Here is a 107,030-nt window from a genome sequence, read left to right on the forward strand (position 1 = left end):
CGCGATGCCAAACATCGGCGCAACCAGAGCCGCAGCGTGAAACGCGCCAGGCTGACGCGCCAGGAACAGGGCCAGAATTGCGCCCCCCATTGAATGCGCCAACGCATAACGTTGTTGATAATGACGGCTCACAATCTCTTTCAGATAGAGCGTTTCAAGGTCATCGACATAGTGGGAAAACTCCACCACATGACCAAGGTGCGAATCATCCAGCAGCCGATCGGATCGCCCCTGACCACGGTGATCGAGCACGATCACATCGAACCCACAGTGAAACAGATCGTAGGCCAGCTCGGGATATTTAACGTAGCTCTCAATGCGCCCGGGAACGATTACAATCACGCGCTTGTGTTGCGGTGAAATGAACCGAACGTAACGTAAGGTCAGATTCTCAACGCCGGTAAATTCACACTCTTCACGGCTGTGCCAGAAATCAAGCAGTGGGCCGGTCGCGAAGGCAGCGAAGGCCTTTTCGCGTTGCAGCCAGCTTGCTCTGTGTTGCTTCATCCGCCCTCCTGATTGCCGGAAAAAAGAGTCTGAACGGCCGCATGATGTCCATAGCCCTGCGCAGCATTCTGGCGTATTGTGTCACACTTCAGACGTGACAGGGAGTACAACCCATGACCATCGAATGGTGGCTGACTTATCTTCTTACCACCACAATTCTTAGCCTTTCACCCGGCTCTGGTGCCATTAACACCATGAGCACGGGCATCAGCCACGGTTATCGTGGTGCGGTCGCGTCTATTTCAGGCCTGCAGGTTGGTCTTGCCCTGCATATCGCCCTGGTGGGGATCGGTCTTGGGGCGCTTTTTTCCCAGTCGCTGCTGGCGTTTGAGATTTTAAAGTGGGCCGGTGCAGGCTATCTGGTCTGGTTGGGCATCCAACAGTGGCGCACTGCGGGCGCGATTGACCTCAACGCTATGTCGAAAGCCATGCCGCGTCGTCGCCTGCTCAAGCGGGCAGTAATGGTGAACCTGACGAATCCCAAAAGCATTGTGTTTCTGGCGGCGCTGTTTCCCCAGTTTATCCTGCCTCACCAGCCGCTGATGCTGCAGTATCTGGTGCTGGGCGTCACAACCGTTCTGGTGGATATCATCGTCATGATTGGCTATGCCACATTAGCCACGCGCATTGCAGGATGGATCAAAGGGCCCAGGCAGATGAAGCTAATGAACCGCATTTTCGGCGGCTTATTCATCGCGATTGGGGGACTGCTGGCCAGCGCCAGACGTATCGCCTGACCCGGCGGAGGCTGCCGCACGACAGTGACGCTGTCGGCGGCTTGCCGTAACGACTGACGTGTCCGGTAACCGGCTATCAGCGCGACAGGATCAGATGAATGCCAAAACCGGCAAACAGCACGCCCGCAACACCGTCTACCCACTTCGCAGCACGTTGATACTTATCCCGCATCCACGGCAGGGCAAAAACAGCCGCGACCAGAGAAAACCAGGCGAAGGTTTCAACGCTTATCAGGACGAACAGCCCCCAACGTTCCAGCCCCCCCACATCGTTACCGATAAACAAGGAAAAGACGCTACCAAAGTAGATAACCGCTTTGGGATTCGACAGGTTGGTCAGCAGGCCTTTAATAAAGCTCATGCCTTTCCTGGGCAGTTCGACGACAGGTTCCTGCTGCACGGGCTGTTTGTGGCGCTGACGGGCTGAGCCAATTAACTGCCAACCCATCCATAGTAGATAGAGTCCGCCACCGACCATGATGATTTGGTGTAGCCAGGCCATCTTTTGCAAAATCAGATGCAGGCCCATCAACGCTACCGCGGCCCAGATCATGACCGCCAGGGTAATGCCCAGAACGCCCAACATCGCTTCTTTGCGCGAACGGCTGGCGGCGGTTTGCGAGACAAAAAAGAAATCCGGGCCGGGACTCATCAGGGCAACAAGATGGACCAGGGCAATCGTGCCGAACAAAATCAACATGGTAACTCCTCTTTACTCTTCATCGAGATGTTCTTTAATCATCAGCAAAAACGGCTTACCGAAACGTTCCAGTTTGCGGTGCCCCACGCCGTTCACGCTGAGCATTTCTGAGGCGCTCACCGGCATCTGCTCTGCCATCTCCAGCAAGGTTGCATCGTTAAACACAACGTAGGGCGGAATATTCTCTTCGTCGGCTATCGCTTTACGCAGTTTACGCAGCTTGGCAAACAGCTTGCGGTCGTAGTTGCCGCCATACACTTTGGCCGACCCGCTGCTTTTCGGTCTGGCGGTAATCAGTCTTGGCACCGCCAGCATCAGCGGAACTTCACCGCGCAATACCGGTCGGGCCGCTTCAGTTAGCTGCAGCGCAGAATGCATGGCGATGTTTTGCGTCACCAGCCCCAGATGAATCAGCTGACGCAGGACGCTGACCCAATGCTCGTGGCTGTTTTCTTTACCCAGCCCATAAACGGGCAGCTTGTCGTGTCCCTGTTCGCGGATGCGATGATTATTGGCACCGCGCAATACTTCAACAATGTAGCCCATACCAAAGCGCTGGCCGACGCGATAAATACTGGAGAGTGCCTTTTGGGCTTCCACCAGGCCGTCATAGCGCTTTGGCGGATCGAGGCAAATATCGCAGTTCCCGCAGGGCTGCTGACGTCCTTCACCAAAGTAGTTCAGCAGCACCAAACGACGGCAGGTCTGCGCTTCGGCAAAAGCATTCATCGCATTCAGCTTGTGACGTTCAATATCCTGTAGCGGGCCAGGCTGCTTCTCTTCCAGGCATTTGCGCAGCCAGGCCATATCAGCAGGATCGTAGAGCATCATGGCTTCTGCCGGCAGGCCGTCACGTCCGGCACGTCCTGTTTCCTGATAATAGGATTCAATGTTGCGTGGAATATCAAAGTGCACCACAAAACGCACGTTCGGCTTGTTGATGCCCATCCCAAATGCCACGGTCGCCACCACGATTTGCAAATCGTCGCGCTGAAACGCTTCCTGTACGCGGGCGCGCTGGGCGCTGTCGATTCCGGCATGATATGCCCCAACGCTTAACCCCCGGCTTTGCAGACGTGCGGCGGTATCCTCAACTTTTGCCCGGCTGTTACAGTAAATAATGCCGCATTTACCGCGCTGATCCTGTACGTAACGCAGCAGCTGCTCAGTGGGTTTAAATTTTTCCACCAGCGTGTAACGAATATTGGGGCGGTCAAAACTGCTGATTTGAATCAGCGGATCCTGCATATGCAGCAGGTTAATGATATCAAGACGGGTCGTTTCGTCAGCGGTCGCTGTCAGCGCCATGACGGGCAGATCGGGAAAGCGCTGGCGCATCTGTCCCAGCGCGCCATATTCCGGTCGGAAATCATGTCCCCATTGGGAAATACAGTGCGCCTCATCAACGGCCAGCATACAGGGCTGCCAGTGCGCCAGACTGTCAAGAAAGTTGTCCATCATCAGACGTTCTGGCGCGATATAGAGCAGCTTCACGCGCCCGTTGCGGCAATCGGCCATGACAACCTGCTGCTGCTCGCGCGTCATGGTCGAGTTCAGACAGGCCGCGGCCACGCCGTTTGCCAGGAGCTGATCCACCTGATCTTTCATCAGAGAGATGAGTGGCGACACCACCAGTGTCAGCCCCTCGCGCACCAGCGCCGGAATCTGATAGCAGAGTGATTTACCGCCGCCGGTCGGCATCACCACCAGGCAATCCCGCCCGCTCAGCGCTTCATTTATGATTGTCTGCTGACCGGGACGAAACTGCTGGTAGCCGAAGGTATCCTGCAATACCTGCTGCGCCAACGCTTCCTGATTAAGAACTGCCGAGGTTGCCACTGTATTCCTGACTTAATGGTTGGTTAGAACAAATCGTTAAGGGTCACACCTACGCCTAAACGAGTCTGACGGTGGTTATAGTCAATGAGAGATTCACCATAGCCGCTAAACAGCTGGGTGTAAAAACGCACGTGCTGGGTGATGGGATAACTCCAGCCCAGCGTAGCGCCGCCGTAACCGCTATTCCAGTTATAGTTGCCTTCCACGCTGAAAATGCTGTCACCCATCGCATAGCCCACTTTCGCCCGATAGTAGCCCATGTATTTTGTAATATCCGGGTTATCGTCCGTGCTGGCGCTCTCAGAAATACGGAACCAGGGTTTGATCTCTGCGAGGAAATTACCGTTTTGCGCCATCAGGCGGGTATAAACACGGTTCCAGCTGCGTGACGTGGGATCGCTACGGCCATTGGACTGATGATTCACGCCCACTTCAACATCACGTAGCGTCCAGCCGGCAAACGAATAATCGGTCGCCCAGCCCAGGAAAATCTGCGGCTCATAGTTTGTCTCGCGGAAGGGCGACGACTCTTTTTTATTGGATAGCTGCCACCATGAGCGCTGAGTATAGGACGCGGCTAACACGGAGTTGTCACCCAGGATGCCGCGCCACAGTGGAAATGCCAGACTAAGCTGGAATTTCACTTCGTCTTTACGGGCATTCTGCGCCCAGTTATAAGAGGAAATCGCCTCTTTATTAATGTCGCTGGTGTACGTGTAAAGCAGATAGTTATTTTCGTAAGGATAAAGCACAAACGGGTTGTCATGCTGCTCCAGCAGGTTGGCAATAATGCTGCCACGAACCTGGGGTGCATCGTGAACGTGTTTGATCGTGGCTTCGTCCGCCTGCGCCAAAGCAGGAAGTAACATTGCCGCCAGCAAGGCGCGATGCTTACGCATAGGATTCTCCAATGGAAACTGCGTATTCATAAAAGCGAATGGGTGTTGTAAAAAGCAGGACATTCTACACACAAATGTGAGCGAACATCAGCGCTGATTTCCTAAACTGGAAACCCTGTCGAGCGAAGCATAGAATAAACAACTCATTAACATCTACAGTTCATTTGTCAGCTGTTCAGGACTAAACACCATGTCATCCGTGCTATTGACTCAGCAGGACGCTCGCCGCCTGGTCGGTGAAATTTTTATTTATCATATGCCGTTTAACCAGGCACTTGGTCTGGAACTGGATCACCTTGACGCCGACTACGCTGAAATCAGTTTTGTGAACAAAACCATGCTGGTCGGAAATGCCGCTCAACAGATTCTCCACGGTGGGGTCACCGCCGCCGTACTGGACGTGGCGGCAGGCATGGTGTGCGTCAGTCATGCCTTGACGCGTGAGGAAACAATCAGTGAGGAAATGCTCCGCCAGCGACTGTCTCGCATGGGAACGATTGATATGCGGGTAGACTATCTGCGTCCCGGTCGCGGCGAGCGTTTTATCGCCACCAGTCGTTTACTGCGTGCCGGCAATAAAGTCTCTGTGGCTCGGGTGGAGTTACACAATGATCAGGGCGTTTACATCGCGACCGCCACAGCCACCTATCTGACAGGTTGATCACAGAACTGAACGCGTGGCAGCGTTTGGGTACTGCCACGCGTTATCCTGCCTGAATCAAAACATAGTATTGGTGTTCGCCGACGTCGCCGGTACAGCCTGAATCACATCCCAGTGCTCGACAATTTTGCCGTTTTTCACGCGAAAAATATCCGTAACGGCCTGGCCACGATCGTGTTCACCGTTGGTGGAGTGAACATGCAGCCAGACCAAATCGCCATCGGTCGCACTTCGGACGATGCGTGCTTTTGACTGCGGGTTTTTCCTGAAATAGTCGGTAAAAAAGTTAACAAGCGGTGCCTTGCCGTTTGGCACGCCGGGATTGTGCTGACGGTAATTATCCGCGATAACCCGGGCCGCTTCAGCGACCTTGTGGTGATTAAAAAATTGATCATAGAAATGGATCACCAGTGCACGATTGGCCTCTTCCACCTTGATATCGCGGCCTTCGCCAGGTTGTGCCGCGTAAACTGCACCCGCGGTCAGGATACCTGCCGCCAGCAACAGGGTTTTCAGAAAAGCTACCATCATTATTCTCCTTGATCGTTCGTCATAGCGCTGGTCGCGAGGCACCAGATTTTGAGTACACAGGGATTGCCTGACGTCTGTCGAATGCGATACAGGGTTTCGCTCAGACACCTGGTCACAAAAATAGACTGACGTCGTGACGGATGTTACATTCGCGCAAAATGGATAACAAGAAGTCACACCAGAGTGACTTAATCACCTGAAAGTGACGCTTAGCGATGCACAGGAACCGACCCGATGCCCAAATCTTCACCCGCAACCTTTACGTATCAACAACCTTGCCCCATCCGGGATGTGCTTGACCGGATAGGCGACAAATGGAGTTTATTGATTCTCGAAGCGCTGGCCGAACAGACCTTACGTTTCAATGAACTTCACCGTCATATTGGCGATGTTGCCCGTCAGGTGCTGTCACGCAGTCTGAAACGGCTGGAAATGGATGGCTATATCCTGCGCACACTTTATCCGGAAGTGCCGCCGCGCGTTGAGTACAGCCTGACGGATTTAGGCCGTTCATTTCTCGAACCCATGCAGCAATTAATTGCATGGGCAGATAACAATCATCAGGCCATCTGCCTTTCTCGCCAGCGCGCGCTGGAGCAGGAGAAAGACTGACCCAGCATTATCGCCAGATCGGGCTACAGAGATAACGAGGACTGCGTTACCATTGCGGCCCTCTGTCACGCCGCTGTATTTCAGTGACCTCCGGTACAGTACAAATTTTCAGGATGAATTATGGATACCCAGCAAACCCGTCAGGGCATCGGCTTTGCGCTTGGCGCTTACTTTATTTGGGGCATTGCGCCCGCCTACTTCAAATTAGTGAAGGCCGTACCGGCGACTGAAATCATGACCCACAGGGTGATCTGGTCAGCACTGTTCATGTTGTTACTGATTACCCTGAGTCGCAGTTGGGGACAGGTCAGAAGCGTGCTGCGCCAGCCAAAAAAAGTGCTGCTACTGGCCCTTACGGCGGTAACGGTAGGGGGAAACTGGTTGCTGTTTATCTGGGCGGTGAACAATCAGCATATGCTTGAAGCCAGCCTGGGCTATTTTATCAACCCGTTGATTAACGTTGTGTTTGGCATGATTTTCCTGCGTGAACGTTTCCGTCGCCTGCAGTGGCTGGCGGTCGCCCTGGCGGCTGGCGGCGTGCTTCTGCAACTGTGGAAATTTGGCTCAGTGCCGGTGATTGCCTTAGGGCTGGCGTTCAGCTTCGCGTTTTATGGCCTGATGAGGAAGAAAATTCAGGTCGATGCCCAGAGCGGCATGCTGATAGAGACGCTGTGGCTGTTTCCGCTGGCCGCGCTCTATCTGTTTGGCTTTGCTGACAGCCGCACCAGCCACCTTAGCGCGAACCCCATGAGCCTGAACCTGTTACTGATCGCCGCAGGCATTGTCACCACGATTCCGCTGATGTTCTTCGCCGCGGCTTGTACCCGACTGCGCCTGTCAACGGTGGGCTTCTTTCAGTATCTGGGCCCTACGCTGATGTTCTTGCTGGCGGTGCTGTTTTATGGTGAAACTGTTACGCCAGATAAAATGGTAACCTTTGGTTTTATCTGGCTGGCTCTGCTGGTCTTTATTCTGGATGCCGTGGCGTTTTCAGCGCGGAGCCGAATGCGCAAAGCGTGAAAGAAAGCGCGCCATTGCCGGTCCGGTCAGTAAGATGGTGAATAATCGCAGGGTCTGCATCGCCATCACAAAAGCCATATCTACCCGGCTTCCGGCAGCGATAATCGCCACCGTGTCCAGCCCGCCTGGGCTGGTGGCGAGATACGCCGTCATCAGGTCAATATGCAACACGCGGGTTAACATCCATGCCAGCCCACCGCACAGCAGCATCAGGCCAAAAATGGACAGCAGCATCTGCGGCAGCGTGCTTAACGCCAGTCTGAAGATCGGCCGGGTGAAACGTAACCCCACGCTCCAGCCAATCATGGCGTACGCCAGGGCAAGCAGCCATTCTGGCATCTGAAGCACCGCCGTACCGGTTGAATGCAGGGTTGCACCGATCAGCGCAGGTATCAGTAACGCGCCAGATGGGATACGCAGCCATGGGCCAAGCCATGCGCTGCAAACCACCAGGCACATTGTCATCAGGAAACCGCTGTTAAGCGTCGGAAACCACACCAGCGAGCCGGCATGACCGCCGTCGCCCAGCCCGATCCGCGCCACCATGGCCGCCGCGCCCGCCACAAACAGCACCCGCAGATACTGCATGAACGCAACCAGCCGGACGTCCGCGCCAAATTCGCCCGCCATCGCGACCATCGCAGAGGCACCACCAGGGGAAGATCCCCATGCGCCCGTCGGGCCCGGAAGCTGGCTGAAACGCACCAGCAGAAAACCCGACAGCCCGCTGGCGGCCAGCGTCAGCAGCAGGACCGCTAACACGACTGGCCAGTCCTGCAGCAGCGGCGTCAGGATAGAAGGTGACAGGCTTTGCGCAATCATGCAGCCCAGCACCGCCTGCGACAGCAGAAATAACCGCTTGTTAATACGCAGTGTGGCACCGGACAGGCCCATGACCACGCCAACGATCATGGGTCCCAGCAACAGGGCGGCCGGCACGTGAAAATACTGGAAGATTGCGCCAAGTAATACAGATGACACTAACAGCAGCAGCCATTGCCAGCGCAACGAAAGAGCGTCCATAGAATGATTAATCAATTATGAAAATTGAGCGGCTAGAGTAGCAGAATTAAGGCGGCAGGCCAGCAAAATGGGCCGTATTAACAGCCCGTGCTGATGATTAAAGCCAGTTTTTACGCTTGAAATAGAGATAAGGTGCCAGGCCTGCAAGCATCATCAGGCAAATGGCGCCAGGATAGCCAAAGCTCCACTTCAGTTCAGGCATAAACTCAAAGTTCATGCCGTAGCTGGATGCCACCAGCGTCGGCGGCAGGAAAACCACGGATACCACCGAGAAGATCTTGATGATGCGGTTCTGCTCTATGTTGATAAAGCCCATCGCCGCCTGCATCAGGAAGTTGACCTTTTGAAACAGCGACTCATTGTGAGGCAGCAGAGATTCGATATCGCGCAGGATCTCGCGCGCCTGCTCCAGCTGATTACCCGGCAAACGGGCTTTTCGGACCAGAAAATTAAGCGCACGCTGCGTATCCATCAGACACAAGCGCACCTTCCAGCCGATATCTTCCAGCTCGGCTAAACGCGAGAGTGCCTGGTCGTATTCCTCACCCTGCTGGCCTTCCATGATGACGCGGCTGAGCTTTTCCAGTGCGCTGTAAATGTTCTCAATTTCATCTGCCAGCTGTTCGATTTTCGTCTCGAACAGATCAAGCAGCAGCTCATAGGCGTTGCCATCGATCAATGTCTGGTTACGGGCACGCATTCGATAGAGACGAAAAGCGGGAAGCTCGCGCTCGCGCAGCGTATATAAACGCCCTTCGCGGATGGTAAACGCAACGGTGGAGTTACCGGCGTGATCTTCGGCATCTTCAAAAAAGAAGAAGGAGTGAATGTGCAGGCCGTCTTCATCTTCGAAGAAACGCGCCGAGGCTTCGATATCTTCCAGTTCAGGGCGCGTTGCCAGGCTCTGGCCCAGTTCAGATTGCACGCGGTCGCGCTCGCCTTCTTCAGGCTCGACCAGGTCAACCCACACTGACGTGGTCAGTTTATCGCTTTCATCTTCCAGTTCCAGACGCGTCAGGCGACTGTTATCAAGTTTAAATGCGCTCAGCATAGCAAGACTCCCCATTGCAGACTTTATGGGACAACGCTGTCGGCCGGTCTGAATGCAGACCCGCGAACCTGAACACGGATAAAGGATAAATCAGTGCTGACTCGTGCGACGGATTAAAAAGGGAGGTCGCTGATAACCGCTAAGGCTACCAGCGTAATGAGATAGCCTTAGATGTTATTCCTGAAAACCAGGTTAATGAGCCAGCATCGACTGGGCGTGTCCAAGGCATTGTCCTCTCATGATAATAGTGCGCGCATGTTACGCTGAGACGAAAAAGTCGTCAACCAGCGCCTAGACGGTTTCCAGTTTAGCGTAGGCGGCCACCAGCCACTTGATCCCCTGGCCCTGAAACGCCACCTGCAAGCGGCTGTGTTCTCCGCTGCCTTCGAGATTCACAATAGTGCCTTCACCAAATTTGGCGTGGCGAACGCGTTGCCCCAGGGCGAATCCCGTGTCATTTTTGCTGATCGGCGTGCCCATGCGCTGATGACTGACCGGTCGCGTCACACTGGCGCGTAAACGGACTTCTTCAATACAGGCTTCAGGCAGTTCGCCAATAAAACGTGAAGGTCGATGGTAGACTTCTTTACCGTAAAGACGGCGGGTTTCCGCATAGGTCAGGGTCAGCTTCATCATGGCACGCGTGACGCCGACGTAAGCCAGGCGACGCTCTTCTTCCAGTCGCCCGCCTTCATCCAGCGCCATCTGGCTCGGGAACATGCCCTCTTCCATCCCGACAATAAACACCTGGCTAAACTCCAGGCCTTTCGCGGAGTGCAACGTCATCAGCTGCACCGCATCCTGCCATTTGTCCGCCTGGCCTTCCCCGGCTTCGAGAGCCGCATGAGAAAGGAATGCCTGCAGCGGCATCAAATCTTCGTCTTCATCCTGGTAGCTGAACTGGCGCGTTGCCGTCACCAGTTCTTCCAGGTTTTCGATACGGGCCTGGCCCTTTTCACCCTTTTCCTGCTCGTACATGATCCACAGGCCAGAATCCTTGATGACTCTGTCGGTCTGCACGTGCAGCGGCATATCCACGGTTTCGCTTGCCAGCGAATCCACTAACTCACAGAAGCGTTGCAGCGCAGAGGCCGCACGACCGGCCAGGGCGCGCGACTGAAGCAGCTCGCGCGTTGCCTGCCATAAGGTCATCTGCTTTTCCCGAGCCGTCTGACGCACCACATCCAGCGTACGGTCGCCCACACCGCGCGTTGGCGTATTCACCACGCGCTCAAAGGCGGCGTCATCGTTGCGGTTGGCCATCAGTCGCAGATAAGCCAGCGCGTCCTTGATTTCCTGACGTTCGAAAAAGCGCATACCGCCATAGATACGGTACGGCATGCTGGCCTGTAGCAGGGCTTCTTCCAGCACACGCGATTGGGCATTGCTGCGATACAGGATGGCGCAATCTGCCAGCGCATTGCCGTTTTCCATCCAGGCCTTGATACGGTTGACCACAAAGCGGGATTCATCCAGCTCGTTAAAGGCGCAGTAAACCGAAATGGGCTCACCATCGCTGCCGTCAGTCCACAGTTCTTTCCCCAGTCGGCCGTTGTTATTGGCGATCAGGGCATTCGCTGACTTCAAAATGTTGTTGGTCGAGCGGTAGTTTTGCTCCAGGCGAATGGTATCCGCGCCGGGAAAATCCTTTAAAAAGCGCTGAATGTTTTCGACCTGCGCACCGCGCCAGCCGTAAATTGACTGATCGTCGTCACCCACGATAATCACTTTGCCGCTGTCGCCCGCAAGCATGCGAATCCAGGCGTACTGAATATTGTTGGTATCCTGAAACTCATCCACCAGAATGTTACTGAAGCGCTCACGGTAATGATTCAGGATATGGGGTTTGTTTAACCACAGCTCGTGAGCACGCAGCAACAGTTCAGCAAAGTCGACCAGCCCGGCGCGATCGCATGCTTCCTGGTAGGCCTGGTATATGCGCAGCCAGGTTTGTTCGACCGGATTGCCGTAGCTTTCAATATGCTTGGGCCGCAAACCTTCATCTTTCTTGCCGTTGATGTACCACATGCCCTGACGCGCCGGCCACTGCTTCTCATCCAGGTTCATCGCCTTAATCAGGCGCTTGAGCAGGCGCAGCTGGTCTTCACTGTCGAGGATCTGGAAATCCTGCGGCAGGCCTGCGTCAAGATGATGCGCGCGCAGCAGGCGGTGTGCCAGACCGTGGAAAGTGCCTATCCACATTCCCCCCTGGCTGGTACCAATGAGCTGCTCAATACGGTGGCGCATCTCTGCGGCTGCCTTGTTGGTAAAGGTCACGGCCATAATGGAGTACGGCGAGCAGTTTTCTACCGACAGCAGCCAGGCGATGCGGTGCACCAGAACGCGTGTTTTTCCGCTGCCCGCGCCCGCCAGCACCAGCAGGTTACTGCGCGGCGCCGCAACGGCCTCGCGCTGTTTGTCATTCAAACCGTCGAGCAGTTCAGAAACGTCCATAAGCACCAATAAGTCAGAAAATGCGAAGCATAAGACTGGATAAATTTACAGCCATTATAACAGCGAGGTGAGTGATGCCAACTGGGAAATTTCAACGTGTGGCAGCAGACGGGCATCCTCGATCTGCATGAGATTACCCTCACGAAGGTTAATCCAGCAGGCCTGCATGCCAAAACGAATCGCGCCTGCCACATCGGTGGTGAGATCGTCGCCAACGTGCAGAATGTGTTCCGGGGCGATATTAAGACGTTGCGCGGCCAGCTGGTACATATCCAGCCACGGCTTAGCGCGCCCGTCTGGCCCCGCCCGGAGTGAAAACTGGAAGTAGTGTGCCAGCCCGAGTTTTTCAGGCTGCGCGTTGCCATTGGTGATTGCCACCAGCGGCACTTTCTTCGCCAGGGCGTTCAGCGTGTCATGGGTTTCAGCAGGCATATCGACCTGGCTGCGCCACTGATGGAACACATCCATAACCTGCGTCGCGCCCGCCGCGGCTTCGGATGGCGTTAACCCGGCCTGGCACATGACATGTTCTACTGAACGCCGACGCCACTCAGAGACATCATGGTAGATCTCAGGTTCGCTTGCACGTAACTGACTGCGCGAGGCGGCTACGTCTTCCGGCGTTATGGCTCGCAGCGCCGGGTGGAAAGCCTGCAGCGCAGCATGAGAGGCTTCCGTGGTTTTACGGATCACCGGATAGTTGTCGTAGAGCGTGTCGTCTAGATCGAAAGTGATCGCTTTGATGTCACGCAGAGGGCGATAAAACTTCATTCACTCTTTCCTCGTTTGGCGCGGGGATGCGCAGCATCGTACACCGATGCCAGATGCTGGAAATCAAGATGGGTGTAAATTTGGGTGGTCGACAGATTCGCATGGCCCAGTAATTCCTGCACCGCGCGCAGATCGCCACTCGACTCCAACAAATGGGTGGCAAAAGAGTGGCGCAGCTTATGGGGATGTATATGACTGGAAAGACCCTGCTTAATTCCCCACTCGGCAAAGCGTTTCTGGACGTTGCGCGCAGAGATACGAGAGCCACGGCTGGAGAGAAACAGCGCATCATCCCCAGGGTTAAACGCGGTGCGTAGCGGCAACCACTGCTGGATCCAGCTGACGGCGGTGCGACCGATCGGCACGCGCCGCTCCTTGCTGCCTTTACCTAAAACCCAAACCTCTCCCGCCTCAAGATCGACATGGCGGCAGTCCATATTGACCAGCTCGGAAAGACGTAACCCTCCGCCGTACATCACTTCCAGCATCGTACGATCGCGGATCGCCAGCGGATCGGTGAGATCAATCTCCAGCAACTGGTTAACGTCATCAACATCGATATTTTTCGGTAGATGACGACCGTTGCGCGGCGTGGCGATCCCTTTCGCCGGATTAGCCGCCAGCATGTCGCGGCTCACCTGCCAGTCAAGGAAACTGCGTAATGCGGAAAGACGTAATGCCAGACTGCTTGCAGCCAGACCTGCACGACGGCTGCGGGCGGCCATGCTACGCACCATGGCGGGATCGAGCTGTGACCACGCGCTGATTTTCATCTCATCGGCAATTGTCACCAGTACGGCAAGCTGACGCGCGTAGCTGCTCAGCGTAAGCGGGCTGAGCTGGCGTTCAACCTTCAGGTGGCGCAGAAAGCCGTCAACGGTCTCCTGCAACACGCTGCTCATGCGCGCTCCACCCAGCGTTCCAGCAGCGCAGGTATCATCTGCGAAAGGTGCTGAAGCAGTAAGGTGCCCATGCCCGACTGATAGTGCAGGCTGTCACGGCTACTGAAGATAATGATGCCAAGCTCGCCCTCGTCACCCATCAGGGACATGGCGACTGAACCAATGGCCTTTGCCTGAGGCAGCAGCAGCAGCAGTTCCGGGCCATTGATATTCCCCAGATAGTGCTGCTCATTACCGAAGCGCTGAATGCGTAACGGTTCGAAAGCCTGACGGGCCAGGCCAAGCTGCACAAAGTCAGACGGCGCACCCAGTCGCCACTTGTCGTTAAACAAGCGGATATTGGCTCCCGCCAGTCCGAGATCGCGCGCCCAGCGATGCAGGCGATTGAGCATATCCTGGAGTGAGCTGGCGGCGGCCAGGTGACTTTGCAGTGAAAGCAGACGTGAGAATAACTGTTGATTTGCGGTCGCCTGCTCCATCAGCAGCGTAATTTCTTCTTCCAGACGCTGGATGTGATTGCGCTGGCGCGCCATGTGCCATTCCACCAGCGATACGCTACCGCGAACCGGGTGCGGCACCGCCATCTGTTCCACCTGACGGGCGTTGCGCATAAAGAAATCAGGATTCTGACGCAGATAATCACTGACGGCCTGATCGTCCAGCAGGACAGTATTTTCCACCTGCTCTTCGATATTTTTCATAAGTGAATAAACCCATCGTAGACATGTGTGGCCGGACCGGTCATGTAGAGCGGCTGTCCGACGCCTTTCCAGGCGATATGTAACGTGCCGCCTGGCAAATCAACGCGTACTTTCTGACTTAAAATACCCTGCTGGATACCGCAGGCAACCGCCGCACAGGCACCGCTACCGCACGCCTGGGTTTCCCCTGCACCGCGTTCATAAACACGCAGCCGGATGTGTTCAGGGCTGATAATTTCCATAAAGCCCACGTTGACGCGTTCCGGAAAACGCTCATGGCTTTCCAGGACCGGTCCCAGAAGCTCAACCTGGGCCGTTTTCGTGCTTTCCACCTGGATTACGCAGTGAGGGTTGCCCATGGAGACGGCACCAAACATCACCGTTTGTTCCGCCACGCGTAACAGGTAAAGGTTTTCAGCTTTATTGGCGCGGAAAGGCACCTGCTGGGGTTCGAAATTCGGCTCGCCCATATTCACACGTACCAGATCGTCTGGTGTCACGCTCAGAACCATGCGACCAGCCTGGGTGCTCACGCGAATATCGCTTTTATTCGTCAGCCCTTTTAACTGAACAAAACGGGCGAAGCAGCGGGCGCCATTCCCACACTGCGCGACTTCACTCCCGTCTGCATTAAAAATGCGGTAGTGAAAGTCGAGATCGGGATCGTAAGGCGGCTCAACGACCAGCAGCTGATCGAAGCCAATCCCGAGATGGCGATCGGACAGCCGGCGGATCAATTCCGGCGAAAAAAAGACATTTTGCGTTACGGCATCCACAACCATGAAATCATTGCCGAGACCGTGCATTTTGGAGAACTGCATTTTTTGCTCCGCCGGATGCGCCATAAGTGTTATTTCATTTGTGAGCTTGAGCTTGAACCACCCGTCACCAGTCCACCTACATCCGCTTTAGACGCGTCGGCTTTCTGTTTTTGCGTGGATGCTGACGTTGGCGCAGCTTGTTTTGGCGTGTCCTGCGGCGGGAAGTAGAGCGGTCCTTTTAATCCACAGCCTGCAAGGCTTGTTAATGCCATTGTCATTGCTAACAGGCTTATCGCTTTCTTCATTCTTTATGCTCTTCATGTCCTGTGACCTGGATGCTTATCATCGCAGTTGAAGTTGGAAAAGCAACAGGAAATGCCAGCTAATCACGTGAGCGTTGTGGCAAGCCCTGAAGATAGCATCATTGCGGGCTTACCGAACTCAATGTACCTGATAGCGTGGCTGATAATCGTTATTGTCGTTATCAGGCTGTGAGGCACAGAGATCGGTGAGGACCTGATTTCTGAATGGAATGACCTGATAACGTTCACCTGTGTTCACGATTTGATAGAACTGCGGCAGGTTAAAATTGATAAAACTTGAGCCATAGGTAAAACGGTCGTGCGACGAGGAGTAAAAACGGCTGACGTCCCGCACCAGCTCTTCCTTGCTGCCTTCACAATGGTGATAGACCTCGACGCGGTTACTTTCATCCAGAATATAAATGTTGAAATCGCGATCGTCGGTAGTATCTTCAAAAAAGAACTGAATGATCCCTTCGCTGGCATAGCCGTTAACCACAGGCGGCAGTGGCGTCTGATTAGACTCGACTTTAATCGACAGGCCGTGAAGCTTGTTGTTGGAAATGGCGCCATAAAACTCAACGGCGTTTTCCAGCTTCTGAACCGATACGCCCATGCGTTCAAAGAACAACCCCCAGGTCTGGCCCGCCATACGCAGTGCTTTGAACCGCCCTGGCTCCTGACGCGTACTGGAAAGGCGCAGTTCGATGCACTCTGACACCAGCTGCTGTACGCGGGTACGAATCAATCCACGTAAATGCTGGCTGTAGCAGAACACCTCAACGGTATCAGGCGGGGAAGCGTCCTGATGCATTTTACCCAGGATGGTTTTCAGGCCTTCGATCATCGCCTGTTCGCCACTGAAGTGCAGCGTACGCACCTCATTCCACGAGTTACGGTACAGCAGGTCGATACTGCCGATTAAACACTGCTGCTGCTGACCAAAGCTGAACACATCGAGTTTGCGGAAATCGAAATGCACCACCTGGTTACGAAACGCCGAGGTGGGATCGTGCTCAAGGTTAACGATGATGGCCAGATGGCGGATTTCACACGGGCTGTAGAGCGCCTTGGGCGTGGGCGCAGGCAGACGCAGCGGGAAATGGCTGGAGACATCGTCGACCAGTTCCTGCAGGCGCGCCAGATCGCATAGCTCATTGCCCTTAATGTGCAGCCGCGTTTTGCTGGTCAGCAGTCCGTTGAACCAGGCCCAGGCGACCAGCTTGTTAAGATAGCGGTTATATTCCAGCGGCTGATGGCTGATGATTGAGCTCATGTCCGGCGACTGGTTATACAGATACCAGCCTGGCCGGTTGGCACGGCCCGGCGGCACGTGAATGAAGGTCAGGTTGGATTCGGACAGATCGGGAGAAATCTGCGGATTAACCAGCGTCACCTTGCCCGGCAAGGCCTCAAAGGCGGCGTACAATTTACGGGTCAGCACGCCGATATCCTGCGGGCTGGCGCTGACGCTTAAATTGTTGCGACGGGCAAAGCGGATAAGGTTGCGATAGCTTTGCATCATCGCATCCAGCAACTCATTGTGCGCTTCGCGCACGCGCTCGATTTTCCATTCGGCACGGTTGTCCAGAATAGCAATCTTTTCGTCGTCCCAGCCCCAGGCTTTAACCAGCTGCGACAGGATCTCACGGCGCCAGCCGCTACGCTGCGGGTGATCGTCACTGCTGAGTTTTTCGCAAACTTTTAAATAGAAGCAGCGGCGAACCAAATCAAGGCGGGGCTGATCGTCAATACTGGTGAGATAGCGTGTAACGCGTTCCAGCATCATACAGTAAGGATCAAGGCCAAAGCAGACGATTTCTCCGTCGTGCAGACGCTGCTTGATATCCATCGCCAGCAGTTTGGTATCCGGGTATTCCCAGCTATAAGCTTCCAGCAGCAACGTTTTCAACACCGCTTTATAGGGCGAATCGATACTTTTATACAGCTGCCACAGGCTGGCACCGAAATACTCTTCTGCTGATAACGTGCTGAGGCCGCCCAAATCCAGCCACTCGTTTGGCGTGAGCACGCCTTTCGCATACAGCGACATCACGTAGTCATCATAGTGATGCTCTTCTTCGCCTGGCACCATATTCCACAGAATACGTTTACCGGCCATTCTTACCGCCGTGCGGTAGAACTCATCCAGCAGCAAAATATGTTGGGTAGAACCGCAGTCTTCACCACCAAGATTGCCGCTTTCGTTGTGGCGGAAGCGGTTTTCATCAATGAGGAAAAAGCTGACTTCGATGGCCTGCGAGGCACACCATTTTTGCAGCAGCGCACATTTACGCTGCAGATTCAGGCGCTCTTCATTATCCAGCCAGGATTGATGGCAAACCCAGATATCCAAATCGGACACGCTGTTTTGCCCAACGGAAGAGGTGCTCCCCATTGAGTAGATGCCGGTGATAGGCAGTTCACCTTTAGGGGCTTCGACCAGGGAGAGTTCCTGTTTGCCCGTTAACTCTGCAAGCAGCTGCAGTTGGTTTTCATCAGGCGTGAAAACGTTGATGCCGTGGGGAACGCTACCTTCGAGGTAACCCGGCATCAGCGGATGTTGATAATGTAGTAAGATCGGAAGCAGACTGTAGACTCGCTGAAAAGCGGGCCCCATGGCAGCGAGTGCGCGATCAACGCGCAGCTGGTTAATTGCATCCAGTCTCTGTTTTAGTGTCTCAATATAGAGGTACAAGACGTTTCGCCTGGTTGTCCTGGAGTTTAAGCACCCTGTTTCCAGTCTCTGCCGCTTAATAAGAGAGATGTCGTGCAGATAATTGCTGGAAACGTGATCAATCTATCACTCGCTGGATTGACCGTAAAGAAAGTTACGCTACCTGCATTTTAGCACGGTTTCGTCTACTTTTCGCTCACTCTGCGCCTGGCCTGAGATTACTGTCTGATATATCAGGTTTAATCCGCAGGCGGTTCTTTTCAATCCGTTGAAACTGACAGCATTCCCTCAACGATGATAGGATATTCGATGAACGATCTAAATGGTTAACGGCATGTTAAACAAAATTTTCAGAATTGCTACACGACAAAGCCCACTTGCCCTGTGGCAAGCACAATATGTACAGCAACGATTGATCAGTGCCCATCCTGGCCTGCGCGTGGAGCTGGTACCTATGGTGACAAAGGGCGATATCATTCTTGATACACCGCTCGCGAAAGTGGGGGGGAAAGGGCTGTTCGTTAAAGAGCTCGAGCAGGCAATGTTAGAAAACCGTGCCGATCTGGCCGTACATTCGATGAAAGACGTGCCCGTGGCATTTCCGGAAGGCCTGGGCCTGGTCACGATTTGCCAGCGGGACGATCCGCGCGATGCGTTTGTCTCCAATCACTACGCGTCAATTGATGAACTTCCACAGGGCGCTGTCATTGGAACGTCAAGCCTGCGGCGTCAGTGCCAGATTAGCGCGCGACGTCCCGATCTGGTGATTCGCTCGCTGCGCGGGAACGTGGGCACACGATTAAGTAAGCTTGATGCTGGCGAATATGACGCCATTATTCTTGCCGCCGCCGGGTTGAATCGACTTGGCCTGGCCGATCGTATTCGCCAACCGCTGCCTGCAGATATTTCCTTACCCGCCGTGGGTCAGGGCGCAGTTGGCATCGAATGTCGGTTAGACGACAGCACGTTAATTGCGCTGTTACAGGCATTGAATCACGATGATACGGCGGTCTGTGTGAAAGCGGAACGCGCCATGAATACCCGACTTGAAGGCGGCTGCCAGGTTCCGATTGGCAGCTTTGCCGTACTTGAAGGCGACGAACTCTGGCTTCGAGGTCTGGTGGGTGCACCCGATGGGAGCGTCATGGTGAGCGGTGAACGCCGTGGGCCTCGCGATCAGGCAGAGCAAATGGGCATTTCGCTGGCAGACGAGCTGCTCAACGGTGGCGCACGTGAAATTCTGCGCGACGTTTATCAGGGGCAACCTCCCGTATGACGATTCTGGTGACGCGCCCGGAACCCGCAGCGGCGGAGTTGGTCTCGCGCCTGCACGCCCAGGGTAAACAGGCGTGGAGCCTGCCGCTGATAGAATTCGCGCCGGGTAACGATCTCCTGCAGTTACCGGCCACCCTTGCCACGTTGAAACGCGGCGATCTCGTTTTCCTCCTTTCGCAGCAGGTTATTCACTTTGCACAGCACGCCATCAAAGCATGGCCCGCTGACGTAGACTATTATGCAATTGGTCGCAGCACCGCTTTGGCTTTTCATACGATCAGCGGCCTGCAGGTGACCTACCCTCACGCGCATGAAACCAGCGAAGAGTTGATAAAACTGGCGACATTGCAGCAAATAGCGGGTAAGCATGCGCTTATCCTTCGAGGGAATCAGGGCCGCGAGCTGCTGTCAAAAACGCTGGCGGCACGTGGCGCGCAGGTCACCTATGCAGAGTGCTATCAACGTTGCCAAAAACACTATGACGGCGCCATCGAAGGCCGTCGCTGGCGCGATCGTAATATTCACACGCTGGTCGTGACCAGCGGTGAGATGCTGCATCAGCTGTATTCGCTGTTCCCCGAGGTCGATCGTGAGGAATGGCTGCTCCGCTGTCGACTAGTCGTCGTCAGCGAACGTTTGGCTTCCCTGGCCGCCGATCTTGGTTGGCAGACTATTCAGGTAGCCGATGGTGCCGATAACGATGCGCTGTTGCGCACGTTATGTTGAACTTAACAATGGGATGTGCCAGATATGACGGAACAAAAAGACACCTCCGCCGTGGTTGACGAAACCACACCAGCGGTTGATCGCCCCTCTTCTACCCAGGAAAAATCACCGCGCAATCGCAATAATGGTGGCATGGTGCTGGGAGCAGTCGCGATTGTCATCGCACTGGCGATTGGCGCAGGGTTATACCTGAACGATAAACACCAGGCCGAACTGCAGGCACAAACCAATCAGGAACTGAGTGATCAGCTGTCCACGCTGCAGAAACAGGCAAACAGCGACAAACAGCAGCTGGCCCAACAGTTGAGCGCGACAGAAAAAGCATTAGAGACCGCTCAGTCACAGCAGGCGGCATCGGCCAAAGAGCTGGAAACGCTGCGTGAAAAAATGGCTTCAATTTCAGGTAATGACGTGCGCAGTTGGTTAGTGGCCCAAGCTGACTACCTGGTGAAGCTGGCCGGACGTAAATTGTGGAGCGATCAGGACGTGACCACCGCTGCAGCGCTGCTGAAAAGTGCCGATGCCAGCCTGGCAGACATGAACGATCCCAGCGTCATGAACGTGCGTCGTGCGTTAACTCAGGATATCAGTACGCTCTCCGCCATCTCCCAGGTGGATTATGACGGCATCATTTTGAAACTTAATCAGTTATCAAACGGTGTGGATAATCTGCGGCTGGCAGATAACGACAGCGATGATGCGCCTATGGACAGCGACAGCGGTGAACTTTCCAGTTCCATTCGTGAATGGCGTCAGAATCTGGTGAAGAGCTGGCATAACTTTATGGATGACTTTATTACCATCCGCCGTCGCGATAATACCGCACAGCCGCTGCTGGCACCGAATCAGGATGTTTATCTGCGTGAGAACATCCGCTCGCGCCTGCTCATTGCTGCTCAGGCCGTACCACGTCACCAGGAAGAGATTTACAAGCAGTCGCTTGAAACCGTTTCAACATGGGTGCGCGCGTGGTATGACACCAATGATGCCTCAACCAAAGCGTTTCTGGCCCAGCTGGATGAATTAAGCCAGCAGAACATCAATATGGATCTGCCCGACAGCCTGGAGAGCCAGCCGCTGCTTGAAAAGCTGATGCAAACCCGCGTTCGTAATCTGATGGCACAGCCTTCTGCCGCCGCTAATCAGCAGGGAGGCTAATCATGCTTAAGGTATTTATCCTCTTTGTTCTGCTGATTGCCGGCATTGTACTGGGGCCGATGATTGCGGGTCATCAGGGCTACGTGCTGATTCAGACCGACAACTGGAACGTTGAAACCAGCGTGACGGGCCTGTCCATCATCCTGATTATTAGCCTGCTTGTGATCCTGGCTGTGGAATGGATACTGCGCCGTTTATTTCGCACCGGCGCGCGTACCCGCGGCTGGTTCACTGGCCGTAAGCGTCGTCGTGCCCAGCGCCATACGCAAAATGCCCTGATGAAACTGGCGGAAGGGGATTTCAGACAGGTAGAGAAACTGCTGTCTAAAGACGCAGAGCATGCTGATGTGCCTGTCGCTAACTACCTGCTAGCTGCAGAAGCCGCACAACAGCGTGGCGATGAAATGCGGGCCAACCAGCACCTAGAACGGGCGGCTGAGCTGGCTGGCAATGATGTGATTCCGGTCGAAATTACCCGTACCCGCATTCAATTGGCGCGTCATGAAGATCATGCAGCGCGCCACAGCATCGATCGCCTGCTCGAAGTCGCGCCTCGTCATCCGGAAGTGCTTCGTCTGGCTGAGCAGGCATATGTACGCACCAGCGCCTGGAGCGCACTGCTGGATATTCTTCCCGCCATGGAAAAATCCGAGGTCGGGACAGAAGAGCAACGCACCCTGCTACAGCAACAGGCCTGGCTGGGCCTGATGAACCAGGCGATGGCCGATCAGGGCAGCGAGGGACTGAAGCGCTGGTGGGGCAATCTGAGCCGTAAAACTCGCCATGAGACATCATTGCAGGTAGCGATGATTGACCATTTGATTGAGTGTGACGACCACGATACCGCGCAGGACATCTTGCTGGATGGGCTTAAACGTCATTACGATGATCGTCTGGTGCTGCTGATGCCACGTATTAAGAGCGGCAACCCAGAGGCACTGGAAAAAGCCTTACGTCAGCAAATCAAACAGCATGGCGCGACGCCCCTGTTGCACAGTACCCTGGGGCAGTTGTTAATGCGCCACGGTGAATGGCAGCAGGCAGCGGAAGCACTTCAGCAGGCACTGGCTCAGCGCCCTGACGCCTTTGACTACGCGTGGCTGGCGGACGTTTACGATCGCCTTCGCCGTCCGGAAGAGGCGGCAAAAATGCGTCGTGAAGGCCTGTTGCTGACGCTGAAAAATAACCCTGATGCCTGATAGCACAGCATCGCGTTAAGTAAAAAACCGGGCTCGCCCGGTTTTTTTGTGTCTGCGCTTTCAGGCAAAAAAAAACACCTGCTAAAAGCAGGTGTAAGATCAGGTCGGTTAGACAACCGAGAGGTACCCGACTCAACGTGGTGTCTGATAACCCTGTAAGACTTTCGCGATACAGGCAGGCAGACAACAGGTACCCAAAATTGGCTCTGCGTCATTCCCAGGTTTATGTAGCCGAAGCAAACATAAGAGGTGGAATGAGCATCTACGCGTTAATTATTGCATAATCCATGCCAGTTGCTATTATTATTTTAATTATTTTTATAAATCAATCACTTAAATCTTAATGCTTTTTTTGGGGTTCTTTCTCTTTGCGATGAGCGTCGTGTTATTACGACAAACCAGAAAATGGATGTCGCATACAGGCGACAAACAAGGTAAAGACTTGTCAATCCGTGTTAAAACAGTAATTTAAGCGTCTCATTTTTGCGACAGCCATTACTATGACTCCGCTCTGACTCACTTCCGGGAGAAATGACGTGCCCGTCTGAGCGGATTTTCGCCCCTGAAAGACGACACTGCCTGCGCAACGTTGTCTCGCTGAAGGCCGGCGCAAACCGCCTTCGGCGGTGCTCATCCTCTTTTATTCAGGCGAAAAAAAACCTGTCCTTGCAGACAGGTTTCTAAAAATGGTCGGCGAGAGAGGATTACGCGCCCCTTCGGACCGTTGCGTTCGCAACGTTGTCTCGCTGACGCCCGGCGCGAATCGCCTTCGGCGGTGCTCATCCTCTTTCATTCAGGCGAAAAAAAACCTGTCTTTGCAGACAGGTTTCTAAAAATGGTCGGCGAGAGAGGATTCGAACCTCCGACCCACTGGTCCCAAACCAGTTGCGCTACCAAGCTGCGCTACTCGCCGATTTTTTTATTTTGTTTTGCCTGGTGCGAAGAGAGGGACTTGAACCCTCACGTCCGTTAAGACACTAACACCTGAAGCTAGCGCGTCTACCAATTCCGCCACCTTCGCGTATCCCAGCAAAATCTGGGGTGGCTAATGGGACTCGAACCCACGACAACTGGAATCACAATCCAGGGCTCTACCAACTGAGCTATAGCCACCACTGTACTGAATGTTGCAAGTCAAACCCACAGCATTTAAATCTTTGTTACTAACGCGGTACTCAAACCACCGAAGCTCTTACGCACAAACTAAATGGCGCGCCCGACAGGATTCGAACCTGAGACCTCTGCCTCCGGAGGGCAGCGCTCTATCCAGCTGAGCTACGGGCGCGTAGCGCCGTTGCGGATGTGCATACTAGAGATAAGCGCCCACGCTGTCTAGTGCTTTTTAAAGAAAATAGCGCGTTTGATTACGCTTTGTGCATTTCGTCGACAATTAACGCATTTATGCCGTTACTCGTGCGAAAAACCTGGCGTTAATCAGCGATCTTACAGATCGCCACGCCAGTGATAACGCAAATATTTCACCAGCTTCAACTGCCTGCGTAGGCGACTGGGCTGTTTGATTAAGCGATAAAACCATTCCAGTCCAAGCTTCTGCCAGATTACAGGCGCGCGCTTTACATGACCGGTAAACACGTCATAGGTACCGCCTACGCCCATATACAACGCCTCAGGCCAGTGCTTCTGACACTCGGCCATTAAAAGTTCCTGACGCGGAGAGCCCATCGCTACCGTTACCAGCCTGGCTCCGCTGGCCGCAACCCTGGCAAACAGTGCATCGCGTTCCGCCGGGACAAAATAGCCATCCTGTGCACCCACAATATTCACGTTCCACTGACGACGCAGTTTATCGCATGTTTCGTCCAACACTACCTGCCGACCGCCGATCAAAAACACCGGCGTTCCGTTGCGTCCGGCACGTTCCATTAAAGCTTCCCACAGATCGGCCCCTGCAATCCGCTGTACTGAGGCCTGCGGGTATTTCTTGCGGACAGAGCGTACAATGCTGATGCCATCCGGATATTTGAATTCAGCCTGCTGAATTTGAGCACGCAGCGCTGCATCCTGTTCGGCATTCAGCACTTTTTCCGCATTGATGGCCACCAGCGTGCCGCTCCGGACAGCGGAATGCGGCATCAGGAAATCCACAAATGAAGCCATGCTGTCAAAGCCGTATAGCGTGATGCCGCGAATCACATAGCGTGGCGTTTCGGAAACTGTACTCATCTCTTTTTAATTCTTCCCTTAGATCCCAGAGGTTAATCAGGATGGGCTATGAAGCGCCCGCTCACGTCGGCTGCGAATCAGGCCGACATGATCCAGTAACCAGAAAAGCAATTTCGCCATCCCCAGACAGGCGGCAAAAATAATACAGAAAAACACAACACGTGAGCCAAACGCATCCAGCCCCTCGCGCGCCAGCACAATCATGTTGAATACGGCACCGAAACAAAAGCTTTGCAGAATCGCCCCGGTATAACGATTCGATTCATTGCGTCCGCGCTTATAGAGCGTGTCGAAAGCTTTGATGATCAGCCCAACGGCCACAGCGCCTGGCGGAATGGCCCAGACGCCGCCCATCACCAGTAGCGAACCGATTAAGGTAGGCGAAATCGCCAGTCCGGAATGGTTGTTCAGTACATCCCAGGTAAAGTAATTAGCGCTGTTCAGTACTGACAGAGGACGATCGGGCCACAGCCAGGTTGGGATAAACACATAGAAATCGCGCCACATGGGCGCTAAGCCCTGAAAGTCTATCTTATGGTAATTCTCCAGCAGCAAAGCCAGGTTTTCCCATGGCGAAAACGTATCGCGCGTCAGGTACAGAAAGGTGTAAAAAGCCTCGTCGCCCATGACAGCCAGATTGTAGCGACGCAGCGCCAGCCAGAACATTCCCCCAATCGCCATCACGCCCGCAGCGGCCAGCATCCACAATGTGATCCAGCCACGTGTAATACCGATAAACAGAAATAACGCAAAAGCGATAATGATATTGGCACGCGTGCCACCAACCAGCGCGTAGGTCAGTAAGCCAAAGCTGACCGTGATGATGAGAAACAGCAGCCAGTTACGGCGCGTGGGATGCAAGAAATAGGGAATCAGCATCGCCGGGATGAAGAAATAAAAGAACCGCTTCAGTGCAACACCAGACACTTCACTGGAAAAGATCTGGTTATAGGCCGTCAGTCGGAATAACAAAAATCCGTTATGGATAAAGAACACCGTTACGGTTGCAACCGCCACCAGCGCCAGTAGCCCACCGGTCAGATGCGTTTCGACCCGATTCATTTGTAGCCAGGGCCGGGCCGGCGCTGCGGATGCTGGCCTGAGGCGCACCTTGTAACTGACAAAGTAAATAGCATAAAACGCCGTGGCCGACAGCATCGCCTGCAGCAGAAAATCCGCCGAAACCACCTGCGTATCAAACCGAAAGACCAGAATACTGGTTAGCGGAAAACCGAAGTAGAAGGTCAGTAAAAACAATAAGGTAAAAAACAGGTGGAAGTTAAACCGTTCCTGTTTAAGTTCGCGCATGTTTAGGGTCACAATGGTCACCAGTGACAGCACATACACGATCAGCAGACCACTAAATGCCATAAGACTCATGAGGGCTCTCCTTCGCAAAGGCGCAACGCTGTTCGCCAGCCTTCCAGATAGCCTGGGGCCAGGAAAGCAATGCGCTGTTTATCGCATCCCACAAGTTGCCGACGCGCCTCTGCGACGATATCAGGCGTCAGCGCATCGTCGTTGAACAAGACAGGAAGCTGCTGCGCGGTAACATCCCGCCAGAACGGATTTTTACGCGTCAGGACGAAAGGCACATTAGCCTGAATCAGCAAACATAGCGTTCCCACGCCCTGCTGCCGTTCGAACATAAAATAGCCCAAATGGCAGCGTGCCAACAGCGCCAGATAGTCGTCAAAAGCAAGATTATCCCGCAGTAACCTTACCTGCCCCTGCGGAAAGAGTCTGTCGGCGGCGTTCTGAATCTGTCCGATATACTCATCATTGTCAGGCGGATAACCCAGCGGCACGTCAATGCGCACATCTTCGCCAAACTGAGCCTTGATCGCTGCAAGCCCCTCAATATGGCGGTTACTGGCGTCACCAGAATTACCCAGCAGCACGGTAAACGTCTTGTCTGGATGGGGCGTAATGGCGACTGCAGGTAACTTTGTGGGGAAATACAGTAAAGACTGCGGTACAGACTTGTGGCGTTGCTGGTAGTGATACAGATCGCCCTGGGTGGCGAACAGGTGTGCAATGCGCCCCTGCGCAGCACGGCGCATGAAATAAAACAGCCGGAACTTCAGGCTGCGTGAATCTTCATACAAATCCGCTCCCCAGACGTGCCAGAACAGTTGAGAACGGCGTAACCTGCCGCTCAGCAACGCCAGCCAAAGCCAGGGGTTAAACTGCCCGTGGCAAAAGAAGCGTTGGTCGCGATTTTTCGCCCGCTGCAACAGCGCCTCAGCCAGCGCTTTCTTACTGCTAAAGGTTTCAATGTGCAAAGCGCCAAAACCGGTGAGGTTTTCAGGCTGCGATGTCACCACCATAAAGTGACGCGGTGCAGAAACAGGCTGCTCGATGCTCATCACGTCGTTAAAAAAACGCAACACCGTCAGATTGTGATGGGGAATATTGGATCCCAAAACGTGAATTAAAGTCATTTTTTTCGGCAGTAAAGAATAAATGCGCCACAGCAGAGCGCGAAATAGGTAACGTAGGTGAACATATAGGCTTGCGCTGCCCCACTGGCCCCCTGTAACGGGATAAGCCAGCGCGAGAACAGCGTCAGCAAAATAAACTGACTGATTTCGGTCAGCACATAAAAGCGTAATGAGGCTTTCGCGATGACCAGATAGCCGAAAACGTAGGCGCCGACTTTGAAAACATCGCCACAGAGTTGCCAGACAAACAAATCCCGCATGTCGTGAAATGCCGCGGAGAATAGCAGGCTGATGGCGATATCACGCATCATCCACACGCTCAGGCTGGCCGCCGCGACCGCCGGTAACACAAAGCGTAACGCCCGGCCGATCTCACGCGCAATATCCTTTTTGTTATCTAACCGGGCCAGTGTCGGCAGTAGCCAGACGCTAAAGGTCGCGGTGATAAACTGCAGATAAGCATCAGATATACTGGTTACGCCCTGCCATAATCCTACCTGCGCCCAGCCGTTACTGGCCGCCAGTTGATTTCGCATCATCACCCAGGCAACCGGCAGGGTGACGGCGGTGATCAGCGCCATAATCGTGTATTTTGCCAGATGACGCGCCATTTCCGGCTGCCAGGTGGGCCGCAGCCAGCCTAAGGGAAGCGGGACACGACGTTTCAGTATCACCAGCGCTGGAAAAACGAGTAACGCGGGCACCAAAGCCAGCCCGGTCAATGCGCCCGCATAGCCCCCCAGCCACCAACACAGCACGTAACCGAGCACGCCCGTTATGCTACCGCAAATCAGGGCCAGCGCATTACCGCGCGCATCACGGTAGCCTTTTATGAACGCCAGAAGCAGGTTTGCCCACGCGATACCAAACTGAAGAAAGGCAACGATACGTATCACGTTTTGATAGCGATCGTGACCAAACAGCGCAGTGCTGATGGGAGCCGCAGCCAATAAAAAGACCAGCGCCAGTAGCGCTGAGAAGCCCGTCACCATTGCCGAGGCGGTGCCGATTAGCGCGCGGAGTTGCTGGGGCTGCTGTTGATATTGTGCAACATACGTGGTGACGCCGTTAAAAATACCCGCTCCGGCCAGCACGCCTAGCACGGTGATGAGCTGGCGAAAGTTACCGGCCTGGCCCACGCCTTCCGGACCAAAGCTGATGGCCAGTAACTTGACGACCAGCAGCCCAACCGCAATTTTTACTATCGTCGATGAGGCGGTCCATAACGATGCTTTGGCTAATGACATCAGGAAAAAAAGCTCAGTAGCGAGCCGATCACGGTGCTCTGATTGTTATCCGACAGATTATAAAACAGCGGTAAACGTAACAAGCGCTCACTCTCTGCTGTAGTAAAACGATCCTCACCGGCAAAACGTGAAAAACGCTGGCCCGCGGGCGAACTGTGCAAAGGGATATAATGGAAAACGGCCAGGATTTCGGCCTCTTTAAGCCAGTTGATCAGGGCCTGACGATGCTTCTCATCACGCAGCTTTATATAAAACATATGGGCGTTGTGCTGACAATCAGCCGGGATGGAAGGCAATGTAATCTTGCCGTTTTCCGCCAGCGGCTTCAGGGCATCGTAGTAACGTTGCCACAAGCGCAAGCGCTGTTGATTAATTCGTTCAGAGGACTCCAGCTGCGCCCAGAGATAAGCCGCCTGCAGGTCAGCCATCAGATAGCTGGACCCCATATCGCGCCAGGTATATTTATCTACCTGTCCCCGGAAAAACTGACTGCGATTGGTGCCCTTTTCACGAATAATTTCTGCACGCTCCACAAGGCTGGCATCGTTAATTAACGTCGCGCCGCCTTCTCCACCTGCGGTGTAATTCTTGGTTTCGTGAAAGCTGAAACAGCCGATATGACCAATGGTGCCTAATGCCCGGCCTTTGTACCCTGACATCACGCCCTGCGCAGCATCCTCAATAACAAACAGCTTATACTGTGCCGCCAGCGCCATAATCGTATCCATTTCACAGGCAACGCCCGCATAGTGGACCGGCACGATAGCGCGGGTTTTATCGGTTATCGCCGCTTCAATCAGCGTTTCATCCATGTTCATGGTGTCGGGGCGCACATCCACGAACACAATTTTCGCGCCACGTAATACAAAGGGGTTGGCGGTTGAAACAAAGGTGTAGCTCGGCATGATCACTTCATCACCCGGCTGGATATCGATCAGCAGCGCGGCCATCTCCAGCGAAGCGGTACAGGAAGGCGTCAGTAACACTTTCGCACTACCGAAGCGCTGCTCCATCCACTGCTGACAGCGGCGAGTATAACCGCCGTCGCCACACAGCTTGCCGCTGCTCATGGCAGACTGCATATACTCGATTTCGCTTCCCACAACCGGGGGCGCATTAAAGGGAATCATGACCTCTCCTGTAAAACCAGTACGCCGTGCTTTCAAGACGCGCGCCACTGCGTAGATAAAGACGCATCGCCGTAAGATTACTGATTTGCGTGGCAACCCGCAGACGTTCGAGCTGACGCGCACGGCCCCAGTCCGCTGCAGCCAGCATCAGGCGCTGACCGATACTTTGTCCCTGCGCCTCAGGCACCACCGCCAGCAGGCCAATACGCGCATCGCCTTCGACCTCACGTAAAGAGACAAAGCCCTGAAGCGCGCCGCGTTCATCACTGGCGACAAGGCACTGGTGATCGAAGGTGCCGCGGACCGCATTTTCGATCCACTGCGCATAGAAGCGGGCACTGTCATCAGGCGCAAACCACGGCGTGCGAAAACGACTTTGACGGAAGGCCAGAGATGCGGCTTCGCGTAATGCTGGGATTTGTGTTTCCCGCGCAATACGAATGCCAGTCTGGCGTTCGGTGCGTTTGATCGTCAACGACAAATCCACTTCACCTTCCACCAGGTGAAACTGATGCTGATTTAACGCATCGATGATGTCGGTTTGTTCCGCTGACACTTTGATTTGAAACAGCGCGCAGGCGTGCCGAAGCGCGTTTTCGAGCGACAGATCCCCCCCGGTTTCCAGCCTCACGGCGTCAAAGCCGAAGAACTGGCTCTCCCAGGTGAGTGGATTAACCTTAACGTGGACAGACATAAGTTAATCGGGTCCTTGTTAACCAGAGGTTTTTAGCGCCAGACACCTTTCGTATCAACAACCCATTGCTGAGTAATGTGCGCTGCATCAACACGGCGGAATGCATGGTGATCGACCAGCATCACCAAAATATCCGCCTCCTGCAGCGCCTGCTCGGTTGAAACCAGGGTGGCCTGTGTCGCCAGGATGTCGGGAATCTGCTGAATATGCGGTTCGGTTACCCACGTGCGGCCCTGATGCCAGTCGGCAATCAGGTGCGCCACTTCCATGGCTGGGCTTTCACGCAGGTCATCAATGTTCGGTTTAAACGCCAGGCCAAAGCAGGCAATGGTCAGATCGCTGGCACGTTTTCCGGTCTGCATCAGGCAGTCTGCCAGCGCTTTTTTTACCTGGTCCAGCACCCAGTGCGGCTTGGCATCATTCACTTCGCGAGCGGTACGAATCAGGCGTGCTAAGTCCGGATTCTGCGCCACGATAAACCAGGGATCGACCGCAATGCAGTGCCCGCCGACGCCTGGCCCAGGCTGCAGGATATTGACGCGCGGATGACGATTCGCCAGTGCAATAAGCTCCCAGACGTTAATCTGCTGCGCAGCACAAATTAGTGACAGCTCATTGGCAAAGGCGATGTTTACGTCGCGGAAGCTGTTTTCTGTCAGCTTGCACATTTCAGCGGTGCGTGCAGTTGTCTCGACGCACTCGCCCTGTAAAAAAATACGATACAAATCACTCGCTCGGGCAGAACAGGCTGGCGTCATGCCGCCAATCACGCGATCGTTGCTGATCAGCTCAGTCATGATCTGACCGGGTAAAACGCGTTCGGGACAGTAGGCGACAAAGACGTCAGGATCCCCGTCGTGCTGTGGGAAACGCAAATCAGGTCGCGCCGCGGCCAGCCAGTCGGCCATCTGCTCTGTACTGCCAACCGGAGAAGTCGATTCCAGAATCACCAGATCGCCTTTTTTCAGTACCGGCGCAATCGACAGCGCAGCCGCACGCACAAAGCGTAAGTCCGGTTGGCGCTCCGCCATAAAGGGCGTGGGCACGGCGATCAAAAAAGCGTCAGCGGCTTCGGGTTGCGTCGTAGCACGTAAATCTCCACGCTCGACCGCAGCCTGAACCACCCGATCCAAATCGGGTTCGACAATATGAATGGCACCACGATTGATGGTGTCAACCGCGTGGGCATTGATATCGACGCCCACCACTTTCTTTCCCTTTGAGGCAAAAACGGCTGCGGTTGGCAGCCCAATGTAACCCAGTCCAATAACGGAAATGGTTTCAAAACTCATAAGTTGGCTCTGTTATCTTTTAAGGCTTGCAATATTCGCCCGCAGGCTTCGCCATTCCCATAAGGGTTATGGGCACGGCTCATGGTCTGCCAGGCCTCATCATCGTTAAGTAATGTACTGACCTCATTAACAATTCTTGCCGTGTCCGTACCAACCAGCTTCACCGTTCCAGCTTCGACGGCCTCTGGACGCTCGGTGGTTTCACGCATCACCAAAACGGGTTTACCCAGTGAAGGCGCTTCTTCCTGAATACCGCCAGAATCGGTGAGAATCAGCCACGCCCGGTTCATCAACCAGACAAACGGCAGATACTCCTGAGGTTCAATCAACACAATGTTATCAATGCCGCGCAGAATGCGGTTAACGGGTTCATGTACGTTAGGATTGAGATGGACCGGATAAACGATTTGCGCATGAGGATGCTGGCGCGCAATCTGGGCCAGAGCGCTACAGATGCGCTCAAAACCTTCGCCGAAGCTTTCACGACGATGACCCGTCACCAGTACCAGCTTTTTACTGTCGTCAAGAAAGGGATAGCGTGAAGCCAGCTGCGCGTTTATCTCATTATCGTCCAGCACCCGATCTCGCACCCATAGCAAGGCATCAATTACCGTATTACCGGTGACAACAATACTGTCGTCGGCGAGATTTTCATCCAGCAGGTTCTGTCGGGAACGCAGTGTGGGCGTAAAGTGTAAACGGGCAAGATGTCCCGTCAGCTTACGATTCCCCTCTTCAGGCCACGGCGAAGCCAGATCGCCCGTGCGTAAACCTGCTTCAACATGCCCGACGGGGATTTGCTGATAGAAAGCCGCCAGGCTGGCCGCCAGCGTGGTCGTCGTATCCCCGTGGACCAGCACAATATCGGGTTTGAAATCGAGCAGTACGGTATGCATGCCTTGTAAAATACGGCAGGTTATCTCCGTTAATCCCTGTTCGGGTCGCATAACGTTGAGGTCGTAGTCAGGTTGCAGCTGAAACAAGCTCAGCACCTGATCAAGCATTTCACGGTGTTGCGCAGTGACGCACAGCCGTGATTCAAAAGCAGGGTCCTGTGCCAGTGCCTGCACGAGTGGTGCCATCTTAATGGCTTCAGGTCGGGTGCCAAAAACTGTCAGAACTTTCACACTGTTTCTCTCAATCTTGTGTATCTGACATAGTACGCTGACGACGCGCTAGCGCCACGCCCGCACCAACCAGCGCACCTATCGCGCCCCACATCACCATCATAAATGCCCGGCGGGGACTGTCGCGTGAAACCGGCTCTTCCGGCGTACGCAAATAACGGTAGGTCTGGAATTTGCTGTTAAGCGTCGGGCCTGCATCCAGTGTGGTCAGCATCGCTTTATTTTGGTCGTAGCTGATATCAAAGCTCGGCCCGGTCGCTCTCAGGGTTTCTAACTGCCCCTGCAATAAAGGCTGGCCCATTAGAAACAGATCGCTGTCAGCCAGGTTTTCGCTCACCTCACGCGTCTGCTTCTCATTAATGCCCTGCTGGCTGGCAATTTTCAGCGCCTGTTCCAGCCGATGTTGCCGTCGCAGGAATACCGCATTCGCTACGTCTTCCTGACGTTTGACCTGCGCCTTAAGCTGGCTGGTCCGTGCCTGCCACGCCCCCGTTAACTCTGCATTGAGATGGCGTGCAGCGCGTTCACTGGCATAGGCAATATACTGGCGCAGCAAATTGTTCGCATCCGCAGCAGTTTCTGCCTTAAGTTTGACGCTGTCGAAAATATTTCGTGCGCTATCCGCTGGCGTAAACTGAATGTTATCAATCATATCGTCCAACAAGGCAGCATCATTGTGGGCATTGCCGCTTTTTCGCGTTTTATAATAATCGGTTTGCTGCCAAAACTCCCGGCGGGTATCCCAGGATGAGAGCTGCATCAGGAACTCCTGATACACCTCGTCCATCACGGTAGGTGACGCCGTATTTAACGTCAAAGCGTTATTGCGCATATCCAGATTGTTCAGGAACTGTTGCTGGGAATAGTAGGATCCCAGCATATTCACCGTAGGCCGCCCTGTTATCGCGGTCGTGCTCCACACCTGTTTCATCAGCAGCGTTGCTATCCAGGCTACCAATGCAAACACGACTGCACAGCCGACTATCCAGCGCTTTCCACGCCATAGGCTGCAGCCCAGGCCGCGAATATCCAGTTCGTTCTCCACAACGTTAGCGCGCATCAGAGCGTTATCCTTTGTTAAGTCTTATCAGGGTACATTTTTTCTGGCATTGCTGAGATTATTAAGGCGTCGTTTGAAGCGTCGGATCTTTCTCGCGACGCGCCATGCATGTTTCAAACAATAGCCGTAGCCCATGAAGGCAATCAAGAACAGGGCTAACATCACCCATTCAGGGATAAAGGCCAGGTATTCACCCAGCACGCCTATGCCCGCGAGCAGAGCAGCAGCAGCGGTAATCAGTACAAAAGCCTGACGAGGAGTAAAACCCGCTCGCATGATTAAGTGATGTATATGTTGGCGATCGGCAGAAAAAGGGCTCATTCCTTTGCGTAACCGACGGTACATAATCGCGACCATATCCATCAGAGGAATTGCAATCAGCCATAATGCTGTGACTGGTGTGATGGGATGGCTTAAGCCTTGCGTGGTTTCAAGCAAAATCCAGATAATCGTAAAACCAATCATGGTACTGCCTGCATCGCCCATGAATACTTTAAAACGGCGTCCCAGAAAACCAAGATTAAGTAAAATATAGGGGATCGTGGCAGCTATCATGGCAAAGCACCACATTGCGAGACTGTGCTGCCCATCAAGATAAAGAATGATCCCCATGGCGCCAAACGTCACCATGGAAAGGCCACCCAGCAGACCATCAATACCGTCAACCATGTTAAAAGCATTAATCGCTGCCCAGACGGCAAAAAGCGTCAACACATAACCAAAGGGCCCAACTATCAGTTCTACCGGGCCAATGATGAATCCCAGACTCAACAGGTACAGTTTGGCGCAAAACATCATTACCAGCGCCACAATACCCTGTACTGTTGCCCGAATCTTCACGCTGATATCAAAGCGATCGTCAAGTGCACCAACCAACACCAGTACGCCTGCACAACCCAGGTAAAGCTTAGCGTGCGGCAAGTAGTAGTCAGTGATGAAGAAGGCGAAGCAAATTCCTGCATACACGGATATTCCGCCAACCAGTGGAATAACGCCAAGATGGCGCTTGCGCATGTTTGGCTTGTCTACCAATCCAATTTTTTCTGCTACTTTGCGAGCAAGGAAAAGAAATACCAAGGAAAAGATAAAAACTAAACCAAGCTCAGTACTCATAGTGAGTAAATTCACGTTAAACGCTCTCAGCTATCATCCTGGAACTCACATTACGTCAAAAATCGCGCCTGTTACCGTTCCAGATTCCGAATTCGGCATGAAGAGGTGCACGAACGGTTAATCGTCCACCACTGCCACCGTCATTATTATTACGTCTGCCAGCATTCAATCCTATAGCCCGAAAATAAAAAACGCCACGTCAGAACGTGGCGTCGGGGCTATTTTATGACCATTTAAAGAAAAAAACGCCATCATAGTCAGATGACGCTCTAAAGGATCAAGAACGCTTCATCATATCGAAGAATTCGTCGTTGGTTTTGGTCATGGCCAACTTGTTAATCAGGAATTCCATCGCGTCGATTTCACCCATTGGATGGATAATCTTACGCAGGATCCACATTTTCTGCAGCTCTTCCTGAGAGGTTAACAGCTCTTCTTTACGGGTACCTGAACGGTTGTAGTCAATCGCCGGGAAGACACGTTTTTCGGCAATTTTACGCGAGAGATGCAGCTCCATGTTACCGGTGCCTTTAAACTCTTCGTAAATCACTTCATCCATCTTCGAACCGGTATCCACCAGTGCCGTCGCAATGATGGTCAGGCTCCCGCCCTCTTCCACATTACGTGCCGCACCGAAGAAACGCTTAGGACGATGCAGGGCGTTGGCGTCCACACCACCGGTCAGTACTTTACCGGAGGCCGGAACGACGGTGTTGTAGGCACGGGCCAGACGCGTGATGGAGTCGAGTAAAATGATGACGTCTTTTTTGTGCTCGACCAGGCGCTTGGCCTTTTCGATCACCATCTCGGCCACCTGAACGTGACGCGAAGCCGGTTCATCGAAGGTGGACGCGATCACTTCACCTTTCACCAGGCGTTGCATCTCTGTCACTTCTTCCGGACGCTCATCGATTAGCAGCACCATCAGCACACAGTCTGGATGGTTGTAAGCAATGCTCTGCGCGATATTCTGCAGCAGCATCGTTTTACCGGCTTTCGGCGGTGCCACAATCAGACCACGCTGACCACGACCAATCGGTGACGCCAGGTCCAGTACGCGAGCGGTTAAGTCTTCAGTTGAGCCATTACCCCGCTCCATACGCAGACGGCTGTTAGCGTGCAGCGGCGTGAGGTTTTCGAACAGAATCTTGTTACGCGAGTTTTCTGGTTTGTCGTAGTTAACTTCGTTAACTTTCAGCAGGGCAAAGTAGCGCTCACCTTCTTTTGGTGGACGGATTTTGCCGGCGATGGTGTCACCAGTGCGGAGGTTAAAGCGGCGAATTTGGCTGGGAGAAACGTAGATGTCATCAGGACCGGCGAGGTAGGAGCTGTCTCCAGAGCGGAGGAATCCAAATCCATCCTGCAATATCTCCAGCACACCATCACCGAAGATGTCCTCGCCGCTTTTCGCGTGCTGCTTCAGGATTGAGAAAATAATGTCCTGCTTGCGCATACGAGCCTGATTTTCCAGCCCCATATTCTCGCCGAGGGTAATCAGCTCAGAAACCGGCGTATTCTTTAATTCGGTAAGATTCATATTGATGGGTTCTTAAACTCGGGGTAATACTCGAAATGTTTGTCGTGAATGGTATGGCAGTTAGTCCATGCCTGTTCTGTTAATGACTTTTTCAACTCTTCTCAACGATCATCGTCTTGAATAATGACTGGGAGCGAGGAGACGGTCGACTTAGTCAGAGTAGAGCTAGTCGTTAGATTGCTAAACCGCTGGTAGGTACAGTATGACAGGGTCTAACAAGAGAAAACTTTGAATGCTAACTACAAGGTATGTTCATAGTGCAGTGAAAATAAGTTAGCACGCTTAAAAGCGAACGTCCAGCAGCAGGCAAAAATTTAACCACTGCCGGACGCCCGGCCCGATTACGCCAGGTTGGCGTTCAGGAACTCTTTTAACTGACCTTTGGACAATGCGCCCACTTTTGTCGCAGCGACTTCACCGTTTTTGAACAGCAGCAGCGTCGGGATGCCGCGAATGCCGTATTTAGGCGCAGTGCCTGGGTTATCGTCAATATTCAGCTTAGCGATGGTCAGTTTGCCATCATACTCTTCTGCAACTTCATCAAGGATTGGCGCGATCATTTTACAAGGACCACACCATTCAGCCCAGAAATCTACCAGTATAACGCCGTCGGCTTTTAGCACGTCGGTGTCGAAACTGTCATCGGTCAGATGAACGATTTTATCGCTGCTCATGTTTTACTCCACAAGATTGTGCCTGGCGAATTGGCGTAATATAAACCAATGTTGGTTGACTTTATTTCATCGGATACGCTTTCGTAAAGCGATAGTAAGCTGATATTCTACCACACTATGAGCAAAACACACTTAACTGAACAGAAGTTTTCCGACTTCGCCCTGCACCCTCTGGTGGTGGAAGCCCTTGATAAAAAAGGGTTTCATAACTGCACGCCTATCCAGGCGTTAGCACTGCCGTTTACGCTTTCAGGGCGTGATGTCGCAGGTCAGGCGCAAACCGGTACCGGCAAAACGATGGCGTTTTTAACGTCAACGTTTCATCATCTTCTCTCTCACCCTGCTCCAGAGGGCCGCCAGGTTAACCAACCTCGCGCTTTAATTCTGGCCCCAACCCGTGAACTTGCGGTGCAAATTCACGCCGATGCTGAACCACTGGCGGCATCAACCGGCCTTAAATTAGGTCTGGCTTACGGTGGCGATGGCTACGACAAACAGTTAAAAGTACTGGAAAACGGTGTCGACATTCTGGTGGGTACCACCGGCCGTTTAATCGATTACGCCAAGCAGAATCACGTCAATCTCGGTGCCATTCAGGTCATGGTACTGGACGAAGCCGATCGCATGTTCGATCTCGGCTTTATAAAAGATATCCGCTGGTTGTTCCGTCGCATGCCTGCTGCCACGCAACGCCTGAGCATGCTGTTCTCCGCCACGCTCTCTTACCGCGTGCGTGAGCTGGCATTCGAGCACATGAACAGCGCCGAATACGTTGAAGTTGAACCTGAGCAAAAAACCGGTCATCGCATTAAAGAAGAGCTTTTCTACCCTTCGAATGAAGAGAAAATGCGCCTGTTACAGACGCTGGTAGAAGAAGAGTGGCCTGACAGAGCAATCATTTTTGCGAATACCAAGCATCGCTGTGAAGACATTTGGGGCCATCTGGCTGCAGACGGTCACCGGGTCGGCCTGCTGACGGGTGACGTGGCACAGAAGAAGCGTTTACGTATCCTGGATGACTTTACCAAAGGCGATATTGATATTCTGGTCGCGACCGACGTTGCGGCTCGTGGCCTGCATATTCCTGCGGTGACGCACGTATTTAACTATGACCTGCCGGACGATCGCGAAGACTATGTTCACCGCATTGGCCGTACGGGACGTGCAGGCGCAAGCGGTCACTCCATCAGCCTGGCCTGTGAAGAGTACGCATTAAACCTGCCCGGTATTGAAGAGTACATTGGTCACAGCATTCCGGTGAGTAAATACAACAGCGACGCGCTGTTAACTGAATTACCGCCACCGAAACGTCTGACGCGCAATCGCTCAGGCAACGGTCAGCGTCGCGGAGGCAACAATACCGGCCGTCGCGGTGCACCCCGTCATAGCAACCGTAAACGTTCGGGTTAAGTTGACCATGCTAAGCGCATCGACTCTCTATGCTGCAATTGATTTAGGCTCTAACAGCTTTCATATGCTGGTCGTCAGCGAAGTGTCAGGAAGTATCCAGACCATCGCCAAAATCAAGCGCAAGGTGCGCCTGGCAGCAGGCCTGGATAAATCCAATTGCCTGTCCGCCGAAGCCATGGCCCGGGGCTGGCAATGTCTGCGGCTTTTCTCTGAACAGCTTCAGGATATTCCTCCCGATCAAATTCGGGTAGTGGCAACCGCCACGTTACGCATTGCTGCTAATGCGCAGGCGTTTCTTGATAAGGCGCAACAGATTCTGGGTTGCACCATCAATGTGATTAGCGGCGAAGAAGAAGCGCGTCTGATTTATCAAGGCGTAGCACATACTACCGGGGGTTCCGATCAACGCCTGGTCGTGGATATCGGCGGTGGCAGCACAGAGTTAGCCACCGGCGATGGCTCCCATGCCAACGTGTTGTTTAGCCTGCAGATGGGCTGTGTCACCTGGCTGGAGCGATTCTTTGGCGATCGCCACCTGGCTAAAGAGAATTTTGACCAGGCTGAAGAGGCTGCCAAAGCGATGCTGAAACCTGTTGCCGGAGAACTGCGCAAACAGAGCTGGCAGGTGTGCGTTGGTGCGTCCGGAACCGTTCAGGCCCTGCAGGAAATCATGGTCGCTCAAGGCATGGATGAGCGCATCACCCTGAGTAAGCTACAGCAGTTAAAACAGCGGGCCATTCAGTGCGGCAAACTTGAAGAGCTTGAAATCGAAGGCCTGACGCTGGAGCGGGCGTTAGTGTTTCCAAGCGGTTTGTCCATTCTTATTGCCATCTTTCAGGAACTCAATATTGACAGCATGACGCTGGCCGGCGGCGCGCTGCGCGAAGGGCTGGTGTACGGAATGCTGCACCTGCCTGTCGATCGCGATATTCGCAGCCGCACGCTGCAAAATGTGCAGCGCCGGTTCAATATTGATGTCTGCCAGGCAGACAGGGTCCGGCAGCTAGCGGAAAGTTTTTTTCGCCAGGTCAGTGTTCACTGGAAACTGGATCAGCGCTGTCGGGAGCTTCTGCTAAGCGCCTGTGCGATTCATGAAATCGGGCTGAGCGTCGATTTCCGTCAGGCACCGCAGCACGCGGCCTATCTGGTCCGCCACCTCGATCTTCCGGGTTTCACCCCAGCGCAGAAAAAATTGCTGGCCTGTTTACTGCAAAATCAAAGTGGCAGCATCGACCTTGCGCTACTCACGCAACAAAACGCCCTGCCGCCGCGGCTGGCCGAGCGTTTGTGCCGTCTGCTACGGCTGTCCATTATCTTCTCGACTCGGCGTCGTGATGACACGTTACCCGCCGTTCGTATGCAGGCGGATGATGAAGCACTGCACGTTACGTTACCGGCGGGCTGGCTGGAAGCACATCCTCTGCGGGCCGAGCTGCTCGAACAGGAAAGCCACTATCAGTCCTATGTTCACTGGTCGTTAACGCTTTCCTGATCCCGTCTGCGACGGATTAGCTCTTTTTCGCCTTTTCCAGCATTGCACGCAACCCGGCCACCCGACTCTGGCCGGTTTTCATGCGCTCCTCTGCACTAACCACTTTGCGCTCGGTTTCCCACACTACGTCGTCCTGCGGCAGCTCCAGCAGAAAGCGGCTGGGTTCAGGGCGGATGAGCTCACCATACTGACGGCGCTCCCGACACAAGGTAAACGTCAGCTCTTTCTGCGCGCGGGTAATGCCAACGTAGGCCAGACGGCGCTCTTCCTCAATGTTGTTCTCATCGATACTGCTCTGATGCGGCAACAGCCCTTCTTCCATGCCGACCAGAAACACGTAGGGGAACTCCAGCCCTTTTGAGGCATGAAGCGTCATCAGCTGTACCTGATCAAGCTCTTCGTCGCTCTCACCGCGCTCGATCATGTCGCGCAGCGTAAAGCGGGTGACAACCTGCGCCAGCGTCATCGGCTCATCCAGATCGCTACCCTCCAGCATTTCCGTCATCCACTGAAACAGCGTATTGACGTTTTTCATCCGCATTTCAGCGGCTTTGGGGCTGCCCGATGTCTCAAACAGCCAGCTTTCGTAATCGATGCCGCGAATCAGATCGCGCACGGCATTAACCGGTTCACGCTCACTGAGCTGGATAATGTCGTTGAGCCAGTGGGTGAAGCGCTGCAGATGTTCAAGGCCGCGCCCCGTCAGCGTTTGCCCAAGGCCCACATCAAAGCTGGCGTTAAACAGGCTTTTATTGCGGATATTGGCCCACTCACCGAGTTTTTGCAGCGTTGCCGGACCAATCTCGCGCCGTGGCGTATTCACAATACGCAAGAAAGCGCTGTCATCATCGGGATTGGTCAGCACCCGCAGATAAGCCAGCAGGTCTTTGATCTCAGGACGAGAGAAAAACGAGGTCCCGCCTGAAATGCGATAGGGAATGCGGTTCTGCATCAAGAATTTTTCGAACACGCGGGACTGATGATTACCGCGGTACAGGATCGCGTAATCTTTATACTGCGTTTTATTAATAAAGTGATGGGCAATGAGTTCGCCCGTTACCCGTTCGGCCTCATGTTCTTCGCTATTGGCACTCAGCACCTTGAGTTCACTGCCCAGACCCAGTTCAGAAAAAAGACGCTTCTCAAACACATGGGGATTATTGGCGATCAAAATATTCGCGGCTTTGAGAATACGCTGTGAAGAGCGGTAGTTTTGCTCAAGCTTGACCACCTCCAGCGCCGGAAAATCCTCATTAAGCAGGACCAGATTCTGTGGCCGGGCACCGCGCCAGGAGTAAATCGACTGATCGTCATCTCCTACCACGGTAAAACGCGCACGGGTGCCGACCAACAGCTTCACCAGTTCGTACTGACTGGTGTTTGTGTCCTGATATTCATCCACCAGCAGGTAGCGAATACGTTGTTGCCAGCGCTCGCGGACGTCCTGATTACGCTGTAGCAGAAGCGTGGGCAACAGAATGAGGTCGTCAAAATCCAGCACGTTACAGGATTTGAGATGCCGGTCATACAGGGCATAGCAATGGGCAAACACGTTATCCCGCTCCGAGCGGGCCAGCGCGGCCGCCTGCGGCGGATCGACCAGATCGTTTTTCCAGTTCGAAATGGTAGAAATGAGCTGCTGCAGTAACGTCTTGTCCTCTTCCAGCCACTCGCTGGTGAGGTCTTTGAGTAACGCCAGCTGATCCTGATCGTCGAACAGGGAAAAGTTGGACTTCATGCCCAGCGCCACATATTCGCGCTTGATGATTTCCAGACCCAGCGTGTGAAACGTGGAGATCATCAGGCCGCGCGCCTCTTTGCGCCCCAGCGTTTGCGCCACGCGCTCTTTCATTTCGCGTGAGGCTTTATTGGTGAAGGTCACGGCGGCGATATGGCGGGCCTGATAGCCACACTCACGAATCAGATGCGCGATTTTGTTGGTGATTACGCGGGTTTTTCCCGAGCCAGCGCCTGCCAGCACCAGACAGGGACCGGTAACAAATTCGACGGCTCGTTGTTGGCTGGAGTTTAAACGCATCGGGACATCGCTCTGTTGAAATAAGATACCGATTTCAAACCGCAAGCCGGCATGTACAGGCTCAGTGAACAGGTGCGGTAAACGCATCTGCGATTTGAAAAGACAGGTTTATAATGGGGGACGATTATACACAACAGAGACATTATCATGGCGAAAACTGCCGCAGCTTTACATATTCTGGTGAAACACGAGGCGCAGGCTATCGCCCTGCTGGAAAAACTGCAAAAAGGCGAAAACTTCCAGCAGCTTGCCCGCAAGCATTCTGTGTGCCCTTCTGGTCGGAACGGGGGAGATTTAGGCGAGTTTCGTCGGGGAAAAATGGTCGCGGCTTTTGATAAAGCGGTATTCACCTGCCCGTTGCTACAACCTTTCGGGCCGGTGAAAACCGCTTTTGGTTATCACATTATCAAAGTGCTCTATCGCAACTGATCACTTCTTCTTCATTTGCTGCAGGACCCGGCTGCACTGATTCTCGTCAGTATCACTGGGTGAAATCAGCGCCAACAGCGCTGCCGCAGGCCCGACCACAGCACCTAATGCCACCGCCGCCGCCCCGCGTGCCAGTAAGGGACCGGTTTTCACGCCAGCGTCCGGATGCTTGAAGGTGCCCCGAACATACAAGGGCGAGCGCAGGGTCACGATTCGGATGCCTTTACTTTCTGGATTGACTGAAAGATCCAGCCGCTCGTTGGCAAAGTTCGCGTTGCCTGACACGTTAATGACGGCATTTTCCGTATCGAACACGAACAGGTTTGGCGTGGCCAGACCGTTTTGCAGTTTAAGATCGGTGGCCGCACAGTTAATACGAACTTCATCATCACCAAACAGCTTACCGACCAGATAGTTGCCGACGTTGAGTCCGGCAATTTCCATCAGGTTGCGGCTGATCAGTCCGTCGTTCATCAGCAGTTTCAACTGACCGTTGCTGGTTGCCAGCAGGTCAGCAACGGAGTTGCCGGTGCCGGTCAGGCTGGCATCGCCGTTCAGCTGCCCAAGGCTGTTTTGCATTGCCTGTACGTCGGGGAACAGCTGACGCAGGCGAAGTTTACGGGCATGAATATCGGCCCGGCCCCGCATCGGTGAGCGATTCCCTTCCAGGCGGATGGTGCTGTTCAGATTACCGCCCGCCATACCGAAACGGAGTGGATCAAGCAGCAGGTTTCCGTTATCGAGCTGCAAATGGGTATAAAGATCGCTCAACGGTAGTGAACTGCTGTGTTCGATGCGCTTGCCGCTAAACTTCACATCCGCATCCATAACGTCCCAGCTTTTGGTGTCGAACCTGTCGTGAGGCAGAACGCGATCCGCAGGCTGTACGGTTTTTTCACCGCGTTTTGCCTTGGCCTGTTCGGTTTTCTCGCTGCCCTTGCCCGAGTTAACACCGATCAACGGGCCCAGATCCGCCATACGTAACTGATCCGATCTGAGTTCACCGACCAGTTTTGGCCGTGGCTTGCCTTGGCTGTAGGTCAGGGAGCCATGAATATCGCTGTCGCCAATATGACCATTAAATCCCTGGTAACGAAAAACGGCGCCGTCTTTGCCGGTAAATTTGGCAATCAGGCGGCCATCAGTTTCATAAGGCGGGGTATCCGGTAACAGAACGCCGGTCAGACCATAGAGGTTTGCCAACGTATCGCCAGAAAAACGTAGACGCACGTCCAGCCCGCCCAGATTCAGGGGATCCTGAACGCCGCCGGTCAGCTGTACGCGCGTGCTACCGTTCCGGACGTCTGCCTGAATCGGGAACGCTGTGGTCTGACTACGCAGGGATAACATGCCGCCAATCTTGCCCTGACCCGTGAGTTTTTCATTGTGGTAGCTGCCGCTTGCCTGCCAGCCAAAGACAAAATCACCCGCGCCTTGTTGTTTATCGTCTCCGCCCGCGATTTGTGAATAGGGCACAGGCTTGCCAAGCGGGTTAACCTTCAGCGTGACATCGGCCTGGTTAACGGCATCGCGGTAGAGAATGGTGCCCTGATCGAACAGAATATTATCGAGACGAAATGACCAGGCTGAAGGTGGCGCATTATCATCTTTGCTGTCGCTGTCAGCGAGGGTAAAGGTCCAGTTGTTTTTCTTATCGGCGGTCTGAATCAGGCGGGCATCAGGCTGCTGCAGTTTTATCCACGGGATAAAGACTTCTTTGTGCAGTAGGGCCAGCGGGGCAAGTGTGGCATCCACGCGTTGCAGGTGAATCATGGTCACGTCAGGAATATCAGGGGGATTGCCCAACATAATGTCTTCGGCGTGCAGATGAGGCCAGGGTAACCAGCCGCGCCATCCGGGTTCTTCAGGATTACGCTGCCATGCGACGCCCAAATCCCCCCGAATGGCAAAGGGACGGTTAAGTTCCGCAGACACTTTCTGATTAATAGTGGGTTTCAGGCGATTCCAGTCGAATGTTGCAATGACTATCACTACAACGACGATCAGTAATACAACAATCCCGCCAATCCAGCTTACAATTTTTCCGGCGCGTGACATTAGGCTTCCTCCCTGCTCTTTCACGGTCTCCGTTAAAGATAGTCGAGAGCGCGCGGGAAGGGATCAATCAAGCTGCACAGGAAGGCTTTCCAGTTCGGAAAAGGGAGCAGGACGAGAAAAAAAATACCCTTGAGCCGCCATCGCCGGGGACGATTTAACCTGATCCCACTCCTGTTGCGTCTCAACGCCTTCAACAATCACGCCGTTGCAGTAACGATTTATCAGCGACAACAGCATGGGAAAAAGTATCCGGCCTTCATCTGACGCACGTAAGAGAATAAAAAGTTCACGTGACAGCTTAATGTAGTCGTATTTAAGCTCGGTCAGTGCAGAGAAGTTCGCCATGCCCGAACCGAAATCATCCAGCCACAACGGCCCCAGTTCAGGCATTTGCGCGACCATCTCCTCCTGAGGCAGGACATGGTGCTCGGTCAGCTCAAAGCGAACCCAGGGTAAACGGGTAATCAGACTGCGAATCGGTACATGGTTTTGTATCAACGACAACGAAGGGCCGTCAATATTCACTGATGCCATGACGTTATTGCGACCAAAGAACGATTCCCACTGGGTGAGTAATTCTAACTGCTCCTGAACAATATCAAGGCGTTGTGCTATTTCCAGCTCAGAAAAATAGGCTTCAGGAGACAGTTTCTTCTCTGGTTCAGACGGATGTGTGATGGCCGTCAGCAGTTCAATCGCCAGCAGTTGCCCCGAAACCTTATAGATGGGCTGAAAGGTATAGCTGCGTTGACACTGTTGCCAGATGAGACGTTTTTTTTGCTGCGGGTTGATGTCAATTGAAGAAGGTAGCCATTGACTAAAATTCTCCATAACCATGGTCTTTTCCTGGTTGATAGTAAGCGCCTTCATCTGGCGGCCTGGCAGCGTTTATCGTTTAACATTCGACAACTTAGTGAAAACCCGGCCACGTTGAAGCAACGAGTCTACGCCTCTTTTAGTGCGACAATCGCCGAAACAAGCCGCTTTATCGGGTTAATTATCGCTTTACCTCACCCTAAATTAAATTAAAACGCTGTTTTAAAAAGTTGACGATGACGCTAACAAACGCGAGACTGAAGCAAATGTAAACTACAGGCCTTAAACCATGACGCATAAAAAAATCGCCGTTATCGGTGAATGCATGATTGAACTGTCCGAAAAAGGCGACAACATTAAACGCGGCTTTGGCGGTGATACGCTCAATACGGCCGTTTACCTTGCCCGACAGGTCGATCAACACAAAATCCGGGTGGATTACGTGACGGCGCTGGGAAACGATCCCTTTAGCGCACAGATGATCGCCCGCTGGCAGCAGGAAAACGTGCATACCGACCTTATCCAACGCCTTGAGGATAAAATGCCCGGTCTGTACATGATCCAGACAGACGACCAGGGCGAGCGCACATTCTGGTACTGGCGCAATGACGCGGCGGCACGCTACTGGCTTAATGGCCCTCTGGCAGAAGACATTTGCCAGCAGCTGGAACATTACGACTACCTTTATCTCAGCGGTATCAGTCTTGCTATCCTGACTGACGCCAGCCGTGCAAAGCTCATGCAGCTGCTGGCAAACTGCCGCAAAAACGGGGGCAAGGTGATTTTCGATAATAATTACCGGCCTCGCCTGTGGAAAGACAATGCCAGTACTCGCCAGGCCTATCAAAAGATGCTCGATAACACGGATATTGCCTTCCTGACGCTGGATGACGAGCATCTGTTATGGGGCGTGCAGCCTGTCGAAGACGTCATTGCCCGGGCACGTCAGGCAGGCGTTAGCGAGATCGTCATCAAGCGCGGTGCGGAATCCTGCCTGATTGCCGCGGAAGACCAGCCTGTTAGAGAGGTTCCGTCAATCATGCTGGCTAAAGAAAAGATCATTGACACCACGGCGGCGGGCGATTCGTTCAGTGCGGGCTATCTGGCTAAGCGTCTGGTTGGCGCCTCGGTCGAGGAGGCCGCCCAGCGTGGTCATCTCACTGCCAGCACGGTTATTCAGTTTCGTGGGGCGATTATTCCGCAGGAAGATATGCCTGCATAATTGCTCTGTCGCGTGGCCAGGATGAGACGAGTATCCTGGCCATGCCTGACTGTAAACGGAGTCAGTATGAATCGCATCAATCTGGTCTGCCTGGGCGTGCGTGATATGGAAAAATCCCTAGCCTTTTATAAAGGCATCGGTTTTAAAACGCAGGTGACTGAGCAGAATCCGCCCCTTGTGTTTTTCAATCATGCCGGCACCAGGCTTGAGCTTTATCCGCTGCAAAATCTGGCAAAAGATATCAATGAAAGCCATCCGCCTGCGCTGGCTGACGGCGGGTTCAACGGGATTACTTTTGCCATAAATGTTAAGTCAGAGCAGGAGGTCGATGATCTCATAGCTTTGGTACAACATCACGGCGGAACCAGGTCAAGCCGCAACAAAAAGTCCACTGGGGCGGCTACAGCGGTTATTTTCGCGATCCCGATGGCGATTACTGGGAGATTGCCTGGGCATCCTTCTGGAAGTTTAACGCTCGAAACAGGCTAATTATTGATGAAAGCGCGTAGCGCTCGCGTTCTGGCGCAGTGCAGCCCGTGCCAGACTTCCCGCTTGCACAGCGATTAACCGCGCAGCAACACATCACTTTCTTTAAATAAAAACACGATAAATATGTCCTCCGTTTCCGTCAGGGCAAAAGGAAAATCCATTCATTTCACTTAAGTCAGCCAACCCGTTTTCTTCCTGCTCTATCCTGCCCTCCTCCGTTAATGCTGGCTAATCTTAATTTATTTTTATTCCTTTAAAATTATCGGCTTAGCACCATATTCAGCATGCCAGGCATAGTCTGAATCTCGGCATTTTAGCGGTTTTGAGTTGGACGATTAGGCCAAAACAGGCCATCTTTTAAACAGCGACAGCAGGATGCTGTTTTCACGGCCGCGAACAAAACAACGACAACATCTCTCGCATCAGGACACAGCTATGAATACTGAAATCATTAATATCTGGCCTAATGGTGATGCGCCCGGTGCCAGCGATTCTCGCGCTCAGCCACAAATCGTCGATACGGCAAAAGAGTACGAACCCTACGATCGCGTGGCAACCGGCGTTCGCTGCCCGGAAATGGCTATCTGGCATCCTGTGGAATCCAACGGGATTACGCTCCTGGTCGCGCCCGGCGGTGGCTACCATCGCATCATGATTGACCGTGAAGGCAGCGCGCTGGCAACCTTTTTCACCTCTATGGGTTACACCCTGGCCGTCATGACCTATCGCCTGCCCTATGACGGACATCATGAAGGACCAGATGCTCCACTCGCCGATGCGCAGCGAGCCGTGCGCGTCCTGCGTGAGCGGGCGCAGCGTGGGCTGAACGGCAAATACATTGTTATGATGGGTTTTTCGGCTGGCGGCCACGTTGCCGCAAGTCTCGGCACGCGGTTTGCGGAGAAGATTTATCCCGTTCAGGACAACGCAGAGAATTTTTCGCCTCGTCCGGACGCTATGGTGCTGGTTTATCCTGTGATCAGTATGCGTGATGGCCTGGCCCATGAAGGCTCGCGCACCCGTTTATTAGGCGCATGGCCTGACCAGAAAGCGATTGATGCCTATTCACTCGAAACCCGGGTGCACAACCAGGTGCCGCCGACCTTGCTGATTCATGCCGCCGATGATGATGCCGTCCCGGTGAATAACAGCATGGTGTTTTTCAGCGCATTACGGGAACACAATGTTCCCGTCGAAGTGCATTTTTACCAGAAAGGCGGGCACGGTTTTGGCATCCGTGGCGTCGCGGATTTGCCCCTCGCCAGTTGGCCAATGTTAGTGACCGAATGGCTCAGGGCAAAAACCTGATGGATCAGGAGGTCGGTGGCGCTGCATCACCGGCAGCGTTACTGTCCGGCTGGCTGACGTCCCCGCCGGCCGCCGGTGCAGATGCTGTCGCAGGCAACGTCATCAGCTTATCCCAGCCCGTTTTAAGGCTCTTAACGTTGGTTTCTGATTCACCTTCCGGTTGAATCAGTACCATCATTAACTCCTGACTAAGTTGCTGCCGCAACTCCTGATTGAGCTGATCGCGCGTCAGGCCGGAGAGAAAATCCTGCCGCAGCTTTTGATACTGCTCCGGTGCAATATCTACCACTGAATTGCGCTGAGAGCGTAAACGCTGGCTAATCAGCACGTCAGTATCTGTGCGCGCGTAGGTTGTGAACAGCTTATTCAGCTCCAGAAGTTTTTGGGCCATCAGGGCATCAAACTCTTCCTGTGGCAAACCGTTATCGCGCACGGCAGCCAGCTCGCGGGCAACCAGGTTCATATTCTGTTCCAGGCTGTCATTGCGCGTATCCATATTAATGGAACACTGCGCGCGCTGGTAAAGCACCCGACAGTCAAATCCCACCTGCACACCCTGAACTTTTTTATTGCTCATCGCGCGCTGCACGTGCCAGAACAGCGCTTCGCGCGCCAGATCGCTACGCCAGTAACGCTGCAAGTTCTGTGAGTCCCGGATGGGCTGCCACGGCGTATCCCAGACAAGGGACAGGCGATCCTGCGCTAACGTGCCGCTGACCAGATTAACCGGATCGTGCGGTAAAGGAGACAAGGTGGGCATGGATGCAGGGGCGCTGCGCTTGCCTTCCAGCGGTGAAAACGCTTTGTTGATTTGTTCAGAAAGGTTGCGGCTGTCGACATTGCCGACGACATAAAGTGTCATGGCATCTGGCGTATACCACTGCTGGTAGAAACTTTTCAGCTGCGCGACGTCAACGGGGGCACGCGGTTTCTCAGCCGGATCGTGCGCTAGCAACGCCGACCCTTTCAGCCGATAGCGCCACCAGACATCCTGAGTATCCGCAGGCCAGGTTCTTACCGGATCGGAAGCGGACAGGGCTGTATCGACAACCTGATTGGTAATCGCCATATCACCCGCCGTGGCCGCCAGCCAGTTCAGGGCTTCTTTCAGTAACTCAGGGCGGTTATTGGGCAGGCTTAAATTGTATTGCGTGTAATCATACGATGAAATAACCGGCGGCAGAGGCCGCTGTGGATCGATACTCTGCTGCCATAATGCGCGCTGCTGATTCGTATCCAGGGCGGTATTGTGTACCAGCGCCAGGCGTGACAAAAGGTGGCTGAAACCAGTTTGCTGGGCGCTTTCCACCAGTGAACCGGTATTAACCACCATGCGTAACTCAATGCGATCGCTTGGCCGTTGCGGTGTTGCCAACAGTTGCCAGTTAAATCCGTTGTCCAGTCTTCCCTGTTGCCAGGCTGGATCAGGTTGCAGCGTTTCTGCCGGCGCACCGTAACTGGTCGCTGCCAGTACTAATCCACCAACCAAAAGCCGAATTCTGGTGCCCTGCATGTGAACCCCTACTCAAACAATTCAAAAATCGTTATCACTGGCGCGTTTAGCCGCGTTTATAAGCAAACCGGACATGGCCGATTCGCGCTGCCGATCATTAACAACAGGTTTGACCACAGGAAGACCGGGATGTCACGCAACGAAGTGAAAAACGTTGAAAAAAACAAGTGGGGTTTATTATCCAAATGCCCGCTGTCAGGGCAAGTGACAGCGGGCATTTGAGAGGATTAAATCACATTCAAAGGTTAAATCGCAGATTCTGAGGGATTTTCTGCCTTATTTTTGCCCGCCAGCGTGTCACCCAGCTGTTTTTTATCCAGCTGATCAACCCATTTTGCCACCACCACCGTGGCGACGCCGTTACCGACTAGATTGGTCAGCGCACGCGCTTCAGACATAAAGCGGTCAATACCTAAAATCAGCGCCAGGCCAGCAACCGGTAAATGTCCTACTGCTGAAAGCGTTGCCGCCAGCACAATAAACCCACTGCCCGTTACCCCGGCTGCGCCCTTGGAAGACAGCAGTAGCACGACCAGCAGCGTAATTTGATGGAAGATATCCATGTGGGCATTGGTGGCCTGGGCGATAAAGACAGCCGCCATCGTCAGGTAGATTGAGGTTCCGTCCAGGTTAAAGGAATATCCTGTTGGAATCACCAACCCCACCACTGACTTCTTACAGCCCAGCCGTTCCATCTTATCCAGCATACGTGGCAGTGCAGATTCCGATGAAGAGGTGCCCAGTACAATCAGCAGCTCTTCTTTGATGTAGGCAATGAATTTAAAGATGCTGAAGCCACCGAAGACGCGAGCGATGAGTCCCAGCACCACCACCACAAACAGAATACAGGTGATATAGAAGCAGATAATCAGCTGTCCAAGCTGGACCAGTGAACCTACGCCATATTTACCGATGGTAAAGGCCATGGCACCAAATGCCCCGATAGGCGCAAGGCGCATGATCATATTGATGATGCCAAAAATCACTTTGGAGAAGCTTTCGATCACGTTGAAAATTAACGTGCCCGTGTTGCCCAGACGATGCAGCGCAAAACCGAACAGGACGGCAAACAACAGGACCTGCAAAATGTTACCGCTGGCAAAAGCACCAATCACGCTGCCCGGAATCACATCCAGTAGGAAGGCAACGATGCCTTGCTGCTCGGCCTGCTGGGCATAAATGGCCACGGCTTTCGCATCCAGCGTCGCGGGATCAACGTTCATGCCCACACCAGGCTGTACAACGTTAACCACGATCAGACCGATAATCAGCGCAATAGTACTGACGATTTCAAAATAGAGTAGCGCAACCGCACCCGTGCGGCCGACGGCTTTCATGCTTTCCATCCCGGCGATACCGGTCACCACCGTACAGAAAATCACAGGCGCGATGATCATTTTGATCAATTTAACGAAGCCATCCCCTAACGGCTTCATTTGGGTACCTAAATCTGGATAGAAATGGCCCATAAGTACGCCGATAGCAATGGCGACCAGAACCTGGAAATAAAGGCTTTTAAATAGTTTCATAAACAGGTATCCACTAACGAATAGGGTAATGTTGTCGGATTTTTTATTGTGACTGGCTGGCGAGGCAGGCCGGGCCAGACAGTGGACAGAAAATAACACTCTGTTTACGTGATTAATACAGGGCTGCAAAGTCAGGGGAAATGATACAAGCGTAATTCTGAACTGAAACGCTTCAGCAAGGGGTTTTGTAACTAAAATTCTTGCAAAATCAAGGGATCAGAGGGTTAATCCTCCGGTTGAGGTGAAGGAACCCATTGTGCATTGAACTGCGCCAGCGGCAGGGCTTCAGAGTAGAGATAACCCTGACCAATCGTGATACCACGCGCAAGCAGCCAGTCACGCTGCTCACAGGTTTCCACCCCTTCAGCAATCACATCCAGATCGATAATATCCGCAATGGCCGCAACGATGCGCACCATGGTGTCATCTTCAGGTAAGGCGGCCACAAAGCTGCGGTCCATTTTAAGCTTATTGACTGGCAATGACTTAAACTGGTGCAGATAGTTCAGGTTGGAATAGCCCATCCCAAAGTCATCAAGCGCGACGGCAACACCGGTTTTTTGCAACATTCTCAGCAGAGAAATAGCCTGCTCGGCATCGCCAATCTGCGCGGTTTCGGTAATCTCCAGCACCAGAGAACCGGGCGCAATGCGATGCCGCTCAAGCAGAGCGTGCAGATGGCTGACGATGCTGGCATCGCGTAACTGTACGGCAGAAATATTGATACTCAGCGGCACCGTTACGCCGTGACGCTGCCAGCCCGCCAGAATGCGACAGGCTTCCTCAACGACCCAACGGCCAATGGCGGAAATCACCCCGATCTCTTCAGCACTGGCAATGAATTCTTCGGGTAAGCCATAGCTGCCGTCGGCCTGACGCATGCGTAACAGCGCTTCCGCACCGGCTAACCTGCCGGTCTGCATATCGATTTGAGGCTGCAGATAAAGGGCAAACTGTTCGTCGTGCAGGCCTTGTAAAATATCATGTTCCTGGGTCAAGCGTTTTTGCGCACGCTCGGTTAACGCGGCATCAAAAAACAGGATCTGATTTTTGCCCTGACGGCGTGCTGACATCATGGCCGAGGTCGCTCTGTCCAGCATCTCACCGGCGCCCATCGACTCGCCCTCTTCACCTAATGCCAGGCCGATGCTGGCGTTAGGCCGTAGCTGCAATTGATGCAGATTGACGGGCTGGTTTAGGCGAATCATCAGATTACGGGCCAGACGCAGGGCGCGAAACGGGTTATTGGCCGACTTCATCAACAGAACGAAATCGCTGGTTGTGGTCTGCGCTAAGACAGTGTGGTCATCAATGGTGCTGCGAATTTTCTCGACCAGCGTCAACATCAGCGTATCGCGCTGCTCGTCGCTTAATACGCCATTGGCTTCCTGCAGCGTTTCAATGCGAATGACCATCAAACTAAAAGGCTGTCTCCGGGAAGAGATAAACTGGTCCAACAGTGCTAAAAACAATGCCCGGTTAGGCAGATCGGTAACGGCAAAGTGCGTCGTTAACCGGCTCATCTCATCGTGGATGGACTCCAGCACGTGTTGATTGCGGTTATAACTGCGAATCAACATACCAATTTCATCGTCGCGATGATCGGCAGGCAGGGTGAGTTTGTGCGTCAGGATTGACTGGGGCGGTAACTCCTGGATCTCACGCGAAATTCGCCGCAGTGGATGCACCACTAACCGGTTGATGCACCAGCTGATCGAGACCGACAGTATCAACGCCAGCAGTAGGTAGGTGATGATCATCGTCGAGAGCGTGCTCAGGATAAACTGATAAACACGCGTTGAATTGGCCTGTAACACCAGATAGGCCAGCGGCTTAGGTAAGCCAGTATGTTCCACCGAATAGAGCGGTAGCGTGATTTGCACCGGCAGCTCAAACAGACGGGCCACCAGCCTGGGAATCGGCTTTTCGTTTTCAAAATTCGCGTGGAGCGCCTGAAAAGCATTGGGCAACACTACATCCGCGCGCGATAAGATGCCTGCCGGCTTAAGAGAGTGAAGAATGCGTTCGGCCTGGGGAATATCGGCTTTCAGGACGGCTTCAGACAGCGGCTTACGCACGGTATGCGCGATATTCTCCATTTGCTGGGCGTAGTCGATCCTGCGCTGCTGCACAAAATGGAACAGTTGAATAACGATAAAAATGCTGATGGTGACCGTCGCAATCAGAGAAACGGTTGCCATCTGTTTTATCGTCAGTGATCGGCTTACGCGCAAAAATTTTACTCCCGGCTCGCTAAGAGCGTAGATATCCGTCTGGAAAAGCGCGTCAAGTATATCCTATTGCAGCGTTATTTTGTGGCTTAAGGGGGCGGAAGCAGACGATTCAGAAAGGAGGAAGTAACAAAAAGAGAGTTGCCTCAGCAGCATCCCCTCAATGTGGAACCGTGAAGGAATGCTGCCGTCTGTGTTCAGGCCACGATCAACGCTTTTCCTGATAAGCCATCCAGGTCAGTAACTGCAGGCTGGCAGAAAAGTAGTTCTGCTCAGGAGACAGTTTATCACTCAGGTAGCCTGTTTCGTTGAGCACCAAATCACGTACCGCCAGCAAGCCGCCTTCCAGATGGTAAGGCGCCGCCGTATTGGCCAGCACATCAAACCAGGCCGGCGTATTCATACGACCATAGCCCTGCCAGAGTCGCTGGAAAGGCCCCAGCGCCAGGCTTTGCGGATCGTACCACCAGATATTCAGCGGCACGCGGATGGCATCGTAACTAAAGCGATTTGAATAACCCACCGCGGGCGCGACGGAGCCGTCGGCGTTCAGCGCGACCCAGTCAAGCGGCAGATCGCTGTTGCCAAAATGCATCTTACCCAGCAGCGCCATCCCGCCATCAATCAGCTTGTTCCAGACCTGCAAATGGCTGCGCTGGCCGAACTCCTGCCAGGCGACAAACAGGAAATAAGAGGGATTCAAAACCACATAGCTGTTCTTATTGAATCCCTGCGCGCCCGGCATCATTACGGTGTAGCCACCGAAGTTCGTCACATCGAGTTTGACTATCGCTCGCTGAATGCGATCCGATTCCTGCTGATAATCGCTTGCATTCCATTTTTGCGCTGCCCGTTGCAACGCCCATGCAATCAGCACATCGCCATCGGACGCGTTATTTTTATCCGCGACAGGATCCTGTGCATCAGGAATGTAGCGCCAGTAGAACAGATCGTTTTGCGGATTGCGCAGGTTCGTGCGCGTCCACTTCCAGAGTTTATCGAAGGTCGCGCGATCGTTATAAGCAACCGCCAGCAACATGCCGTAACCCTGGCCTTCAGTGTGACTGACATTATTATTTGCCGTATCAATAATGCGTCCGTCTGACTGAAGAAAGCGGCTTTTATAGGTATCCCAACCACTTGCCATCGCCTGGGTGCTGAAAAACATCATAAACAAGACCAGAATACCGGACCACACTGGCTTAACTCTCATCAGAGCACCTTATTGATATCGAAAATGCATGGTATGACCATCGTTCAGCTCCAGCACAACCGGTACGGTTTTACTGCCGCCCTGGCCCTGAAGCCAGCCAGAAAACATCCCCGCCAGGATGGCGCTCAATGCCGCCTGCCAGTGAGCGACCGACTGTGTGCTGTCGCCGACAGGCAGAGCATGATGCTTAATCAACAGGGCGTTTTCCTGCGGCTGTAACTGCACAAATCCCCAACTGAACCGGGCCAGCTGCAGGTTCACTTCTCGTTCGAAATCCTGCACCGTACGCGATTCAGGTAAAGGATAGCGTGTCGCCAGCGATTCGCCCATGCTGTGCAGAAACGCCTCCGCCTGCTCCTGGCCTGCGTTGGCGATCATTCCTTCGACCATAACGCTGACCAGATCAAACCAGCCAGGCTGATACGGGTGGGTCATCCCGCTAAATGCTTCACTCATTACTTCTCTCCGAATAAATAACGGAAATAGAGCTGCGCCGTGCTCTCGTTATAGTCACCAAAGGTGTCATAACCCAGCTGTCCGCCAATCGTGACATCTTTATCAATTTTGTAATCCGCGCCCGCATGCAGGTTATAACCTACACCGTTTTTACTGTTGCCGTCATAGAAGGCGCTTTTCACATTGCCATTGGCAGCCAGCTGCTCCAGCTGCGCCTGACGGCCCGCATCGCCCGGGAAATAAGCACTTTTATCCTGACTGTAGCTCTGGTAACCCACTGCGCCGCCAATGTTAACTTTAAGATCGTCAAACGTGCGTGAGAAGTCGACTGGGAAAGAAATCGACGCATAGTCCTGAGGGCTGAAATAACCGCCCTGACCATAGCTAAAGTAGCTGAGGTTTTTCGAGAAATTCATCCAGGACAGGCTCATGCCGACCTTTAGTTCACGATCGTCAGCATAGAAAGGACGGACATAAACACCCGCATTGGCTTGCAGGTTATTGTTACTGGCCACGTTATTCCCCACGTAGCTGTAAGCGCCTGCCCCGACAAATAATCCGGCATCGCCGTTGTCATAACTCAGAAGCGCATTGCCGCCGTTTTTGGTGACATTACCCCAACGTTTGCCGCTGGATTTGTCTTCCGCGCCAACGTAAGACAGCAGGCTGTCGGTAATAGCCCGGCGCTCACCGGTCAGAATCAGCGTCAGGAAATCCGTGAGTTTCGGCGACCATTGCACCCCTCCCACCAGCGTATTGAGATCCTGGCCCAGTGGCGTGCTGCCCAGATCGACTTTATAGCTGTCGCCCTGAAGGGCAAGATTCAGCTCCACACCGGATGCGCTTTGCGAATCAGTTGTGGCAGTCGGGACATCGTCAACTTTGGCAAGACCGGCCGCGACCACTTTGCCCTGCTCCAGCGCATTCGTGCCAAAGCGACGCCAGGCATCGCCTGCACCGCTACCCGCCGTGAGTGAAACGGGTGTCATGGTAAAGTTGAAACGCGCATCGCCAAACGGCACGGTAGAGAAGGTCAGCGGTGCTTTGGCTTCCGTTAACTGACTCAACCCTGACTCACCGTCACGCCCGCGCACCTGCACGGTGCCCTGCGCCCAGGTGCCGGTCTTTTCCTGCAACCTCTCCATCATGGCGTCAACATCGTGCAGCGTCTGAGCTTGCTGAGAGGAAACCGTGTTGGCACTGGCCAGGGTGCCCTCCTGCGCGCCCTCTGCGGATACCGGCGCAACCTGCCACGGCAGCACGGTGCCATAGCTGGACGGCGAGCGCCCCACGGGCGAGGTACTGCGATTGATAAAGGGATTGTCGGCCAGGGCCAGTCCGCCAATGGTCGGCGTGGCACCCGGCTGTGCGCCTTGCAAACCAATAATCTGACCGCGCGCCGAGCGTAGATAGCGCATGGCCTGCATGTGATCGCCATTGGCCTCGGCGACCTGCGCCAGGAGCAACTGACGCTGTGGCGTCTGGCTCGACGTCAGTCCTTTTGCCAGTTCATTGGCACGCTGCACGTTATTTTGTGCCAGCGCGACATTGATTGCGCCAACGCGCGCATCCTGGGATGGCGTATCCTGGGTCATCAAATAGTCGTAGACGACGCCCGCGTCTTTATTCATTTTGCCGTCCTGATACAGACGGGCCATGGCGAACATCAAATCACGGTTCTGCGGATCGCGCTGCAGTGCACCAATCAGCTTATCGTAGGCAGCTGCATACTGCTTCTGCTGTCGCAGCCGATCAACGTCGTTAATCAGGTAACCTTCACGTATCTCTGCCAGCTGCTTTGGTGTACTGCGTGTCTGCAGTTCGGGCAGGCTAAGAAAACGTTGTGCCTCATTGTCCAGCCCGGCCTGATTCAATACGGCTATCTGAGCGGCATAATCTCCGGCATTCCCCTGAACACCGCGCTGCATATTTCCGCGAACCACCGCCACCGCACTGTTGATATCGCCGGCCTTGGCCAGCTTTTGTGCCAGGTTCCCGGCATCAACAGGATTATCAGGCGGATTCACCGCCAGCGCTTTCAGCGTGTTTGCCGCTGCGGCATTCGATCCTTGCGCCAGATACTGGTCGGCCGTGGCCATTTGCAAATTGAAATTCACACGCTGCGCCAGTTCCCGCATATCACGGTTCTGCTCGCGGGCAGGGATACCCGCCAACAGGGAACTTGCCTGCTGCCAGGCTCCACTTTCACTGGCGTTGATAGCGCCCGCATAGCGTTCCGTGGTGCTGGCACCACTCCGCATCACCGGCTGCATGACGCCTGCCGCCAGCAGGGTATTCCCTTGCTGGCGATAAAGGCGGGCGAGGTCGAGGCGTAACCAGCCATCCTGCGGATAACGCTGGATACCTTGCTGCAGGGTGGCAATCGCGGCATTGATATTGCCTGCCGCGACCTGACGTTTCGCCTGCTGGCGAATCGGATCAACGCTGCTGCCTCGCGGCGCCACACTTTGCCTGACGCTTTCCGGCAATGAGGCCAGTAACGTATTGGCTTCAGCGCTGCGGTTCTGCTGACGCAGCACGTAGAACAATCCTTCGCGTGCGCTCCGGTTATCGGGATCGGTTTTCAGAATCGCGCGGTAAGCCTGCTCTGCCTGATCGGGCTGATTGCTGCGGCGCAAAATATCGGCACGGAATAAGCCGGCCGCAACGCCCTTCTCACCTTCGGCATGCGTCAGCGGTTCGCTCAGCGCCAGTGCCTGCGCGCTGTCGCCATTTTTAAAGGCCTGCTGGGCGCTGGCTAACTGCGCATAAAAACGCGCATCAGCAGCCTGCTTCTGGCGATCGGCGCTTTGATCGCCACCCAGTTGCGCCGCGCGCTGCAGATAATCCGCTGCGTCCTGATAACGGCCTTCTCGCTGCGCGACGTATCCCATCCCGGCCAGCGCATCCGCATCCTGCGGGTTAGCCTGTAACACTTTGCCGAAATTGCTTTCTGCCGTGTTCACGTCGCCGCTGTTAAGCGCGCTAAATCCCGCGCCTTTTTCAGCTCCGCCCACGTTCTTGCGGTAATAGTCCATTACCGCATTATCCTGGGGATGTCGCTGCTGCCAGGTCTGGTAAAGCGAGGCATCCGATGCCTGTGGACCCAGCCACAACAGCGCCTGACGAAGAGAACGATCGGCATCCTGATTGCCACTTGCCAGCGTACTCAGCAAGTCAATGCCTTCACGTCGGGTCGAGTCCTGATAAGTCAGCGCCTTGCCCAACGCCAGTTTGGCCCCCGTATCCTGAGGATGCTGGGCTGAAAACTCGCGCAACGCTTCAATCGCCTGTGGCAGCAACGTGCGATCGCCGGCCATGGTCAGATAATATTCGGCAGCCACGCTGGCGGGCGGTTCGTTGCCGCTAAAGGTATTGCGCCAGGTCTGCAAGGCCGCCGCAATATTTCCGCTTCTGGCCTGCTGACGGGCCAGCGAGAGTTGCGCCTGGGGAATCGTCTGCAACTGACGGGCATTATCCAGTTCAGCAAGGTGCGGATCGTCAGGTGAAACCTGACTGAGACGCGTGCGATACTGCATCGCTCCTGCGTTGTCACCGCTTTGTTGCGAATAGAGCGCCAGCAGATAAAGCGCCTGAGTATTGTTCGGCTCAACCATGAGCACTTTTTGCAGTGACGCTTTCGCCAGGTCGTCATGAGCCTTTTGATGCCAGTAGGCCGCCTGATCAAAGAGCGCCTGCAAGGCCGGGTTGCTGCTCTCCGCCGCCTGCAATGGCAAAGACAGCGAGAGCGCCCCGCCCAGTAACAACGCACGACAGATACCGGCACTGATTTGGTTTTTATTCATTATGATGACCCTTACTTCTTACCGGCATCGCGATTGTGTTTTGACTGTAGACGCCGCGACGCATGTCGTTTCAGCATCACCCACGCGGCACTCCCCACGATGGCGGAGAACAGCAGTGCAGCCAGCGCCATTAATACCGAATGCTGATTCGCGTACCACACCACCATCATGTACCACGGCATCTCGCCGCTGGGGAACTGTGGCCCCACCCGGAAACTCCGGATACCGTTCTCATCGGTGATAATCGCCGTATCACCGCGTACCGCCGCGTTGATGCGGGCCGAGCCTAAATCACCGTGCAGGCGCAGCAGTTGATCGTCGCTGGTCGCCACTGCCATGACCACCAGACGATCCGGATTCCACATTGAGCGGTAGCTCAGAAACCCACGCCAGGACTCATTCGAAGAGAAGTAGCGATCGGCATCCAGCGGCTGGCGATACCAGTCGCCCACCAGCCAGCTACGTAATTTTTCGAGCGCAGACGGCTCTTTAACCCCTAACGCACTGCCGTTGGCCTCGTACGGGGAGTTCGCCAGCATCGCCTGGTTAAACGCACTGTTGCCCGTCGTGCTCACTGCCAGTATGTCACTTTGCTGAACGCGAGCCAGGTTATTGCCGCCGACTGGCAGACCAAACAGAACCTGATTTTGTGCCAGCGCCACGCCGGTGGCATTTCCTGCCCTGGCAGACAGGTTTAACAGTGTTGAGATCTCCGCATCGCTTGGATTTTCAGGCAACAGCAGCGTAGTCTGCGAAAAGTCAGCCAGCCGGGAAAACGGGAAAGAAGCACCCACAAAATAGGAGAGATTGGGCAGCATACTGAAATGCCGCGTGTGGCTGAGATCAATCCAGGAATCGTCTTCGATTCGACTTTTGATATTGTTGTTCAGCAAAACGCCGCAGGGCGCATCGGCTTTAGGCTTGATGTTAAAATAAAGCGCCAACTGGTTGTCGCCATAAATCAAATAGGGATCAAGGTTAATCTGGTAATGTTCCTGACGCGCATCTCCCCCTAAGCGATGCCAGGCGCTTTCAAGTAAGCCCACTTTATTCACCGTCAGATTGCGCAAAAACGTGCCGTTCAACGTGACGTTAAGTAGCGAGTTTTTTTCGTCAATCCAGTTTTCAGACGGGAAACGGTAGTGCAAATAGAGTGGGACCGTATCGCCATCCCAGAGGAACAGGTCGGGTGCAGCGCGGAAATTCACCCGCATCGCATCGTGCCAGATGCCGGTCGCCGTCAGGCTTTGATCTTTGCGCAGCAGTTCACTCAGTCGCACGGGATGCGTCGTATTGATCCAGTGCGGCGCATCGTAAGGACTGCGCAGGACAATGGACTGCGGTTTGACCTGCATGCTGTTGCTATCGGTCGCCAGTGGCTGGGTGGTCAGACGATAAGCGGCCTGGCGCAGCTGACTTTCATCTTCGCCACTGACCAGCAGGAGCTTATAAACCGGATTACCCGGATTATCGACCATCTGCAGGGATGGACCACGACTGGCTGGGAAGGTTAGCGTACCGATCCTGTCACCAGGATGACCAAACAAGATGCCGTTTTTTTCCGGCAGATTACCGCGCACGACAGGAAAATGGATGCCACGATAATCACTCTGAATACCCAACCAGGAGGCTACCAGCACCGCCGCAGTCACCGTATCCGGCGTGACATTGTCGGCAAAGCTAAACGTCACGTCAGCCGCAGTCATACGCTGAGGATCGATAAATGGACGCGGGAAATTACGCAGGCTGGTGCCAATATTTAACTGCTGGCCTTCAAGGCTCAGCATCGTTTTAGGCAGAATAGTGACCTGGTACTGCTCTGCGCTGTCTTTTTCACACAGCAGCTTGTCCGCGTCGTTAATTTTGAAACTCAAATTGTTACTGGACACAATCATCGCTGCCGGAATGTCCAGCTGATAATCGCTTTCATCGCTGTCACCCGACCCCAGCGGCAGCGTGCCAAGCGGCTGTCCGTTTAACATCAGCTGCAATGAGGTATTGCGCGCGGCGAGCGCCTGGGAAACGCGCAGGGACAGGTTGAGACGCGCGTTGGTCACCACCTCGTCGCCCGGTAGGGTAAAAATGATGCCTGACTGCAGTTGTCCGCCAGTCAGCGTAATGCCCTGACGTTGTCCCATCTGTGCCACGTTTAGCGTGCTGCTCACCGGCTGGTTGAGCATGCTGCTGACCATTGAGGTTGTGTCGACGGAGGAAGCGGCCTGGCCTGGTCTGTAGGGCGTTTCGCCTGCGGCGGCCTCCAGGCCCGTTTCCGCATTACCGAGGCCGGCTGGCGGTGGCACGCTGGATAACGCGCTGCTGTCCTGAGTGACGGGCGAAGCGCTGCCGGCAGGCTGTGCATCCGCCGTTACGGGAACCTTTTCTCCGATCTGTGTGGCCGAATCGGCAACGGCGGCACCCTTAACGGGCGCCGTCGGGCTGGCAGATACCGTACTGTTATCAGGCGCGCCAGTCGCAACACTCGATGCCGAGCGGTTATCCGCCGCACTGCTGTCCGCAGGCGTGATCTGGCTGCTAAGCGCGGGGTCGCTGCCCGGGGCCGCGCTGTTATTCGGTGCCGCATTGTTAACCGACGCAGCGCTGTTATTCGGTGCTGCATTGTTAACCGACGCAGCACTGTTATTTGGTACCGCACTGTCGGTCGGAGCCGCGCTGTTATTCGGTACCGCACTTTCTGTCGGAGCCGCGCTGTTATTTGGTGCCGCGCTGCTGTTTGGCACCATACTGTTGTCTGCAAGGGGCGTTTCAGCCGAGGCCGGAATGACCCACAGCACCGCCGAGAGAGAACCGGCCAGCATCGACTGTATCAAGATCCTCATACTGCGCTGTCCTCTTTCGTCGCAACGTCTGGGCCGCTCTTACGCTTCTCACGACGATCTCGCCAGGTCAGCCAGAACAGTTCAAAAACCGTTCGAATGATGGTGCCCAGAGAGGTTAACGGATTGTCCTGCTTATATTCAGGCTGGATCCACGCATCGGCACGCGCCAGTACCACGCGCACCAGTTCGCGGCGACGTGCCAACGGCATGGCACCAAAGCTCAGACGAATGCTTTCTTCATCGCCCGATATTTTGGTCGCCGGGATAGTAATGGTCCCTGATTTCAGTATCAGATCGATCTCTTCAATCGTATCGTGCTCATGACGATTATCTGGCGCATCCAGATTCGCGCCGCCCATCGACAGATCGCTGGTCATCGTGCGGGATGAGATGCCGCTGGCATAGTGGATAATGGCCGGAATCTGTACCTCGATACGAATCGTTTTTCGTACCTGCTTGGTTTCGCGTGCCACGGCAATGGCTGCCATCAAAATGATTAAGCTAAAGACTGCCCACCCGACGTTGAGCGCAATCACGTAGGGATCCACGCCAAAATAGTCATGCATGGTGGCGCGCACGATGCCCGCCACAATGCCGATGCTGAGCAGAAAGGCAACGATGACGTGAGGACGAACGATATGGAAATCAAAGAATCCCTGGTCCAGTACGCCGCCCTTATCCGTCACGTTAAATTTTCCGTGTTTGGGTGAAAGCAACGTGAGGATAGTCGGGATGACCAGATGAAAGCACATGACCGTTTCATAGATTTCACCCCAGAAGGTGTAGCGAAAACGGCCATTCATGCGTGAGTTAACATACAAGGAGAGGACAAGATGCGGCAAAACGTAGGCGAAAATCAGCGACGCCGACGAATGGATGATATTCAGATTAAACAGCAGATAGGCAAGCGGCGCGGTCAGGAAGACCACTCGCGGCAGACCAAACTGGAAATGCAACATGGCATTCAGGTAGCACAGCCGCTGTTGCCATTTTAAGCCACGGCCGAACAGCGGGTTATCCACGCGAAAAATCTGCGTCATACCACGGGCCCAGCGCGTACGTTGAATAACGTGCAGCCCGAGGCGCTCGGTCGCCAGGCCAGCAGCCAGCGGAATCGCCAGAAACGCGGATCCCCAACCCAGACGCTGCATTTTCAGCGCGGTGTGCGCATCTTCGGTGACCGTTTCTACTGCGAAGCCGCCGATCTCTTCCAGGGCTGAACGACGAATTACGGCACAGGAACCACAGAAGAAGGTCGCGTTCCAGTTATCGTTACCCTGCTGAACCGGGCCATAGAACAGCGATCCCTCATTAGGAATACTGCGAGCGGCACTCAGGTTACGCTCAAACGGATCCGGCGAGTAAAAGTAGTGTGGCGTCTGCAACAGTGCCAGCTTAGGATCTTTCAAAAACGGCCCCACCGTTGCCTGCAGGAAAGTCCGGGTGGCGACGTGGTCACAGTCAAAGACGCAAATCAGCTCCCCTTTGGTAATCTTCATCGCGTGATTAAGATTACCCGCTTTAGCATGGCTGTTATCATCACGAGTGATATAGCCCACTCCCACATCGGCAGCGAAAACGGCAAATTCTCTGCGTTTACCATCATCAAGCAGGTAAACCTTAATTTTATCGCGTGGATAGTCGATGCACTGAGCAGCCAGAACCGTGTCGCGCACCACGTCGAGGCTTTCATTATATGTCGGGATATAGACATCGACCGTTGGCCATAAGTGGGTGTCTTCTGGCAAGGGTTCAATAGTACGTTTTAATGGCCATGTAGTTTGCAGGAAACCCAGGATTAAAATCAGCCAGACGTACAGCTCAGCAATATATAAGCCGATGCCAAGTATCGCTTCGATTTCAGAATTAAAATACAGGGTTTCCGTTGTTCGCCACCATATATATCGGGACGACATCAGGGCGGAAAGAATAACCATTACGACCGTTATTTTACGGCTTTTACTGACCCCCAATAAAAACACCATACCGATGCTTATCAAGCCAAAAATATACTGCTTTTGGCTATCCATTGGCGTGATAATGATCACCGCAGCAACAGGTGCAAGCACCAGCAGCAGCAGGTAAAACCCGATTTTACCCATGTTCCACCCTGAAAGAGCTGTTTTTTTAAACCCGGCCTGGCCAGGTCATTACATTTAATAGTTGCTGGTGTGAATCTGTGCCTGAACTTCGCCATTCCCTACATTGACATTCAGAATACTGGCGACGCGTTTAGCGATCAGTTCAATATCAAAGGCAGCGGCGGATGACGGGCTGAAATCATAAACAGATTGCTGTGAGGCATTCGCTTCACCCACACTTTCATCGCGATGAATCTGGCCCAAAAGATTATCGCCGAGACGTTGCTGAATAAAAGCCGTCACGTCACGATTAATATTCCGGCGATTGTCGCACTGATTCAGAACAAAATAATGTCCGTGTTTACTGTTCAGCGGCTGACCAATCAGGCGATTTTCTTCAATATGCGGTAATAACGATACTGAGGCGGTATCGGCCAACATCACGACCAGATGCATATCGGCTAAGGTCTTTATCGCTTTAAGCGCAGGGCCGGGGCCCGGCGGAAAATCCGCGACCATGACCAGACCGGGATAGTTCAGTAACGTGTCGAGGCCGCGCTTAATGAAGTGAGGATCTTTGGTCAGGTTTTCTTCAAACCGTTCGCGCTGGGATTCGGTCACGTTGCCGTAGGGCAGGACAAAAATATTTCCGCCGGTAGTCAGAATAGACTGGCTCCAGTCCGCCTGTTCCTCCGAGCGCGCAACAAAGCCGCGTCCATCGTGCAGCGGCACGCCAAAATGAAGGCGAAGGGCGTTCTGAACATCAAAATCGATTGCTAACACTTTGCTACCTGAACGGGCCAGACTCCAGGCCAGATTCGCTGCCAACGTCGTTTTCCCCACCCCACCTTTGGGCGAGCACACACAAACTAACGGCATAAGGCAATCTTCTCCAGTAGCGGTTTTAATAACGTTTCTTTTGGTAAATTTTCTGACCCACTGCTGCGCGCGCGGAAGAGCCCGCTAAAACGGCTATGATCTGTGGCAGGAACGCCAGTATTCGGCTGCGCCGTTACCTGTGGTATCCGCGTTTCTTTCTCAGTTACGGGCGAAACCCTCACCGCATCCTGTGCAACAGACTGCGCGGAGGGAGCCGGGAAGAGAGGTGAGGCAGAAGAAGGGGCAACGGGCGCCACAACGTCAACATCGGGTTCGCTATTGGTCAGGCTATCCATAATAGAATGCGAAGACACAGCAGCAGGCTGCGTGACAGGCTGAGAACGCTCCGTCACCTCAGGCATGCTGAATTCGTCACCCTGAATCGGCTGGGGCTGAGGCAGATCAATACGTTGTCCCCCACTAAAAGGCATGTGCTGGTCTTCGCTCGCCAGTTGACGAATGAGAGACCATTTGCTTTTATCCGCCGCTTCCTGCGATTGGCCTGACATATCCTGAAAGGCGATGTCGAGCGTTTTTGTCTTTTCCTTAAAACGCTGCAAGTCGTCGTAATTTTTCATAGACCCTGGCCTACAACTAAGGGGGGATTTTTCCAGGAATATATCATAATAATTTAAACACAGTGAGATAATTCTGATTACAAAACCGACGAATTCAATAAGAAAGCTTAATACTAATCACTACTCTTTAGCAAAAAATGAGTACTATTTCACATATATCCGTAAAAATTGTTGAGACCATCTTAAGTTAAATATTTTCACAGGTGATTAACATCTTAGCGATCGCTTACATCAGGATAGCCGCTGTTCCAACCCTTTGTATTTTTAGGCAAAAAAAATTTCGTTCGGTTCGGCATTTTACCGGCTGGTGTGCCTTTTCCCTGGACAGATTCCGTGTTTTCAAATTACGGCTGGTAAAGTATTACCCTGCTAATTATCGCTAATTAAAAAACCGATCGCTGTTGAAATCATTATCTTTTAGGACATTTATCTCAGGGGTCGGTTTGTTTAATCCATCCACGGGGTAAAAAAATAAAGCGACTTCATCCTGCTACAGTAGAACGCTGGCACTGAAAACGCCCCTGTTCATGTCGCTAATGTATCAATTAGGGTGAAGACCTCTCGTTTTCCCTTATGACGACCCGCTAATGATTGTGCCGGTGCGAACGCTGATGAACAGGCTTCGGACGCGCAGCAGCAGAGCCCAGGCAGGACGTTTCACCGGCAGGATGTGGCACGGAATCTGGAACGCACATCGCACGTTGCTGGACTTTCACAGGCGAAGGCGAATGAAAACGTTGTGTTGTTAAACAGACAGAATAACGAAATGAACGTACGGCGGTGATGGCGGAATCCCTGTGGTTAACCCCACGAGGATTCCGCCTGTCACTGATTAAGGCTGGCTGGCAGACTCAACTGATGCCGTTAGCTGGTTTTCATCCTGGTCAACCGCGAAGCAGGCTATCTGTTGGTCGCCATACTGCTTGAGTTGGGGCTGCAGCTGGACACAGGTGCCAAAACGACGCCGGCAGCGGGCATTGAATGCGCAACCGGGCGGTGGATTCAGCGGGCTGGGGAGTTCCCCGGTCAGCTTAATACGTTCACGACGCTCATCAGGATTGAGCCGCGGCGTGGCAGAAAGTAGCGCCTGGGTGTAAGGATGACGTGGATTGGCAAAAATCGCCTCTTTGCTGCCCTTTTCCACGCAGCGCCCCAGGTACATCACCATCACGTCATCTGCGATATGCTCGACCACGGATAAATCGTGAGAAATGAACACATAGGACAGCCCCATCTCTTGCTGCAGATCCATCATCAGATTAAGCACCTGTGCCCGTACGGACACGTCCAGTGCTGAAACCGGCTCGTCAGCAATCAGCACGTCTGGCTCAAGCATCAGGCCACGGGCAATGGCAATACGCTGACGTTGGCCACCCGAAAACATATGGGGATAACGATCGTAATGCTCGGTTTTCAATCCTACCTTGGCCATCATCTCCAGCGTTTTCTCGCGACGTTCCGCTTTACTGAGTGAAGTATTGATAACCAGCGGCTCTTCCAGGATCTGGCTGACTTTTTTGCGTGGATTCAGAGAACCATACGGATTCTGAAAGACGATCTGAATTTTCTGCCGACGCAGCTTCTGGGCGTGGGGATCGTGTTTTAACAAATCCTGACCGTGCCAGTAAAGCTGTCCTTCTGTTGGCGTTTCAATCATGGTGAGTAAACGGCCCAGTGTGGATTTACCGCAGCCAGACTCTCCGACAACCGCCAGCGTTTTACCGCGCTCCAGATTAAAAGAGACGCCATCCAGCGCTTTAACCAGGCGCTCCTGACCAAACAATCCTTTCTTCACCGGATAGTGTTTTTTCAGGTCGATAGCCTGCAGCAGATACTCGTGCTTTGTATTATCAGGACTCATAAGTTGGTCTCCCGGCATCGTCCAGCGGATAGTGACATTTGGACTGACGTCCCGGAATCGTCCGCAGTTCAGGTTCTTCTTTACGGCAGCGGTCATTGGCATAAGGGCAGCGCGGATTAAGCAGGCAGCCTGACGGACGATCGTATTTTCCAGGCACGACACCGGGTAACGAGGCCAGCCGTGCTTTGTCCGCCGCGAATTCCGGTAACGCCCTGAGCAGTGCCTGGGTGTAAGGATGACGCGGCGCTTTAAAGATATCCGTCGCTTTGCCACTTTCCACAACCTGCCCGGCGTACATCACAATAATGTGGTGTGCGGCTTCCGCTACCAGCGCCAGATCGTGAGTAATCAGGATCAGCGCCATGTTTTCCTGCCTTTGCAGATCCAGCAACAACTCAATGATCTGTGCCTGAATTGTGACGTCCAGCGCGGTTGTGGGTTCGTCAGCAATCAGCAGCTTTGGACGACAGGCGATAGCCATGGCGATCATCACGCGCTGGCTCATCCCGCCCGAAAGCTGATGAGGATAAACATCCAGACGCGAAGCGGGGTCGGGAATCCCCACCTGATTCAGGAGGTCAATTGCCCGCTGGCGGCGGGTGCTTTTATTACCGCCCTGATGCACCTTGATGGCTTCCATGATCTGGTAGCCCACGGTATAGCAGGGATTCAGGCTGGTCATCGGGTCCTGAAAAATCATTGCAACTTCGGCGCCCACTAACTGACGACGTTCTTTTTCAGAAATCCGCTTCAGATCGCGTTGATTGAACTCGAGTTTTTCCGCCATGACTTTGCCGGGAAAGTCGATCAATCCCATGATGGCCAGAGAACTCACGGATTTACCCGAGCCGGATTCGCCAACAATGCCCACAACCTGACCTTGCTCAACCTGGTAGCTGATGCGATCAACTGCCCGGAACGGTGCCTTATCGTCGCCGAAATGCACCGATAATTTATCTACATTTAATAATGCCATCTCGGTGCCTCTTTACTGCTTGAGTTTCGGGTCGAGGGCATCACGCAAACCATCGCCCATCAGGTTAAATGCCAGTACGGTAAGCAGAATGACTAATCCAGGGAACGTCACCACCCACCAGGCACTTTGCGCATACTGTAAGACGTCGGAGAGCATGGTGCCCCACTCCGGCGTTGGCGGCTGCGCACCCATTCCGAGAAAGCCCAGCGCCGCCATATCGAGAATGGCGTTGGAAAAGCCTAATGAAGCCTGAACGATCAACGGTGCCAGACAGTTAGGTAAAATGTTGACGAACATCTGACGCAACATGCCTGCCCCCGCTACACCGGAAGCCGTCACATAGTCCCGGTTCACTTCAACCAGCACCGCCGCGCGCGTCAGACGGATATAGTGGGGAAGCGCGACAAACGTTAGCGCAATGGACGCATTAACAATCGACGGGCCAAAAATGGCGACCAGCACCAGCGCCAACAGCAGGCTGGGCAGCGCCAGCATAATATCGACCAGGCGCATAATGGTGGCATCGACCGCACCGCCGATATACCCGGCCAGCAAACCAAAAATGACACCAAAAATCAGCGACAGTACGACCACCATACAGCCAACCAGCAATGACAGGCGGGCACCATACATCAGACGCGACAAAATATCGCGACCCACGTCGTCAGTGCCAAGGATATAGCTCCAGCTTCCGCCTTCCTGCCAGACAGGCGGATGCAGCAGAGCGTCACGGAACTGCTCCGCCGGCCCGTGCGGTGCCAGGACGTCAGCAAAGATGGCGATCAATAGCATTAACACGATATAAACCAGGCCCGTTACTGCGCCTTTATTACGTTTAAAATAGTGCCAGAATTCCTGAATCGGGGTCATCGGCTTGGGTGCAACATTTACGCTTGCGGGATCAACAACAGACATGATGCCCCCTTATTTCTTGTGGCGTATGCGCGGATTCACCACGCCATACAGCAGATCAACCAGCAGGTTGACCAGGATGATCAGAATAGCCGTCAGTAACACACCGCCCTGCACAACGGGATAGTCACGGCGTTGCAGCGCTTCGATTAACCAACGGCCAAGGCCCGGCCAGGAAAAAATGGTTTCAGTCAGGATTGCGCCTGCCAGCAGCGTACCGACCTGCAGGCCGATAACGGTGACAACCGGCAACATCGCATTACGCAGCGCGTGAATGACAATGACGCGCATACGCGTCAGGCCTTTCGCACGCGCCGTACGGATATAGTCTTCCCCCAGCACTTCCAGCATGGAAGAACGCGTCATACGTACGATGACCGCCAGCGGAATCGTACCCAGCACGATAGCGGGCAGAATCATGTGCATGACCGCATCTTTGAAGTCGCCAGGCTCACCCCAGATTAACGTATCGATCAGCATGAAACCGGTGAGCGGATGGCTGTCATCCAGGAACACGGTATCTGCAACACGTCCGGAAACGGGCGTGAGATTAAGCTGAACAGATACCAGCATAATCAGCATGATGCCCCACCAGAAAATCGGCATTGAGTATCCGGTCAGTGAAATGCCCACCGCGGTATGATCAAACACCGAGCCACGTTTCACCGCAGCCATGACGCCGACCGGGATCCCTACGCATACGGCAAACATCATGGCGCAGATGCCCAGCTCAAGTGTGGCTTTAAAGCGCGGAACAAATTCGGTCCACACAGGAATGCGGCTTTTCAGTGAAATGCCTAAATCCCCATGCAGAACGCCATAGATATAGTGCAGATACTGCTTCCACAGCGGTTGATCGAGCCCCATCATCGCCATCAATTCAGCATGGCGCTCAGGGGAAATACCGCGCTCGCCTGCCATGATTAGCACCGGATCGCCCGGAATCATATGCACAAACGCGAAGGTCAATAATGTAATACCGATGAACGTTGGGATGACAAGCCCCAGACGCCGGAGTATGAACTGCAGCATAGGCGTAATTCTCAGTCGTTTTCCCCTGGCCCTGGCCAGAGATAACATTGCTCATTAACCGCACCCGGCGACAGCCGGACGCGACGCAAGAAGCGCTTCTTTAATAAAAGTAATTAGCCGGAAAAAAAGAGCAGGCAACAGGCGATCGGTGGCGATCGCCTGAGGGCCGGAAAAACCGGCCCTTACTGCAATAATCCGAAAGGTTATTCCTGAATATCGACGGTTTCGAAGTGATGTTTACCTAATGGATCAACCACATAGCCGGTGACTTTCTTACTCACAGGCTCATAAACGGTTGAGTGCGCAATGATCAGTGCAGGCGCCTGATCGTGCATCACTACCTGAGCTTGCTTGTAATATTCAATACGCTTGTTGTGATCGGATTCTGCACGGGCTGGCTGGATCAGATCTTCAAACGGCTTGTAACACCAGCGGGAGTAGTTAGAACCGTCTTTGGCCGCCGCACAGCTGAACAACGTCGCGAAGAAGTTATCTGGATCCCCATTATCACCGGTCCAGCCCATCATCACGGTTTGGTGTTCGCCCGCTTTGGCGCGTTTCAGGTACTCGCCCCACTCATAGGTCACGATTTTGGCTTTAACGCCGATTTTGGCCCAGTCAGACTGAATCATCTCAGCCATGCGGCGTGCGTTCGGGTTATAAGGACGCTGAACCGGCATCGCCCACAGGTCGATTGAGAAACCGTCAGCCATACCAGCTTCTTTCAGCAGGGCTTTAGCTTTCTCCGGATCGTAGGCGTAATCTTTAACGTCGTTGTTGTAGCCCCACATTGTCGGTGGGATCAGGTTTTTCGCTGGCTGGCCCGCGCCCTGATATACCGCATCAATGATGGCTTGTTTGTTAACCGCCATAGTCAGTGCCTGACGCACTTTCACGTTATCCAGCGGCTTCTTCTCAGTATTAAACGACAGATAACCGACGTTCAGACCAGGCTGTTCCATCAGATTAATTTTGCTGTCTTTTTTCATGCTGGCGATATCAGCCGGGTTCGGATAAGGCATGATCTGACATTCGCCTTTCTGCAACTTGGCGTAGCGCACTGAGGCATCTGGAGTGATTGAGAAAACCAGCCGATCGATTTTTGGCTTGGTTCCCCAGTAATCCGGGTTAGCTTTATACAGAATACGCGAGTCTTTCTGGTACTGCTGGAGCACAAATGGGCCCGTGCCAACCGGGTTCAGGTCAACTTTCTCTGGCGTACCGGCTTTCAGCATGTTGTCGGCATATTCTTTAGACATGATGGAAGCAAAATCCATCCCCAGGTCAGCCAGGAAAGGCGCTTCAGGACGCGTCAACACGAAGCGTACGGTATGATCGTCCACTTTTTCGATTTTGCTGATCAGCTTTGGCATATCCATACCTTCAAAGTACTCATAGCTGCCGCCAGAGACGTTGTGGTACTTGTTGTTTTTATCTAACTGACGCTCAAAAGAGAACACCACGTCATCAGCGTTTAACTCACGCGTAGGTTTGAAATCTTTCGTCGTCTGCCATTTCACGCCGTTGCGTAAATGGAAGGTATAGGTTTTACCATCAGCACTGACGTCCCACTTTTCGGCCAGGCCCGGCACCAGTTCGGTCGTACCGGTTTTGAACTCAACCAGGCGATTATAGATAGGTACAGAACTGGCATCATAGGTTGTACCCGAGGTAAAGAGCTGCGGGTTAAACCCTTCCGGAGAACCTTCCGAACAATAAACCAGGGTTTTTGCCTGAACACCTGCGGCTACGGTCATGGCGACGAGGCTCAGACCGACCTTCAGCATCCTGGATTTGGCCAGGGAGTTGATCATGCTTTTGCTCCATTGTGATGTGTTGTTGTGTGCATTGCCCGACCTCTGGTTTTTTTATGCGGTTCAGGCGGTCCACCCTGCGGGTGTGATAAGAGTGAGATAGTTTGTTTGGATAATCCTGATTGATAAGCACCCATCAGAAAAATCTGTATCTGCACTGTTATTGACGCATCAATTTGTCAACAGTTGCAAAGAACGTCAATACAACGGTTACTTATTTACACAGAGTGTGAGGAATAGCAAGCAACGATAAAAAAAACCCATACAGACGCAATGCCATATAATGCACAGCGGCATGGGTTTATATGCCATGTATTCTGCTACACAGGTCATAAATGAGCAGTGATTTGCGCTAAAAAAAAACAGACATCATTTAGCGCCAAATGTTGGATATCTGAACGATTTACTGTGCGTTATGACGTTCACACAGCGAAAAATGCTGTTAACTTTGGGTTGAAAATGACCAATTTGCCATTTTGTGGCATAACCAAAACTTATCTTTTATCCCTCTGTAACCCTCTGATGAGAAGGCCTGCATAGCGATGAGACAATAAAACAGGCTGTCTGGAGCAGAAATTGATTTCAAGGAGGAATTATGGCGGTCCCGAAAAAAGTGTGACATGAGATATTCTAATAACCGAGGCGGGGCAATAGCGTCTGGAAGAGGTGTTATTTATGCCTGTGAGAAACGGCCTCCTTTTATACGAATTGCGCCGGTCAAATTGTCTGCCTGAATCGATTGCGACAGGCCCGGCTCTCCTTGGACCGTTGCGTTCGCAACGTTGTCTCGCTGACGCCCGGCGCGAATCTCCTTCGGAGGTTCTCATCCTCTTTTATTCAGGCGAAAAAAAACCTGTCTTTGCAGACAGGTTTCTTAAATATGGTCGGCGAGAGAGGATACTGCGTAAGCCCCCTTCGGGCCGTTGCGTTCGCAACGTTGTCTCGCTGCGCTCGGCGCAACCCTCCTTCGGAGGTTCTCATCCTCTTTCATTCAGGCGAAAAAAAACCTGTCTTTGCAGACAGGTTTCTTAAATATGGTCGGCGAGAGAGGATTCGAACCTCCGACCCACTGGTCCCAAACCAGTTGCGCTACCAAGCTGCGCTACTCGCCGATGGGGGCGCATGTTACTGCTCCCCCCAGGAAGCGTCAACCGCTTTTTGCGCTTTCCCGCCCAATCGCCTGGAAAGCAGGCGGCCAGCGAGTTTTATGCCTTGCCGCGAAAAATTGCCTTACCGCTATAGCGCTTTTGACGCTGTCCCGGCAGGTGCCTGACACCAGTTATTAGCCTGCTTAATCCCGCCATTTGGCGAGGTGTAACCCAGGCAGCCCATAATGGTATCAAACAGCTCGACATGACGATGGGTTTTGCCGACGCGCTGTTGCGCCTGCAGGCGTTCGAAGTTTTCACGGTTTGTCGGGTCAGCCAGATATTTATCTGACGCCCAGACCATCATAGGAACACGGAACTGCTCCGGCGGTGCCATTTCACGCGGCGTACCATGCAGATGCATATTGTCGCTGATCGATTCGCCATGGTCGGATGCATAAAACACGATCGCTTTTTTATCACGCAGCTGATCCAGAACGCTGTCCAGCATGCTGTCCACATAAAGGACGGAATTATCGTAAGCGTTGATCAGTTGCGCTTTGCTACAGGTTTCATCCACGCCCATGCATTCTGGCTGATAGCGTGCAAAACTGCGCGGATAGCGCTGTGAGTAGAGATAATGTGAGCCCTTGGTGTGCAGGACAACCAGATGCTTACCCTTCGGGTAGCGCTGCAGTGAGGCCTGTAACTCAGGCACCAGCAGCATATCATCTACTGATTTACCCTGGTTACGTGGCTCAGAACCAATCTGCTCGCGGAAAGAGAAATTATTGGCGTTGATGTTATCGTAGAACCAAACCTCACTTTGCATCGCAAACAGCTCAGAAGTGAAGCCCAGTTCTTTCATCACTGCGAACACATTTTGCTCTTTCAGTGTTCGCCCGGGATTGTCCATAGTGCCGCCTTCGCGCACAAACATACAACGCAAAGACAACTTGGTCGCGGTATCACAAGATTCGCCACGAAATGCGACCAGATTTTTCTCTTTAGAGAGTTTAGGGGTGGTGTTTCGCTCATAGCCCAGCAAGCCCATATGATCCCAGCGAGTGGTTTCGCCAATAACAAACACCACATAGGTATCATCTAACCCCGGAGGAGCAACATAAGTATATTTCTGGGCAGGATCCAGGAGTTCCTGATTTTCCAGCGTCTCGTCAATCTTGGTCCAGGTAAACAAACCCAGCGCGGCCAGCCAGTTAGAGGGGAGATATGAGTGCGCGACAATTCCGCCATAGCTTGGCAGATCGACGTTGGTCACTTCCTCATTCGCCTTTTGCAACTTGTCGAAGTAACGGATGGGTAACCACACGAGCGCAACGCAGGCCAGCATAATCAAAGTGGGTTTCAGGCGCTGTCCTGGCGTACGTAACTGCTCATTGAGCGTCATACTAAGGTTGTTGCGCCAAATCATGAACAGTGGCAGCGCGCTGACCAGCACCATCCACAGGATAAAGTGATAACCCACCACCTCTTTTGACAAATCGGTATCTGTCGTCATGACTGAGGCGACGATTCCGTAGCCAATGACCACATTGAAAAAGGCCATATAATAGCCAGCAGCAACAGAGATCAGAACAATCAGGGTGGCCAGAATCCGGTAGAACCATTTTCCGCCTAGCGATAACAACCGCATTAGGAAAAACGTCAGCACCACGATAGCGACGACCTCGGTAAACGCGGTCAGCCAGTTTGTCACGGTTGATCGGGTCAGAAAGCCATCAAATCGGCGATAAAAGATTGGTAAATTCAAAAAGATACCGAGATACAGAGCCAGCAAGAGCGACAGCTTTTGCTGTGTTAATGATTTTATGTAATTCATGAAAAATGGTGTTTCCCCGGAGCGAAGCGCTTAACTAAACGTTAATCTGACTGCCATATTTCGGCAGAGTTCGCGAATTAAGCGGGCCGGATAAATAAGAAGAGTATTCTGAACGTTTTTAGACGTCATAATGCGAAGTGGCACAGTTAACCATGCGGCAACAAATTAGACCAGAAAATAATCCCGGACAGGACGTTTCAAAAACGTCACTCAGAAAGGCGAAGAGAGAAAAAAGGGCCTGTATTCAGGCCCTTAAACGTTTAGCGAATGATATTCAGCGTGACATCAATGTTGTTGCGTGTGGCATTTGAATAGGGACAAACGATATGAGCCGCATCAACCAGTTTCTGCGCTTCGGCTTCGTCCATTTCAGGCAGGTGAATATTCAGCGTTGCTTCAATACCGAAACCATTGGGGATAGGGCCAATACCCACTTCGCCTTCAATCCATGCATCTTTTGGCATCGCAATTTTGTCACGGCCAGCAACGAACTTCATTGCGCCCAGGAAGCAAGCTGAATATCCCGCGGCAAAAAGCTGCTCCGGGTTAGTGACTTCGCCACCTGCACCGCCCATCTCTTTCGGTACACCCAGTTTCACATCCAGAACGCCGTCAGATGAAGTTGCACGACCATCACGACCACCGGTAGCCTTAGCTTTTGCACGATAAACCACTTGTTCTAAAGACATATCTGCTCTCCATTACACTATTTAATCGCTCGCGACTTATCAATAAGCACCGAGCTGCGAAGTTTGACTCGTTTCTACATCCAGATTAAAAATTTAGCGCGGCACCATGAGTTTGTCACGTAACTGGTTCAACTGCAGTTTGAGCGAATTCATTTCATCTTCGCTGCAGTCAGATGCACACTGAATCTCATCAGGAATGCTTTCAGCCTGCTGGCGCAGCGAACGCCCTGCATCCGTTAAACTCACGACGACCTGACGTTCATCCTGACGGGAACGCTGGCGATTAAGTAAGCCCGCATTTTCCAGCCGTTTCAGCAGCGGCGTCAGCGTTGCAGAATCCAGAAAGAGGCGTTCACCAATTTCTGATACGGTCAGTGAATCCTGTTGCCACAGTACCAGCATCACCAGATATTGCGGATAGGTAATATCCATCTGTGTGAGCAACTTACGGTATACTTTATGCATCGCCAGGTTGGCGGAATAAAGTGCAAAACAAAGTTGCTGATCGAGCAACAGTGGCGCAGCTTTCACTTTTTTGTCATTTTGATTACTGTTCATAGACGCAATATAAATAGCGCGCTAGTTAATTGCAAGCAATTTATGAAATGAGGTAGTGCATGCAGGATTCTCTGGAAGAACGGGCGCGTCGCTATGCCACACAAGCCCATGCCGAAACGGGTCAACGACGCAAATATACCGATGAGCCCTACATCGTGCATCCCGCTGCCGTTGTGGAACTGGTCAGAAGCATTACCGATAATCCTGTGATGCTGGCTGCCGCCTGGCTGCATGATACCGTGGAAGATACGGCGACCACCCTCAATGATATCCAGACGCATTTTGGTGACGAGGTCGCGAAGCTGGTTGAGATGCTGACCAACACGGCACCACAGAGTGCAAAGAACCGTGCGGCACGTAAAGTGGCCGATTTTCGCCATACGGCTCAGGCCAGCCCAGAGGCACAAACGATAAAGCTGGCTGACATTATTGACAATACACGTTCAATTGTTCGTTTCGATCCCCATTTCGCCCGTGTTTATCTGATTGAAAAAAGGGTGCAAATTCAATTACTCAGACAGGGCAACACAGAACTCTGGCGTCAGGCTTCTGCCAATATTGAAAATGGCATTGCGCAACTGGCTGAGGCTCCCTATAACGTGCCCGAAAAGTGGTTTGTGAAGCAAGCCGCGAAATACGGTGGGTTGAGCTAAAACCCGCCGCTGCATGTGGTCGCCTTTGAAGTAAACTGCACAGGGTAAGCCAGTCATCAGGAACCGATTATATGGTTTACAGGTTTACAGGTTTACAGGTTTACAGGTTTACAGGTTTACAGGTTTACAGGCTTACAGGCTTACAGGCTTACAGGCTTACAGGCTTACAGGCTTACAGGCTTACAGGCTTACAGGCTTACAGGAAACGATAAGCCCGACCTGGGGATCCCCAATCGATTACGATCAGCACGGCTTTCTCTTTTACAGCGATCAGAGAGGGCATATGAATGTGTAGAAAAAATCGGGTTTTTAAAAAGTAATTAGCAAGCAGGGAAACTGTCAAAAAAATGTATTTTTAAAAAAAATAAATAACTATTAAGACAGAAAGATGGTTTCATGTGATATCAGTCACGATAACTAAACGTAATGCTAGACATAAATAATTAATATAATAGGGTGGCACTATGTTTAATGAGAGTTGAAATATTATGATCATCTTAAACAGCAGCAGTGTAATATCCAAATGGTTTAATATTGATAATGTTATTGTCAATCACCTGCCTTAACGTCTTCTTTTTACAATCGCCCATCTCTTTCGACTGACAGGGTCGTAATTTATCGGGCGCATTTTCACTCATTCAGACTTTAAAAACCCTGCATTATGGGTGCGATCCGTTTACTTGCCCAAAACTGGCTATCGAAAACGCGATGCAACATACAATGCAGTCACGTTTCTTATCGGCTGAAACAGGATAAAAACATTTGCCCGGGTTTTTAATTCATTCATTAAAAAACCTACGGCATCGGCACGTCTGAATAAAAGGACATGATGATGAATAACTTTAGACACTTACCTGAGCCATTCCGTATTCGTGTTATTGAACCCGTCAAACGCACTACACGAGAGCATCGTAATGCAGCGATGATAAAAGCCGGAATGAATCCATTCTTGCTGGATAGCGAAGACGTTTTTATTGATCTTCTCACCGATAGCGGAACCGGCGCCGTTACGCAAAATATGCAGGCTGCTATGATGCGAGGCGATGAATCTTACAGTGGCAGCCGCAGTTATTACACGTTAGCGGAAGCGGTAAAAGCTATTTTTGGTTATGCCTATACTATTCCAACACATCAGGGCCGTGGCGCAGAACAAATTTATATTCCGGTATTAATAAAAAAACGGGAGCAAGAAAAAGGTCTGGACAGAACAAAAATGGTGGCCTTCTCGAACTACTTTTTTGATACTACACAGGGCCACAGCCAGATAAATGGCTGTACCGTGCGAAATGTTTATATCAAAGAGGCTTTCGATACGGCGGTTCGCCACGACTTCAAGGGCGACTTTGATCTTGAGCGCCTGGAGAAAGGCATCCAGGATGTCGGCGCGGAGAATGTGCCCTATATTGTTGCCACTATTACCTGCAATTCCGCCGGCGGGCAGCCCGTGTCGCTGGCAAACTTAAAAGCCATGTACCAGATTGCAAAAAAATATGACATTCCGGTGGTCATGGATTCAGCCCGCTTTGCTGAAAACGCGTACTTTATTCAGCAGCGGGAAAAAGCGTACAAAAACTGGACAATCGAAGCGATTACCCGGGAAAGCTATAAATATGCTGACATGCTGGCCATGTCGGCAAAAAAAGATGCGATGGTCCCCATGGGTGGCTTGTTGTCTTTCAAAGATGACAGCTTCTTTGATGTGTACACCGACTGCAGAACACTTTGCGTTGTTCAGGAAGGATTCCCCACCTATGGTGGGTTAGAAGGCGGCGCAATGGAACGCCTGGCGGTAGGCCTTTATGACGGCATGAATCAAGACTGGCTGGCTTATCGTATCAGTCAAATTCAATACCTGGTTGATGGCCTTGAATCGATTGGTGTGACTTGCCAGCAAGCCGGTGGCCATGCTGCCTTTGTCGATGCCGGAAAATTATTGCCGCACATTCCGGCGCATCAGTTCCCGGCTCAGGCACTCGCCTGCGAGTTATATAAAGTGGCCGGTATCCGGGCAGTCGAGATCGGCTCGTTTTTGCTGGGCCGCGATCCTAAATCAGGAGAACAACTGCCCTGTCCGGCCGAACTGTTGCGGTTAACCGTTCCCAGAGCCACCTACACACAAACGCATATGGACTTCATTATCGAAGCTTTTGAGCATGTGAAAGAGAATGCGAGCAACATAAAAGGATTAGCCTTTACCTATGAGCCTAAGGTTTTGCGCCATTTCACCGCAAAACTTAAAGAGATTTCATAGTCATACCTGTACAGTGAGCAGCTGTTTTGGCCACGGCTGCTCCATTACCCTGCCTGTCAGGCATAAAAATTATAACAACGATAAAAGCGAAGAATATTGTTGAGAGGACACCATGGAAGAAAATACAGATCAGAAACACTCCGCCTTTTGGGGCGTGATGGTTATCGCTGGAACCGTAATCGGTGGTGGGATGTTTGCACTCCCTGTCGATCTTGCGGGCGCGTGGTTCTTCTGGGGCGCTTTCATCTTGATCATCGCCTGGTTTTCCATGCTTCATTCCGGTCTGCTGTTACTGGAAGCTAACCTGAACTATCCAACAGGCTCAAGCTTCAATACATTGACCAAAGATCTGCTGGGTAAAAGATGGAATGTAATAAGCGGTATTACCGTTGCTTTTGTGTTGTATATACTGACTTACGCTTATATCTCCGCTAACGGCGCGATTATTAGCGAAACCCTGTCCATGCATTCCAGCATGACGATACCTTCACGTGTTATCGGCATCGGTACAGCGGTTTTCGTTGCCAGCGTGTTATGGATTAGCTCTCTGGCAGCCAGCAGAATCACCTCGCTCTTTTTGGGTATTAAAATCTTAGCCTTCGTCATTGTTTTTGGCTCTTTATTTTTCAAAGTTGATTTTTCAATCCTTAGCGATGTTAGCGGTATCAGTGAAAGCAATCGTTATTTTCCCTATATATTTATGGCCGTTCCGGTTTGCCTTGCCTCTTTTGGCTTTCACGGTAATATCCCCAGCCTGATCATTTGTTATGGAAAACGAAAAGATAAGCTGGTTAAAAGCATTGTTCTTGGTTCACTGCTGGCGCTGTTTATCTATCTTTTTTGGCTGTATTGCACCATGGGGAATATCCCACGTGAAAAATTCAAAGAAATCATTTCTTCGGGCGGAAATGTTGACGCGCTGGTGAAGTCTTTTATGGGAACGCATCCTGGCGGCGTCATTGAATTTTTCTTACTGGTTTTTTCTAATCTCGCCGTGGCCAGCTCTTTCTTTGGGGTCACGTTGGGGTTGTTCGACTATCTGGCGGATCTGTTTAAAATCGATAATTCCCACTTTGGACGATTTAAAACGGTGCTGTTAACCTTTCTACCTCCCAGCATCTTATATTTGCTCTTCCCGAATGGTTTTATTTACGGTATCGGTGGCGCAGGATTGTGCGCAACAATCTGGGCAGTTATCGTCCCTGCCCTGCTGGCATTAAAATCGAGAAAACGCTTTCCCGATAAAACATTCACTGTCTGGGGCGGAAAGGTTATTCCGGCTGTGGTCATTTTATTTGGTGTTATCGTCATCATCTGCTGGTTTGGCAATGTGCTTAACATCTTGCCAAAGTTTAGCTGACCGACAGGACGGACTGGAAACGGGTTTAACGAAGCCTGTCAACAGGGAGAGGTATTGAACGGCCGGTCACTCACGTGACCGGCGCCAACAAAAGCCGGGATACGACTTAGTGACTTAATCGAGTAACTGACGCCCAAGGTAAGGATTGGCGTGAAGTAATTTCATCAATTTTTGTGCAGTTGCGGAAGGACGCGTACGCTGGGCTTCCCAGCTTTTAACCGAAGAAACGCTAACGCCCATAATCCTGGCAAACTCATCTACCTGCATTCCTGCCATTTCGCGTAAACGCTGTGGCTCTGGCACGGCTGGCTGACGCTGAGTTTGCAGCGCTACAGGGCTGTTATCACGTGTCAAAACAATCTGCTCAAGGCTGCTGAGCAATTCAAACATTGGGTCTTTTAACTCCATAGAGAACTCCTTAAAACTCACTATGAATCACGTGAAAGAAGGTACAAGAACCTGAAATCAGGCTCAGAAACCGGATTAAGCAAGCTGCATCCCTTAAGAGTTTGTTTTTATTGTAAGAAAACCCTTATGGGACACAGCCTGACCTGCATTGCTGTTAAACATGTCAACACAATGCCACAAATGCCGGGAGACTAAGTATGGATAGATACCTGACAATTTGCAGCGCAAATTAAACATTTTTTTTAACTTTACAATTCTGAAAAATGGTTAAGCAACTTAACCTTTTGAAGCGATTGGTTTTGTTACCACAGCGTCTGTCAACAGCGCTGGTCGCGTTTTCTCTATGGCCGGCAATCAGGTGATGAACTGGCCAGGATAACCGCACCGGCTCTGTGAGTTGGTTGCAAAATATGCGCCAGACTTTCATTTTTTGAACATATACAGGCTGGAGTATGCTGTCAGCCATCACGCCTTTCTTGCTTCCAAAATAAAAAAACACTTGCCAGGCCTGACGTAGGTGGCGCCGGAAGCGCTAAAAAGGGAGTCAGCTTTATCATCGAAGGACAACATGACGTTTTAATTATAGTGAACACGATAATTTGTGCGATTCGTGCCAGTGATTGCGTTCATGCAGGCGTTTGCACCACTTTAATGCAGACGAACAATTTTAGGGCAACTCGTTAATGGACGTTTAACGTTAACGATTCAGATGGAACATCTGTGTCGCTAGAAACATAAGATGGAATTAATTATTTATGACCTATACTTACGGATCCGTTAGCTTCCCTTCGCGCGGGCTCGTTATCGGTGCAAAAAAGCCCGAGTCGCGGATGCGCTGGCCTTCTTTTCTGACACCATAAGCCTGTAACATCATCTTAAACACGCTTAAGGCAAACTTTCTTACAGGTTATGGCCTTACATCGCGCTTTCGCATTGTGTGGCCGTTATCCTTTGTTCTATTCTTTAGGCCACTGCTTATCCGGACATCAGCCAGTTTTACCGACAGGAGTTGAACCCATGGCTTCAGGCATTTCCCGTATCCTGGCACGCAGCGGCATTTTGCTGACTGGCGTGCTTCTTGTGCTGCAACTTACCGCATGTGGTGATAAAGAGGGCGAACAGCGCAAAGCGTTTATCGATTTTCTGCAAAATACCGTTATGCGTAGCGGTGAACATCTACCCAGCCTGAGTGAAAATCAGAAACAAAGTTTTGGCCCTTTCACCGGTGATTACGCCATTCTTTATGGCTTCTCGCAGCAGGCGAACAAAGCTGTGGATCAGGGGATGCGTCCGGTGGTGGATGAACTTTCTGCTATTCATGTGCCGCAGGACTATCTGAGCCGCCACGACTCACTGGCCCAGGCCGACAGCGCGTTGACGGTGGCTACCCAGCAACTGGAAACCGCAAAAATGCAGGCAGATAAAAGTAAAAGCGCGCTTAAGCAAAACGACGACCTGAAAAAAGTCTTCGATACCGCGTATGACAAAGTGGTGACGCAGCCTGCTGGCCAGTTGATCCCATTGCTACCCAAACTGCAGGCACTTAGCCAGGATGCTGTAAAGACAGGTGAGTTTTTGCAGGCTCAGGGAACACGCGTCAGTTTCAATAACGGTGGCGTTCAGTTCCCAACTCAGGAACAGGCGACGCAATATAATGACTTAATGACGAGCTTATCAGCTAATGTGCAAGCGCTGAGCCAGGCTAAAAATGCAGTACAGGGTAATTTGCAATAATCTGCGTGCAGGGACGTGTCATTCACCGCCTAACCTGAGCCACGTGAAATCATGATTCCGCATTCAAACGGGCCTGATCAAAATGTGATCCGGCCCGTTTTTCATTAAATTAAATTGTGATCTTAGTCTCATTTATCAAACAAAGCTCAACGCCATAAATGTGATCGCAATCACTATAAATCGATTTTGATGGCTAAAAATCCGTCGTCTTCTCACCGTAATGGCTCATTTCTGTGATAAAAGTCACTTAATAACCCCCCATCCCCCCGACATAAATGTGACATAAATCACACTAAGCCTCGTGCACTACGCAGTCCACTATTCGCGTGATAAAGTCCGCCTGCATACAGTAATACTGACGGCTCATCGCCGTAGTGGCTAAACAAAAACAAACGCGCGCTCCTGTTGCAGCGCGTCTCAACAAGGGGTGGGCTTATGTCCTCATCAGTAAAGGTCAAAGTACAAAGCTTTGGTCGCTTTTTGAGTAATATGGTGATGCCTAACATTGGCGCATTTATCGCCTGGGGTATTATCACCGCGCTGTTTATTCCAACAGGATGGATCCCTAACGAAACGCTGGCGAAACTGGTCGCCCCAATGATCACTTACCTGCTGCCACTCCTGATCGGTTATACCGGTGGACGCCTGGTCGGTGGCGATCGCGGTGGGGTGGTTGGCGCAATCACTACGATGGGGGTAATTGTCGGTGCTGATATGCCGATGTTCCTCGGCTCAATGATTGCGGGCCCACTTGGCGGCTGGGCGATCAAATCCTTTGACCGTATGGTTGACGGTAAAATCAAAAGCGGCTTTGAGATGCTGGTGAACAACTTCTCTGCCGGTATTATCGGTATGCTGTTGGCCATGCTGGCTTTTATGGCGATTGGTCCGCTGGTTGAAGGTCTGTCACACATTCTTGCCACGGGCGTTAACCTGATGGTGCAGAACAACCTGCTGCCATTGACGTCAATCTTCGTTGAACCTGCAAAAATCCTGTTCCTGAACAACGCGATTAACCACGGGATTTTCTCACCTCTGGGTATTCAGCAGGCAAGTGAAGCAGGGAAATCAATTTTCTTCCTGATCGAAGCCAACCCGGGTCCGGGGATGGGCGTGCTGATGGCCTATATGTTTTTTGGTCGCGGCAGTGCTAAACAGTCTGCTGGCGGTGCGGCGATCATCCACTTCCTGGGCGGCATTCACGAGATCTACTTCCCTTACGTGCTGATGGCACCACGCCTGCTGCTGGCCGTCATCCTTGGCGGAATGACCGGTGTCTTTACGCTGACCGTACTGCACGGTGGTCTGGTATCGCCTGCTTCACCAGGTTCTATCCTGGCCGTATTGGCCATGACGCCAAAAGGAGCTTACTTTGCCAATATCGCCGCCATCTTTGCTGCATTTGCGGTGTCGTTTGTGATTTCTGCCATTTTGTTGAAGACCAGCAAAGTGAAAGAAGATGACGATATCGAAGCGGCGACGCAGCGTATGCGTGATATGAAAGCGCAGTCAAAAGGTCAGAGTCTGACAGGTGCGCCGGTTGCGAGCGACGCGATGAGCGTAGATCTGGACCATGTGCGTAAAATCATTGTGGCCTGCGATGCAGGTATGGGCTCAAGCGCCATGGGCGCTGGTGTCCTGCGTAAGAAGGTCCATGATGCAGGTCTGAGTAACGTGTCGGTCACCAACAGCGCGATTAATGCCTTACCGGGTGACGTTGATCTGGTGATTACCCATCGCGATCTTACTGAACGAGCCATCCGTCAGGCGCCTCATGCCCAGCACATTTCCTTAAATAACTTCCTGGATAGTGCACTTTATAGCACGCTGACCGAGCGCCTGGTGGCGGCTAATCGCAGTGAAGCTAACCGAGAAGCCGTACAGAAGACGCTGGGTGACAGCTACGATGACAGCCATGCCAACCTGTTTAAACTCGGCCAGAGCAACGTTTTCCTGGGGCTGAGTGCCAGCAATAAAGAGCAGGCGATTCGCTTTGCCGGTGAGCAGTTAGTCAAAGGCGGCTACGTAGAACCCGAATACATTGATGCCATGCTGGCGCGCGAAAAGCTGACGCCAACCTATCTTGGCGAGTCGATTGCTGTGCCGCACGGTACCGTTGAAGCGAAAGACCGTGTACTGAAAACGGGTGTGGTTTTCTGCCAGTACCCTGCCGGCGTTCAGTTTGGCGAGGAACCTGATGAAGTGGCACGTTTGGTGATTGGTATAGCTGCCCGCAATAACGAGCACATTCAGGTGATTACCAGCCTGACGAACGCGCTCGATGATGAGCAGGTCATTGAACAACTGGCACGTACAGAAAGCGTACAGGATGTTCTGGATCTGTTATCAGGCAAACCCGCTGTAGCATAACCGGGTCCGACATTTCCCTGGGGCGGTTGTGCCCGTCCCATTTTTTGGGGGCGGACATGCCCGCCCCATCGTTATTTGATATGGGTCAATTTTATGAAAGCGTTACATTTTGGAGCAGGCAACATCGGTCGTGGCTTTATCGGCAAACTGCTGGCAGATGCCGGTATTGAGCTGATTTTTGCAGATGTGAATCAGGCAGTGCTGGATGCCCTTAATGCACGTCATGAATATCCCGTGCATGTGGTAGGTGAACAGGCCAAAGTTGAAGTGGTTAAGGGCGTCAGCGCCGTGAACAGCACCAGCGACGACATTACTGGACTGATCGCGGATGTCGATCTCGTTACCACTGCCGTTGGTCCGCAAATCCTTGAGCGCATCGCTGCCAGCGTGGCAAAAGGTCTGGCCAAACGCAGTGATAACGGCAATGTTCGGCCGTTAAATATTATCGCCTGTGAAAATATGGTGCGTGGAACCAGCCAGCTTAAGCAGCACGTGCTACAGGCGCTGCCTTCTGAATATCATGTCTGGCTCGAACAACACGTTGGCTTTGTGGATTCAGCAGTAGACCGTATTGTTCCCCCTTCTGAAGCAGGCAGTCAGGATCCGCTGGAAGTCACGGTGGAAACCTTCAGCGAATGGATTGTGGACAAAACCCAGTTTAAAGGCGAATTGCCCACCATTCCGGGCATGGAACTGACCGATAACCTGATGGCCTTTGTGGAACGTAAACTTTTCACCCTGAATACCGGCCACGCAATTACAGCCTATCTGGGGCAACAGGCGGGGCACCAGACTATTCGCGATGCCATTCTCGATGAGAATATTCGCGCGGTCGTCCAGGGTGCGATGGAAGAAAGTGGCGCGGTACTAATTAGACGCTACGGCTTCGAAGCAGACAAGCATGCTGCTTATATTCAAAAAATTCTTAGCCGCTTTGAAAATCCCTATCTGAAAGATGACGTTGAACGCGTAGGTCGTCAGCCAATCCGCAAGCTGAGCGCAGGCGACCGCCTGATTAAACCGACACTCGGCACGCTGGAATATGGCCTGCCGCATGCCAACCTGGTTCAGGGCATTGCTGCTGCAATGCATTATCATAGCGATCAGGATCCCCAGGCGCAGGAGTTAGCCGCGCTGCTGGCGGAAAAAGGTCCGCAGGCAACCTTAGCGCAGGTTTCAGGACTGGATGCTGAGAGTGAAATAATAAAAGAGGCCGTGAGTGCCTGGCACGCCATGGCATAATAGCCCCATGTTAGCGACCCAGATCGGGGGCAATAAACGGGCCCCCGACAGCAGCACTACACTGATGCAGGCAAGAATGGAAGAAAAGCAGGCTTTTGAAAACCGGGTGCTTGAACGCCTGAACGCTGGACGCTCGGTGAGAAGCTTTTTGTTCGCCGCTGTCGAGTTGTTAGCTGAAGCCGTCAATGTGCTGGTGCTGCAGGTATTCCGTAAAGATGACTACGCGGTGAAATACGCCGTAGAGCCCTTGCTGCTGGGTGACGGTCCGTTAGGTGAGCTCTCCGTCAGGCTCAAGCTGATCTATGGCCTTGGCGTGATTAGTCGGCATGAATATGAAGACTGTGAGTTACTGCTGGCGCTGCGTGAAGAACTCAATCATGACGCGGGCGATTACCGTTTTACTGATGATGAAATTCTGGGACCCTTTGGTGAATTGCACTGCGTGGCGGCCTGGCCCCCCGTTCCCACATTTCATGCTGAAGATGCAGCACTACAGGCGATGCAGCAGCAACGTTATCTGCAGATGGTACGCTCCACTATGGTCCTGTCACTCACCGAACTGATTTCCCGCATTAGTATGAAACAGGCGTTTAAAAAGTCAGTCAGCTAAATCCCGCCGGGAGCCTCAAGGCTCCCCTTTTTACGCTAACCACCGAGAATCTACGTTAAATTTGGTGTATCCTTAGCCTGTTTTCCTCAACGAGTTGTTGTCATGAAAGAGCAAGAAAAAAACGAAATTAAACGTCTCAGCGATCAACTTGACGCGCTGAATCGTAAAGAGCCTCAGTTACTCGAATCAGGTGATGCTGAAAAGCTGGGCGCGTTGCTGAAAGAGAAAGAAACGCTGGTAACGGAAATTGAGCGCCTTCGCAGTCAGCGTGACGTTAAGCTGAGCCAGGAAGCGCAAAAACTGCAAAAATTGCCGTTCAGCCGCGAAATTACGAAAAAAGAGCAGGCAAATTTAGGCGCATTGAAGAAAAGCGTGCGCGGCCTGGTGGTGGTGCATCCTATGACCGCGCTGGGACGAGAAATGGGGCTTAGCGTTATGACCGGATTTGCTAAAAACGCCTTTTGATCATGTTTCAGGCAGCGGCCCGATCGCTGTTTTGCTGGCCAGTAGCAGTCCCAACCTGCTCTGCCAGCGTATCCAGCAGCGTATAACGACGGCGGTATTCCGCACGCTTCTTACTGGCAATCTCTTCCAGCGTTTTACGCGGCAGCGCCAGCGGCAGCATAAAGACGCCGTCAGCACGCTCCTTTCCGTTGATCGTCAGCCAGAAATCGCTGTAGCTGGCATGGAATTTATCCTCTTTACTCTGGCGATAACGCAGGCTGCGAAAAACATGCGTTTCATCCCCTACCGCCGCTATTTTCCTGACACCACATTGCTGAGATAAAATAAAGACGACTTCCATCAATAAGCGTTTAGGAAATAAACCATGTGCCGCTTTGGTTGCATCACGAATAACATCATTACTGATACTTTTACGCGGTCCCTGTAAGCCACCGATTAAGAGTGTGCGCGCGTTTTCCTCGTTCAAGATCGTGAATGAAAGTGAGGCTAAGCCTTCTCCCTGATAACGCAAGACTAAGGTTATTTCACCTTCACGATCGTAATAACCTGAGCTACAGGCAATGACAAAATCTTCATCATTTTTACCCTTCAGCCTGGCCAGCACGCTCTCTTCGCAACTTTGTAAAACCTGGCGAAGTTGAAGATTATCCAGACTGCTCATTAAATGATAATGATCGAGAATAGCCTGGGCGCGTGCAGCTACACCCATTCCGGCACGCAGATAAGGGCGATGTAACTTCGCGGGTAAGACTCCCTGCACACGCATTAATTGCGAAAACCGGGGTAACTCTGAGAGCTGCTGTAAATAGCGCAATGTGGTCACGGGCGCAATCAGCGTCCTTAAGGCAAATTTAAAACGGAACTGACGGCTTAGCCAACGTTTATTTGGCACGTACTTTCCGCTGACCAATTGAAAAAACAGAGAGGCATACGAATCAGCAACCGGCTCGTGTGTAGTATAAATAGACATGGCATAAGTTCTTATTAGTTTGATAGTGGCGCTGATGATAAAACGAGCGACATCAACGACAGGTTAATGACTCAAATTGTTAAAAACTTACCGGGATAAACTGACGCTTCGTTTAATTCTGGTTTAACTGACTTCGAACGTCGGGCTTTAAAGGTGGGAAGCGGTGCGGGCAGCGCAGCATCAGCTATCGCAATGGCAATGGCAATGGCAATGGCAACATTCAGACCGGAAAAGGACGAAAACCTGATGTTCAGGCGAAAAAAAACCGGCAGAACAGGTTCTGCCGGTCAGGTCTCTTGGGTTATCGCTTACTTAGCCGATGCAAAGCGGGCTGCCGCTTCGTCCCAGTTAACCACGTTCCAGAACGCTTTGATGTAGTCCGGGCGCTTGTTCTGATACTTCAGGTAGTAGGCGTGTTCCCACACATCCAAACCAATGATCGGATAGCCAGAAACGCCAGCGACGGCCTCGCCCATCAGTGGGTTATCCTGGTTAGCAGTGGAAACCACGGCCAGTTTGTCGCCTTTTTTAACCAGCCAGGCCCAACCTGAACCGAAACGGGTGGTCGCCGCTTTCTCAAACTCTTCCTGGAATTTCTCAACGCTACCAAAATCTTTCTCAATAGCCGCCTTCAGTTCGCCCTGAAGGGTCGTGCCGGTTTTCAGGCCTTTCCAGAACAGACTGTGGTTAGCATGACCACCTGCGTTGTTGCGCAGCGGGCCTTTTTTGTCTGCTGGCAGCTGATCCAGCTTAGTGATCAGTTCATCAACGGGCAGATCAGCAAATTCAGTGCCTTCCAGCGCCGCATTGGCGTTGTTGACATAGGTCTGATGATGTTTGGTGTGATGGATTTCCATCGTCTGCTTGTCAAAGTGCGGTTCCAGTGCGTCGTAGGCGTAAGGCAGGGATGGCAGTGAATAACTCATGTTCTTCCTCTCCATTTAGTGTTTGAGCAGCACGACAATGTCGGCACGTGCCGCGTAAGCAGTCTTATCATTATAGTTAAATTCATGATCGGTAAAAGCGTAATCAATGCCCTATTAAACATAAGGTTTTGAAAAAACATGCAAAGACTGCGCATTTTTCGTTTGATGCTGACCGCAAAACGGGCTTCGCGCAGGCGCAGTCAGCAAGCCCGTGACGGCCTGATAACCGCTTCTGCAGGCACTCATTCGCGCTGCTCAGCATTTACATCAGCCGCTGTGGATGAGTGTAAATGGTCGCCCGGCCCGGCTTACTGAAACCGACAAGGGTAAGGTTGCAGCGTTCTGCAACCTCAACAGCCAGTCGGGTCGCAGCGGAGACGGCAAACAGAATCTCCACGCCGCACATTGCAGATTTCTGCACCATCTCATAGCTGGCGCGACTGGAAACTAACAGGGCGCCCTCGCCCCAGGCGGCCTGACTGCGATAGCCCAACAGCTTATCCAGCGCCACATGACGACCGACGTCCTCGCAGCCGTGAATCAGCACACCATCAGGCTGTATCCAGGCCGCTGCATGGGTACAGCCCGTTTTTTGCCCCACTGGCTGAAACTGGTTAAGTTGCCCCAGTGCGCGATCCAGATGCGCTAACGTAAACCGCTGGGTGAACGGCAACGGCGTAAGCGGCTTACCAATCTGGTCCAGTTGCTCAACCCCGCAAACGCCACAGCCGGTCCGCCCCGCCAGGGCCCGTCGCTGCGCTTTCAGCGCCATAAAACGACGGCTGGATAGCTCAATCTGTACCTCAATGCCATTGCAACCCGCGACCACATCCATACCGAAGATATCTGCCGGCGCATCGATAATGCCTTCAGAGAGAGAAAAACCGATGGCAAAAGCCTCCAGGTCTTTGGGCGTTGTCATCATCACGACGTGGGAAATGCCGTTATAAACCAGCGCCACGGGAACCTCTTCCGCTAGCCAGTCAGCCCGGGAGTGATGTAAATCGTCACGTTGCCACACCAGAGTTTCACGCAGACCGGCATTCCCGATTACATCAGCATCACTTCTCGCCTCGTTTTTATTCACTTTTTTCTGATCCTGGCTGATTCCGCAATGATTGAAAGGTAATAGTATTCCGTTATGCTGAATAGTGCCTATTCTGAACCTACTGACAGAGAGCAACAAGCGCATGGCACCCTGATAGCATAAAGCGTGAAATGGCGCGCGGCTGGCCCGGCATGCTCGATGTCTATCTGTATGAAATCATCCAGCCTCGGGAAAAATACATTTCATCCACAAGGGCGGGATTTGGACTGCTATGATCAGCCTGTCGGGAACATTGATGAGATCCTGAAATGCTGCAATCTTCTGACTGACGACGAGTCCTGTCATGATGGAGATAACCGCAACAGAAAAAACGTAAAACCGGCGACAAAGCCACCGTCCGAATGGCCTGAGCCACGACTGAAAACCTATTCTTGCTGGTGTCGTGAATCGCGTAATCAGCCAACAAAACAGGAAAATGCCCTCTATGAGCATCCGCATTATCCCGCAAGATCAGTTGGAGAAGAGCGAAAAAAATCCAGCGGAGACAATCCCGCCGTTACTTTTCCCCCAGTTGAAGCGTTTATACAGCCGCCGCGCCGCGCGACTGCGTGATCTGGCCGCTAAAAATCCACTGGGCGATTATTTACGCTTTGCCGCCGTCATAGCCCAGGCGCAGGAAATTGTGCTGTATGACCATCCGCTGCAGATGAATCTTCATGCCCGCCTGGTACAGAGTGCTCAGGAAGGCAAACCGCCGCTGGATATTCATACTTTACCGCGGGATACGCACTGGCACCGCCTGTTGCATTCGCTGATTGCGGAACTTAAACCCGAGATGAGCGGCCAGGCGCTGGCAGTGCTGGAGAACCTGGAAAAAGCCTCTGCCAGCGAGCTGGAAACGATGGCCAGCGCACTCTTTGCGGGCGAGTATGCTCAGGTCAGTAGCGACAAAGCGCCTTTTATCTGGGCGTCACTGTCAATTTACTGGGCGCAAATGGCGGCGTTGATACCGGGTAAAGCACAGGCAGAGATGGGCAATCAACGCCAGTACTGCCCGGTGTGCAACAGCATGCCCGTTGCCAGCATGGTTCATATGGGCACCGACGAAGGCGCACGTTACCTGCATTGCAATCTGTGCGAAAGTGAGTGGTACGTGGTGCGTAGCAAGTGCACAAACTGCGAACAATCCCGCGATCTTCACTACTGGTCGCTGGACAGTGAACATGCAGCAGTAAAAGCTGAAAGCTGTGGTGACTGTGGTAGCTATCTGAAAATCTTGTACCAGCAAAAGAATCCGGCAATTGAACCCGTCGCGGACGATCTCGCTTCTTTGGTGCTGGATGCCCGTATGGAGCAGGAAGGCTTTACACGAAGCAGTCTGAATCCCTTTATGTTCCCTGGTGAATAGCTATTGCTAAAAAACCTCGCTAAACGGAGCTACGCAATGAAACTGATTGGCAGCTATACCAGCCCTTTTGTACGCAAGATATCTATCATCATGCTGGAAAAAGGCATGATGTTTGAATTCGTTAATGCTTCGCCTTACAGCGATGACAGCCACGTTCCGCAATATAATCCGTTGGGAAAAGTGCCTGCACTGGTCGCGGAGGACGATCAGATCTGGTTCGATTCCAGCATCATCGCTGAGTACCTGGAACAGCGCAGCCCGACGCCTGCTTTATTACCTGACACTTCCCTCGCATCGTTAAACGTTCGTCAGCTCGAGAAGTTAGCTGACGGTATCAGTGACGCGGCGCTGGTGATTGTGCGTGAGCAGTTACGTCCGGGCGATATGCAGTCAGAAGAGGTTTTACTGCGTAATCGTGAAAAGATTCAGCGTGGCCTGGACAGCCTGGAAGCCTCCGTGAACGAAGGAAAATGGATCAACACTGGCGCACTTAACCTGGCGGATATTGCGACGGGCTGCATGATCGGTTATCTGAATTTCCGTCGCGTCGTGCCGAACTGGTGCGTTGGCCGCCCGGCGTTAGTCAAGCTGGCAGAAAACCTGTTTCAGCGCGAAAGCTTTGCCCGAACCACGCCGCCCGCATCCTGATCACTCGGCGCAGCAAGTTGCCCGCCAGGATGCCGGTCGCCGGGTTTCTGAAGGGCCAGCGGCGTTATGCGTATTCTGAAGCGGTGAGAGGCACGCCGCGAAGGATGCAGAGCAAATCTGCATAAACGTGCAATCAGAAACGGTAACCCACCCCCAGATTAACGCCGTTAACAGCGCGTTGCTCTCCTTCAACCCGGGTGCGGGAACCTTCGTAACCCAGGGTTACAGACAGATAATCAACCGGGTTAATGATAATACCGGCCCCGTAAGCCAACGCATTGGTCGTCTCCGAAAACTGGATGTCCTGAGGCATTCCCTGAGAATCATAGCCGTGATACTGGCGGCTCATCGCGGCATGGGAAAAGCCGGCCTGCGCATAAACACTGACCCGTTGATTCAGACGATATGCCGGCCCCGCCAGTAAAGAATAATATTTTGCGCTTACGTGATCGGACGTATGGCGCTGAAAAAAAGAACTGTTGCTGTCCTCACTGTTCTCCAGAGTGGTGAAAGAGGCCACTACGCTAACCGGCGAGTCCCACTCATAACGATATTGCAGATTCACACCGGGCATATTTTTAAAATCTTCAACTTTACTCTGCGCATAGCCTACAGACAGCGTTTGACTTGCCACTGCGGGCACCGCACCACTCAGCAGCGCACAGAAAATAGCGGAAATAATCACCTTGTTCATACGACAGTCCTGATAATAAAAAACAGGTGGCGCATCGCACCCTGTTAATTCTCTGATACAGACAGCCTTATCCTTTCAAGACAGGGCTGTGAGTTCAGTATTATTCAGCCCTGTCTCATCCGAAATGAAACAGCCTGTTTGCGCCAGATATTTTCTTTTTAAGCCTTGCCACTCACGGGAAAAACATCATTAGATCGCGGTAAACCTGCGAAATTAACGGTTATCTGGCGGAACGGGACCTTAACAAAAACACCTTATTCCCACAATAAATAAAGGGATAATATCGACGGAATTCAGGACCGATTGACGATTGATTGATGTTACGTCCCAGTAGTCAGAGAAGGTAGCGGTAATCAGGGGATGAACCCGGTAAGAATAAGCATCGCCGCGCCTTGCATTGCTGCAGCGAGTCCGCTATATCTTTCGCTCAGGCCCTGTCCTGAAGCGGCCCGGCGCGCGCGGGCCGTAAGCCAAGGTAAAAGGCAGTTCATTACCACGCTCAGTTTTTTTATTTACGCTCCGGCCTCGTCATGGGCTGTGAGACCTGGCAGCCCATTGCCTCAGACAGACGAAAACCGGACAAATCACTATCATGCGATCACACTTCAGAATGGCCTTGTGCTGCCTCCTGGTCGGTAATATCACACAGGCCTGGGCTGAGGAGCTGACGCTGGGCGCCCAGGGCGAGGCGAACTTTACGCCTTATCGCCAGTACAAAACGCAGTTTTCAGGTCTGCCTTATGTAGGATATGACAACAACCATGTCTATATTGACGGCACCGAAGTCGGCGCCTATTTGATCAAAGATGACACCACACAGCTAAAGGCGCGCTGGTGGTATCTGGATAACGAATTCGATCCCGGCCAGTCATCTGACCCGGCGCTTCGACAGCTAGACATCCGCCACAGCACCATGATGGGCGGCATCAGCTATCAAAAGATAACCCCCGTCGGTGCTTTCAGAACGGAACTCTCTGCGGATACGCTGAATGAAAGCCGGGGATTACTGGGAACGGTCGCATGGGCGGGCCAGGTGTCGTTCATGCAGTTGGACGTTTATCCGCAGGTTGGGGTGGACTGGCTGAATAAGCAGCAGGCAAGCTATTACTACGGCGTGAACGCTCAGGAATCCGAGCGCAGCGGTTTACCTTCCTGGCGTCATCAGGGCATTACGCCGTGGCTTGCTTTGGCGTTTGACTGGCACCCGGTTACGCCGTTGCATATTTATCTTCAGCCCAAAGTCACCTTCCTGACTGGCGCACTTCGCGACAGTCCGATGACGGATCAACAGTATTACTGGACGCTTTCTTCAGGCGTTACCTGGACATTTTAAAGCGGGCATTCGGGCTGTGCCGCCACGATGCCTGGCGGCTTGAGATAGACTCGCGGATAGCGCCGCCTGTGCCGGTAACCGGCTGCAGCGCCTGAATATAAACATGCTCTACAGATGAGATTTCACATATCGCCCTGTCGATGGGCAACGTACCTCGATTATTCAGGACGGGACACACAGAATAAAAAAGGGACGATTTCTCGTCCCTTTTCAACATCGTCGAGGCCGGTTACTGCAGTAGCGAAATATCAGCGACCTGCAGGAACAGTTCGCGCAGTTTCGACAGCAGCGTCAGACGGTTAATCCGCACCGCCTCGTCTTCCGCATTAACCATCACTTTATCGAAGAAGTTGTCTACGGCTTCGCGCAGCTGCGCCAGCTCAATTAACGCATCCTGATAGCGACCTTCTGCAAAGTAAGGCTGCAGTTTACTGCTCAGAGCGGTCACGAAGGTGGCCAGCTGAATCTCTTCATTCTCTTTTAACAACGACGCCTGCACGCTGTCATTCAGCGGTTCGGTCGATTTAGCCAGAATGTTAGAGACGCGCTTATTGGCAGCGGCCAGCGCGGCAGCCTCATCCAGCGTGCGGAAGTGTGAGACCGCCTTCATGCGGGCATCAAAGTCGGCCGGACGGGTTGGACGACGTGCCAGTACCGCCTGCAGCGTATCAATGCTGTGGCCTTCTTCCTGATACCAGCTGCGGAAGCGACCCAACATAAAGTCGATGACGTCATTAACCGCATTGGCATTGCTCAGCTTGCTGCCATACAGGCGCACGGCTTCTTCGGTCAGCGTTTGCAGATCGAGTGGCAGATTTTTTTCTACGATAATGCGCAGCACGCCCAGCGCGGCACGACGCAGTGCAAAGGGATCTTTATCGCCCTTTGGATGCTGACCAATACCAAAAATCCCGGCCAGCGTGTCCATTTTATCGGCAATCGCCAGCGCACAGGCAACCGGGCTGGACGGCAAATCGTCCCCTGCGAAACGCGGCTGGTACTGCTCGTTCAGCGCCACCGCAACATCTTCGGCTTCGCCGTCATGACGCGCATAGTGCATGCCCATCACGCCTTGCGTGTCGGTGAACTCAAACACCATATTGGTCATCAGGTCGCATTTGGACAGCAGGCCCGCGCGCGTGGCGTGATTCACATCAGCACCAATCTGCGCTGCGACCCAACCGGCAAGGGCCTGAATACGATCGGTTTTGTCACGCAGCGAACCCAGCTCTTTCTGGAACAGCACGGTTTCGAGGCGCGGCAGGTGATCTTCAAGGCGCTTTTTGCGGTCGGTATCAAAAAAGAATTCGGCATCCGCCAGACGCGGGCGTACAACCTTCTCATTACCGGAAATGATCTGCTGCGGATCGCTGGACTCAATGTTGGTCACAAAAATGAAGTTTGGTAGCAGGTTGCCTTCCGCATCATAAACCGGGAAGTACTTCTGATCGCCTTTCATGGTGTAAACCAGCGCTTCAGACGGCACCTTAAGGAATTTTTCCTCAAAGGTGGCGGTCAATACGACCGGCCATTCCACCAGCGATGTCACCTCTTCCAGCAGGCTGTCGCTGAGGTCAGCGACCCCACCTAAACGACGCGCCGCGGCTTCTGCATCGGCTTTAATCATGGCCTTGCGAACCTGATAGTCAGCAATGACCTGACCGCGCTTTTCAAGCACATCCGGATACTGATCGGCGTTCTCCAGCGTGATCTCACTTTCGCCCATGAAGCGGTGACCACGAATAACGCGATCTGACTTAATGCCAAGGATCGTGGCGGGAATCAGTTCATCGCCCAGCAGCAGGGTGACGGTATGCACCGGACGCACAAACTGCACGTCGCTGTCGCCCCAGCGCATCAGTTTAGGTACTGGCAGTTTACTCAGAGCAGTGGCAACCATTCCTGGCAGCAATGCCTGAGCAGCCTCACCTTTAACCTGGGCACGATAAACCAGCCATTCGCCTTTGTCGGTGCTCAGGCGTTCAGCCTGCTCAACCGTAATACCGTTACCGCGTGCCCAGCCTTCCGCTGCTTTAGTGGCATTGCCTTCTGCATCGAAGGCCGCCGCGACCGCAGGCCCACGCTTTTCTACTTCACGATCGGGCTGGGAGGCACTCAGGCTGGCGATTTTCAACGCCAGACGGCGCGGGGCAGCAAACCAGCTTACCTCGCCATGGTTCAGATTAGCCGCATCCAGCTCGGCAGTCACCTGAGCAGCAAAGGCTTCCGCCAGGCTGCGTAATGCTTTCGGTGGCAGCTCTTCGGTGCCGATTTCCACCAGGAACGTTTTGTCAGTCATGGCTGCCTCTTACTTTTTGTTATTGCACATCGGGAAGCCCAGCGCTTCGCGAGAAGCGTAATAGGCTTCAGCCACGGCTTTAGTCAGGGTGCGGATACGCAGAATGTAGCGCTGACGCTCCGTCACCGAGATCGCTTTACGCGCGTCCAGCAGGTTAAAGCTGTGTGCGGCTTTCAGAATGCGCTCGTAAGCAGGCAGCGGAAGAGGTTTTTCCAACGCCAGTAGCTGCTGCGCTTCTTTCTCATACTGCTCAAAACAGGTGAAGAGAAAATCCACGTCGGCGTATTCAAAGTTGTAGGTAGACTGCTCGACTTCGTTCTGGTGGAACACGTCGCCGTAGGTTGTTTTACCTAACGGACCGTCGCTCCAGACCAGATCGTAAACGCTGTCAACGCCCTGGATGTACATCGCGAGGCGCTCAAGACCGTAGGTGATCTCACCGGTAACCGGTTTGCACTCCAGGCCACCTACCTGCTGAAAATAGGTAAACTGCGTCACTTCCATGCCGTTAAGCCACACTTCCCAGCCGAGTCCCCAGGCACCCAGCGTAGGGTTTTCCCAGTTATCTTCGACAAAGCGAATATCGTGCACCGTGGGATCCATACCCAGCTCTTTCAGCGACCCAAGGTACAGCTCCTGAATGTTGTCCGGCGATGGCTTGATGATCACCTGAAACTGGTAATAGTGCTGTAAGCGGTTCGGGTTTTCGCCGTAGCGGCCGTCGGTAGGACGGCGGGACGGCTGCACATAGGCGGCGGCAATCGGCTCCGGGCCAAGTGCGCGCAGGCAGGTCATTGGGTGTGAAGTACCAGCGCCCACTTCCATGTCCAGTGGTTGAACAATGGTGCAGCCCTGGCGCGCCCAGTAATCCTGCAATGTCAGGATCAGGCCCTGAAAGGTCTTGGTATCAAACTTTTGCATGATGAGTTCGCACGCGGTTCGGCTAGATAAAAAAAGAGTGCGACAGTATACCCTTTGACCGCGCGATGTGCAGCCGGAAATCCTGCCGCGCAGCCTGGAGAGTGGATTTTAGGATGACGTTCAGCGCCACAGCGATGCTGAACGGCAAAATTAACCTGTGCCGTTTGGCTTTTTTCATGCGATCTTGCGCACAGAGGGTTCTGAATCCCTGTCGGCGCGCTTGTTGACTGCAACGCGACTGGCTACGCTTTGCACCGGGACGCACTGCGCCAGAGGAAACCATGTCGCAAAAGATTTACTGGATAGATAATTTGCGGGCAATTGCCTGCCTGATGGTCATCGTCATCCATACCACCACCTGGTATCTGGCCGGGCCGATGGCGATAAAAGGTCACTGGTGGGACATCGCCAACCTACTCAACTCAACGTCACGCATCTGTGTGCCGCTGTTTTTTATGATTTCCGGCTACCTGTTCTTTGGCGAACGCAGCGCACAACCCCGTCATCTATGGCGACTCGTCGGATGCCTGCTGTTTTACAGCGCCGTCGCGCTGGTCTATATCAGCCTGCTAACGCCCATCGGTGAAGGCCGTTCAATATTGAAAATGCTACAGAAACCGGTGTTTTATCATCTGTGGTTTTTCTTCGCGCTGATCGGCATTTACCTGCTATCGCCCTTAATTCAGGTCAAAAGCGTGCGCCCCCGCTATGTGGCGGTGCTGGTGCTGGTTGTGGCGGTGCTGGCTAATCCCAATACCATGGATCAGTCATGGGGGCGGTTTCACTGGTTACCGATCAACCTCTATCTGAGCGGAGACAGTATTTATTACCTGCTCTACGCGCTGTTGGGGCGTGCTATCGGCACCATGGAAACAGACAGGCGCGGCGTAACTGCGCTGGCGGTCTTGGCCTTCCTGGCCTGCGTGACCGGTATTATGTTGGGCACTAAACGGGCATTAATCGTCAACGGCGCATTTAACGATACCTGGTATCTCTATTGTGGACCGCTGGTGTTTATTGCGGCCATCAGCGCCCTGCTGGTGTTCAAAAATGCCTTTAATCAACGCACCCTGCCTGGCCTGGCGACGATTTCGCGCTACTCGCTGCCCATCTACGGTTTTCACGCGCTGTTTATCCATTTCATCCGTACAAATCACTATGACGATATGACGCGTCCCTGGTTGGATCTGCCCGCCGTCTTTATGGTCACCCTGGCAGGCAGCCTGCTTCTGGCGATGCTGCTCAGTCGGCTGGACAGGCGCCACTGGGTAACCTGAGGCTAGGTTGTCAGGTTCCAGCCCCGCGCACGCCACAGTTCAGGCAGCGCCGCCATATCCGTAAACACCGTGACCAGCGGGTGATCCAGTTCCGGGTTGTGCGCGTCGGCACAGTAGTAGAACACTGGCATGCCAGCGGCGATTCCGGCCCGCGCGCCCGCTTCAGAATCATCCACTAAAATACAACGCTCAACAGGCACTCGCATTTGCTCTGCGGCGTGAAACATCAGCTCAGGCTCGGGTTTCCAGTGACCAATGTCGTAACCGCTGTAAAGGCGCTCGGCAAAGTAGTCCAGCATGCCGGTTAATCCCAGCGAGTGCTGCATCTTCTTGACCGTACCGTTGGATACCACGCACACCGGGACGTTCATCTGCGCCACCAACGCCTTCGCCCCGGCTATCGGCTTCAACTCCAGATCGAAAAGTCGGGCAACTTCACTCCGGTAGGCGGGTTCAAGTTCGTCCAGCGGTAATCTGACCCCATGCGACTCGCTAACGTCACGGATGATGTCATACAGTTTCACCCCTTTGTACTTTTCGAACATCTCCTGTAAGGAGAGCGTAATACCGTAACGGGCAAAGGTGGTGACGTAAGCGCGTGTACAAAGCACTTCGCTGTCTACCAGGGTACCATCACAATCGAAAAAGACGCATTCTGCTGACATCTGACTCCATCCTTTTAGTTGGGTGCCCCTACACTCTACCCTAAGCCTGACGCGTTGTGATAATGGCAATCGGTTGCGAAAAATCATTGTATTGCCCGGGCAAAATCGCCAGGATACGCGCCGGTGAAATTTTCTTCCGGATAAACGGCATGAACAAACAAAGCCTTTTTCAGCGCGTATTTAAATTGCAGGAACACGGTACAACGGTTCGTACCGAGGTCATTGCTGGCGTTACCACGTTTTTGACCATGGTATACATCGTTTTTGTAAACCCACAAATTTTGGGTGTGGCAGGGATGAACGCCCAGGCGGTGTTCGTAACGACCTGTCTTATTGCCGCATTCGGCAGCATCCTGATGGGCCTGTTCGCCAATCTTCCGGTCGCACTGGCACCGGCAATGGGCCTCAATGCCTTTTTTGCCTTCGTCGTCGTGGGTGCTATGGGTTACTCGTGGCAGGTCGGTATGGGCGCCATCTTTTGGGGCGCGCTGGGGTTGCTTATCCTGACGCTGCTGCGTATTCGCTACTGGATGATCGCCAATATTCCACTTAGCCTGCGCGTGGGCATTACCGCCGGCATTGGCCTGTTTATTGCCATGATGGGCCTGAAAAACGCCGGCATCATTGTGGCCAACCCGGATACGCTGGTCACTGTGGGCAACCTCAGCTCGCATAACGTGCTGCTGGGTGCTCTGGGTTTCTTTATTATCGCCATTCTGGCGTCACGCAATATTCACGCCGCCGTGCTGATTTCGATGATCGTCACCACGGCGATTGGCTGGATGCTGGGCGACGTGAAGTTTGTGGGTCTGTTCTCTGCGCCTCCGTCCATCACCTCTGTGGTCGGTCAGGTCGATATCAAAGGCGCGTTCAATATTGGCATGGCCGGCATCATCTTCTCTTTTATGCTGGTCAATCTGTTTGACTCATCAGGTACGCTGATTGGCGTCACCGATAAAGCCGGCCTGGTCGATGAAAAAGGGACTTTCCCACGGATGAAACAGGCGCTCTATGTCGACAGCATCAGTTCCGTTACTGGCGCGCTGGCAGGGACCTCTTCCGTTACGGCCTATATTGAAAGTACGTCTGGCGTCGCCGTTGGTGGTCGTACCGGACTGATGGCGGTCGTCACCGGCCTTCTGTTCCTGCTGGTCACATTTTTATCACCGCTGGCAGCCATGGTTCCGGCCTATGCCGCAGCGGGCGCGCTGATCTACGTTGGCGTGCTGATGACCGCCAGCCTGTCGCGGGTTAAATGGGACGATCTGACGGAGGCCGTTCCCGCTTTTGTTACGGCCGCGATGATGCCGTTTAGCTTCTCTATTACTGAAGGCATCGCGCTGGGCTTTATTGCTTACTGTGTCATGAAACTTGGCACCGGGCGCTGGCGTGAAATCAGCCCCTGCGTGGTGATTGTCGCGTTACTGTTTGTGCTTAAAATCGCGTTTATCGACGCGCACTGAGCGCCCTGGAAAGTCGTGCGCTGGCGGCCTGTTACTGGGTCAGTATGAGGCCAGCGCGCGTCCATGCAGCGTCGTCAGACGCATCATTTTTGTCCCGTCATCCGGCTTATCTACCGCGATATCACGCAGTGCAGACCACTGGCCGCCGCCGGTGATTTCCCATAAGTACAGGCGCCGCACATGGGGTGATAAAGCACAGGACCACACCAGCGTGGGCTCCGCATCGCACAGAATCTGCAGGTCGGTGGGCAGCGTTGTACGCAGGCGCCCGGCGCCGGGCAATAGCTGTAGCGAACGCAGCCCTTCTTCACCTGCGCCCTGCAGTTTCATTACGCTGTGGCGCAGCGTCCAGATCTGCGTCACGGCCTCAGGCACATCTTGCTGAGCATTGATCCAGGCGATTTCTCCTGAACTTAACCCCTGCACCATCAGCGCCTGCGTCTGACGACTGTGTGCCCGCACGATATCCATATCCAGGCCGACCTGACTGCGCTCTTCAGCCAGCAGGACGCCCACGGTATTCCCCGCGTAGGCAATATTGAAGTCAGGAAGATCGCGATCCGCAAAGGCCGGGCGGCCGTTATGACGCTTAACGATGGGCGGAAGACGATGAAGGCCGTAAATACGCTGCATGAGCTGTGCCAGCAAGATACGGGCTGCCAGAAATCGCCCTCGACGTTTATCCGCAAGATGCTGCGCGCTGTCGATGATGTCCTGCGGGATGGCGCTATCAGCCACCAACTGCCCGGGATTGCCTGTCCAACGAACAAAATGACCCGCCATCTGTCTCTCCATGAAAATGGTCAAATAATCATCAACCCCATTATAAGCGCTTTCTCAGGCTACCGCATACAGCTTGCCCTTTTTTCAGAAAAGCAGCAGGCTGGAGCCCTCACTACAGGCAGAAGTCACCAGCAGAAACGGGCGTTACGAAAAAGTCGTAACGCGCTGGGATATCAGACGAACTGGCAGGCTTGCTCAAGACTCAAGCGGGGCAAACGGGGAGGAAGTTTATCCGGGATGCCATAGCCCAGATTAATTAACAGATTCGCCTGCCAGGTGGTATCGGCAAAAAAGGCATCGTTAACTTTTAGCGGATCGAAGCCCGACATGGGTCCCGCATCCAGCCCCAGCGCTCGGGCTGCCAGAATTAGATAGCCTGCCTGTAAGCTACTGTTGCGAAACGCCGTCTCTTTGACTAAATCTGGCGTGTTAGTAAACCAGTTACGCGCATCGGCATGTTGAAACAGCATCGTCAGATGCTGATAAAACTCGCTGTCCCAGGCAATAATAACGGTGACCGGTGCGCTCATTGTTTTCTCAAGATTGCCGGACGCCAGCGCCGGTTTCAGCTTTTCTTTCCCCTCGGCTGAGGTGACAAAAACGAAGCGTCCCGGGGAGCAGTTTGCTGAAGTTGGGGCCAGGGCAACGAGCTGGTAGAGCTGTTCCAGCAGGGCCTGTTCGACCGGTTTTTGCTGCCAGTGATTATGGGTGCGGGCGTGGTAAAAAAGGGTGTCTAGCGCGGCATTATCAAGCGATGTAGTCATATAACTCTCCAGGGAAAACATCCAGTATTCGACCTATACGGTGAGTTCACGTTTTTGGATGCGTTTCAGCCCGTCTCATTGCGTGATGTGCTTGTCGACGTCCAGCTGAAAACACGGCGTCATAACATCCAACTCTACAATAATCTACGCCACAACAACCAATAAGCAACACATGACGCGTTGGCCCGTAAACGGCGACGGCTTCGTTTTACCGGGCCGCTTACGGGCCATGTGCAGTGTTATTTGCCGATACAGAAACTGGAGAAAATTCGCCCCAGCAAATCGTCTGACGTAAATTCACCAGTGATTTCGCTAAGCGCCTGCTGCGCAAGACGCAGTTCTTCTGCCAGCAACTCGCCAGCCCAGGCACCCAACAGTTGGGATTTGCCCTGTTCAAGATGCGTAGCGGCAAGCTCCAGTGCCTGCAAATGGCGGCGACGAGCCAGGAAACCGCCTTCCATATTATCGGCAAAGCCCATGGTCTGTTTCAGATGGTCACGCAGTGTATCCAGGCCTTCGCTGGTTCGGGCTGACAGCCTGATGAGCGCGTGGCCATTCGCGTTGGTCAGTCCCCGTGCTTCACCGGTGATGTCCGCCTTATTGCGTACGACGGTAATCGGCAACTGAGGCGGGAGACGCGCGACAAAATCTGGCCAGATCTCCGCGGGCTCGGTTGCGTCCGTCGTTGTGCCGTCCACCATAAACAGCACCCTGTCGGCCTGTTCGATTTCATGCCAGGCGCGTTCAATACCAATACGTTCCACTTCATCGCTGGCCTCACGCAACCCTGCGGTATCAATGATATGCAACGGCATACCGTCAATATGAATATGCTCACGCAGCACATCGCGCGTTGTGCCGGCAATATCCGTCACGATGGCCGCCTCACGACCGGCAAGCGCATTCAGCAGGCTGGATTTTCCTGCGTTGGGGCGGCCGGCAATCACCACCTTCATGCCTTCGCGCAACAGGCTGCCCTGTTTGGCTTCGGCACGCACGGCATCAAGATCGCTGATGACCGTATTCAACTGCCCTTCGATTTTGCCGTCAGACAGAAAATCGATCTCCTCATCGGGGAAATCAATGGCCGCCTCAACATAGATACGCAGGTGCGTCAGGGCTTCTACAAGATGATTAATGCGAACAGAGAAGGCTCCCTGCAGCGAGTTGACCGCCGAGCGTGCCGCCTGTTCTGAGCTGGCATCAATCAGGTCGGCGATCGCTTCTGCCTGGGCTAAATCGAGTTTATCGTTAAGGAAAGCCCGCTCAGAGAATTCGCCCGGTTGGGCAATGCGCAGGCCAGGCAGCGCCACAATACGTTTCAGCAGCAGATCCAGAATCACCGGACCGCCATGGCCCTGTAACTCCAGCACGTCTTCACCGGTAAAAGAGTGAGGGCCGGGAAACCATAGCGCGATTCCCTGATCCAGCACGCTACCGTCACTATCGTTAAACGATAAATAGTCGGCGTAACGCGGTTTGGGCAGTTTACCCAGTATCTGCTGGGCAACCTCTGCGGCTCGCGGACCGGAAATGCGCAAAATGCCAACGCCGCCCCGTCCGGGCGGGGTTGCCTGAGCAACAATGGTATCGCTATGGCTCATAAATTCTCTCTCACTACAAAAAACAAAGGCGGTCGCTTTGACCGCCTGAGCATAACCGTATTTATCGCGGGAAACCTCCCGCGACGGTCTTACGCTTTCTTCTTGTCGCGACTGTGTAAGCCACGTTTTTCCAGGCCGCGATAAATCAGCTGCTGCTGGAGAATGGTTACCAGGTTACTGACGATGTAGTACAGCACCAGACCTGACGGGAACCACAGGAAGAACACGGTGAAAATCACAGGCATATACGTCATGATCTTCTGCTGCATCGGATCGGTCACGGTGGTCGGTGACATCTTCTGAATGAAGAACATGGTGATACCCATCAGAATCGGCAGGATATAGTACGGATCCTGTGCTGACAGATCGTGGATCCACAATATAAACGGCGCATGACGCAGTTCTACCGAGCCAGACAGCATGTAGTACAGGGCAAGGAAGATAGGCATCTGAATGACCAGCGGCAAGCAGCCACCCAGCGGATTCACTTTTTCTGCCTTATACAGCGCCATCATCTCCTGGCTCTGCTTCTGCTTATCGTCACCTAAACGCTCACGCATCGCCTGAATCTTCGGCTGCAGCATGCGCATTTTCGCCATCGAGGTGTACTGCGCTTTTGTCAGCGGGTACATGATGCCACGCACGATGAACGTGATAATGATGATGGAGAAGCCCCAGTTACCGATAAAGCTGTGAATGAACTTCAACAGTTTAAACAGTGGCTGAGAGATGAACCATAACCAACCGTAGTCAACCGTCAGGTCAAGGTGAGGCGCAATCGCGGCCATCTTGTCCTGAATTTCCGGCCCTACCCACAGCGTGGCATCCAGCGTTTGTTGCGCACCTGGTGCGACGGTTACCGGCGCAGATTTATAGCCGATTGCAGCAACGCCATTACCCAGATTGCTGGTATAAAGCGTGTTTGTCCCCTGCGTGCGCGGTACCCATGCGGTCGCGAAATACTGCTGCAACATTGCCACCCAGCCATTGCTGGTGGTGGTATTGAGGTTTTCGTTATCGGCGATGGTATCGAACTTAATCTTTTCGTATTTCGATTCGCTGGTGGAGTAAGCCGTTCCGCGGAAGGTGTGCAACGCAAAGTTGTTGCTGCCGGTATCACGGTGCTTAGGCAAATCGATCGTCTGTTTTAACTGACCAAACATCGACAATTCCAGCGGCTGCTGGCTGGTATTGTTAATGTTGTAGTCAACGTTAACCGCATAGTCGCCACGCTTGAACACGAATGTCTTGGTGTAAACAACGCCGTTTTCAGCGGTGAACGTCATCGGAACACGCAGTTCGCTCTGACCCTCAGCCAGTTCGAAGTGATCCTGAGCCGTGTTATACAGCGGACGCGCACCATTATTCGGGTTGTCCGGACCATTACGGCCGGTTAAACCACTTTGCGCCTGGTAAACAAACGACGGTGTGGTTTCCAGCAGCTCAAACGGCTTGTCAGAACCCAACTTATCCGGGTAAGTCAGCAGTTGAGCCTGGTCAACATCGCCACCGCGGGTGTTGATCGTTAATGACAGGACATCAGTCTTAACGGTGATCGTTTTACCCTGGCCGCTGGCCGGTACACCCTGGCCTGCAGCATCACCGGCTGCACTGTTTGTGTTCTGCGTGGTCTGGGTCTGCAAAGGCTTCGGAGCATGGTCCGTCTGCCAGGCTTGCCAGATCATGAAAGACACGAACAGAAAAGCGATGAGAAAGAGATTGCGTTGCGAATCCATCGTTAATGTTCTCTGGTATCAAAGGTTTTTGGCGGCACAGGATCGTCACCACCCGGGTTCAAAGGGTGGCATTTTAATACGCGTTTTAAAGTCAACCAACTGCCTTTTATCAACCCAAACCTGCGCAAGGCCTCAATTCCGTATTGAGAGCAGGTCGGATGAAACCGACAGTGTGGCCCCAGTAATGGACTGATGCCGCGTTGATAGACGCGTATCAGGACGATCAGGAACCGCGCGCCAGGCGACAGTGACGACGCCATAATTTCTCCAACGCTTCCGCCAACATACGGTTATCGAGATCGGCAACACCCTTCTTCGCAACCACCACAAAGTCCATCGACGGCAATTCATGTTGACGCAGGCGAAAGCTTTCGCGGGTCAATCGCTTGATCCGGTTGCGTTCGTGAGCGCGTTTCACATGTTTTTTCGCGACGGTCAGACCGATGCGGGGATACCCCAGCGCGTTAAGGCGGCCGAGAATAGTAATTTGCGGCGTGCCAGCCCGTTGTGGCTGCTGAAAGACGAAAGTGAAATGAGTGGGAGTTAACAAACGTAACTCCCTGGGAAATGCGAGCTTACCCATCAGGGTTAGCTTTATTACTTAGAAACGGTCAGACGAGCGCGGCCTTTAGCACGACGACGTGCCAGAACCTGACGACCATTTTTAGTAGCCATACGAGCACGGAAGCCGTGTGAACGGTTGCGCTTCAGTACGGACGGTTGAAAAGTGCGTTTCATGGCGATTTCTACCTAAACTTGAAAATTTTCACTGGGTGACGCGTTTCCGGACCAAAAAACAGACCGACGCCTCAATGTGTCTTTAATAAAGAGGCGGGATTGTAATAATTGTACAGTCCCGAGTCAATTTACTTCGCTTGTCGCGGTACCAGATAACCCGGATACAGCCCGCTGAGTCCGGGCATTGAGCTTTACGCGACAACGCCGGGGGAAGAATTATACGGGGTCTGCGTTAAAGCGCAAGGATCGCGCAGGATCTTATTGCGATCGACCTGCCGCAGGCGCAGACAAAAACGAGAGATCGTCCGAAAAATTGAATCATTCAGCGCGATCCCAGGTGGTTTTTTCTGCCACAGGCGTAGACTTTCCTTCGCGTTCATGTCCTGTGGATAAAAAGGATAAAAACTGTGTAGAAAGGGAAGATCTCTGTCGCGCTTTGCGCTATGATCCGCCCTTCCTCTGACGATCCTCTAATGATTGCAGGATGGAAAACCGCT

General features: G+C 53.0%; 91 protein-coding genes, 5 tRNA genes and 2 other RNA genes (1 of these 98 running past the window's edge). 28 read left to right on the plus strand and 70 right to left on the minus strand.

Annotated elements, in window-relative coordinates:
* Positions 1-507: the 5' portion of a lysophospholipase L2 gene (gene pldB, locus PAGR_RS21080; RefSeq protein WP_014595021.1), read on the minus strand. 486 nt of this gene lie to the left of the window's left edge; 507 of the gene's 993 nt are visible here — the first part of the coding sequence; its start codon is at positions 505-507; the stop codon falls past the left edge of the window.
* A gap of 113 nt (positions 508-620) precedes the next feature.
* Here pldB and rhtB point away from each other — a divergent pair, with 113 nt between their 5' ends.
* Positions 621-1,244, plus strand: coding sequence for a homoserine/homoserine lactone efflux protein (rhtB, locus tag PAGR_RS21085; RefSeq protein ID WP_014606981.1), 624 nt, complete (start codon positions 621-623; stop codon positions 1,242-1,244).
* Between the two features lie 76 nt (positions 1,245-1,320).
* Here rhtB and rhtC read toward each other — a convergent pair whose 3' ends face one another.
* Genes rhtC through pldA form a run of 3 tightly spaced genes read right to left on the minus strand, consistent with a single transcriptional unit; the run spans position 1,321 to position 4,682 of the window.
* Positions 1,321-1,944 (minus strand): threonine export protein RhtC, encoded by a 624-nt coding sequence (rhtC, locus tag PAGR_RS21090; RefSeq protein ID WP_013024083.1) that lies wholly within the window; start codon positions 1,942-1,944, stop codon positions 1,321-1,323.
* A gap of 12 nt (positions 1,945-1,956) precedes the next feature.
* Positions 1,957-3,783, minus strand: coding sequence for an ATP-dependent DNA helicase RecQ (recQ, locus tag PAGR_RS21095; RefSeq protein WP_013024082.1), 1,827 nt, complete (start codon positions 3,781-3,783; stop codon positions 1,957-1,959).
* A 23-nt stretch (positions 3,784-3,806) separates the two neighbouring features.
* Positions 3,807-4,682, minus strand: coding sequence for a phospholipase A (gene pldA, locus PAGR_RS21100; protein ID WP_014606982.1), 876 nt, complete (start codon positions 4,680-4,682; stop codon positions 3,807-3,809).
* 190 nt (positions 4,683-4,872) lie between these two features.
* Here pldA and PAGR_RS21105 point away from each other — a divergent pair, with 190 nt between their 5' ends.
* Entirely contained in the window at positions 4,873-5,343 is a 471-nt protein-coding gene (locus PAGR_RS21105) for a thioesterase family protein (protein ID WP_014595018.1), read from the plus strand.
* Positions 5,344-5,400: 57 nt separating this feature from the next.
* On the opposite strand, the gene PAGR_RS21110 is transcribed toward PAGR_RS21105, so the two are convergent.
* On the minus strand, positions 5,401-5,874 hold the full coding sequence (locus tag PAGR_RS21110; RefSeq protein WP_014595017.1) for a nuclear transport factor 2 family protein: 474 nt from the start codon (positions 5,872-5,874) through the stop codon (positions 5,401-5,403).
* Between the two features lie 234 nt (positions 5,875-6,108).
* On the opposite strand from PAGR_RS21110, the gene PAGR_RS21115 reads away from it, so the two are divergent.
* Complete coding sequence (locus PAGR_RS21115) at positions 6,109-6,486, plus strand: winged helix-turn-helix transcriptional regulator (RefSeq protein ID WP_013024078.1); 378 nt, start codon at positions 6,109-6,111, stop codon at positions 6,484-6,486.
* A 120-nt stretch (positions 6,487-6,606) separates the two neighbouring features.
* Complete coding sequence (gene rarD, locus PAGR_RS21120; protein WP_014606983.1) at positions 6,607-7,506, plus strand: EamA family transporter RarD; 900 nt, start codon at positions 6,607-6,609, stop codon at positions 7,504-7,506.
* Here the strand turns inward: rarD and PAGR_RS21125 are convergent.
* The 10 genes from PAGR_RS21125 to PAGR_RS21160 all read right to left on the minus strand — a co-directional run bounded on the left by PAGR_RS21125 (position 7,477) and on the right by PAGR_RS21160 (position 18,169).
* Complete coding sequence (locus PAGR_RS21125; protein ID WP_014606984.1) at positions 7,477-8,529, minus strand: AbrB family transcriptional regulator; 1,053 nt, start codon at positions 8,527-8,529, stop codon at positions 7,477-7,479. The genes rarD and PAGR_RS21125 overlap by 30 nt on opposite strands.
* A gap of 97 nt (positions 8,530-8,626) precedes the next feature.
* Positions 8,627-9,580, minus strand: coding sequence for a magnesium/cobalt transporter CorA (corA, locus tag PAGR_RS21130; protein WP_014606985.1), 954 nt, complete (start codon positions 9,578-9,580; stop codon positions 8,627-8,629).
* Positions 9,581-9,747: 167 nt separating this feature from the next.
* Positions 9,748-9,804 carry a YsgD/CorL family protein gene (ysgD, locus tag PAGR_RS24405; RefSeq protein ID WP_349887138.1) on the minus strand — a complete coding sequence of 19 codons (57 nt, stop codon included), beginning with the start codon at positions 9,802-9,804 and terminating at the stop codon, positions 9,748-9,750.
* Positions 9,805-9,871: 67 nt separating this feature from the next.
* Entirely contained in the window at positions 9,872-12,034 is a 2,163-nt protein-coding gene (gene uvrD, locus PAGR_RS21135) for a DNA helicase II (protein WP_014606986.1), read from the minus strand.
* Between the two features lie 54 nt (positions 12,035-12,088).
* Positions 12,089-12,805, minus strand: coding sequence for a 5-amino-6-(5-phospho-D-ribitylamino)uracil phosphatase YigB (gene yigB, locus PAGR_RS21140; protein WP_014595013.1), 717 nt, complete (start codon positions 12,803-12,805; stop codon positions 12,089-12,091).
* On the minus strand, positions 12,802-13,707 hold the full coding sequence (gene xerC, locus PAGR_RS21145) for a tyrosine recombinase XerC (protein WP_014606987.1): 906 nt from the start codon (positions 13,705-13,707) through the stop codon (positions 12,802-12,804). Before xerC ends, yigB begins: the two co-directional genes overlap by 4 nt.
* Positions 13,704-14,408, minus strand: coding sequence for a DUF484 domain-containing protein (locus PAGR_RS21150; RefSeq protein ID WP_013024071.1), 705 nt, complete (start codon positions 14,406-14,408; stop codon positions 13,704-13,706). The genes xerC and PAGR_RS21150 overlap by 4 nt, the downstream gene beginning before the upstream one ends.
* On the minus strand, positions 14,405-15,229 hold the full coding sequence (gene dapF / locus PAGR_RS21155) for a diaminopimelate epimerase (RefSeq protein WP_015701292.1): 825 nt from the start codon (positions 15,227-15,229) through the stop codon (positions 14,405-14,407). Before dapF ends, PAGR_RS21150 begins: the two co-directional genes overlap by 4 nt.
* A 29-nt stretch (positions 15,230-15,258) precedes the next feature.
* Positions 15,259-15,474 carry an LPS translocon maturation chaperone LptM gene (gene lptM / locus PAGR_RS23365; protein ID WP_014606988.1) on the minus strand — a complete coding sequence of 72 codons (216 nt, stop codon included), beginning with the start codon at positions 15,472-15,474 and terminating at the stop codon, positions 15,259-15,261.
* Between the two features lie 136 nt (positions 15,475-15,610).
* On the minus strand, positions 15,611-18,169 hold the full coding sequence (locus tag PAGR_RS21160) for a class I adenylate cyclase (RefSeq protein WP_014606989.1): 2,559 nt from the start codon (positions 18,167-18,169) through the stop codon (positions 15,611-15,613).
* A 313-nt stretch (positions 18,170-18,482) separates the two neighbouring features.
* Here PAGR_RS21160 and hemC point away from each other — a divergent pair, with 313 nt between their 5' ends.
* Genes hemC through hemY form a run of 4 tightly spaced genes read left to right on the plus strand, consistent with a single transcriptional unit; the run spans position 18,483 to position 22,506 of the window.
* Positions 18,483-19,424 carry a hydroxymethylbilane synthase gene (gene hemC / locus PAGR_RS21165; protein WP_029569333.1) on the plus strand — a complete coding sequence of 314 codons (942 nt, stop codon included), beginning with the start codon at positions 18,483-18,485 and terminating at the stop codon, positions 19,422-19,424.
* Positions 19,421-20,149, plus strand: a complete 729-nt coding sequence (gene hemD / locus PAGR_RS21170) for a uroporphyrinogen-III synthase (protein WP_014606991.1) — start codon at positions 19,421-19,423, stop codon at positions 20,147-20,149. Before hemC ends, hemD begins: the two co-directional genes overlap by 4 nt.
* A gap of 24 nt (positions 20,150-20,173) precedes the next feature.
* The gene (hemX, locus tag PAGR_RS21175; RefSeq protein ID WP_014595008.1) at positions 20,174-21,307 is read left to right on the plus strand and encodes a uroporphyrinogen-III C-methyltransferase; all 1,134 of its coding nucleotides are present in this window, start codon (positions 20,174-20,176) and stop codon (positions 21,305-21,307) included.
* Between the two features lie 2 nt (positions 21,308-21,309).
* Positions 21,310-22,506: a protoheme IX biogenesis protein HemY gene (gene hemY / locus PAGR_RS21180; RefSeq protein WP_014606992.1), complete on the plus strand. Its 1,197-nt coding sequence runs from the start codon at positions 21,310-21,312 to the stop codon at positions 22,504-22,506.
* 687 nt (positions 22,507-23,193) lie between these two features.
* Here hemY and PAGR_RS23370 read toward each other — a convergent pair.
* The 17 genes from PAGR_RS23370 to trxA form a co-directional block, all read right to left on the minus strand.
* Positions 23,194-23,310, minus strand: a non-coding RNA gene (locus PAGR_RS23370) — RtT sRNA.
* A gap of 32 nt (positions 23,311-23,342) precedes the next feature.
* A tRNA-Pro gene (locus PAGR_RS21185) sits at positions 23,343-23,419 on the minus strand.
* A gap of 21 nt (positions 23,420-23,440) precedes the next feature.
* A tRNA-Leu gene (locus tag PAGR_RS21190) sits at positions 23,441-23,527 on the minus strand.
* A 16-nt stretch (positions 23,528-23,543) separates the two neighbouring features.
* Positions 23,544-23,619: transfer RNA gene (locus PAGR_RS21195), tRNA-His, on the minus strand.
* Between the two features lie 95 nt (positions 23,620-23,714).
* Positions 23,715-23,791, minus strand: a tRNA-Arg gene (locus PAGR_RS21200).
* Positions 23,792-23,949: 158 nt separating this feature from the next.
* Complete coding sequence (gene wecG / locus PAGR_RS21205) at positions 23,950-24,690, minus strand: lipopolysaccharide N-acetylmannosaminouronosyltransferase (RefSeq protein WP_014606993.1); 741 nt, start codon at positions 24,688-24,690, stop codon at positions 23,950-23,952.
* Positions 24,691-24,726: 36 nt separating this feature from the next.
* Positions 24,727-26,070 (minus strand): ECA oligosaccharide polymerase, encoded by a 1,344-nt coding sequence (gene wzyE / locus PAGR_RS21210; protein WP_014606994.1) that lies wholly within the window; start codon positions 26,068-26,070, stop codon positions 24,727-24,729.
* Positions 26,067-27,134: a TDP-N-acetylfucosamine:lipid II N-acetylfucosaminyltransferase gene (locus PAGR_RS21215; RefSeq protein WP_014606995.1), complete on the minus strand. Its 1,068-nt coding sequence runs from the start codon at positions 27,132-27,134 to the stop codon at positions 26,067-26,069. Before PAGR_RS21215 ends, wzyE begins: the two co-directional genes overlap by 4 nt.
* A complete protein-coding gene (gene wzxE / locus PAGR_RS21220) occupies positions 27,131-28,381 on the minus strand; it encodes a lipid III flippase WzxE (RefSeq protein ID WP_014606996.1) in 1,251 nt (416 codons plus the stop codon). Before wzxE ends, PAGR_RS21215 begins: the two co-directional genes overlap by 4 nt.
* Positions 28,381-29,511: a dTDP-4-amino-4,6-dideoxygalactose transaminase gene (rffA, locus tag PAGR_RS21225; protein WP_014606997.1), complete on the minus strand. Its 1,131-nt coding sequence runs from the start codon at positions 29,509-29,511 to the stop codon at positions 28,381-28,383. Before rffA ends, wzxE begins: the two co-directional genes overlap by 1 nt.
* A complete protein-coding gene (rffC, locus tag PAGR_RS21230) occupies positions 29,498-30,205 on the minus strand; it encodes a dTDP-4-amino-4,6-dideoxy-D-galactose acyltransferase (RefSeq protein ID WP_014606998.1) in 708 nt (235 codons plus the stop codon). Before rffC ends, rffA begins: the two co-directional genes overlap by 14 nt.
* Before the next feature lie 32 nt (positions 30,206-30,237).
* Positions 30,238-31,497 (minus strand): UDP-N-acetyl-D-mannosamine dehydrogenase, encoded by a 1,260-nt coding sequence (wecC, locus tag PAGR_RS21235; protein WP_014606999.1) that lies wholly within the window; start codon positions 31,495-31,497, stop codon positions 30,238-30,240.
* A complete protein-coding gene (gene wecB / locus PAGR_RS21240; protein ID WP_014607000.1) occupies positions 31,494-32,624 on the minus strand; it encodes a non-hydrolyzing UDP-N-acetylglucosamine 2-epimerase in 1,131 nt (376 codons plus the stop codon). Before wecB ends, wecC begins: the two co-directional genes overlap by 4 nt.
* A gap of 10 nt (positions 32,625-32,634) precedes the next feature.
* A complete protein-coding gene (wzzE, locus tag PAGR_RS21245) occupies positions 32,635-33,684 on the minus strand; it encodes an ECA polysaccharide chain length modulation protein (protein WP_014607001.1) in 1,050 nt (349 codons plus the stop codon).
* Between the two features lie 27 nt (positions 33,685-33,711).
* Positions 33,712-34,797, minus strand: coding sequence for a UDP-N-acetylglucosamine--undecaprenyl-phosphate N-acetylglucosaminephosphotransferase (gene wecA, locus PAGR_RS21250; RefSeq protein ID WP_014607002.1), 1,086 nt, complete (start codon positions 34,795-34,797; stop codon positions 33,712-33,714).
* A gap of 277 nt (positions 34,798-35,074) precedes the next feature.
* Positions 35,075-36,334, minus strand: a complete 1,260-nt coding sequence (gene rho, locus PAGR_RS21255) for a transcription termination factor Rho (protein WP_006121431.1) — start codon at positions 36,332-36,334, stop codon at positions 35,075-35,077.
* A 341-nt stretch (positions 36,335-36,675) separates the two neighbouring features.
* Complete coding sequence (gene trxA, locus PAGR_RS21260) at positions 36,676-37,008, minus strand: thioredoxin TrxA (RefSeq protein WP_006121430.1); 333 nt, start codon at positions 37,006-37,008, stop codon at positions 36,676-36,678.
* A gap of 117 nt (positions 37,009-37,125) precedes the next feature.
* Here trxA and rhlB point away from each other — a divergent pair, with 117 nt between their 5' ends.
* Both rhlB and gppA read left to right on the plus strand, forming a co-directional pair.
* Positions 37,126-38,418 (plus strand): ATP-dependent RNA helicase RhlB, encoded by a 1,293-nt coding sequence (rhlB, locus tag PAGR_RS21265; RefSeq protein WP_013024051.1) that lies wholly within the window; start codon positions 37,126-37,128, stop codon positions 38,416-38,418.
* Positions 38,419-38,425: 7 nt separating this feature from the next.
* Positions 38,426-39,910 (plus strand): guanosine-5'-triphosphate,3'-diphosphate diphosphatase, encoded by a 1,485-nt coding sequence (gene gppA / locus PAGR_RS21270; protein WP_014594999.1) that lies wholly within the window; start codon positions 38,426-38,428, stop codon positions 39,908-39,910.
* A gap of 16 nt (positions 39,911-39,926) precedes the next feature.
* Here the strand turns inward: gppA and rep are convergent, their stop codons facing one another.
* Complete coding sequence (rep, locus tag PAGR_RS21275) at positions 39,927-41,948, minus strand: DNA helicase Rep (protein ID WP_044042498.1); 2,022 nt, start codon at positions 41,946-41,948, stop codon at positions 39,927-39,929.
* Positions 41,949-42,095: 147 nt separating this feature from the next.
* On the opposite strand from rep, the gene ppiC reads away from it, so the two are divergent.
* Positions 42,096-42,377 (plus strand): peptidylprolyl isomerase PpiC, encoded by a 282-nt coding sequence (gene ppiC / locus PAGR_RS21280; RefSeq protein WP_013024048.1) that lies wholly within the window; start codon positions 42,096-42,098, stop codon positions 42,375-42,377.
* On the opposite strand, the gene PAGR_RS21285 is transcribed toward ppiC, so the two are convergent.
* Together PAGR_RS21285 and pdeH are read right to left on the minus strand one after the other, a co-directional pair.
* Positions 42,378-44,435 (minus strand): AsmA family protein, encoded by a 2,058-nt coding sequence (locus tag PAGR_RS21285; RefSeq protein WP_014594998.1) that lies wholly within the window; start codon positions 44,433-44,435, stop codon positions 42,378-42,380.
* Between the two features lie 63 nt (positions 44,436-44,498).
* Positions 44,499-45,272 carry a cyclic-guanylate-specific phosphodiesterase gene (gene pdeH / locus PAGR_RS21290; protein ID WP_024472018.1) on the minus strand — a complete coding sequence of 258 codons (774 nt, stop codon included), beginning with the start codon at positions 45,270-45,272 and terminating at the stop codon, positions 44,499-44,501.
* Positions 45,273-45,540: 268 nt separating this feature from the next.
* Between pdeH and kdgK the strand changes: the two genes are divergently transcribed.
* The 3 genes from kdgK (at position 45,541) to PAGR_RS21305 (ending at position 48,270) form a co-directional block, all read left to right on the plus strand.
* Positions 45,541-46,473 (plus strand): 2-dehydro-3-deoxygluconokinase, encoded by a 933-nt coding sequence (gene kdgK / locus PAGR_RS21295; RefSeq protein ID WP_014594997.1) that lies wholly within the window; start codon positions 45,541-45,543, stop codon positions 46,471-46,473.
* Positions 46,474-46,539: 66 nt separating this feature from the next.
* Complete coding sequence (locus PAGR_RS21300; protein ID WP_014607004.1) at positions 46,540-46,962, plus strand: VOC family protein; 423 nt, start codon at positions 46,540-46,542, stop codon at positions 46,960-46,962.
* 435 nt (positions 46,963-47,397) lie between these two features.
* Positions 47,398-48,270, plus strand: a complete 873-nt coding sequence (locus PAGR_RS21305) for an alpha/beta hydrolase (RefSeq protein ID WP_014607005.1) — start codon at positions 47,398-47,400, stop codon at positions 48,268-48,270.
* Between the two features lie 4 nt (positions 48,271-48,274).
* Here PAGR_RS21305 and PAGR_RS21310 read toward each other — a convergent pair whose 3' ends face one another.
* The 20 genes from PAGR_RS21310 to PAGR_RS21405 all read right to left on the minus strand — a co-directional run bounded on the left by PAGR_RS21310 (position 48,275) and on the right by PAGR_RS21405 (position 76,163).
* Positions 48,275-49,783 carry a M16 family metallopeptidase gene (locus tag PAGR_RS21310; protein ID WP_013024042.1) on the minus strand — a complete coding sequence of 503 codons (1,509 nt, stop codon included), beginning with the start codon at positions 49,781-49,783 and terminating at the stop codon, positions 48,275-48,277.
* 245 nt (positions 49,784-50,028) lie between these two features.
* The gene (locus PAGR_RS21320; protein ID WP_170934936.1) at positions 50,029-51,318 is read right to left on the minus strand and encodes a dicarboxylate/amino acid:cation symporter; all 1,290 of its coding nucleotides are present in this window, start codon (positions 51,316-51,318) and stop codon (positions 50,029-50,031) included.
* 218 nt (positions 51,319-51,536) lie between these two features.
* Entirely contained in the window at positions 51,537-53,546 is a 2,010-nt protein-coding gene (gene hmsP / locus PAGR_RS21325; protein ID WP_014607006.1) for a biofilm formation regulator HmsP, read from the minus strand.
* 205 nt (positions 53,547-53,751) lie between these two features.
* Positions 53,752-54,756: a family 8 glycosyl hydrolase gene (locus PAGR_RS21330; protein WP_014607007.1), complete on the minus strand. Its 1,005-nt coding sequence runs from the start codon at positions 54,754-54,756 to the stop codon at positions 53,752-53,754.
* 9 nt (positions 54,757-54,765) lie between these two features.
* Positions 54,766-55,212 (minus strand): cellulose biosynthesis protein BcsD, encoded by a 447-nt coding sequence (bcsD, locus tag PAGR_RS21335; protein ID WP_013024038.1) that lies wholly within the window; start codon positions 55,210-55,212, stop codon positions 54,766-54,768.
* A complete protein-coding gene (locus PAGR_RS21340; protein ID WP_014607008.1) occupies positions 55,212-59,018 on the minus strand; it encodes a cellulose biosynthesis protein BcsC in 3,807 nt (1,268 codons plus the stop codon). The genes bcsD and PAGR_RS21340 overlap by 1 nt, the downstream gene beginning before the upstream one ends.
* A gap of 11 nt (positions 59,019-59,029) precedes the next feature.
* Entirely contained in the window at positions 59,030-61,855 is a 2,826-nt protein-coding gene (gene bcsB / locus PAGR_RS21345) for a cellulose biosynthesis cyclic di-GMP-binding regulatory protein BcsB (protein ID WP_014607009.1), read from the minus strand.
* Positions 61,852-63,957 (minus strand): UDP-forming cellulose synthase catalytic subunit, encoded by a 2,106-nt coding sequence (gene bcsA, locus PAGR_RS21350; RefSeq protein ID WP_014607010.1) that lies wholly within the window; start codon positions 63,955-63,957, stop codon positions 61,852-61,854. The genes bcsB and bcsA overlap by 4 nt, the downstream gene beginning before the upstream one ends.
* A gap of 54 nt (positions 63,958-64,011) precedes the next feature.
* A complete protein-coding gene (bcsQ, locus tag PAGR_RS21355; RefSeq protein ID WP_013024034.1) occupies positions 64,012-64,815 on the minus strand; it encodes a cellulose biosynthesis protein BcsQ in 804 nt (267 codons plus the stop codon).
* A complete protein-coding gene (bcsO, locus tag PAGR_RS21360) occupies positions 64,806-65,393 on the minus strand; it encodes a cellulose biosynthesis protein BcsO (protein ID WP_014607011.1) in 588 nt (195 codons plus the stop codon). Before bcsO ends, bcsQ begins: the two co-directional genes overlap by 10 nt.
* Positions 65,394-66,225: 832 nt before the next feature.
* Positions 66,226-67,254 carry a dipeptide ABC transporter ATP-binding subunit DppF gene (gene dppF / locus PAGR_RS21365; RefSeq protein ID WP_014607012.1) on the minus strand — a complete coding sequence of 343 codons (1,029 nt, stop codon included), beginning with the start codon at positions 67,252-67,254 and terminating at the stop codon, positions 66,226-66,228.
* Complete coding sequence (gene dppD / locus PAGR_RS21370; protein WP_013024031.1) at positions 67,244-68,230, minus strand: dipeptide ABC transporter ATP-binding protein; 987 nt, start codon at positions 68,228-68,230, stop codon at positions 67,244-67,246. Before dppD ends, dppF begins: the two co-directional genes overlap by 11 nt.
* A 12-nt stretch (positions 68,231-68,242) precedes the next feature.
* Positions 68,243-69,145 (minus strand): dipeptide ABC transporter permease DppC, encoded by a 903-nt coding sequence (gene dppC, locus PAGR_RS21375; RefSeq protein WP_013024030.1) that lies wholly within the window; start codon positions 69,143-69,145, stop codon positions 68,243-68,245.
* Positions 69,146-69,154: 9 nt separating this feature from the next.
* On the minus strand, positions 69,155-70,174 hold the full coding sequence (gene dppB / locus PAGR_RS21380; protein ID WP_014607013.1) for a dipeptide ABC transporter permease DppB: 1,020 nt from the start codon (positions 70,172-70,174) through the stop codon (positions 69,155-69,157).
* A 203-nt stretch (positions 70,175-70,377) separates the two neighbouring features.
* Complete coding sequence (dppA, locus tag PAGR_RS21385) at positions 70,378-71,988, minus strand: dipeptide ABC transporter periplasmic-binding protein DppA (RefSeq protein ID WP_014594987.1); 1,611 nt, start codon at positions 71,986-71,988, stop codon at positions 70,378-70,380.
* Positions 71,989-72,869: 881 nt separating this feature from the next.
* Positions 72,870-72,990: non-coding RNA, RtT sRNA (locus PAGR_RS23375), on the minus strand.
* A 33-nt stretch (positions 72,991-73,023) separates the two neighbouring features.
* Positions 73,024-73,100 (minus strand) — tRNA-Pro (locus PAGR_RS21390).
* Positions 73,101-73,224: 124 nt separating this feature from the next.
* Positions 73,225-74,916 carry a kdo(2)-lipid A phosphoethanolamine 7''-transferase gene (gene eptB / locus PAGR_RS21395; RefSeq protein WP_014607014.1) on the minus strand — a complete coding sequence of 564 codons (1,692 nt, stop codon included), beginning with the start codon at positions 74,914-74,916 and terminating at the stop codon, positions 73,225-73,227.
* Between the two features lie 260 nt (positions 74,917-75,176).
* Complete coding sequence (locus PAGR_RS21400) at positions 75,177-75,605, minus strand: organic hydroperoxide resistance protein (RefSeq protein ID WP_013024026.1); 429 nt, start codon at positions 75,603-75,605, stop codon at positions 75,177-75,179.
* Positions 75,606-75,698: 93 nt separating this feature from the next.
* The gene (locus PAGR_RS21405) at positions 75,699-76,163 is read right to left on the minus strand and encodes a MarR family winged helix-turn-helix transcriptional regulator (RefSeq protein WP_013024025.1); all 465 of its coding nucleotides are present in this window, start codon (positions 76,161-76,163) and stop codon (positions 75,699-75,701) included.
* 59 nt (positions 76,164-76,222) lie between these two features.
* Between PAGR_RS21405 and PAGR_RS21410 the strand changes: the two genes are divergently transcribed.
* From PAGR_RS21410 to tnaB, 4 genes are all read left to right on the plus strand, one after another.
* Entirely contained in the window at positions 76,223-76,816 is a 594-nt protein-coding gene (locus tag PAGR_RS21410) for an HD domain-containing protein (RefSeq protein WP_013024024.1), read from the plus strand.
* Positions 76,817-77,304: 488 nt separating this feature from the next.
* Entirely contained in the window at positions 77,305-77,382 is a 78-nt protein-coding gene (tnaC, locus tag PAGR_RS24410) for a tryptophanase leader peptide (protein WP_104933743.1), read from the plus strand.
* A 266-nt stretch (positions 77,383-77,648) separates the two neighbouring features.
* Complete coding sequence (gene tnaA / locus PAGR_RS21415; RefSeq protein ID WP_014607015.1) at positions 77,649-79,067, plus strand: tryptophanase; 1,419 nt, start codon at positions 77,649-77,651, stop codon at positions 79,065-79,067.
* Positions 79,068-79,179: 112 nt separating this feature from the next.
* Positions 79,180-80,427, plus strand: coding sequence for a low affinity tryptophan permease TnaB (gene tnaB, locus PAGR_RS21420; protein WP_014607016.1), 1,248 nt, complete (start codon positions 79,180-79,182; stop codon positions 80,425-80,427).
* 114 nt (positions 80,428-80,541) lie between these two features.
* On the opposite strand, the gene PAGR_RS21425 is transcribed toward tnaB, so the two are convergent.
* Entirely contained in the window at positions 80,542-80,835 is a 294-nt protein-coding gene (locus tag PAGR_RS21425; RefSeq protein ID WP_014607017.1) for an HTH-type transcriptional regulator, read from the minus strand.
* A gap of 1,017 nt (positions 80,836-81,852) precedes the next feature.
* Between PAGR_RS21425 and PAGR_RS21430 the strand changes: the two genes are divergently transcribed.
* The 5 genes from PAGR_RS21430 (at position 81,853) to PAGR_RS21450 (ending at position 87,256) form a co-directional block, all read left to right on the plus strand.
* On the plus strand, positions 81,853-82,569 hold the full coding sequence (locus PAGR_RS21430; protein ID WP_014607018.1) for a DUF3053 domain-containing protein: 717 nt from the start codon (positions 81,853-81,855) through the stop codon (positions 82,567-82,569).
* Positions 82,570-83,004: 435 nt separating this feature from the next.
* Positions 83,005-84,939: a PTS mannitol transporter subunit IICBA gene (locus tag PAGR_RS21435; protein ID WP_014607019.1), complete on the plus strand. Its 1,935-nt coding sequence runs from the start codon at positions 83,005-83,007 to the stop codon at positions 84,937-84,939.
* 93 nt (positions 84,940-85,032) lie between these two features.
* Positions 85,033-86,181 carry a mannitol-1-phosphate 5-dehydrogenase gene (mtlD, locus tag PAGR_RS21440; RefSeq protein WP_014594982.1) on the plus strand — a complete coding sequence of 383 codons (1,149 nt, stop codon included), beginning with the start codon at positions 85,033-85,035 and terminating at the stop codon, positions 86,179-86,181.
* Between the two features lie 7 nt (positions 86,182-86,188).
* Positions 86,189-86,791, plus strand: coding sequence for a mannitol operon repressor MtlR (gene mtlR / locus PAGR_RS21445; RefSeq protein WP_014594981.1), 603 nt, complete (start codon positions 86,189-86,191; stop codon positions 86,789-86,791).
* Between the two features lie 102 nt (positions 86,792-86,893).
* Positions 86,894-87,256, plus strand: a complete 363-nt coding sequence (locus PAGR_RS21450) for a YibL family ribosome-associated protein (RefSeq protein ID WP_014607021.1) — start codon at positions 86,894-86,896, stop codon at positions 87,254-87,256.
* Positions 87,257-87,263: 7 nt separating this feature from the next.
* Here the strand turns inward: PAGR_RS21450 and PAGR_RS21455 are convergent, their stop codons facing one another.
* From PAGR_RS21455 to fdhD, 3 genes are all read right to left on the minus strand, one after another.
* Complete coding sequence (locus tag PAGR_RS21455; RefSeq protein WP_014607022.1) at positions 87,264-88,226, minus strand: VirK/YbjX family protein; 963 nt, start codon at positions 88,224-88,226, stop codon at positions 87,264-87,266.
* A 308-nt stretch (positions 88,227-88,534) separates the two neighbouring features.
* On the minus strand, positions 88,535-89,152 hold the full coding sequence (gene sodA / locus PAGR_RS21460) for a superoxide dismutase [Mn] (RefSeq protein WP_014607023.1): 618 nt from the start codon (positions 89,150-89,152) through the stop codon (positions 88,535-88,537).
* 262 nt (positions 89,153-89,414) lie between these two features.
* Complete coding sequence (gene fdhD, locus PAGR_RS21465; protein ID WP_246870856.1) at positions 89,415-90,188, minus strand: formate dehydrogenase accessory sulfurtransferase FdhD; 774 nt, start codon at positions 90,186-90,188, stop codon at positions 89,415-89,417.
* A gap of 496 nt (positions 90,189-90,684) precedes the next feature.
* Between fdhD and fdhE the strand changes: the two genes are divergently transcribed.
* Together fdhE and PAGR_RS21475 are read left to right on the plus strand one after the other, a co-directional pair.
* A complete protein-coding gene (fdhE, locus tag PAGR_RS21470; protein ID WP_014607025.1) occupies positions 90,685-91,608 on the plus strand; it encodes a formate dehydrogenase accessory protein FdhE in 924 nt (307 codons plus the stop codon).
* Between the two features lie 36 nt (positions 91,609-91,644).
* Complete coding sequence (locus PAGR_RS21475; protein WP_014607026.1) at positions 91,645-92,256, plus strand: glutathione S-transferase; 612 nt, start codon at positions 91,645-91,647, stop codon at positions 92,254-92,256.
* A gap of 133 nt (positions 92,257-92,389) precedes the next feature.
* On the opposite strand, the gene PAGR_RS21480 is transcribed toward PAGR_RS21475, so the two are convergent.
* Positions 92,390-92,950 (minus strand): Ail/Lom family outer membrane beta-barrel protein, encoded by a 561-nt coding sequence (locus PAGR_RS21480; RefSeq protein ID WP_014607027.1) that lies wholly within the window; start codon positions 92,948-92,950, stop codon positions 92,390-92,392.
* A 592-nt stretch (positions 92,951-93,542) separates the two neighbouring features.
* Between PAGR_RS21480 and PAGR_RS21485 the strand changes: the two genes are divergently transcribed.
* Positions 93,543-94,283 (plus strand): MipA/OmpV family protein, encoded by a 741-nt coding sequence (locus PAGR_RS21485; protein ID WP_014607028.1) that lies wholly within the window; start codon positions 93,543-93,545, stop codon positions 94,281-94,283.
* Positions 94,284-94,512: 229 nt separating this feature from the next.
* On the opposite strand, the gene glyS is transcribed toward PAGR_RS21485, so the two are convergent.
* Positions 94,513-96,582 carry a glycine--tRNA ligase subunit beta gene (glyS, locus tag PAGR_RS21490; RefSeq protein ID WP_014607029.1) on the minus strand — a complete coding sequence of 690 codons (2,070 nt, stop codon included), beginning with the start codon at positions 96,580-96,582 and terminating at the stop codon, positions 94,513-94,515.
* 9 nt (positions 96,583-96,591) lie between these two features.
* The gene (gene glyQ / locus PAGR_RS21495; protein WP_013024007.1) at positions 96,592-97,503 is read right to left on the minus strand and encodes a glycine--tRNA ligase subunit alpha; all 912 of its coding nucleotides are present in this window, start codon (positions 97,501-97,503) and stop codon (positions 96,592-96,594) included.
* Positions 97,504-97,784: 281 nt separating this feature from the next.
* Here glyQ and PAGR_RS21500 point away from each other — a divergent pair, with 281 nt between their 5' ends.
* Complete coding sequence (locus tag PAGR_RS21500) at positions 97,785-98,780, plus strand: acyltransferase (RefSeq protein WP_014607030.1); 996 nt, start codon at positions 97,785-97,787, stop codon at positions 98,778-98,780.
* Positions 98,781-98,782: 2 nt separating this feature from the next.
* Here PAGR_RS21500 and yieH read toward each other — a convergent pair whose 3' ends face one another.
* A complete protein-coding gene (gene yieH / locus PAGR_RS21505) occupies positions 98,783-99,445 on the minus strand; it encodes a 6-phosphogluconate phosphatase (protein WP_014607031.1) in 663 nt (220 codons plus the stop codon).
* 149 nt (positions 99,446-99,594) lie between these two features.
* On the opposite strand from yieH, the gene PAGR_RS21510 reads away from it, so the two are divergent.
* Positions 99,595-100,908, plus strand: a complete 1,314-nt coding sequence (locus tag PAGR_RS21510) for an NCS2 family permease (protein ID WP_014607032.1) — start codon at positions 99,595-99,597, stop codon at positions 100,906-100,908.
* 39 nt (positions 100,909-100,947) lie between these two features.
* Here PAGR_RS21510 and PAGR_RS21515 read toward each other — a convergent pair whose 3' ends face one another.
* From PAGR_RS21515 to rpmH, 7 genes are all read right to left on the minus strand, one after another.
* Entirely contained in the window at positions 100,948-101,691 is a 744-nt protein-coding gene (locus PAGR_RS21515) for a 4'-phosphopantetheinyl transferase family protein (RefSeq protein WP_014607033.1), read from the minus strand.
* 173 nt (positions 101,692-101,864) lie between these two features.
* Positions 101,865-102,455, minus strand: a complete 591-nt coding sequence (locus tag PAGR_RS21520) for a malonic semialdehyde reductase (protein WP_014607034.1) — start codon at positions 102,453-102,455, stop codon at positions 101,865-101,867.
* 239 nt (positions 102,456-102,694) lie between these two features.
* Positions 102,695-104,059 carry a tRNA uridine-5-carboxymethylaminomethyl(34) synthesis GTPase MnmE gene (mnmE, locus tag PAGR_RS21525; protein ID WP_013024001.1) on the minus strand — a complete coding sequence of 455 codons (1,365 nt, stop codon included), beginning with the start codon at positions 104,057-104,059 and terminating at the stop codon, positions 102,695-102,697.
* A gap of 89 nt (positions 104,060-104,148) precedes the next feature.
* Positions 104,149-105,795 carry a membrane protein insertase YidC gene (gene yidC / locus PAGR_RS21530; protein ID WP_013024000.1) on the minus strand — a complete coding sequence of 549 codons (1,647 nt, stop codon included), beginning with the start codon at positions 105,793-105,795 and terminating at the stop codon, positions 104,149-104,151.
* A 2-nt stretch (positions 105,796-105,797) separates the two neighbouring features.
* Positions 105,798-106,055 carry a membrane protein insertion efficiency factor YidD gene (gene yidD / locus PAGR_RS23385; protein ID WP_014607035.1) on the minus strand — a complete coding sequence of 86 codons (258 nt, stop codon included), beginning with the start codon at positions 106,053-106,055 and terminating at the stop codon, positions 105,798-105,800.
* Positions 106,019-106,378, minus strand: coding sequence for a ribonuclease P protein component (gene rnpA / locus PAGR_RS21535; RefSeq protein ID WP_013023999.1), 360 nt, complete (start codon positions 106,376-106,378; stop codon positions 106,019-106,021). The genes yidD and rnpA overlap by 37 nt, the downstream gene beginning before the upstream one ends.
* A 14-nt stretch (positions 106,379-106,392) precedes the next feature.
* On the minus strand, positions 106,393-106,533 hold the full coding sequence (gene rpmH / locus PAGR_RS23390; protein ID WP_000831330.1) for a 50S ribosomal protein L34: 141 nt from the start codon (positions 106,531-106,533) through the stop codon (positions 106,393-106,395).
* Positions 106,534-107,030: the final 497 nt, after the last annotated feature.

This window comes from Pantoea ananatis PA13 (assembly GCF_000233595.1).
Taxonomy (GTDB): Bacteria; Pseudomonadota; Gammaproteobacteria; order Enterobacterales; family Enterobacteriaceae; genus Pantoea; species Pantoea ananatis.

Coding starts and splice junctions, on each gene's coding strand:
- rhtB (WP_014606981.1), top strand. CDS start 621: ATGACCATCGAATGGTGGCTGACTTATCTTCTTACCACCACAATTCTT.
- rhtC (WP_013024083.1), bottom strand. CDS start 1,944: ATGTTGATTTTGTTCGGCACGATTGCCCTGGTCCATCTTGTTGCCCTG.
- pldA (WP_014606982.1), bottom strand. CDS start 4,682: ATGCGTAAGCATCGCGCCTTGCTGGCGGCAATGTTACTTCCTGCTTTG.
- PAGR_RS21105 (WP_014595018.1), top strand. CDS start 4,873: ATGTCATCCGTGCTATTGACTCAGCAGGACGCTCGCCGCCTGGTCGGT.
- PAGR_RS21110 (WP_014595017.1), bottom strand. CDS start 5,874: ATGATGGTAGCTTTTCTGAAAACCCTGTTGCTGGCGGCAGGTATCCTG.
- PAGR_RS21115 (WP_013024078.1), top strand. CDS start 6,109: ATGCCCAAATCTTCACCCGCAACCTTTACGTATCAACAACCTTGCCCC.
- rarD (WP_014606983.1), top strand. CDS start 6,607: ATGGATACCCAGCAAACCCGTCAGGGCATCGGCTTTGCGCTTGGCGCT.
- PAGR_RS21125 (WP_014606984.1), bottom strand. CDS start 8,529: ATGGACGCTCTTTCGTTGCGCTGGCAATGGCTGCTGCTGTTAGTGTCA.
- corA (WP_014606985.1), bottom strand. CDS start 9,580: ATGCTGAGCGCATTTAAACTTGATAACAGTCGCCTGACGCGTCTGGAA.
- uvrD (WP_014606986.1), bottom strand. CDS start 12,034: ATGGACGTTTCTGAACTGCTCGACGGTTTGAATGACAAACAGCGCGAG.
- yigB (WP_014595013.1), bottom strand. CDS start 12,805: ATGAAGTTTTATCGCCCTCTGCGTGACATCAAAGCGATCACTTTCGAT.
- xerC (WP_014606987.1), bottom strand. CDS start 13,707: ATGAGCAGCGTGTTGCAGGAGACCGTTGACGGCTTTCTGCGCCACCTG.
- PAGR_RS21150 (WP_013024071.1), bottom strand. CDS start 14,408: ATGAAAAATATCGAAGAGCAGGTGGAAAATACTGTCCTGCTGGACGAT.
- dapF (WP_015701292.1), bottom strand. CDS start 15,229: ATGCAGTTCTCCAAAATGCACGGTCTCGGCAATGATTTCATGGTTGTG.
- lptM (WP_014606988.1), bottom strand. CDS start 15,474: ATGAAGAAAGCGATAAGCCTGTTAGCAATGACAATGGCATTAACAAGC.
- hemC (WP_029569333.1), top strand. CDS start 18,483: ATGTTAAACAAAATTTTCAGAATTGCTACACGACAAAGCCCACTTGCC.
- hemD (WP_014606991.1), top strand. CDS start 19,421: ATGACGATTCTGGTGACGCGCCCGGAACCCGCAGCGGCGGAGTTGGTC.
- hemX (WP_014595008.1), top strand. CDS start 20,174: ATGACGGAACAAAAAGACACCTCCGCCGTGGTTGACGAAACCACACCA.
- hemY (WP_014606992.1), top strand. CDS start 21,310: ATGCTTAAGGTATTTATCCTCTTTGTTCTGCTGATTGCCGGCATTGTA.
- wecG (WP_014606993.1), bottom strand. CDS start 24,690: ATGAGTACAGTTTCCGAAACGCCACGCTATGTGATTCGCGGCATCACG.
- wzyE (WP_014606994.1), bottom strand. CDS start 26,070: ATGAGTCTTATGGCATTTAGTGGTCTGCTGATCGTGTATGTGCTGTCA.
- PAGR_RS21215 (WP_014606995.1), bottom strand. CDS start 27,134: ATGACTTTAATTCACGTTTTGGGATCCAATATTCCCCATCACAATCTG.
- wzxE (WP_014606996.1), bottom strand. CDS start 28,381: ATGTCATTAGCCAAAGCATCGTTATGGACCGCCTCATCGACGATAGTA.
- rffA (WP_014606997.1), bottom strand. CDS start 29,511: ATGATTCCCTTTAATGCGCCCCCGGTTGTGGGAAGCGAAATCGAGTAT.
- rffC (WP_014606998.1), bottom strand. CDS start 30,205: ATGTCTGTCCACGTTAAGGTTAATCCACTCACCTGGGAGAGCCAGTTC.
- wecC (WP_014606999.1), bottom strand. CDS start 31,497: ATGAGTTTTGAAACCATTTCCGTTATTGGACTGGGTTACATTGGGCTG.
- wzzE (WP_014607001.1), bottom strand. CDS start 33,684: ATGCGCGCTAACGTTGTGGAGAACGAACTGGATATTCGCGGCCTGGGC.
- wecA (WP_014607002.1), bottom strand. CDS start 34,797: ATGAGTACTGAGCTTGGTTTAGTTTTTATCTTTTCCTTGGTATTTCTT.
- rho (WP_006121431.1), bottom strand. CDS start 36,334: ATGAATCTTACCGAATTAAAGAATACGCCGGTTTCTGAGCTGATTACC.
- trxA (WP_006121430.1), bottom strand. CDS start 37,008: ATGAGCAGCGATAAAATCGTTCATCTGACCGATGACAGTTTCGACACC.
- rhlB (WP_013024051.1), top strand. CDS start 37,126: ATGAGCAAAACACACTTAACTGAACAGAAGTTTTCCGACTTCGCCCTG.
- gppA (WP_014594999.1), top strand. CDS start 38,426: ATGCTAAGCGCATCGACTCTCTATGCTGCAATTGATTTAGGCTCTAAC.
- rep (WP_044042498.1), bottom strand. CDS start 41,948: ATGCGTTTAAACTCCAGCCAACAACGAGCCGTCGAATTTGTTACCGGT.
- ppiC (WP_013024048.1), top strand. CDS start 42,096: ATGGCGAAAACTGCCGCAGCTTTACATATTCTGGTGAAACACGAGGCG.
- PAGR_RS21285 (WP_014594998.1), bottom strand. CDS start 44,435: ATGTCACGCGCCGGAAAAATTGTAAGCTGGATTGGCGGGATTGTTGTA.
- pdeH (WP_024472018.1), bottom strand. CDS start 45,272: ATGGTTATGGAGAATTTTAGTCAATGGCTACCTTCTTCAATTGACATC.
- kdgK (WP_014594997.1), top strand. CDS start 45,541: ATGACGCATAAAAAAATCGCCGTTATCGGTGAATGCATGATTGAACTG.
- PAGR_RS21300 (WP_014607004.1), top strand. CDS start 46,540: ATGAATCGCATCAATCTGGTCTGCCTGGGCGTGCGTGATATGGAAAAA.
- PAGR_RS21305 (WP_014607005.1), top strand. CDS start 47,398: ATGAATACTGAAATCATTAATATCTGGCCTAATGGTGATGCGCCCGGT.
- PAGR_RS21310 (WP_013024042.1), bottom strand. CDS start 49,783: ATGCAGGGCACCAGAATTCGGCTTTTGGTTGGTGGATTAGTACTGGCA.
- PAGR_RS21330 (WP_014607007.1), bottom strand. CDS start 54,756: ATGAGAGTTAAGCCAGTGTGGTCCGGTATTCTGGTCTTGTTTATGATG.
- bcsD (WP_013024038.1), bottom strand. CDS start 55,212: ATGAGTGAAGCATTTAGCGGGATGACCCACCCGTATCAGCCTGGCTGG.
- PAGR_RS21340 (WP_014607008.1), bottom strand. CDS start 59,018: ATGAATAAAAACCAAATCAGTGCCGGTATCTGTCGTGCGTTGTTACTG.
- bcsB (WP_014607009.1), bottom strand. CDS start 61,855: ATGAGGATCTTGATACAGTCGATGCTGGCCGGTTCTCTCTCGGCGGTG.
- bcsA (WP_014607010.1), bottom strand. CDS start 63,957: ATGGGTAAAATCGGGTTTTACCTGCTGCTGCTGGTGCTTGCACCTGTT.
- bcsQ (WP_013024034.1), bottom strand. CDS start 64,815: ATGCCGTTAGTTTGTGTGTGCTCGCCCAAAGGTGGGGTGGGGAAAACG.
- bcsO (WP_014607011.1), bottom strand. CDS start 65,393: ATGAAAAATTACGACGACTTGCAGCGTTTTAAGGAAAAGACAAAAACG.
- dppF (WP_014607012.1), bottom strand. CDS start 67,254: ATGAGTCCTGATAATACAAAGCACGAGTATCTGCTGCAGGCTATCGAC.
- dppD (WP_013024031.1), bottom strand. CDS start 68,230: ATGGCATTATTAAATGTAGATAAATTATCGGTGCATTTCGGCGACGAT.
- dppC (WP_013024030.1), bottom strand. CDS start 69,145: ATGTCTGTTGTTGATCCCGCAAGCGTAAATGTTGCACCCAAGCCGATG.
- dppB (WP_014607013.1), bottom strand. CDS start 70,174: ATGCTGCAGTTCATACTCCGGCGTCTGGGGCTTGTCATCCCAACGTTC.
- dppA (WP_014594987.1), bottom strand. CDS start 71,988: ATGATCAACTCCCTGGCCAAATCCAGGATGCTGAAGGTCGGTCTGAGC.
- eptB (WP_014607014.1), bottom strand. CDS start 74,916: ATGAATTACATAAAATCATTAACACAGCAAAAGCTGTCGCTCTTGCTG.
- PAGR_RS21400 (WP_013024026.1), bottom strand. CDS start 75,605: ATGTCTTTAGAACAAGTGGTTTATCGTGCAAAAGCTAAGGCTACCGGT.
- PAGR_RS21405 (WP_013024025.1), bottom strand. CDS start 76,163: ATGAACAGTAATCAAAATGACAAAAAAGTGAAAGCTGCGCCACTGTTG.
- PAGR_RS21410 (WP_013024024.1), top strand. CDS start 76,223: ATGCAGGATTCTCTGGAAGAACGGGCGCGTCGCTATGCCACACAAGCC.
- tnaC (WP_104933743.1), top strand. CDS start 77,305: ATGATCATCTTAAACAGCAGCAGTGTAATATCCAAATGGTTTAATATT.
- tnaA (WP_014607015.1), top strand. CDS start 77,649: ATGAATAACTTTAGACACTTACCTGAGCCATTCCGTATTCGTGTTATT.
- tnaB (WP_014607016.1), top strand. CDS start 79,180: ATGGAAGAAAATACAGATCAGAAACACTCCGCCTTTTGGGGCGTGATG.
- PAGR_RS21425 (WP_014607017.1), bottom strand. CDS start 80,835: ATGGAGTTAAAAGACCCAATGTTTGAATTGCTCAGCAGCCTTGAGCAG.
- PAGR_RS21430 (WP_014607018.1), top strand. CDS start 81,853: ATGGCTTCAGGCATTTCCCGTATCCTGGCACGCAGCGGCATTTTGCTG.
- PAGR_RS21435 (WP_014607019.1), top strand. CDS start 83,005: ATGTCCTCATCAGTAAAGGTCAAAGTACAAAGCTTTGGTCGCTTTTTG.
- mtlD (WP_014594982.1), top strand. CDS start 85,033: ATGAAAGCGTTACATTTTGGAGCAGGCAACATCGGTCGTGGCTTTATC.
- mtlR (WP_014594981.1), top strand. CDS start 86,189: ATGTTAGCGACCCAGATCGGGGGCAATAAACGGGCCCCCGACAGCAGC.
- PAGR_RS21450 (WP_014607021.1), top strand. CDS start 86,894: ATGAAAGAGCAAGAAAAAAACGAAATTAAACGTCTCAGCGATCAACTT.
- PAGR_RS21455 (WP_014607022.1), bottom strand. CDS start 88,226: ATGTCTATTTATACTACACACGAGCCGGTTGCTGATTCGTATGCCTCT.
- sodA (WP_014607023.1), bottom strand. CDS start 89,152: ATGAGTTATTCACTGCCATCCCTGCCTTACGCCTACGACGCACTGGAA.
- fdhE (WP_014607025.1), top strand. CDS start 90,685: ATGAGCATCCGCATTATCCCGCAAGATCAGTTGGAGAAGAGCGAAAAA.
- PAGR_RS21475 (WP_014607026.1), top strand. CDS start 91,645: ATGAAACTGATTGGCAGCTATACCAGCCCTTTTGTACGCAAGATATCT.
- PAGR_RS21480 (WP_014607027.1), bottom strand. CDS start 92,950: ATGAACAAGGTGATTATTTCCGCTATTTTCTGTGCGCTGCTGAGTGGT.
- PAGR_RS21485 (WP_014607028.1), top strand. CDS start 93,543: ATGCGATCACACTTCAGAATGGCCTTGTGCTGCCTCCTGGTCGGTAAT.
- glyS (WP_014607029.1), bottom strand. CDS start 96,582: ATGACTGACAAAACGTTCCTGGTGGAAATCGGCACCGAAGAGCTGCCA.
- glyQ (WP_013024007.1), bottom strand. CDS start 97,503: ATGCAAAAGTTTGATACCAAGACCTTTCAGGGCCTGATCCTGACATTG.
- PAGR_RS21500 (WP_014607030.1), top strand. CDS start 97,785: ATGTCGCAAAAGATTTACTGGATAGATAATTTGCGGGCAATTGCCTGC.
- yieH (WP_014607031.1), bottom strand. CDS start 99,445: ATGTCAGCAGAATGCGTCTTTTTCGATTGTGATGGTACCCTGGTAGAC.
- PAGR_RS21510 (WP_014607032.1), top strand. CDS start 99,595: ATGAACAAACAAAGCCTTTTTCAGCGCGTATTTAAATTGCAGGAACAC.
- PAGR_RS21515 (WP_014607033.1), bottom strand. CDS start 101,691: ATGGCGGGTCATTTTGTTCGTTGGACAGGCAATCCCGGGCAGTTGGTG.
- PAGR_RS21520 (WP_014607034.1), bottom strand. CDS start 102,455: ATGACTACATCGCTTGATAATGCCGCGCTAGACACCCTTTTTTACCAC.
- mnmE (WP_013024001.1), bottom strand. CDS start 104,059: ATGAGCCATAGCGATACCATTGTTGCTCAGGCAACCCCGCCCGGACGG.
- yidC (WP_013024000.1), bottom strand. CDS start 105,795: ATGGATTCGCAACGCAATCTCTTTCTCATCGCTTTTCTGTTCGTGTCT.
- yidD (WP_014607035.1), bottom strand. CDS start 106,055: ATGGCGTCGTCACTGTCGCCTGGCGCGCGGTTCCTGATCGTCCTGATA.
- rnpA (WP_013023999.1), bottom strand. CDS start 106,378: ATGGGTAAGCTCGCATTTCCCAGGGAGTTACGTTTGTTAACTCCCACT.
- rpmH (WP_000831330.1), bottom strand. CDS start 106,533: ATGAAACGCACTTTTCAACCGTCCGTACTGAAGCGCAACCGTTCACAC.